Genomic DNA, 113207 nt, shown 5'->3' with positions numbered 1-113207 from the left:
GGGCATGACCGCGCGGATCGAGGAGCTGACCCGGATGCCGGCCGACGTCCAGGACGCCCTCATCACCCTCCTGTCCGAGAAGACCCTGCCCGTACCGGAGCTGGGGCAGGAGGTGCAGGCCGTCCGCGGCTTCAACCTGATCGCCACCGCCAACGACCGCGACCGCGGGGTGAACGACCTCTCCAGCGCCCTGCGCCGCCGCTTCAACACCGTCGTCCTGCCGCTGCCCGCCACTCCCGAGGACGAGGTGGACATCGTCGCGCGGCGCGTGGCGCAGATCGGCCGACCGCTGCAACTCCCGCCCGTGCCCGAGGGGACGGACGAGATCCGTCGGGTGGTGACGGTCTTCCGCGAACTGCGCGCCGGCGTCACCGCCGACGGCCGCACCAAGCTGAAGTCACCGACCGGGACGCTCTCGACGGCCGAGGCCATCTCCGTGGTGACCAACGGCCTCGCCCTGGCCACCCACTTCGGCGACGGCGTGCTGCGCGCCGGTGACCTGGCCGCCGGCGTCCTCGGCGCGGTGATCCGTGATCCGGCGACCGACCGCGTGGTGTGGCAGGAGTACCTGGAGACCGTGGTGCGCGAGCGCGAGGGCTGGCAGGACTTCTACCGTGCCTGCCGGGAGGTGGGCGCATGACCGGCGGGAGCGGGGGCGGGCCGGTGTTGCTGGGGGTGCGGCACCACGGCCCGGGGTCGGCGCGGGCGGTGCGGGCCGCGCTGGAGCAGTGCGCGCCCCGCGCGGTGCTGATCGAGGGGCCGCCCGAGGCCGACGACCTGGTGGCGCTGGCCGCCCACCCGGAGATGCGGCCCCCGGTCGCCCTGCTCGCCCACGCGGTGGACGACCCCGGGCGCGCGGCGTTCTGGCCGCTGGCCGCCTTCTCCCCGGAGTGGGTGGCGTTGCGTTGGGCGCTCACGCGCGGTGTTCCGGTGCGCTTCGTCGACCTGCCGGCGGCACACGCCCTGGCCCTGCCGGACGAGGAGCCGGGTGAGGACCCGGGCGCGGGGGCGGACGGGGAGCCGGCGGGGATGGCCGCGGCGGACGCCGTGCGGCTGGACCCGCTCCGGGCGCTCGCCGAGGCCGCCGGCCACGACGACCCCGAACGGTGGTGGGAGGACGTCGTCGAGCACCGTCGGGCGCCCCACGGCGGGGCGGACGCGCTGGCCCCGTTCGCGGCGCTCGCGGAGGCCATGGCGGAGCTGCGCACCGCGTACGGCGCCGGCGGCCACCCCCGCGACCTGCTGCGGGAGGCCCATATGCGACTCCGACTGCGGGCGGCGCAGAAGGAGTTCGGGGACCCGGTCGCCGTCGTCTGCGGGGCCTGGCACGTCCCCGCGCTGGACCTCCCGCGCACCCGCTCCCGTACGGGAGCGCACCCCACCGCGGCCGCCGACCGACGGCTCCTCACGGGCCTCCCGAAGGTGAAGACCGCGCTGACCTGGGTGCCGTGGACCCACCGGAGGCTGGCCCGGCACAGCGGCTACGGCGCCGGCATCGCCTCGCCCGGTTGGTACGGCCACCTCTTCGAGGCCCCCGACCGCCCCGTCGAGCGCTGGCTGACCAAGGCCGCCCGGCTGCTCCGCGAGGCGGACTACCCGGTGTCGTCCGCGCACGTCATCGAGGCGGTGCGGCTCGCCGAAGGGCTCGCCGCGGTCCGCGGTCGCCCGCTGGCCGGCCTCGCCGAACTCGACGACGCGGTGCGGGCCGTCATGGCCGAAGGCTCCGACGTGCCGGCCGCCCTGATCCGCGACCGGTTGGTGGTCGGCGAGGTGCTGGGCCGGGTGCCCGAGGACGCCCCGGCCGTCCCGCTCCAACGCGACCTCGCCCGCTGCCAGCGGGCGTTGCGGCTCAAGCCCGAGCCGGCGGAGCGGGACGTGGAGCTGGACCTGCGCAAGGAGACCGACGCCGGCCGCAGCCGGCTGCTGCACCGGCTGCGGCTGCTCGGCGTCCCCTGGGGCGAGCCCGTCCGCTCCCGGGGCGGCACCGGCACCTTCCGGGAGACCTGGCGGCTGCGGTGGGAACCCGAACTGTCGGTGCGGGTCGCGGAGGCCGGCGTCTGGGGCACCACGGTGCTCGCCGCGGCCACCGCCAAGGCCCGCGCGGACGCCGCGGAGGCCACCGTGCTCGCCGAGGTCACCGCGCTCGCCGAGCGCTGCCTGCTCGCCGCGCTGCCCGAGGCCCTCCCGGTGGTGCTGCGGGCGCTCGCGGACCGCGCCGCCCTCGACGCGGACGTCGGCCACCTCGCCCGGGCCCTGCCCGCCCTCGTCCGGTCGGTGCGCTACGGGGACGTCCGCGGCACCGACGCCGGGGCGCTGCACGACGTGGCGCTGGGCCTGGCCGGGCGGATCTTCGTCGGGTTGCCGCCGGCCTGCACGGGCCTGGGCGCGGACGGCGCGGCCGAGATGCGCGGCCACCTCGACGCCACCCACCGGGCCGTCGGCCTCCTCGGGCAGGTACCGGCCGGAACCGGCACGCCGGCCGGAACCGGCACGCCGGCCGGCGGGGCCGGTGGGGCCAGTGGGTCTGATGGGTTCGGTGGGGTCGCGGCGGTGTCCCTGCGGGCGCGCTGGTCGACGGTCCTGCGGACCCTCACCGAACGGGACGCCGTCCCCGGGCTGCTCCGCGGCCGGGCCGCCCGGCTGCTGCTGGACGACGGACAGCTGCCCGACGACGGGGCGGAGCGGCTGATGGCGCTCGCCCTCTCGCCCGGTACCCCGCCCGCCGACGCCGCCGGCTGGATCGAGGGCTTCGTCGGTGGCCGGGACGGCGGCCTGCTGCTGCTCCACGACGCACGGCTGTGGGCGCTGGTGGACGGCTGGTTGACGCGGGTCCCGGACGCCGCGTTCACCGACGTCCTGCCGCTGCTGCGGCGCACCTTCGCCGGGTACGACACTGGGGTCCGCCGCACCCTCGGCGAACTCGTCCGCCGCGGCCCCACCGACGGTCCGGGCCGTGCGTCCTTCGGCGCGGGCGACGCGGCGGCGCCCGGCTTCGGCCCCGGCCTGGACCGCGACCGCGCCGCCGCCGTCCTGCCCACCCTCCGACTCCTGCTCGGCGCACCCCGGCACGGCCCCGCGGACGACGGGGACGGCGCCGACGACGGGGACGGCGCCGACGACGGGGACGGCGCCGACGACGGGGACGGCACGGACGACGGGGGCGCGGACGGCGCCGGTGGAGGCGCCGGTCCGGGTGAGCGGGGTGCGGAGCGCGCAGGCGGGCCCGGAGCGGCCTGGCGGCGGGCCAACGAGCTGACGGGGGCGGGCAGATGACGACGGTGAACGATCCGGCTGCGGAGCGGTTGCGCCGCTGGCGGCTGGTGCTGGGCGGAGGTGACGCGGACGGCACCGGCTGCGCGCTGCACGGCCAGGACGCCGCGGTGGACGGGGCGTTGGAGTCGCTCTACGGACAGCGGCAGCACCCGCGGCAGCACCAGCGATCGGGCCACGGGGGGCGCGACGGCGGTGGTCCGCGGGCGGCCGGGCTCGGCGCCTCGGCACCCCAGGTGGCCCGCTGGTTGGGCGATGTCCGGCGGTACTTCCCGTCCTCCGTGGTGCAGGTGATGCAGCGCGACGCCATCGACCGACTGGGCCTGTCGGCGCTGTTGCTGGAGCCCGAGATGCTGGCGGCCGTCGAGCCCGACGTCCACCTGGTCGGCACGCTGCTGTCGTTGAACAAGGTGCTGCCCGAGACGACGAAGGAGACCGCCCGCCGGGTCGTCCGCGCGGTCGTCGAGGAGTTGGCGGAGCGGCTGGCCACCCGTACCCGGGCCGCGTTGACCGGCGCGCTGGACCGTGCCGCCCGCACCAGTCGCCCGCGGCACCGCGCCATCGACTGGAACCGCACCCTCCGCGCCAACCTCCAGCACTACCTCCCGGAGCACGGCACCGTCGTCCCCGAACGGCTGATCGGGTACGGCCGGGCGGCGCGGGCGGCCACGAAGGACGTGGTGCTCTGCGTCGACCAGTCCGGTTCGATGGCCGCGTCCGTGGTGTACGCCTCGGTGTTCGGGGCGGTGCTCGCCTCGATGCGGGCCCTCGACACCCGGCTGGTCGTCTTCGACACCGCCGTGGTGGACCTGACGGACCACCTGGACGACCCGGTGGAGCTGCTGTTCGGCACCCAGCTCGGCGGCGGCACGGACATCAACCGCGCCCTGGCCTACTGCCAGTCGCGGATCCGGCGGCCCGCCGACACCGTGGTCGTCCTCATCAGCGACCTCTACGAGGGCGGCATCCGCGACGAGATGCTCCGGCGGGTCGCCGCGATGAAGGCGTCCGGAGTGCAGTTCGTGACGCTGCTCGCGCTCTCCGACGAGGGGGCGCCCGCCTACGACCGGGCGCACGCGGCGGCCCTGGCGGCCCTGGGCGCACCCGCGTTCGCCTGCACGCCCGAGCTGTTCCCGGAGGTGATGGCCGCCGCACTGGAGAAAAGACCGCTGCCCATACCGGACATGGCGGAGCAACGGTGACAGGAATCCCGGGGGGACTTGCGTGCCACCTGGCGTGTCGTGCAAGGATCAGGGCATCGCTCGATCACCCGTGACGGGTGCGACACCGAGGCGCTGCGCCCGGCTGTCCCCGTCCGTTTGGGAAGGTCCCCTCCTTGTCTGCTGTGTTCGTCACGCCTGCCGCCGTGCGCCTGCCGCGCACGGTGGCCGTGCGGCGCGCACTGCTGGCGGGGCTCTTCCTGATCGGGTTCGTCCTCCTCGGCGTCGCCTACGGTTCCGGCGCACACGCCGCCGACCGCACGCCCGTCGACGGCTTCCCGGCCGCGACGGCCCTGTCCGGGGCCCCGGCCCCGGGCCACGTCACCGCCTCCCGGCGCACCGGCCGACTGCCCGATTCCGGGGCGGCGTTGGCGCACCAGGAGACGGCGGACGGCGCCGCGCTCGCCCGCCGTACGGACACCGCGACGGCCGAGGTCGAGGGCGCGGTGCGCCCCGCCGAGCAGGCCGCCGCACCGGTCGCCGACCGGCTCGACGGCCCGGTGACCGGCGCGGTCGAGGGGATCGGCGGGATCGGGGAGCGGGTCGGCGGTGCGCTGCCCGTCCACCTGCCCGTCGGCGGTGGTCCGGGACGGTCCGGCGACGGCGGTGGCCCCGCGCACGGCGGGGTGCCCGGTGGCGCCGCGCCCGGTCAGGGTGCCGCGCACGCCGGCCACGGCCCGTCCGCGCCGCACCTGTTCCGCCCGGCGCACTGCGCCTACGCGGCGCCCCACCCGGCCGTCGACCGGTCCCGTCCCGCCGCCCCTGAGCAGCGGGACGCCGGCCACCACGGCCTGCCGGGCCAGGGCCAGCAGGGCCCGGCCGCACCGCCCGCACACAGCGCGGGTGACGGCCACGGTCCTCGTGGTGGGGACCAGCACGCCGCCGTTCCGGCGGACTCCCCGCGCTTCCGGCTGCTGCCGGGTGGCGTCCGTACGGCCGACGGCGCCCCGACGCGCCGACGGGCCGAAGACATCCTCGAATTCCCCGGCTAGGGCAGACCCGCTCCGCGTCTGAAGAGACCTGCCGCGCGGGGGCGGCACAGGTCTGCCCGTTGAACCCCCTGAATTCGAAGGACATCACCACCATGCGCTCCAACATCCGCCGTTCCATCGCCGTCGCCGCCACCGCCACCGGCCTGTGGGCCCTGGGCACCGTCGCCGCCAACGCCGCCGAACTGCCCGCCACCGGGGACCTGCCGGCCGTCGGTTCGGTCACCGGTGCCGCGGGGCAGCTGCCCACCGGCGCCGTCACCGGCACCGTCCAGAAGGCCGCCGGCACGGCCACCAAGACCGTGCGCGGCGCGGCCGACAAGGCGACCGGGGTCCTCGGCGGCGGTGTGTCCGCCGACGAGCTGCCCACCGGTCGGCTGCCGCAGGCCGGCGGCGTGGTGGACGGCGTCCGTCGGCTCGTCGGCGGTGGGCTGCCGGCGCTGAACACCGGTGGCGTCCAGAAGGCCGTCGACGTCCAGCGGGTCGCCAAGGTCGCCGACGCCGGCAAGCAGCTCGGCAAGGTCACCGACGGCGTCAAGGCCGCCGACCTGGGCAAGGCCGGTTCGCTGGTGAACGGCCAGCTGCCGGCCGTTCCGGGCGTGCCCGCCGCCGAGCTGCCGGGCGGCCTGCCCAAGGGCCTCCCCGGCGTGCCGGCGCTGCCCAAGATCCCTGCCCTGCCCAAGACCCCCGCGCTGCCCAAGGCGCCGGGCTCGGCCGACAACCTGCTGGCCGGTCTCGCGGGCGCCGGGCTGCGTCCCGAGCAGCTGACCAAGCAGGCCCAGGGCGCCCTGGCCACCGCGCGTCCGGTCGTGGACCGCACCTCCGCCGACGTGCTGCCGCCGGTCGCCGGCCGGGCGGTCGCCAAGGTCCTCCCGGTCGCCCAGGGCGCGGTCGGCAACGTCGGTGCGCTCGCCGGTGACGCCGCGGGCCAGGCCACCCCGTTCGCGACCGCCGTCGGCGGCCGTGCCCAGGTCTTCGCGCAGCACGTGCAGGGCGCGGCGGTGCCGTTCGCGCAGGGCGTCGGCGGCGAGGCCACCGTGCTGGTCCAGGGCGTCGGCGGCGACGCCGTGCCGTTCGCCCGGGGCCTGGTGACCGTCGTGGTGACGGACGCCAAGGGCACCGCGACCACCACCGTCGCCGGCGCCAAGGGCCTGACCCCGGCCGTGCCCGCCAACCTGGCCGACCTGACCAACGCCGCCAACGTGCCGGCGCTGCCCGCACTCCCCGTGCAGGGCCTCTGACCGTCCGGCGGACCGCGAGGGGTGCAACGGTGGACCGGCCGCGGCGGCGGTCGGGAAGCCGGGGCACCCGGAGCGCCGGATGAGGCGGACGGGGTGATGGCGACATCGCCTCGCGCCGTGTGAAAGACGCCGGGTGGCCCTCTGTGGGGGAGGGCCACTCGGCCTTTTTCATGCCGTGAGCTGGGTATTCGTCCGCGACCTGGTGACTCAATCGGGTTTGTCCGCAGGGTGGTTGGGGTCGTCGGGATGGCTGTTACGGTCCGCCGCTGCACCGTATTAGTCGTCCGTTAGTGGAACGCCAACACGCTCTTCGAAGCTGGTTGTCGTCCGGGAGCGAGACGACAGAACCAGAGCAACGGGAGTACCGATGAACACCGCCACCGTCACCAACCGACTCCGCGGCCGCGCCGGCCGCCGCGTCGCCGCCGCCCTCGTCGCCGCAGCAGCACTGGGCCTCGGGGCCACGGCCTGCGGGCCGGAGGACGGGTCGACGGGTGCCGCCGGCTCCTCCACCTCCTCGCCCGCCTCCGACGGCCAGGGCGCCTCGGGCCAGTCCTCGGCCGGCAACTCCGGTGCGCAGGGCCAGAACGGCGGCGCGTCGGCGGGGCACTCCACCGGCGGCGGCGCGGGCACCGGCACGCACTCCGCGACCGGTGGTTCCGGCTCCACCGGCGGCTCCGGCTCCACCGGTGGTTCCGGCTCCACCGGCGGTTCCGAGGCCACCGGGGGCGGCTCCGCCCACGCGGGCAACGAGGAACTGATCGTCGGCAAGATGACGTACGTCGCGCCCGGCAAGCTGATGGTCAGGCCCGAGGGTGGCGGCAAGGGGCAGCAGTTCCTGGTCGCCAACGCCACGAGGATCCTCGGCGCGGCCGCGATCTGCGGCGACGCCTCGGGCAACGTCATGATCGGCAAGGACGGCTACGGCACCAAGAGGTGCTCCGTGGACCAGCTGGAGAAGGCCGCGAAGACCGGCGCCGTGACCGTCCGCGTCTCCATGGACCGCGTGTCCCAGGGCGCCGACACCGTCGAGGAGAAGTACCACCCGTAAGTCACCGCATCCCGGCGCGCGCCCGGTGGGCTTCCTGCCCCCGGGCGCGCCGGCGTTTTCGGCCGCGGGCCGGCTACGCGTCGCCCGCCGCCCGGGTGTTGGGGACGTGGAGGCGGTCCCAGGTCACGCGGCCCGGGACGCCGTCGGCGTCCTTGCCGTGGAAGCCGAGCTTGCGCTGCCAGGAGGCGTAGGACTTGCGGTGGGCCTCGTTCCATTCCGGGGCGGGGCCGTGGCGGTAGTGGTCGCAGCCCTCGGCGATGAGTCGCTGCGCCATCGCCGCGAGCACCGGGCTGCGGGCGCCGGAGCGGAAGAACTCGGCGCCGGGGAAGGGCTCGTAGGGCGGGTGCTGCGGCATGGGCGGCACGGGTGGGGTTCGGGCGTCGTCGCCACCGGCACCGGCACCGGCACCGCCACCGGCTCCGTCGCCCGGCGGGCCCGTCCCGTCTCCGATGCCGTCGGGCCGCCCCTGGGCGTCCGGGGACGCCGGGCCCTCCGGGGGGCGGGACAGTCGGGCCGCGATGCGGTCGCGCAGCGCGTCCATCGTGAAGCCGAGCGGGTCGATCTTCCCCGGCTGCCACTCCAGGTGCCCGATCACCGACCGCTGGCCCCAGCCGTGCGCCCGGCAGATCGCCGCCGAGGCCCGCTCCACCGCAAGTAACTGCGGCTCGGGCCAGGGGTCTTGGCCGTCGCCGAGGTTGATGCACTCGAAGCCGTAGAAGTGGCGGTTGCCGTCGGTGTCGGCGAGCTCGTCCTTCGGGAGCTCCTCCTCGTCGATGACCGCCTGGAGGACGTTGCGGTCGCCGAGCCCGGCGTGGTTGGCGCGGCCGTTGCCGACCAGGTGCACCTCACCGGCCTTGTCGATCACGCCGTGGCAGAGCGGCCCCGGCAGGTCCGGGCGCCCGTCGTAGCAGACGTCCACCGAGGCGTCGGTGCCCTCGGTGGCGGTGTGGTGCACGACCACGCCGTGCATCGGGCCCCAGGGGCCCTTGGTGTTGCGGTTGTGCCGGCGCCAGTCGCGGACCTCGTGGACGACCAACCCCTCCGCGCGCAGCGCCGCCAGCAGCTGGCTTCCGGTCAGGGGGGTCGCCATCAGCCCGCCTCCCCGGCCTCGTCCACCTGCGCCTCGGCCTCCGCGGTGGTCTGCGACCGGGACCGCGCCGGGCCGGCGCCGCCGCTCCCGGTCGACAGCGTCCCGGGAGCGTCCGCGCCGGCGGCGTCCGCGGCGCCTGCGGCGTTCGGGGCCGCGTCGCCCGCCGCCGGGATGCCGGCCGCCAGCGGGCGGAAGGCCAACCGCAGGTCGGGCACGGCCTGTTCGCCGTGCACCCAGGCCAGCGGCGCGTAGTGCACGACGACGCCCAACGGGTGCTGGAGCAGCGGGCGGCGCGCCGGGTCGGTGGGCCACTCGACGCCGCCGGTGGCGGTGCGGGCCGGGATCAGCCAGAAGTCGCCGGTGCGGTAGGTGCCGCCGGCCTCGAAGTAGACCTCCACGCCGTCCTCCAGCGGCAGCCAGCCGCCCTCCTCGACCGGCACCGCGCCGTGCCGCAGCCGCCCCGGGCGGTCGCCGCGCCGCACCGTCTTCCGCCCGGCCTCCTGGTGGTCCCAGCGGCGCAGGAACGGATGGAGCTCGGGTCGCCGGCCCACGCCGGGCGCCGGTTCGTCGGAGAGCCGCACCCGGCGGCCGGGCAGGTCGACCTCCTCCACCCGCAGCAGCGGGGCCGCCTCGCCCCGGCTGGCGTAGCCGGTGTCCACGCACTCGACCAGGTCGCCGACCTGGAGCGACAGCGCGTCGTCACCGCCCAGGGAGGCCAACTCCGCCCAGGTGCCGTCGAGGTCGTCGATGGCGAAGGTGACCGAGCCGTTCTCCCGGGACCACTTGAACGTGGCGTCCTTCGCGGCGCCGCCGTCGTGCACCTCGACGCGGTACAGCTGGTTCTCGGGGCCGCGGTAGCGGGCCTCGGGGGCGACCAGGCAGGGATCGTCGTCGGCGTGGTCGGGGCGTTCGCTGCGCGCCGCCAGCCGGCAGGCCGGGGCGGCGGCCTGCTGCGCCCACCGGCCGAACGCGGCGCGGATGTCGTCGGCCGGCGGGTTGTCGCCGTCCAGGCCCAGCGCGGACGCCGGCAGCGGCAGCACCTGCCACACCACCTTCGTACGGGCCGCGGTGTCCGGCAGCGCGGCGCCCAGCGCCACCTCGCGCAGCGCCGGGTCCTCGGCAGCGGTGACCAGCCGCTCCCACACCTTCAGGTAGACCAGGTAGGGGAACTGGGAGGGCAGCCGGTCGCCGGGGCGTTCCGGGTCGCGGAAGGCGTCCGGCTGGTCCCAGTACGTCCACGTCGCGGCGGCGGGCTCGGCCGGGGCGTCCGCGGCGTCCGGGTCGGCCGGCTCCGCGCCCTCCTTGTGGCCGGCGGCCGGTACCGGTGTGCCGGGTTGCGGGCGGGTGGCGTCGCACCCGATGCCGTCGACGTAGTAGCGGCCGCCGCCGATGACCAGGTCGTCCAACTCGTGCGGGCCGCCGCGCAGTTCGATCTTGAATCCGGTGGCGCCGTGCGGTCCGCCGTGCGGCCCGATCAGGTCGGCGGCCAGGGTACGGGCCTGGAACAGCTGGATCGCGGCCTGCTCGTTGGCGTCGGCGTCCAGCTGGACCCGGCCCTGCTGCGCCACCACGGCGGAGTAGTGGCGCTCCGGCCGGTAGGTGATGCGGGAGAGGTCAGCGTGCATGGAAGGGGTCCCCCTCGTACGGAAGCTCGGGCGGTCGGTGGTGGGCGGTGGTGGTGCGCGACGGGCGCGCCCCGGGCGGGCGGCCGGACGGCGGGCTGGCTGGTCGGCGGCTCACGTCACGCACACGATCCCCGCGTCGGTGCCCGCCGGGGTGTACTCCGCGAGCCGGGCCCGCAGGCTGTCGGTGCGCTGCGGCAGGTAGCGGTCGTGGTACGCGCCCAGCTCCGCGCCGTCCTCCGCGCCGCGGACCAGCTCCGCGGCGCAGCCCGCCGCCAACTGCCCGTACCACGGCGTCCCGTAGCGTTCGCTGCGCAGCAGGGGCCGCACCCGGGCGGCTCCCCCACTCTCGGCTCCGCTCAAGCGGGAGGTACCCCCACCGGGGCCCACCAGGTCAGGTTGGCAGCGGTACCGGCGCGGGGTCCGCGAGCCGGGCGGCAGGTAGCTGAACCGCACGCATCCCACCCCGCGCCGGGCCACCCGCACCCGCCCGGTGAAGAGGCTGTTCTCGGCGAGCCGCACCGCGTGCACGTGCACCTCGCCGAGGACGGTGGAGCGGTGCACCGACAGCACCGCGTGCGCGTGGCGGCAGTCGGGCGCCGACAGGGCGGCGCGGTCGGGGCCGGTGGCGTCCAGGATGCTGTCGCGCAGGTGGATCGCCAGCGGGTCGGTGCCGACCTCGTCGCCGATCACCTCGATGGTGCCCAGGATCGTCCGGTCGATCTCGACGCAGGCCGTGGTGCGGTCCAGGACCAGGCTGGGTTCCTCGGGGGAGGCCGGGTGGCACGCCGGCTCCAGCGACCAGCCCGGTACGAGGGTGCAGTGCCGCAGCACCAGGGAGCCGAGCGGGCCGCTGACGTGGAGGCCGCGGCCGGCGACCAGCAGCCCGTCCAGCACCATGCGGGGCCGTTCGCCCGGTGCGCACTCCGCCGCCACGGCCCGGACGTTGAGGGCGTCCGGCCGGTTGCTGTACCAGTCCAGCAGTCGGATGACCGGACGGGTGCCCTCGGCGGCGCGCAGTTGGAGCCGGTCGCCCGGCTCCAGGTCGAAGTCCAACTGCTCCTGGTAGGCGCCGCTGTGGACGATCTCGATGATGCCGTCGGGCCCGCACCGGCCGGCCCGCCGGTCGTGCTGCCAGGCCGTGTAGGCGTCCATGATCCGCCGGTACGGGCCGTCGGGGCCGACCCGGTAGACGGCGGCGTCCGGTGGGGTGTCCCGCGCCCCGCCGTCGGCCGGGGGACGGCCCGGTTCGCTGCGCTCGCGGACGTACTCGCCGCCGCCCAGGTCGTCCCCGAAGCCGTAGTGGTAGTCCACCCACACGCCCTGCCGCGGCGCGGACCGGGCGCCGAACGCGATCCGTCCCCGCTCCGGGTCGACGGCGACCTGCCCGCGCTTGGGCCGGTAGCGCCACTCGCCGAGGTCGGCGACGACGACGTCGGCGAGCGGGACCGGACGGTCCGCGCCGTCCGTACGGATCACGAAGCTCTTGCCCGGCCCGTAGTAGTCCGCGAGGCGGTCGTGCAGCTGCCGGCGGGTGATCAGCGCGGGGACGTTGTCGACCGTGGCGAGGTGGGTCGCCGACGGCTCCGGCTCCGGGCGGGTCAGCAGCGGGGTGTCGTTGCCCAGGATGGAGAAGGTGTAGAGGTTGCGGGCCCGGTCGATGCAGTACGCCGGCGCCCGGGTCACGGAGTACGGCTTGAGCCGCCAGACGAACAGGCCCACCCCGGCCGGCGCGCAGCCGCCCTGCGCGCGGCGGGACGCGGCCCGGCGCACGTCGACCGAGCGGGCGAGGGTGCCGAACGGCCCGCCGGCCAGGTCCAGCGCCGCGCCGTCCCGGACGTCCACCAGCCGGCCGCGCCCGCGTCGCAGCGCGTCGGCGGCCTCGGTGGCCGCCCCGTAGAGCCGCACCGGCTGGTGGTGCGCGACCAGCCGGGAGAGCTCCACCGCCCGCGCCGGCCAGCCCGCCACACCCTCGGACAGCTCCTCCAGCAGCGCCAGGGTGCCCTTGCGCCGCCGGTTGGCGACGGTGGCGGCCACGTCGCGGCGCGGCGCCAGCGCCTCGGCCAGCCGCCGCCGCGAGGAGTCCGGCAGCCCGCCGTCGCGCAGGCCGGTGGCGAGCACCCGCTCGTACCCCGGCAGCGGCCGGTAGCCCACCAGGTCGCCCAGGTAGGGCAGGACCCACGCGGCGGCGGTCTCCACGAACCAGTCGTCGTACTGCTGGGCGACGCCGTCCCGGACCCGGTCCACCTGCTCGGCGATCACCGCCAGCAGTGCCCGCAGGGGCTCGCCGCGCGCGGGGTCCTCGGCGTCCCGCAGCCGGTGCCAGTGCGGGAGCAGCTCCGCGAGCCCGTCCGGCTCCCTGTTGGTGGTCATCGGATCTCCTCGGTCAGGATCAGCGTGTCCGCGACCCGCGGCGAGAACAGCGCGAGCTGGGCCGGCCGGATGCCGCGGAAGACGCAGACCGCGCGGCCCTCGGGCAGCGGCCGGGTGTCGGTGAGGTCGGGGTTGAGGCGCAGGAGTTCGGCCAGCGGGATGCCGTACCGGGCGGCGACGGCGGTCAGGGTCTCGCCGCCGTGCGCGGTGACCTCGTGGATCCGCTCGTCGAAGCGGGCGAGCCGGGCCGGCACCGACGTCCGCGGACCGTCGGTCAACTTCCGTGTCAGGTCGGCGAGTTCGGGGGTGGTGACGGAGGCCGGGACACCGGTGAAGGCGTCCACGTCCACGTAGTCCACGCCGGGCACCGCCTGCGCGGCGGCCAGCACCTCCGACAACCGGGCCGGCTGGCCCAGTTCCCGCCCGTCGTAGCCGAGGCGGGCCAGCAGCGCCTGCCGGACCCGCGGCTCCACCAGCGACCAGGCGTGGTCCGGGGCGACCTTCACCTTCGCCGCGCACAGCAGCAGCACCGGCTCCCGGACGTCCACCCGCACCGGCAGCCGGCCGTCCCCGTACTCCGCCAGCGACGCCCGCAGCGCCCGCAGCACCTCCGCGTCCGGTGCGAGGGGGATGTCGTCGACGCCGGCGACCGTCACGTGCAGCACCTGCCGCCGCCCGTCGAACACCTCGCGGGCCGCGGCCCGGCCGATGCCCGCCCGGGAGCGCGCGAAGTCCTCGTAGTCGGCCAGGGACACCAGCCGGTCCAGCGCGGAGACCGCCAGCGGGACGGTGCGCCGGGTCAGTGCCGGGCCGTCCGCGTCGGCGCCACCGGTGGCCGGCTGCGGGTTGGTGACGCCGGTGACGCCGAGCGGGCGGGTGACGGCCTGGGTGATCCGGTCCGCCGCTACGTTGGCGGCCCGGCCGGTCCCGAAGCGGTAGCGTGCCCGCACGTTGTCGTGGCCGGTCGGCAGCCGGGCGCCGTGCACCCCGTCGCCGAAGGTCACCGTCGTGCGGCCGGCGCCGCTCCCGGCGCCGCTCGAACCGGTGACGTAGACCCGCTCGTCGGGGCCGCGGCCGGCCAGGCTGTCCACCGGGTGCCAGCGCAGCCCGTCCACCCGGACCTCCAACTGTGGCACGGCCCCCAGGGGGTTGTCGGACGGCAGCCAGGTCAGCGGCGACTGCCAGAGCGCGAACGTCTGGTTGGCGCGCGCCGCGTCGCCGCTGCCGATCGCCTCGTCGCGGCTCTCGCCGTGCGACGCCGGGACGACGTTGCCCTGCACCCGCACCGCGTCCCGCCGGTAGCGGTGCGTCAGTGCACGGGTCAGGGTCAGCGTGGTGTGCACCCGGTCGCCGGGCAGCGCCGGGTCCAGCGTCTGCTCCACGCCCGCGATGACGGCCAGTTCGGTGCCCCGCACCCCCTCCACCCCGGGGATGTCGGTGCGTTCGCCGGAGACGATCAGGTAGCGGCCCGGCCGCAACCCGTCGTACAGCGCGGCGAGTTCCAGCCGGTCGCCGTGCACGTCCTCGCCGACCGGGTCGTCCGCCTGCGCCAGGTCCTGGCCGGCGGCGTGCACGGTGGTGTCCCGGATCGCGTCCAGGGTGACGTCGTGCTCGTCCAGCCACGGGTCGGCGAGGGTGAGGACGGTGCCCCGGCCGGTGATGCCGTACTGGGTGTGTACCGCGGTGCGGACCGCGGTGACCCGGGTGGTGACGAACGCCAGCTTCTTGTCGCCGGGGATGCCGTCCGGGCCGTCCGCGCCCTTGCGGGGCCGCTCGACGGCGACCCAACTGCCCAACGTGATCCCGTCGTACACCGCGTCCAGCGCCAGCACCCGCCGGTCGGCCGGCTTCGGGACCGTCGCGATCCCGAGCTCCACGCCCGGCGGTTCGCCGCCGGCCGCCACCCGCACCCGCACCTCGTAGCCGTCCTGCGTGACCTGTCGGTGCTCGCCGGGCGCCAACTGCCACGACTGCGCGTTGCCGTCGTCGACCGAGACGTGGACCCGGCCGTCCTCCGCCGGACGCGAGACGAACACCGTCCGCTCCGGCAGTCCGGCCAGGAGCCGGGCGGTGACCCCCGGCTCCTGAGAGTCCACCGGGCGGCGACCCAGCCAGCTCAGGTCGTGGTCCTGGCCGGTGCGGGTGTGCAGTTCGACCCGGCCGGGGCCGAGCGCGAAGGCGGTGTCGGCGGGCAGGTTCTCCGCCCGCTGGTCCGTGCTGCCGGTCTCGGCATGCTGGAACTCCGCCCGCACCGGGGTCTTCCCCGCGGTGTCGAACACCACCCGCACCGTGGTCAGCGCGGCCCCCGTCAGCGGCCAGTCCGCGGTCCGGATGACCCGCCCCCGGTCGTCCTGCACCGACTTCAGCGGCGCCGTGGCACCGAACGGGGTGGCGGTGACCCGCATGGTGAGGACGGCGCGCAGCAGCGGCTGGGCGGGAACGGCGGAGCCGCCGTCGCCGGCCGGGGCGGCCGCCCGCCGCCACGCCGGGTAGAGGCCGTCGCCGACCCGCGGGTCCAGGGCGGCCAGCAGCCGCGCGCCCAGGTCCGCACCGGCACCGAACGCCCGCTGCGGGTCGCCGGCCGCGTCCCGGTCGGCGGTCGGCGGGCGGACCACCCGGGTGCGCAGCGCCGGCAGCACGGCGGCGAGGGCCGAGAGGGCGGTGGGCACCGCGGTGCCCCGGTCGGTGGCCGCCGGGTCCCCGGCGGCGGTCGGTTGCGCGGCGGGCGCCGGCTCTCCCGGTGCCGGCTCCTCGGGCGACTCCCATCCCAACTGGTCGGCCCGCCGCGCCAGTTCGCCGACGACCGCCTGGAGCTCCTCGAACCACGCGACGACCTCCGGATAGCCGGCCGCCACCGCCTGCGCCTCCGCCAGCCGCTCGTGCGGGCCGGCCAGCCGCGCGGTGAACGCGGCCGGGTCGGCGATGCCGTCCAGGTCCTTGCGCAGCGGCGCCAGCACCTGCGCGTCGAAGTCGGCGACGAACCGGCTGACGGGCCTGGGGTTGGGAGCCTGCGGGGTGGCCGGCGGCGGGTAGTCCGGGTCGTCCGGGTCCACCGACGCGGGGGGTTCGGTGATCCACGCCCGCAGTTCGGTGACCAGCTCCGGCAGCGACGCCGGTGCCGCCTTGGGCAGCCCCAGCGCGGTGACGTCCTGGGTGCGGTCCGGCCGCACCGACGCCACCGGCAGCAGCACCCGCTGCGCACCGAAGTCGAACAGCAGCCGGTCGCCGACGGCCACCCCGGTGGACGTGCCCGCGACCAGCAGTTCCGGGCGGGTCCGCAGGGCGTCCGCGGTCAGCAGCGCCGGCCGGCGGTGCCGCACCGCGAGTTCGTTCCACGCCGAGCGCGCGGTCAGGTCCTCGTCGGTCTCGAAGGTCTGCGACTCCTCGTCCGAGCCGGCCGGCACGCTGTGGCTGCGTGCCCCGCGCGGGATGACCACCGGCAGGTCGCCGGCGCGCGGGTCGCGGTCCAGGGTGTAGGCGAGGTGGGTGTCGGCGGCGACCCCCGGCCGCGGCTGATGCCCCACCAGCCGGCCCAGCAGCGCCAGCGACCGGTGCTCGTTGGCGGTCCGCAGGTACCCCTCGTCGGCGATCCGCTCGCCGTGGAACGTCAGCAGGTCGCCGAGGACCGCCCAGGCGTCCAGCAGCCCGACGGACGGGTCGTCGGGGGTGCGGACGGTCAGCCCGCGCAGCGCCGGGTAGGCCGGTGAGGCCAGCCGGTCCAGCATCGCGGCCAGGAACGAACCGTGGTCGCCGACCCGGTAGTCGAGGGCGCGGCGGCCCGGCGGGTTGTAGGGCGCGGGGTCGGCGCGGCGCTCGTCGTGCCCGCCGCCCGCCGCGTCCGTCCCCGTGCAGCCGCAGCCGCAGCCCGTCGTCTGGTGCTCCGTCATCGCCCACCCCCGAGCTCGATGACCAGCCGGCCGTTCTCGGGCCGGTCCGGGTCGTTGTCGCAGCGGGCGATCTCCAGCGGCCCCAGCCGCAGCACCCCCGCCTGTCGTTCGTCCCGGTCCGCGTGGAACATCCGCTGCAACCGGGTCACCGCCACGCTGCGGACGCCCGGCACCGCCGCGGCCAGGGCCACCAGCCGGCTCAGCCGGACCGGCTCCCCGAACGTCAGCGCGTCCGGGTGGAAGAAGCCCAGCCGGCCACCGGACAGTGCCCGGTCGCCCAGCACCCGGTACAACTCGGCCAGGATCTGCCCGTGTTGGTGACCGGGCTCGGCGCAGACCTCCAGCGCCACGTCCAGCGGCACCCGGCGCGCCGGCCGCACCACCAGGTCGTGCCCGATCCGGCGGTAGACCTCCAGCGCGTGGCCGACCGCGTCCAGCAGGGCCGGCGAAGGATCCTCGGTGCCGTACGCGTCGATGGCGACGTGCGCCTCCTGGACGCTGCCGGTCCACCGGATCTCCGCCGCCGCCCGCTGCACGCCCGGCAGCCCGCCGGCCAGCGCCGCGTAGTCCTGGGCGGTGACCGCCCGCAGCCGGCTCCGCCGCAGGTCCAGCGGCGCCAACTGCCGTACCTGCTCCAGCGGTTCGGGCTCCACGCCGCCCACCGCGGGCAGCGGGTTGCGGACCCCGGCCACCGGCGGCGGCGCCGCGGCCTCCGACTCCTGCGGGTCACGCCGCAGCACCAGGTGGCCGATCGCCTCGGCACCGACGTTCCCGGCCGTGCCGCCGCCGATCCGGTAGTGGACGGCGAGCCGGCTGCCCGGCGTCGGCCGGGCCCCGTGGTGCCCGTCGCCGAACCGCAGCGCCAGCCGCCCGTCGTCCTCCAGCTCCCCCACGACGTGCCGGTCGCGGGCGCCGCTGCCCAACAGGTCGCGGCGCGGGCGCCAGGTGGCCCCGGACTCCGCGCCGGCGCCGTCGGGGCCGCCGTCGGGGGCCTCCGTGAGCTCCCGGAGGCGGAGCGCCGGCAGGGCCTCGCGCGGGTCCTGGAGGACGGCGGCGGCCGGGCCGTGCAGCACCGGCTCGTCCGGGTGCAGCCCGGTCGCGTACGCCGGCCCCCAGGTCTGCGCGACCTCCCACGCCGTCCGCCCGTCCAGCACCGTCCCGGCCCGGGCGCGCGCCGTGAGCACCGCCAGCCGGCGCAGCTTGCCGTCCAGCAGGCGCGGGCTGCGGTGCAGCAGCTCCCGCAGCGCCCGCACCGGATGCCGGGCCAGCTCCAGCCGTTCCAGCACGTCGAGTCCGAACAGCACGGTCAGTTCGGCGGTCTCCGCCGCACTCAGCCCGTCCCGGTCCCGGGCGCTGCGCCACAGCTCCACCAGTCGCTCCCGCGCCCGCTCCGGGATCGCCGCGAGCCGTTCCGCCTGCCCGGCCGCGACGTGCCGCGGCTGCGGGAACGGCACCGCCTGGACGACCGGCGCGCGGCCCACCACAGGCCGGAAGCGCGGCACGATCCCCGGGTACACCGACTGCGCGAGCAGCGTCCGCAACGCCGCGGCCTGCGCGTACGCGGTCCCCGGCAGCACCCTTTCGGCGCGCAGTCCGGCGGACTCCAGCCCGATGCCGGCCCGCTCGGCGGCCTCCGCGCCGACCGCGGTGCACAGCCGTCGGACGTCGTCGGGGGACAGCTCCCGGCCGCCTTGGGCCCGGTCGATCAGGTCGTCGAGGAGCTGCGCGACCTCGTTGCCGCCGTGTCCGCCGTCCCAGCAGCCGAACGCCGGCGGGTCGCAGGACGCCAGCACGGCGGGCACGGGCGGCACGGTGACGGTCTCCGGCACGTGCCCGTCGCCCCCGTCCCCGTCCCCGTCCCCGTCCAGGGTCCGCCCGTGGTCCACCAGCACCACGTTGCCGCGCGCCACGCTCACGTCCGCCACGGGCGCGCAGTGGCGCCCGCCCCGCGTCGTCAGCCGCAACGGGAACGCCAGCGCGTCCTCGTCGGCCCAGGTGACCTCCAGGACCGGTTGCCCGACGAGCTCGTCGACGGCCGGGGTGACGGACGTCAGCCGCACCACCTGCCGGTGCGCGGGGTCCTGATCGCCGGGCGTCCCGGTCCGCGGCCCCTTGACCTCTTCGAGGAGCAGCAGGTCACCGGGGGCCAGTGCCAACTCCCGCCGCCCGCACTCCTCGTCGGCCCAGGCGTCGGTGAGGGTGGCGGCGGTGGCCCCCGCCGTCAGCCCGCAGACCTCCCCGCCCCACGTCCACAGCCGGATGGCGTGGTGCTGGGGGAGCAGTTCCAGCGGCGCCCGGCGCACCACCGGCTCGAACACCTCCAGCGACCCGCGCTCGGCCAGCACCGCCAGCTCCCGGTCGTCGATCACCGAGCCGAGCTCCGGCCGTTCCCGCGGCCCGTACGAGCGGTAGTCGACGGCGGCGAACCGGAAGGTCCCCGGCAGCAGCGTCAGCGGCGCCACCACCTGGACCGTCACGAACGCCCGGGCCGTGCAGCCGTCGTGCATCGGGTAGTCGATCAGCCGCACGTGGCGCCGGACCGACACCCGGCGCCGCGCGGTGTCCAGGTACGCCTCGGTGGCCACCGCGTCCTGCTGGTAGCTGATCTGGTCGGCGGTGTGGGCGAGCAACTCGACCAGCGTCGTGCCGAGGTCCGCCGGGTTGCGCTCCACCCACTGGGGCGTCGTCAGCCGCAACCGGTCCAGGACGACCTGCCGCAGGGTGTCGTAGTCCCGGGCGGTGTAGTCGATGACGGGCGCGGCGGCGCGGAAGGCGTCCGGCAGCCGCCGCCCTCCGCCCGCCCCGGCACCGTCGTCGTCCACGCAGTCGAACGGCGTCGGGCAGTTCGGCCGGAACGAGAACTCCGTCGAGAAGTACCGCTGGTCGAACCCGGGGAACGGCTCGGTGCCCGGCCGCCCGTAGGGATCGGTCTCCACCACCGACAACCGGTAGGACGAGAAGTCACCGGCCCGGTCCAGCAGCACCACCAGCCGGTCGTCCAGTTCGGGGTCCTCCTCCCGCTCGACCGTGGTCTCCAGCGCCTCGATGCCGGTGATCCGCCGCCCGCCGTCGATCCGGACGTTCTCCGGACGCAGCCCGTGCGGCGCCTTCCCCAGGAAGGTGACGGTCAGCGTCCGCCCGTCCTCGCCGACCTCCACCGCGTCCACGCCGTTGCGCCGCGCCTGCCGGATCCGCTCCCGCCGCCCGGTCCCGAACGTGCCGCCGACCGTCATTGTGCCCCCCGCCCCTCGAACACCTCGTCGCGGCGGCTGGCGGTGGCGCGCACCACGTACCGCAGCGACACCCGCACCACGTTCTCCTCGCTCGTCACGTCCAGCGACTCCACCTCGATCAGCTCGCCCAGCCAGCGCTGCAACGCCGCCTGCACGGAGAGCTCGATGGCGGAGGCCAACTCCGGGCTGTTCGGCGTGAAGACCAGGTCCAGCAGCCCGCAGCCGAAGTCGGGCCGCATCACCCGCTCGCCGGGACTGGTGAACAGCAACTGCTCGACCAGGTCCCGCACGTGCGCGTCGTACCGGGCGTGCGCGGTCCGCCCGCGCCGGTCCACGCGGTACGGAAAGGCGAGGTCCGTGCGCGACACGTGCCCGGTCCGCCCCGGTTGCGCCCTCACCGGCTCGTCACCCCCTCGGAGCCGCCCGGCCGACCCCCGCCGGCGGACGTCACCACCGGCGGCCCCTGCGGCACCACCGCGGCGCTGAAGCACAGCGCCGCGGTGGTGTCCAGCAGCACCGGCACCCCGTCGACGCACACGCCGCCGCCCCCGCCGTCCGGCGTCCACCGCACGCTGGTGCACGGCTGCGGGCGGCCCGCCACGACGTGCGCGCACCCGCTCACCACGAACAGGTCCGCGGCCGTCGCCACCGGCGCGCCGTCGATCAGCACGCCCGCCCCACCGCCGGCCGCAGCCGGCACCACCCGCCCGCCGTGCGGACAGCCGATGGTCATGCCACCGTGCACGAGATTCCCGCTCGCCATCTGCCCTGCCTCCCCCGCTCTCGTCAGCGCTTCTTCTGTACGGTCAACCGACCGTCGTTCAGGTCGACTTGCTCCCCGGTGAGGGAGACGGACGCCCCGAGCCCGTTGTTGAGGTGGACCCCCGTGGCGTCGATCCGCACGTACGCCCCGCCCGGGGCCTGGAGCAGGATGCCCTCGGTCGGCACGTCGGACAGCACGATCTTGTGCTTGCCCGGCGTCTGGATCACCACCGGATGCGCGATCGCCGGATCCCGCTGGGCGTCCTCCGGCAGCTCCTCCCGCCGCCCGTACCAACACCCCACCCACACCGGGAAACTGGGGTCCCCCTGCTCGAACTCCACCCACACGCCGGCCCCGACCGACGGCACCACCACCTGTCCGGCCTGCTCGCCGCTGAACGGGAAGCACGGCAGGGCCCAGGTCGACACCTCGTCGCCCAGCACGTCCGGGACCTGGACGCGCAACCGGCCCACTCCCATCGGGTCGTCGTTCGCCGCCACCCGGCCCCGGAACTTGCCGAGGAAGCGGTTGTTCGGTGCAGCAGCCATGTGCGGCTTCTCTCCTTACGGTCCCCGCGTACGGGCATCGGGTGCTGGTGCTGGTGCTGGTGCTGGTGCTGGTGCGGGTGATCGGGTGCCGGTGCGGCTAGGGCCGCACGGTGCCGCTGCGGGCGATCAGTCCCTCCCGCGACAGCGTGAAGTTCTGCAGGTACGAGCCGATCCGCAGGTTGTGCGTCACGGACTTCACGTAGTAGTCGCCGTCATAGGTGACCCCGGCGCCGCGCACGCCCACCAACTCCCGTGGGCGCAGCAGGTATCCGTGCCGGGTGACGTCCAACGACCCCGACCCCGAGATCGCGTCGGCACTGGTCGCGGCCCGCCCCAACGCCTCCGCCTTGGCCAGGCCCTCGTCCATCTTCGCCGTCCCGCTCAACGTCTTCCGCTTGAGCGCCGGCGACCCCCGCAGACCCAACGGCGGCCGCAACGGGCTGATGTCCGGCTGCGCCAACAACGGCGCCCGCCGCGTCACCGGGTCCTGCACGCGCGCCTGCGGCTCCTCCCGGGCCGTCCCGTCGTACGCGAACGTCAACTGGTCCACGGTGGAATTGGCGTCCATGTTCACGTTCAGGGCGTGCTGCCGCTGCCCGAGGCGCTGCTCCGGGCCCCAGAACGCCGTCGACCGCCCCGGCACCGGCCCCGGCTCCAGATAGAACGTGTACCCGTTGGCCCGCGCCAGGTCGTTGACGTAACTCAGGTCCGTGCCCGTCTGGTAGTCGACCCGCACCTGCTCCCGAGGCGGCTGCGGAATCTGCTCCCGGATGATCCGCGCGTCGATCCCGTAATCCGCGTACTTCCCCAGAATCCGCTCGACGCGCTGCGAGGGCGCCAGGTTCGGATAGCGGTCGGTCCGCTCCTCCAGGTCCATCAACAGCGTCAGGTCCTCCCCGGTCACCGTCAGGGTGCTCTGCCCGGGGTGGTTGCTGCTGCCCACCTCCTGCCGCACGATCACGCCGTCCAGCAACACCACCGGCGTCCCCTTGATCGTCACGGTGACGATGACCCGGGTCTTCGGATCGAAGAACCCCTCCGGCAGCAACCGCTGGACGAGGGCGCCCTTCTTCGTCAGGTCGAACGCCAACTGGAAGCCGCTGCGCTCACCCGCCGTACTGGTGATCTGCGCGGAGAGCAGTGCTTCCACCACCTCCTGCGGGACCAGCCGCGCCAACTTCGGCCCCATGTACAGCGAAACGTGCAGGGGCCCCCGCCCGATCGGCTCGTCCCCGTCAGCCATGCCGCACCCCCGGCCCGCCCAGCCCGCCGCTGAACCCGCCGGGCAACGGCACGGCGATCTCCACCCCCGGCTCCGCCGTCAACTCCCGCGGCTCCAGCACCGGATTGGCGTCCGCGATCCGCCACCACTGCCCCGGATCCCCGAAATACCGCTGCCCGAGCTGATCGACCCGCTCCCCACTGCCCACGACATGCGGCACGGCATCGTCGGCCGCCTCCGCGAGCGACGGCAACAACCGCCGCTTCGCATAGCGCACTTCGCTCCCATCGGCCCGCACGTGCACGCCGATCTCGACCCCCGCATACCGACTGCTCCGCGGATACGGATGCGCCCCCGGCACATCGTCCAACGCACTCTCATACGGCTCGATGCCCACGCCTCAGATCCCCCTCCCCAACCCCAACTGCGCGAACGTCCCGCCCCGGGCCCGCCGCGCCAACTGCTCCTTCTGCGCCAGATGCGCGAGGTACAACGCCGCCCCGGGGTGCCCGGCCGGCAGATCGCTCACCGTCAACACCTTCAACCCGATGCTCAGCGACGCCCGAATCGGATTGAGATTCACATCGAACGCCGACTCATTGACCGACAACTCCGTCAACCGCACCGGCATCACGCGCTTGCTGCCCCACGTGAACAACGTCAACGGCGTCTCGATGGGACTGATCTCGATCGTCCCCTTCTTGGTCAACTTCGACGCCGCCAACAACTGCGCGGTCGTCGGTTGCACCAACATCTCCAACACCGCCAACTCCGGATGAATCCCCTCCGGCGCCGCCACATCCAACTGATCCGTGGCATCGATCTCCGCAGTGAACTTCCACGTCTCCTGCGCCGGCCCCTTCAACCGCAACGCCTCATTCCGATCCCCACCACTCCCCCCACCACCGCCCCCGCTATCCCCCTCCCCACCAGCCGCCTGCGGCGCCACCTGCCGCTCCAACGTGTCCGGATTGAACTGCAACACAATGATCCGCTGCGGAATCCCAAGCTCGGGATCGACCACGACTATTCCGGAACGGATAGGTTTGGGGATGTCGGCGTAGCGGGTCATAAGTAGTCCTCACTCACGTTGCTGTTGGTATGGCCAGAAGACCTAACACTGCTCATTCGGTCGCGCCCTCTGCTCGCGCCGACCGCAGGGCGTCAAGAACAAGTGACCTTGGGTAGTCCGCATTCTCGGGCCAGGATGCGGTCATTTCCTCCACTACGGATCGATGAGTGGACATATGCCGGTTGGCAAGAATGATGACGACTTCCAGCTGGACCTTCTCGCTGTTCTGTGTTGCGGCTCGCTCGAGAACGTCGGCGGCTTTACGGTCGGTGACATTACTCAGGGCGACGATTCCTCGAACGCGAGACCAGACGTCCCGCTCCTCATCGAGAATCACCTCGCTCAACGCGTCGAGCAGATTCTGATCGAGCGGTTCAGAATCCGCTAGCAGCATTCCCGCGGTTCCCGTTGCAGCCTCTAGAGAGGCGGGCGTGGCTGCCTTGCGCACCGCAGAAGCCACAGCTTCCCGATCTTCGGGAGAGTCAGGGTCTGCGAGGTTTCCCATCACGTAAAGAGCACTGTCATGGTTCGCTCCGTCTTCGTGCCCACCTGTTTCGCTCCGTAGGCTGGCGGGCTCTTTGAGTATCCCTCTGGCCTTGGCTAAAACTTCGTCTTCGTAAGGCGCGTAGGGGTTATCGTCACCGAATCGCGTCATTGATTCAGCTTGATGGAAGTGATCGAGAGCCACCCCGACGGCCACCGTATGGCCACTTCTCAGGAGCATGAGGAAATCTACTCCGCTTGCTGTGCCTGAGGCGAGCCGGCTCCGTGCCTCGGTGAGCTCGACGTCGGCGATAGGTGCATCGATCCAATGGTAGGAGTCAAAACTCATTGCACTTCCTCTAGGGGTAGGCGACCTCTTCTATGGCGGCGGCGGGGATGGGTCCGACAACCAACACCTCCTGGGTGCGAATTACGTCCTGAAGAGCCTGTTTCTGTTTGGGAGTATTCGGTGATCCGAGCCCCCACTCTGTCTGGTTTTCTGCATTTGTTAGATCGAAGATCTGGCTGGCCGGAACCTTTAGCAGGTCGATTTTTGCACGCCCGTGTTCTCCGCCGAGGCTTTCCCCTTTGGCGTTCGTGAGATTCGCGAGATCCAGCTTCGTCGTGGAAATGAAGGCGGAGCGCTTTTTGGCCTTCCTTCCACCCTTGGGCCCTTGAACGTGTTCCGCGATGTACTCCGGAGAGGGTGAGGCGCCTGGGTCTGAGGCATCGATCCCTCTTGCGCCTTTTCTGGGCTTATCGAACTCGTTAAGATTCCGGTTCACGTAACGAGGCACCTTCGTCCCTCGCTGGCTGAGTACGTACTCGTTTCCGAGTGTATCCTCGTAAAGGGTTTGGCCACCCTCCGTGCCGACCTCCATGTATTCGTGAAGTTGTCGGAATTGCCCTAGTGCGACGCGTCCTATCTCTTGCTTGTTGCGTGTCGGTCGGTTGAAGTAGAGGAGTACTGAATCGGGGAACGACCTGGCTGACGTGCTCCTCAGGACGTTCTCCGGAGGTTCCCATTCGAGCTTCCCTTGAGCAGGTTTCTTGAACTTTGCGTTATCGCTGTCGGTCGTCGCCACGCGATCCTGCCTGTTGCGTTCGGTGATGCCCTTTCCGAGGACATCTTTCGAGATGTCGTCGCATACGTTCATGACGTGCCCCAGGCTGACCTCGGTCCTTCCGGAGAATTCTGCGGTGATCCTCCTGCGGATTTCATTGGTGACTTCATCCTCTGAGCCGAGAGGGAATGTTTCGAATTCGCCCTTTGTGACCTCTGCCTGTGGATTCAGTGAGGCGACGATGTTGAAGTGAGTATCCCCTGAAGCGGTGAGACCGGAGAGTCGGTGCCATGTTTGGAGGGCTCTGAGGACGATTCGCAATACCGGCTCCGGTACTCCTTTCCGTAGAATTTTGGTCAGTGTGGGACGTATGCGGCTGACGATCTTTTCGAGTCGTGCCTTTTTGGCCTCTGGTGACTTCTCTTTCTTCTTCTGCTTCTCGCGGTGTTGCTTCTTCTGTTCGGTGCGGTGCTTCCGGCGATCCCGGAAGTTCTCGCGCTTCTTCCTGAAGAAGTCGCGGGCCTTCTTGGCACTGTTCTTCAGGGCCTTGCCCAGCTTGGACTTGCGGAGTTTCTTGCCCAGGGACTTGCCGGCGTTGCGGACCTTCTTGAGGGCGGACTTGACCTTGCCCTTGATCTTTTTGAGGGCGCGGCCCAGCGGGGACGTGGGCTTGCGGGGCCTGGTGCGCTTGGGGGCCTCGGTTTCCTTTTTCTTCTTGGGGGTTTCGGGCTTCTTGTCGTGCTTGGGTTCGGGCTTGTGCTCCGGGGGCTTCTCCTCGTGTTCCTTCTTGGGGGTCTTGGTCCCCGGTTCCTCCTGGGTGGGCTTCTTCGGGGCGGGGGTGTGCTCGTTCTCCGGCGCCTTCGGGACCGGGTGCTTCTTCGGGTCCTCGGCGTCGCGTTCGCGTTTGGCGGTGTCTTCTTCGCGGCGGCGGGCGCGTTCGCGGTCGGGGGTGCGGCTGGTGGGGCGGTCGTGGGAGGTGGCGGGGCCCTTGGAGCCGGGGTGGGTGGTGGGGTGGTGTTCGGTGGAGGCGCCGGGACGGGTGGGGACCTTGGGGCCCTTCGGCTTGGTGGGGCCGGTGGGTTTGCGGAGGGCCTGGGTGGCCTTGCGGACGGCGCCGCGGGCGCGGTTGACGGCGTTGCCGGCGGCCTTGCGGGCTCCCTTGCCGGTCTTCTTCAGGCCCTTCATGATCTTTTGGGCGATGCCCTTGAGGCGGTTGCCGACGCCCTTCGCGGCCCGGCCGAGGCGGGCCAGGAGGAGGTTGGTGATGAGTTCCAGGAGGGCGACGACGCCGGCGGCGACGGCTTCGGCGAAGAGGCAGGCGGCCGGGCCGGACTTCACGGCCTTGAGGAAGGCGAAGAACTTGCCGAAGGCGGAGAGGATCGCGCTGATCGACTGCCACGCGGCCATCAGGCCCTGAACGATGGTGAGGATCGCACCGGCCGCCGGGATGATCATCGAGACGACCTTCTCGATGACGAGTTGGGCGATCATCATCGGGAGGGCGGCGATCACCGCGTCCCAGGCCATCTTGCCGATCTGCTTCAAGGACATGCAGCCCTTGATCAGGACGTTGATGACGGCCTTGCCGAGGCCGAGGATGCCCTCGACCTTGGTGTCGAACCACTGCTTGACCGCGGTCTTGATGGCGCCCCAGAGGTGTTCCTGGATGCCGGTCTTGGCGGCGCTGCCGGCCTTGGAGAGCCAGCCACCGGGGTCCGGGGCGATGTCCGCGACGAGGGCGGCGAATTGGCCGAGGGCCTGGATCGCGGCCTCGGCGAACTTGAGGGCGCCGACGATGGCGTCGCGGAAGATCTTGATGGCCGCTTTGAGGCCCGCTTCCAGGACGTTGAGGAGCGCGTTGAGGCCGGCGGCGAGTGCGTCGAGGAGGTCGTTGACGGCCTTCTTCAGGCCGTCGGCGAGCTTGTTGACGGTGGCGATCGCCTTGTCACGCAGGTCGTTGATGGCCTTGCGGAACTTGTCGCGGAGTTCCGGGAACGCGGCCAGCAGCACGTCGCCGATGGCGATGAGCGCGTCCGCGACCGCGTTGATGGCCTTGACGGCGAAGTCGCGGACCGCGTCGATCGCCTTGTTCGCCCACTCCTTGAAGGTGTCGATGACACTGTTGATCGCCTTGCGGGCCTCGTCGAAGATCTTGGTGACGGCGTCCAGGAGGTCCTTGAAGAAGTCGGCGACGGCATCGACGATCTTGCCGAAGAGGCTGTCGGAGTCCTTCTTCTTCTCGTCCTTCTTCTTCTTGGCGTCCTTGTCCGCCTCATCGGCCTTGGTGTTGATGTCCTTGTTGTCGCTGTTCTTTCGGTCGTCCACCTCCTTGTCCTTGGTGTCGCGTTCCTTGGTGATCTTGTCGTTGCCGTCCTTGTGCTCCTTCTCGGTGTCCTTGTCGGCGTTCTCGATCTTCTTGTCCTGCTCGTCGCGCCAGTTCTGACGCTCCGTCCTGGACTGGTCGGCCACCCGGCCGCGCTCCGCCGTCTGCTGCTCGGTGTTGCGCGTGACCTCGTTGTCGATCTGCTGCTGCTTCTCCTGCTTGGCCTTCTGCTCGCCCTGTTGCTGTTCCTTCTCCTTGGCGGCCACCTGGGTGCCGGCCTGGCCGGTGGCGCTCTTGATCTCGCCGCCGCGCTCCTGCTTGGCCACCGCCCCGGCGCCGGGCTTCGGTGCCCCACCGGCCGCCGCGCCTCCGCCGCCCCCCGCGCCGGCCCGGCCGCCCTGCGCCTTCCCCTGGAGTTCCTCCTGGGGAGCGTCGGGGTAGATCTTGTCCTCACCCAGCGACTTGGACGCGTCCGAGCGTCCGGTGTCCTGGATCTTGCCCTGCTTCTCCTTGAGCTTCTCCGCCTGCTTGTCCGTGCGCTGCGGGTCGCTGTCCCCCTCCAGTTTGATCTTGGGGGCCGGGCCGACGGTCTTGTTGTGCAGCTCGGGGTCGCTGGTCGGGACCTGGTCCGCGGCCGCCGCCACGCTCTTGGCGTCGTCCGACGTGAGCTTGCCGTCCTTCGAGGGCGGCACGTGCGGCGTCGGGATGTTGTCGGTCGGCTTGGCGCCCTCGGCCTTCTCGCTGCCCTTGGCCCGTTGCTTCTCGCCCTGCTCCTCCGGGCCGAGCCTCTCCAACTGGCCGGTGACCGGGGTCTCCGGGGCCTGTTCCGCCGGCTTCCCGTGCAGGGTCTGCGGTGCCCCGGAAGGCCGTTCCCGCTTCGGCGGATTGGCGTCGAGCCGCTGCTGCTCGTCGTTGACCTTCTTGTCCGCCGCGCCGCCCAGCCCGGGCAGTGCCTCCTGCGCCTGGTCCGGAGCGAGCTGACCGACGGTGTTCAGCGCCGCCTTGGGGTCCTGCGCCGAGACGTCCGGAGCCTTCTCCTTCTTCTCCTCGGCGGCCTTCGCACCCCCGCCGCCCCCGCCGCAGCCCCCGCCGCCGTCCTCCTTCTCGGCGGACGGTGCCGGTGGCGCACAGCCCCCGCCGTCCTTCTCCAACGAGGCGTCCGGTTGGGCCTTCGCGCCCTCGGGCGCGGGCGCGCCCATCTTGCCGGGACTGTCGGCCTGTTGGGACGCCGGACCGACCGCGGCCTGGGCGACGGAGGGTGCGCCGCCGGGGCCGGCGGCGGCCGACGGCGCATTGGCCGGCTCGGTGCCGCCCACCGCGCCGCCGGGCGCCGCACCGGGCCCCGACTCCTTCGGTACCGCGCTCTTGGCGCCCGGCGCGTCCCGTTCGGCCCGCACGGGCTCGGCTCCCCGGCGCGCAGCGGGGGACGGACGCCGGTCCTCGGCCGGCGTACGGTCGGTGTGCGCACCGGCGGGTGGGGCCGAAGAGGAGGCCGATGACGTGGACGAGTCCCCGCCCGCGCTCGCCGAGCCGTCCGACGGGACCCCGGCCGGCTTCCCGGCCGCCGCGCCCTCCGGTTGCTCCTGCGCCTGACGCTTCTCCTCCTGGGCGTCCTGCTCCTTCTTCTCCGTCTGCTCGTCCTGGGCCTCCTTGGCGTCCGGCGCCTCCTCGCCGGTGCCGCCCTCCGCGTCGCGGTCCGCGTCCTTGTCGTCGGCGTCCTGCTTGGCCTGGCGGGCGCCGTCCTCGTCCTTGTCCTGGGCCTGGTCCGGATCCCGTTTCTCCTCGGCCTCCGGCTCCTGGGCCTGCCGGTCCTCGGCCTCCGGGTCCGGCCCGACCTCCTGCTCGACCGGCATCGAGGGCTGGAGGTCCTTCTCGGTGCGGTCCCCGGCCTCCCCGGCGGGCCCGTGCTCCGGCTGCGGCGCCTCGCCCTCGACCGGGCCCAGCTCCGCACCCGGCGGTTTGGTCTCGGCCTCCGGCTCGTCCTCGTGCTCCTCGTCGTCCGCCGCGTTCTCGCGCTCCTGCTGGACCTGCTCGGCCTTGGTGGGCGGAGGAGTGGGGAACGTCGGCAGCGCGGCGTCGGGATGCTCGGCGGTCGGTACGGACGAGACGTCCAGGTCGGCGTCGGGGAGGAAGTCCTCCGGTTTCAGCGCGGCCTCGCCCGGGCCCGCGCCGCCCTTGGCCGCTGCGCCGGCGTCCCCGCTCGCGCCGATGTCCTTCTCGGCGCCCGCCTCCAGCCCGATCGGCTGTTCCTCCTCGCGGGGCGGGCCGTCCTCCTCGTCCTGTTCGTTCAGCCCGTGCTCGGACAGTGCGCTGTCCCGTTGGTCGGCCCGCTCGTCGACCTTCTCCGGGCGGACCGGCCCGGGCTGTTCCCGCTTCTTCTTCTCCAGCTCCTCCTGCTTCGAGCCGTCCGCGGGTTTCTTCGCGTCGTCGTTGCGTTTGCGTTTGTCGGCGCCGGGACGGTTGGCCTGTTCCGGGTCGGCCTCCTCACGCTCCCGCTGGGCCTTGCGCTCCTCCTTGGTGCGCTCGGCACCGTCCTTGGCCCGGTCCGCCTTGGTGGCATCGGCCTGATCGGCCTCCTGACGCTCCTGGCCCTGCTGTTCGTCGGCCTGCTGCTGCTCCTGCTTGGCGTCCGCGCCCTCGACGGCCCGTTCGTCCTCGTGCGCCTTGCGCTCGCCGGCCTCCTGGTCCTCCGCCGCCGCGTCGCGCTGCGCCCTGCTCTGGTCCTGGTCCTGCTTCTCCGCGCGCCCTTTGGCGTCCTTCTTCTCCTCGGTGACGTCCTCGGCGCGTTGTTTCTCCGCCCGTGCGGCGCCCTGGCCCTGCTGTTCCTGGCCCGCCCGCTCGTCGAGCACCTGGGCGAGGGCGTCGGGCACCGGCTCGGGGGTGGACGACGGCTGGAAGCCGGTCGGCAGCACCTCGGACTCCGTCACCAGTTCCAGCAGCCGGTCGAAGTCGGAACTGAGCAGCCGCACCTCCAGCCGGTCCAGCACCGACTCCTGCAATTCGGGTGCCATCCGGGCGATTTCGAGACGCACCCGCCCCGATCGATCCTCCGGATCCCCCCGTAACGACCGCAGCACCCCGTTCGCCAGGCGGTCCACGAGGGTCGCCGGGTCGATCAGTTCGCTGCGGTGGCGGTCGGCGTCCACCGTGGCGTAGCGGAGCCAGCCGGGTGTTTGTTGTCCCGGCTCGACGGTCGGGGTCGGGTGGTCCGGTCGTGTGGTGCCGAGCATGGCGGCGCGGACGGACTCCTGGGCCGCGTCCTCCGCCTCGCGTTCGATGGCCTCCTGGGGGAGGCTGACCGCGCCCAGGTCGCGGCCGGCGCGCAGGGCGCCGGGGCCGTGCGGGTCCTGGACGGTGTGCAGGAGTTCGTGGGCGAGGAGGCGTCGGCCGTCGGCGGTGCCGGGGCGGTAGGCGCCCTCGCGGAAGAAGACGTCCCGGCCGACGGCGAACGCGTCGGCGCCCATGAGGTCCGCGAGCCGTCCGGAGTCGCGGTCGGTGTGCAGGCGGACCTGGCTGAAGTCGTGGCCGAGCTGTTCCTCCAGTTCGCGGCGGACGCTGAGGTCGAGGGGCTGGCCGGCGCCGCTGACGATGTTCTTGGGCTCGGGGGCGGCGGACTTGGCGGACTGCTCCTTGCGCTTGCGGCGCCGTGCGTCGCGGGCGGCCCGGTCGTCCTGGGTGGCCGAGCGGTTCGTGCTGCTCATCGCGGCTCCCCCCGCCCGGTGAGGCCCGCGTGCACCGCGCGGGCCAGCGCCTCGCCCAGCCGTACGGGGTGGGTGGTGGCCGGTAGTGGCGGCAGGCCGGCGAGCCCGTCGAGCGCGAGGTCCGTGCCGCCGTCCGCCGCCAGCGGCACGCCCCGCTCGCGCACCAGGCGGCTCAACTCGGCCCGGAACGCGGCCGACACCCGGCTCGGGTCGATGCGGGCGTCGAAGCCGTCCAGCACCAGCTCGTCGATGTCGATGCGGAACGTGCCGGGGGAGCGGGACGCCCGCGGGTCCTCGTGTGCCGGCGCGGGTGCCGGCGTGCGGTGCGCGGCATGCGACGCCGGTGCGGGTGCCGGTGCCGGTGTCGTGGGGACGGGTCGGGCCGTCCGCGTGGCGTTCCTGCCGACCTCGTGCTTCAGACCCATCCGTGGACCTCCGACGGCGCCAGAGAACGTTCCAGCTTCAGGTACTCGGTGCGGGCCGCGGCCAGCATGTGGCGCATCTGGAGGCGGTCGCCCTCCTCCGCGGCGAGGAACGCGCCGGAGAGCGCGATGTTGCGGATCGAGCCGCCGGCGACGGTGAGTTGGGCCAGCAGCGCCGGGTCGACGCCCTTCGTCGGGGCCTCGGCCGGCAGCACCCGGCGCCAGATCTCCGCCCGCTCCCGTTCGGTGGGGAAGGGGAAGTCGACGACGAACCGGATCCGCCGCATGAAGGCCGAGTCCAGGGCCTTCTTCATGTTGGTGGTGAGGACGGCCAGGCCGCGGTACGCCTCCATGCGCATCAGCAGGTAGCTGACCTCCAGGTTGGCGTAGCGGTCGTGACTGTCCTTGACCTCGCTGCGCTTGCCGAACAGCGCGTCCGCCTCGTCGAAGAGGAGCAGCGCGCCGCCGCGCTCGGCCGCGTCGAAGACCCGGCTGAGGTTCTTCTCGGTCTCGCCGATGTACTTGCTGACGACCTGGGAGAGGTCGACGACGAAGAGGTCCAGGCCGAGTTCCTTGGCCATCACCTCGGCGGCCAGCGTCTTGCCGGTGCCGGAACCGCCGGCGAAGAGCGCGGTGACGCCCAGACCGCTGCGCAGCGACTTCGCGAAGCCCCAGTCCCGGTAGACGGTGCCGCGCTGGCGGACGTGCGCGACGACCTCCTGGAGGATGCGCAGCTGCCGGTCGGCGAGCACCAGGTCGTCCCAGCCGGCCCGCGGTTCGATCCGGCGGCCCAGTTCGTCCAGGCCCATCCGCGCCTCGGCGAGCCCGGCCCGCCAGGCCAGCTCTACGACGTCGACGGCATCGACGGCATCGACGGTGCCGGAGGACGGCAGGTCGCGGTGCACGCTGGCCGCCGCGGACCGCACCACGTGCGCAGGAAGCTGGAACTGGGCCACGAGGGACGCTAGATGGCGTTCCGTCACCTGGGGGAGGTCGGTGAAGGCGTCGCTCCAGAGGCCGAGTTGCTCCTCGTCGGAGAGTGCGGGGACGGTGACGCGGGCGCCGCGCGGGTGGCCGGTCTGCCGAGGCTCCTGGCCGGCGACGACCAGCGGGACGGCGCTGCCGGCGACGAAGGCGTCCGCGGCGGCCTGCTGCTCCCGGTCCAGCTCGCCGACCTCGACCAGCAGCGCGGCCGGCAGCAGGATCGCCTCCCGCTGCCAGAGCCGGGCCAGCCGGTCCCGTTCCGCGGGGTCGCTCGGGACGTCGGCGGCGCTCATCGCGTAGAGGCCGAGGCCGGAGCGGCGGGCCGCGGCGGCCGCGATCTCCCCCCGGGTCCGCAGGTCACCGCCGACCAGCTCGACCCGCAACGGGGCGCCGGGCCTGGCACCCGTCCAGCCCGCCGCCACCTGCCGGGCGGCCGTCTCGTGGGCGGGCGGCAGGGTCTCGGGCGGGACGGTGCGGCGCAGTTGGCCGTGCAGCCGGGCGTCCAGGTAGGGGGCGCCGGCGAGGAAGTGCAGGATGCGTTCGTCGAGCCGCAGGCGACTGGCGGTCAGCCGGGTCTCGTCCTCCAGCTCGACCAGTCGCCAGCGGCGCAGCGGGGCGACCGGCGTCAGGGCGCTCCAGTGGGGTGCGTCGAGCGCGGCCAGCGCGAGCGAGAACGTGGGGTGCGGGCGGGACGGGTCGCCGCAGGCGGCGGCGCAGCGGGCGCCGGTGGTCGGGTCCAGCTCGGCGGCCGCGGCGAGCAGGACGACCGCCCGCTCGAAGGGGGTCAGCCCGAAGCAGGCGGTGAGGGTGTCGAGGGCTTGGGGGGAGGGGGCGCCGGGCTTCGACGCGTCCTCCTCGCCGTCGGGGGTGGCGGCCGGGCCCGCCGTCCCGGCTGCGGTCGCGTCCCCGCCGGTGCCCGTGCGGGCGTTGCCGTGGGCCCGGGCGGCGTGTGCGTCCAGGCGCGCGAGCACGGCCCGGACGGCGCCGGCCAGCGCTGTGCCGTCCGCCTCGGTGTCCGCCTCGCCGGGCGCCGCCGCCCCGGGGTTGTTCCCGCCGTTGCCCGCCATGTCGCCCGCGTCCTCCTCCGCCCCCGTTCCCCGCACCGCGCCTCAGCCCTCCCCGCCGTCGTCGGTCCGGCCCGCGTCGTCGGTGCGGGCCGCCTGCCGCGGGCCGTCGCCGGGCGTCTTGCGGGGACGGGGGCGCGAGCCGTTCCCCGTGCGGTTACCGCCTGAACTCCCGTTCTGTGTGGTCGACTTGGTGGCCTTCCGGGGGCCGCCCGGCGTCTTCTTCGCGGGCCGTTTCGTGGGGGCGGGCGCCTCGGGTGCGCCTGTCGGCGCGTCGTCCGCCGACCGGCCGTCCGCCGCCGTGCTGCCCACCGACCGGCCGTCCGCTGCCGGGCCGTCCGCCGCACCGGGTACCGGGGCCGCGTCCCCCAGCGGCGCCGCCGCGTCCCCCAACGGCGCCTCCGGCGGCACCTCCGGCACCACCGTCACCTCCGGACGCTTGACCGGGCGGGCCGGCGCCGGCTTCTGGTGGCCGTCCAGCAGCACCAACGACGCCTGGTAGGCCACCGACAGGGAGTACGGCGTGTTGTTGAGCATTCCCCAGAGCTTGGAGGTCTCGTCCACGTCCATCTGGGTCGGCGTGAACCGGACCTTCTGCAGGGACTCGGCGAGGTCACTGCCCGCCAGGTAGGGGCGTTCGGCCGCCTCCTCGATCAACTCCCGGGGCAGCACCGGGATCTCGTGCAGGGTCCGCACCACGCTGCCGATCAGCCGCTGTCCGACCAGCTCCTGCTCCTCGCCGTACGCGCTGATCAGGAAGTGCAGGTCGATCGCGGCGGCGGGGCGCTTGAGCAGGGTGCCGTCGGAGGCCCGGGTGACCAGGTCGGAGTTGCGCATCGAGGGGTTGTGCGAGACCTGGTACAGGAACACGGTGATCGTCGGGTCGGTCGGGGGATCGGCCGGCGGCTTGCGGGTCTCCACCGAGACGGCCAGGTCGATCTCCGGATGCAGGTTGTGCTCGATCAGCAGCGCAAGGGCCTGGGTGACCGTCGCGAGGGCGAGTGCGTTGCTCATGTGGACCGTCCCCCTGAAGTCCGTTGCTGGGTGGCCAGGTAGTCCGCGAGGCTCAGCGCGGGCGCCCGCCGCTCGGGGCGCGCCGGACCGGTGCCGGCCGCGGACCGTTCGGCGCCGGCCGCACTGACCTCCAGCCGGCCGATCTGCACGTGCACCACCCGCTCGGCCGGGCCGCGCGGGCCCCGCCGGCCGGTCGCGGCACCGGCGCGGGGCGGCACCGGACGGCGCGGTGCCGGCAGGTCGTCGAGGCGCGGGCGCAGCACGCCGGTGGGCGTCGGGCCCACCGGCTCGGGTCCGCCCGGCGACGCCCCGCGGCCCGGCGCCGTCTCCTCGGTGCCGGCCGCCGTCCGTCCCCGGGGCCGGGCGCCCTCGGCGGCGGCCCGGGCCCCCGGCGCGGCCGTGGCGGCGGGCCGCAGCAACGCGCCCGGCCCCGGCTCCCGTTCGGCCGCCGCGCGGTCGGTCGCGCGGTCCGGCGCCGCCTCGGTGCGCACCACGGTTTCCCGCGCATGCTGCGTCCGGACCTCCGTCCACCGCTCGGTGCGCGGGGCGGCCGAGGCGAACGGTGCCGCGGCGGGTCGTCCGGTCGACCACGGGGACGACGGACCGTCGTCGCCCGGATCGTCGGCGGCCGGGCCACGCACCGCCTCCGCCCGCTCGAACGGGCCGGGCAGCCGCGGCCGGACGAGCGTGCGCGCCGCCGGGGCGTCGGCGCCGTCCGGCGCGCCGAAGGGATCGGGCGGCGGCGCGTGCCGGGCCAGCAGCCGGCCGAGGTAGTCGCCGGACGCGGCGGGCGTCCGCTCGGGCATCTCAGGCATCCGCGCACAGCTCCAGGTAGTAGCGGCGCCGCAGCGGGCTGAGCGCCAGGATCTCGGGCTCGCTCCAGCCGTAGGCGGAGGCGAGCAGGTGGACGTCGAGGAGCAGGTCCCGGGCCCAGGCGTCCAGTTCGGTCCACAGGTACGCGGCGATGTCCAGCTCCGCCGGGGTGGCCGCGCCGCACTCCGGGCAGGCGATCTCCAGGGTCAGTTCCGCGCCGGGGTCGGCGTCCTCGGCGGCCGCGGCGAACCGCTTGAGCACCGGGTCGGGCAGGGCGGCGACCTCCTCGGGGGTGGCCGGCCGGCCGGCTCGCCGGGCGGCGAGGGCGCAGCGGGCCGCGAGCAGCCGCCGGGCGGTGGTGCCGTCGGGGGCTCGGGCGGCGGCCACGGCGGCGAGGTCCGCGGGGTTGGGCAGCCGGAACCGGACCGTCCACTCGCCCTCGTCCACCCGCAGCCCGTCCTCCGGCGGTCGCGGTCGCGCGGCCGCCAACTCCCCGGCGTCCAACTCGCATTCCAGCGCGGCGCCGCAGCTGGGCACCGTGCAGGAGAGCGTGACCTCCATGCGGTCGCCGAACAGCGCCCGGCGCAGCGCGAAGAGGTCGGCCGCGCGCTCCCCGAGCGGCGCCGACGCAAGGGCGTTGGGCGCCGCGCCGGGCCGGGCCGCCCGGTGCAGCAGAAGGGCCCGGGCGGCGCCCCGCTCGGCCAGCCCGGCCTCCCAGGTGGCCAGCAGTTCCGCCGGCCCGGTGACCGTCATCCGTTACCCCGTCGCCCCACCACCCCCGGTGCCGCGGCTCAGGCCGGGTGGGTGAACGAGGGCTCCTCCGGCTCGGGCACCTCGTAGTCGCGTTCCCAGCCCTCGCATTCGAGCTTGAGGCTCTGGATGGCCACCGCGTTGGCGTTGGCGTCCATCTCGCCCAGGACCTGGTACTCGCTGGGCCAGGACCGGTAGATCTTGTGCGAGACGGCGACCTGCCCGGCCTCGTTGAGGACCTGGATGACGATGTCCTTGCGGAAGTCGGCGAGCGACACCTCCGAGCCGAGGCCGGCGCCGACCTGCCAGACCTTGTTGGCCCAGCGGTCGAACTCCGGGTCGTGGGTGACCCCGCGCTCCAGGGTGATGCCCTCGAACTCGGAGCGGCCCGGGGACTTCCGCGGGGAGCTGGGGTCGCCGCCGTTGCGGTGCTTGACGACCTCGGTGGTGCGCTTGAGCGGACTGATCTTGCTGACCCCGGCAACCGTCCGGCCGTCCCACAGGACCAGGAACTTGAAGTTCTTGTACGGGTCGAAGCGATGGGCGTTGATCTTGAACTCAGCCATCGGATTCCTTCACGTCGGATTCCTTGAACGTCGGCGTCGTGGGGCGCACGGGGGCCGGCCCGTCGGCCGGACCCGGCGCCCCGCGCCCTACAGGTCGAACTGGCCGGCCAACTGCTGGATCTTGACGATCACGAACTCGGCCGGTTTGACGGGCGCGATGCCGACCACGACGTTCACGATCCCGTTCTCGATGTCCGCCTCGGTCGTGGTGTCCTTGTCGCACTTGACGAAGTACGCCTGCCGCGGGGTGCCGCCCTGGAAGGCGCCCTTCTCGAAGAGGGAGTGCAGGTAGGCGGAGGCGTTGAGGCGGATCTGCTGCCACAGCTGCTCGTTGTTGGGTTCGAAGACCACCCACTGCAGACCGCGCAGCAGGCTCTCCTCGACGTGCAGGGCCAGCCGGCGCACCGGGACGTACTTCCACTCGCTGTCCAGGGCGTCCGAGCCCTGGAGCGTGCGGGCGCCCCACACCAGCGGGCCGACCATCGGGAAGGTCCGCAGGCAGTTGAGGCCGAGCGGGTTGAGCAGGCCGTTCTCGCGGTCGGTGAGCTTGACGGTCAGCCCGTGCACGCCGGCCAGCCGCGCCTCGGTGCCCGCCGGCGCCTTCCACACCCCGCGCTCGCCGTCGGTGCGGGCGATCACGCCGGCCAGCGCGCCGGACGGCGGGAAGGACCGCAGCCGGCCGGTGAGCGGGTCGGTGAGCTGAAGGTGCGGGAAGTACAGGGCCGCGTGGTCGTCGCGGACCGCGTCGAAGGCGCCGATCCCGGCCCGGGCGGCGTCCACGCTGCCCCACGCCGCGGGCGCGTCCACCAGGAGGAAGATCCGCCGCTCCCGGCACAGCCGCTGGGCCGCCGAGACCACCGTGAGCGCGTCGTCGACCGACGCGTACGAGGCCAGCTCGGGCAGCGCGAGCAGGTTGACGTCGGGGATGTCGCGCAGCGCCTGGAGGCCGCTCTTGCGGGCCTCGCTGCCGATGAGGTCGCGCGGTCCGGGCGGGTCGCCGTCCTCGCCGCCGCACAGCGGGAAGACCGGCGGATTGACCGACGCCTCCAGCCCCAGGTCGTTGGCGCACTCGCCGAGGAAGCGGACCACGTCGCCGGGGTCGGTGGAGCCGGCCACCACCTGGATGCGGCGTCCGAAGGAGATCACCTGGGCGCCCGCGAAGGCGTGCTTGCCGGGCGCGTCCGGCAGGGAGCGCAGCTTGTGCTCCAGCAGCAGCGCCAGCTCGGTGACGTCGCACGGCGGCTCGCCGTCGCAGTCCGGGTCGTAGAGCGTGAACTCCCGCTCCACCTCGCCGATCTTCACCGTCAACTCCACGGTCAGGTCCGGGAGTTCGTGGTGGAACGGCTTGGAGACGGTGCCGGAGGGGTCCGGGCGGTCCTCGCCCACGGCCGCCACGCGGATCAGCGACGAGCCGGCGTTGACGAGCGTCTCGACGAACCGGCCGCTGCCGGGGTCCATGGACAACCCGGTGAAGGACTCGCGGGCGGTGCCGTGCGCGTCGAGGACCTGGAGGTTGAAGGTCTCTTCCGGGCACGGGGTGTCGTGGTCCACGGCGATGCGCAGGCCGTCGCCCCAGATGCCCGGCTCCTTGGCGTGCACCTCCAGGACCGGGCACTGGCTGCGGCCCTCGGTGGACTCCAGGGTGACCTGGGCCTCCTTGCCGCTGCCGGCCTTGGCGACCCGGACGATCACCGCGACGGCGCCGCCGTTGCCGAAGAACTGGTGGACGGCGTAGGAGACCGGGCTGCGTGAGGTCAGGCCGCCGAAGCGGCGCTCGAAGTCGGCGAAGCTGGTGATCCGGACGGGCTGGTTGAGCGGGCCGCGCCGGGTGTGGCCGACGAACGCGGTCACCGAGGTCGTCACGGTGGTGATGCTGCGGATGCTGCTGGGAAGTTCTTCGACATAGACGCCGGGATAGGTCGTATGTGTCGGCATTCCCCCTCCAATCCCTTCAGGCACCGAGTGTGAGGACACCAAGAAATCGAGAAAACCGGGAGGGGTGGGCGGGGAGAAGGGGGAGGGACGGCAGGCGCGGAAGAGTCCGCGACCGCATCCAGCGGTGAGCGCGGTCGGGCATCCCCCCCACTACCCATCAAGTTCCCCCGTCTGCATCCGGCGCGAGGCGGTCCGTGTTCCGCGGTCCGACCCGCACGGGACCAAGCCCGGAAGTGCGCGACTCCGGCCTGTGACTCCTGATGCGTAAGTGCTCAACGCAGTGTCTTTCAGCGGGAGTTGGCGGGGCAAGGGCCTTTCCGGACACCGCCTGCGGAGGTCTTGTGCTGGCCCGTTGCGGAGTCTTCTCGAAGGGCTTCCCGCTTCCCCGCAACCGGAACCGGACGGGCCGGGTGCGCACGGGTGCACGGGGGCGCCGGCACCCGCCGCCCGAACGGCGCACGACGCCGGAGTGCACGGCGGACGGCGGCCCGGTCGCCCGCACGCCCGGTCGGCCCTGCGAAATACCTCCGGCGCGCCGAGGTGCCCCTGCGGAAAAGGGGCGGCGGAGCACGTTGGCCAAAAGATCTGTGACCGTAATCACCGCCGGAGTGTGATCTCTGATTTAGGGACGCATGTCCAGCGGAGATACCCTGCGAGACGGACATGCCGCGTATCCGGACACCGTGCATACGCCTCCCCAGTGACAGCGCCGTCACGTTGCCCTTCGCGGCACGCCCATCGCAGACGAACGAACCGCGATCACTACGGCGATTCTGAGAAGACAAGGGACGGACGCGCGTGGACCTGTTCGAGTACCAGGCGAGGGACCTCTTCGCCAAGCACGGTGTACCGGTGCTGGCCGGTGAAGTCATCGACACGCCTGAGGCGGCGCGCGCGGCGACCGAGCGCCTTGGCGGCAAGTCCGTCATCAAGGCGCAGGTGAAGGTCGGCGGCCGCGGCAAGGCCGGTGGCGTGAAGCTGGCCGCCACGCCGGACGAGGCCGTCGCCCGGGCGACGGACATCCTCGGCATGGACATCAAGGGCCACACGGTCCACAAGGTGATGATCGCCGAGACGGCTCCGGAGATCGCCGAGGAGTACTACGTCTCCTACCTCCTGGACCGCACCAACCGCACCTTCCTGGCCATGGCCTCGGTCGCGGGCGGCATGGACATCGAGGAGGTCGCCGCGACGACCCCCGAGAAGCTCGCCAAGGTCCCGGTCGACGCCAACGAGGGCGTCTCCATCGAGAAGGCCCGCGAGATCGTCGCCCTGGCGCAGTTCCCGGCCGAGGTCGCCGAGAAGGTCGCCGAGGTGATGGTCACGCTGTGGCAGACCTTCATCAAGGAGGACGCCCTCCTCGTCGAGGTCAACCCGCTGGCCAAGGTCGCCTCCGGTGAGGTCATCGCCCTCGACGGCAAGGTCTCCCTGGACGCCAACGCCGAGTTCCGCCAGCCGGAGCACGAGGCCCTGGAGGACAAGGCCGCGGCTAACCCGCTCGAAGCCGCGGCCAAGGCCAAGGGTCTGAACTACGTCAAGCTCGACGGCCAGGTCGGCATCATCGGCAACGGCGCGGGTCTCGTCATGAGCACCCTGGACGTCGTCGCCTACGCCGGCGAGAACCACGGCGGCGTCAAGCCCGCCAACTTCCTCGACATCGGCGGCGGCGCCTCCGCCGAGGTCATGGCGAACGGCCTGGAGATCATCCTGGGCGACCCGGACGTGAAGTCCGTGTTCGTCAACGTCTTCGGCGGCATCACCGCCTGCGACGAGGTCGCCAACGGCATCGTGCAGGCCCTGGAGCTCCTCAAGTCCAAGGGCGAGAACGTCAGCAAGCCGCTGGTCGTCCGCCTCGACGGCAACAACGCCGAGCTGGGTCGCAAGATCCTCTCGGACGCCAACCACCCGCTGGTGCAGCGCGTGGACACGATGGACGGTGCGGCCGACAAGGCCGCCGAGCTGGCCGCGGCCAAGTAAGGGACGAGGACTCCAAACACCATGGCTATCTTCCTCACCAAGGACAGCAAGGTCATCGTCCAGGGGATGACCGGCGCCACCGGCATGAAGCACACCAAGCTCATGCTCGGTGACGGCACCAACATCGTCGGTGGTGTCAACCCGCGCAAGGCCGGCACCAGCGTCGACTTCGACGGCACCGAGGTCCCGGTCTTCGGCTCCGTCAAGGAAGCGATGGAGGAGACGGGCGCCAACGTCTCCGTCCTCTTCGTCCCGCCGGCCTTCGCCAAGGCCGCCGTCGTCGAGGCCATCGACGCCGAGATCCCGCTGGCCGTCGTCATCACCGAGGGCATCGCGGTGCACGACTCCGCCGCCTTCTGGGCGTACGCCAAGGCCAAGGGCAACAAGACCCGGATCATCGGCCCGAACTGCCCCGGCCTGATCACCCCCGGCCAGTCCAACGCCGGCATCATCCCGGGCGACATCACCAAGCCGGGCCGCATCGGCCTGGTGTCGAAGTCCGGCACGCTGACCTACCAGATGATGTACGAGCTGCGGGACATCGGCTTCTCGTCGGCCGTCGGCATCGGTGGCGACCCGGTCATCGGCACCACCCACATCGACGCCCTGGAGGCGTTCGAGGCCGACCCCGACACCGACCTGATCGTGATGATCGGTGAGATCGGCGGCGACGCCGAGGAGCGGGCGGCCGACTTCATCAAGGCGAACGTCACCAAGCCGGTCGTCGGCTACGTGGCGGGCTTCACCGCGCCCGAGGGCAAGACGATGGGCCACGCCGGCGCCATCGTGTCCGGCTCGTCCGGCACCGCCCAGGCGAAGAAGGAGGCCCTGGAGGCCGCGGGCGTGAAGGTCGGCAAGACGCCGTCCGAGACCGCGCTCCTGGCCCGCGAGATCCTGGGCGGCTGACCCCGCCCCGTGCCTGACGGCCGTGGGCCCGCACCCCTCCGGGTGCGGGCCCACGGCCTCTCTGCGCTCACCCCGGCGCCCGCCGGGCTCACCGCGCGTCGGGGGAGAGCCGGGCACCCGACGGCAGTGCCCGGTGCGCCGCCGCCCCGTGGTGCGGCGCCCGGTGGTGCGGGCCCCGGTGCGCCTGTTGGGCCACCGGTGGCGCGCCCGCCCGCGCGGACGGCGGCACCACCGGGCCGGACGCCGCCACGACCGGCCGCGGTGGCCGGTAGCCGTCCGGCGCGGTGAACGACACCGCCAGCGCCGTCACCGCCAGCAGCCCGGCCGCCCCGAACCCCGCACGGGTGGTCAGCCGGGTCCAGCGCTCCGCGTCCGCCCGGACCTCCGGCGCGGGCGGCGGCACCACCGGGCGGGACGCCGCCAGCGCGGTCAGCCGGGACCGCAGCACCGCGCCCTGCGCGTCCGGCGACAACTCCGCGAGGCCCAGCTCCGGCAGCCGCTCGGCCAGGCACTCCCGGGCGTGCGTCAGCCGCCCGGTCGCCGCCGGCGTGCTCGCCTCCACTTCCAGTGCGGTCTCGTGCAGCCCCAGCCCGAGCCCGTCGTGCAGCAGCAGCGCCCGGCGGTACGGAACGGGCAGCGCCCGCACCGCCACCAGCAGCGCATGGTCCTGCGGGGCGGCCGGCGGCGGCGCGGGCGTGCCCGGCCCGGGACGTTCGGCCGACCGCAGCCCGGGGAGCGGCCGCCGCCACGGCGCCAGCGCGTAGTCGTGGGCGGCCGCCCGCACCCACCCCACCGGGTCCGGCGCCGCCGCCACCTCCGGCCAGCGCTGCCAGGCCGTCCGGAACGCCCGCTGCACGGCCCGCCGGGCGAGCCGGGCCCGTCCGGTGAGCACCAGCGCCTGCTGGATCAGCGGCCCGGCGTGCGCCCCGTACAGCGCGTCGAAGCGGGCCGACGGGCTGTCGTGGGGGTCGTTGCCAACGGTTTCTGATGCCGCGTCGGAACTCTGGTCGGGGTGTCGCCGGTCGTCCTCGCTCATACCGGCAGTCTGGAAACGTCCTGCGGAGGAACGCGCGCGACACGTCGGGCGCATGCCCGTTACGTGGCGGAATCAGGGGTTATTGGCAGCATGGCCGCGTGAGCCAGTCGACCGAACGCGGCACCACGTTGTCCTCCCACGGCCGGACCGCCGCGCGGCGGTCCTCCGCGATCGGCACCGCCGTGATCAGCGGGGTGACCGCCGCCGGCCTCGGCCTCGGCGCCCTCGCGGTCGCCGTCCTGCTGCTCTGGGTGGCCTCCCCGTACCCGGACAGCGGCCCTTCCCGGGCGCTGCACCTGGCCGCCGGACTCTGGTTCGCCGCACACGGCGGCGGCCTGGTCCGCGAGGTGACGTCGACCGGCAGCCCGGCGCCGGTCGGCACCGTCCCGCTGCTGCTCGCCGCGCTGCCCCTCTGGCTGCTGCACCGCGCCGCCCGGGACACCCTGGCCACCGCCGCCCTCCCGGAGTCCGACGGCGATCCCGAGGCCCCCGCCGCCGGCCCGGAGGTCGCCCCGCGCACCCTGCTCGGCGCCCTGCTCGCCGGATACCTGCTGGTCGCCGCCGGCGCCCTGCTCTACACCTCGACCGGCCGGCTGACCGCCGCCCCGCTCGCCGCGCTGCTCGCCGTCCCCGGCACCGCGCTCGCCACCGTCGCCGCCACCGCCTGGCACACCCTCGGGCCGGACGCCGCGGCCCTGTTGCCGGACCGCGTCACCCGGGCCCTGGACGCCCTGCCGGCCGCCCTGCGCGCCGCGCTCACCGGCCCGCGCCTCGTCACCGCCGTCAAGGCCGCGGCCGCCGCCACCCTCGCCCTGCTCGCCGCCGGCACCGCGCTCGCCCTGATCGGGCTGCTCCTGCACGCGGGCCGGTTCGGGGACGACCTGGGCCAGCTCGCCCCCGACTGGGCCGGCCGCAGCACGGTGCTGCTGCTCTGCCTCGCCCTGCTTCCCAACACGGCCGTCTGGGGCGCCGCCTACGGACTGGGGCCCGGCTTCGCCGTCGGCACGGGGACCGCGGTCGGCCCGCTGGGCACGTCACCGCGACCCGCCCTGCCGCACTTCCCGCTGCTCAGCGGCCTGCCGGAGCCGGGCCCCGGGGCCTGGCCGGTGGTGGTGCTGGCACTGGTGGTGCCGGCGGCCGCGGTGGTGCAGTTGGCCCGGTACGCGGCCGGGGACGGCCACCGGTCGTGGCGGCGGACCGCCGCCACGGCGGCGTTGGCGGCGGGCCTGTGCGCCCTGGCGATGACGGTGCTCGCGGGACTGGCCGGCGGCGCGCTGGGGGAGCGGGCACTGGCCTCGTTCGGCCCCAGTTGGTGGCTGACCGGCCTGGTGACGGCTGGCTGGACGGGCGTGGTCGCGGTGCCCGCAACGCTGGCGCTGCGCGCCTGGCGCCGGTCGTCCGTACGCCGGGCGGCACAGGGCCGCGCCCCCGGCCGTCACCTGCCCGACCTGCCGTTCCGCCGCCGGGCCCCGCACCGCACGCCGAAAGACGCGGCCTCGCCGCAGCCGCGTCCCGCTGCCGGCCGGGCGCCGGGCCCGGAGGAGGGCGGGGACCGGGGGAACCGCGAGGGGCGGGAGACCCGGGAGCCCGCCGCCTGAGGGTCCGCGCGCAGGCGCCCGAACGCCGGCCGTCGGCCCTTCCCGGACCGCTACTGCGGTTGCTGCTCCTGCTGGCTGAGCAGCGGTCGCAGCTGCGGCGGCAGGAGCTTCTCGCAGGACTTGCCCGCCGCCTGGGTCAGCGCGTCGTTCACGCAGCTGAAGTAGGAGCGGTAGACGATCTGGACGGTGAAGGTCGCGGCCACCATCATCAGCGCCAGCGACGCGGTCACCACACCGGCGATCGCGGCGGTGGTCTGCGGCCGGGTCCCCGGGCCCGCGGCGCCGCCCGGTCGGCCCGGCGGGGGCGGGGTGGCACCGGTGGCCGCGCGCCCCTCCGGGGCCGCGGTGGTGTCCTTCTTCGGGGTGGCCTTGCCGCGCAGCGCGCTGATGCCCCAGTAGAGGGAGAGCGCCCCCAGCAGCAGCGCCACCTCGGGCAGGCTGAAGAGGACGAAGAAGAACGCCCACATGCCGGCGAGGAGGGCGTACCGGGCACGCCGCTGCATCGGGTCGGTGGGGTCCCAGCGCAGCCCGCCGGGGCCGCTGCCGGAGCCGCCCGAACCGCCCGGTCCACCGGAACCGCCCTGGCCGCCGCCTTGGCCACCGCCTCGGCCCGGCCCGCTGCCGAAGTCGCCGCCCTGCCGGCCCGGTTGCCGGCTGCTCCACTGACTGCCCCACGCCGGGGGCTGCTCCTGCGGCTGCTGCTGCTCGTCGTCGCCGTCGCCGTCACCCGTGGCGCGCCCGTTGGACTGGGCCCGCGGGCGCCACTCCTGGTCGGGGGCGCCGGCCGGCGGCGGCGCGAACGGGTTGTCGTCCGGGCCCGGGCTGCCGGCGGACGGGGAATCCGGGGCGGACGACGACGTGCGCTCGCGCGGCAGGAGGACCGCCCCGGGGGAGGTGACGGGCGCGAGGCCCCACCCCGTGGTGGCTGGGATCGGGCGGAGGAGAGCCGCGCGGCGGCGTCGGTCCGGCATCTGGAGTGCGTCTTCCCCTTGTCGTGGGCGTTCGACCGGCGGGTGGGCCGGGCGGACGGTGACCATGAACTGCGTGCGTTCTCCCGCCTGACGCTACCTCCCGTGCTCGCCCCCGTCCCGTGGGGGCCGCAGGGTGTGCCGGTATCGTTGCTGACGGTCGGCGCGTTCGTAGGGTTCCCCGGATTCGTGAAACCCCTCGCTTTGTACGACCGCACAAAATCTCGACACAGCCCCCGCCCCGCACGACCCGGCGAGAAAGACCCCACCGTGGCCTCCTCTTCTCCTCCCGCCCGCTCCGCCCCGGCCCGCATCGTGGTACTCGTCTCCGGCTCGGGCACCAACCTCCAGGCGCTCCTCGACGCCATCGCCGACGAGGGCGCCGCGGCCTACGGGGCCGAGATCGTGGCCGTGGGCGCCGACCGCGCGGGGACCGTCGGCCTGGAGCGCGCCGAGCGGGCCGGACTACCGACGTTCGTGTGCCGGGTCAAGGACCACGAGGACCGGGCGGCCTGGGACGCGGCGCTCACCGAGGCGACCGCCGCGCACGCCCCCGACCTGGTGGTCTCCGCCGGTTTCATGAAGATCCTCGGCAAGGAGTTCCTGGCCCGGTTCGGCGGCCGGACGATCAACACCCACCCGGCGCTGCTGCCCAGTTTCCCCGGTGCCCACGGCGTCCGTGACGCGCTCGCGTACGGCGCGAAGGTCACCGGCTGCACCGTCCACTTCGTCGACGACGGCGTCGACACCGGCCCGATCATCGCCCAGGGCGTGGTCGAGGTCCGGGAGGAGGACGACGAATCCGCGCTGCATGAGCGCATCAAGGAAGTCGAGCGATCGCTGCTCGTCGAGGTCGTGGGGCGTCTGGCCCGTCACGGCTACCGCATAGAGGGACGAAAGGTACGTATCTCGTGACCGCCACCGAAGGTACGCAGCGGCCCATCCGCCGCGCGCTGGTCAGCGTCTACGACAAGTCCGGGCTGGAGGAGCTGGCCCAGGGGTTGCACGCGGCGGGCGTGCAGCTGGTCTCGACCGGGTCGACGGCCGGGAAGATCGCCGCGGCCGGGGTGCCGGTCACCAAGGTCGAGGAGCTCACCGGCTTCCCGGAGTGCCTCGACGGCCGGGTCAAGACCCTGCACCCCAAGGTGCACGCCGGCATCCTCGCCGACCTGCGCCTCGCGGACCACCGGCAGCAGCTCGCCGACCTCGGCGTCGAGCCGTTCGACCTGGTCGTCGTGAACCTCTACCCGTTCAAGGAGACCGTCGCCTCCGGCGCCACCCCCGACGAGTGCGTCGAGCAGATCGACATCGGCGGCCCCTCGATGGTCCGCGCCGCCGCCAAGAACCACCCCTCGGTCGCCGTGGTCACCAGCCCCGAGCGGTACGCCGACGTCCTCGCCGCGGTCAACGGCGGCGGCTTCGACCTGACCGCCCGCAAGCGGCTGGCCGCCGAGGCGTTCCAGCACACCGCCGCCTACGACGTGGCCGTCGCCTCCTGGATGACCAACGTCTACGCGCCGGAGGCGGACGAGGCCGCGCTGCCCGAGTTCCTCGGCGAGACCTGGGAGCGCCGCAGCACCCTGCGCTACGGCGAGAACCCGCACCAGGCCGCCGCCCTCTACGTCGACGGCCAGCCGGGCGGCATCGCCAACGCCGAGCAGCTGCACGGCAAGGAGATGTCCTTCAACAACTACGTGGACACCGAGGCCGCCCGCCGCGCCGCCCACGACCACGACGAGCCCTGCGTGGCGATCATCAAGCACGCCAACCCGTGCGGCATCGCGATCGGCGCGGACGTCGCCGAGGCGCACCGCAAGGCGCACGCCTGCGACCCGCTGTCCGCGTTCGGTGGCGTGATCGCGGTCAACCGCCCGGTGACCGTCGCGCTCGCCGAGCAGGTCGCGGAGATCTTCACCGAGGTCATCGCCGCCCCCGCCTACGAGGACGGCGCGGTCGAGATCCTCGCCCGCAAGAAGAACATCCGCGTCCTGAAGGTCGAGGGCACCCCGCACCAGCCCGGCGACCTCAAGCTGCTCTCGGGCGGCGCGGTGCTCCAGCACACCGACGTCTTCCAGGCCGAGGGCGACGACCCGGCCACCTGGACGCTGGCCACCGGCGAGGCGCTGTCCGCGGACGAGTTGGCCGAGCTCACGTTCGCCTGGAAGGCGTGCCGCGCGGTGAAGTCCAACGCGATCCTGCTCGCCAAGGACGGTGCGTCGGTGGGCGTCGGCATGGGCCAGGTCAACCGCGTCGACTCCTGCAAGCTCGCCGTGGAGCGGGCGGGCGAGGAGCGGGCGCGCGGCTCCTACGCCGCGTCGGACGCCTTCTTCCCGTTCCCCGACGGCCCGGAGATCCTGATCGCCGCCGGCGTCAAGGCGATCGTCCAGCCCGGCGGTTCGATCCGCGACGAACTGGTCGTCGAGGCCGCGAAGAAGGCCGGCGTGACGATGTACCTCACCGGCACCCGGCACTTCTTCCACTGAGGTCCGCGCAAGCGCCGGAGGGCCGCACCCCTTGCCCGGGGTGCGGCCCTCCGCCGTTTCGTGCGCCGCGTCGTCAGTAACGCGGCCGGTTGAACCAGGCGTTGCCCTCGTCCTTGGAGACGAGGACCAGCACCAGGATGCCCAGCACGGTGTGGATCAGGCCGACCGGGAAGGTGAACAGGCTCAGGATCATGCCGACGACGCAGGAGACGATGGTGGCGATGCGGACGCCCTTGCCACCGTTACCGAATTGGGCGGCCAGCGTGATCGCGGTCACCGTGAAGATCACGATGAGGACGATCACCGCGATCAGCACGCCCTTGCCGACGTTGAACGCCGACACGTCCGCGTACGGCGAGGACGAGGCTTCGTGCGACGCCTTGGTGACGCCACCCAGCCCCATCACCGCCAGCACCAGGCCGATGATGTTCAGGCCGGCGAGAACGAACAGCATCGCCCGGGCCGCCTTCACGCCGCCCGGCATCACCGTCGGGTACGGCATCTGCGCCGCGGGCATCGGACCGCCCGGGTACGGGCCGTACGAGGCCATCGGCTGCTGCGGTTGCTGTGGCTGCATGGGCTGTTGGTGATAGCCGTAGCCGGGCTGTTGGCCCGGCGGGGGGTCGTAGGGGCCGGGATTGGGGTAGCTCACGAGCGGTGCCCTTTCAGGCGAGGCGAAGCAGTATCGGCGAGTGCCACGAAGGCCCCCGGTCGCTGCTGCGAGGGGGCCTTCGTCGGCTGTTATGGGCGTCCGGGGGCCCGTTACGGCATTACTTGGGGGCCTGGATGACCACAGTGCCGACGATCTTGTCCGCGAACGTCTGGTTCTTCTCGTCCCAGAGCGGCCACAGCCAGCCGATGCCGCACAGCAGGCCGTTGAGGTAGCGGCAGAGGTAGCGCACGAAGGTCATACCGAAGCCCATGGGCTGGCCGGTGGCCTCCTTGATGACCCTGATGCCGAGCGCCTTCTTGCCCGGGGTCTGGCCGGTGCTGCCTTCCTTGGCGATGAGGAAGAACATTCCGGCCACGGCGATCAGCCACGCGAACGCGACGAGGACGAAGAAGATGGCCGGTGTGCTGGACGACGTCGCCGAGTTGTAGGCGTTCGAGACGCAGTTGTAGTCGCCCGTCGGGCAACTGGCGGCGGCCGAGCTGGCCGAGCTGCTGGCCGAGCTGGCCGAGCCGGCTGCCACGATGATGGCGATGACGTAGAGGATGCCCGGCAGCACGCCGATGATGAGGCCGTCGACCAGGAAGGCACCGAATCGCGCACCCCAGCTCGCGTAACCCGTCGGCATCCCCATGCCCGGCATACCCGGCTGCCCGTAGGGGGCCGCCGGCTGCTGCGGGTAGCCGTAGCCCGGCTGGCCCTGCGGCGGGACCTGGCCCTGCTGGGGGTAGCCGTACGGCTGCTGGGGCTGCTGCGGGGCGCCCTGCTGCGGGTAGCCGTAGCCCGGCTGGCCGCCCTGCGGCGGGACCGGCGGCTGCTGGCCGTACGGGCCCTGGGGGGCCTGCGGCGGCTGCTGGCCGTACGGGTTGTTCGGGTCACCAAAGCTCATGGTGCTGCTTTCCTCCGTTGGTGTCAGTGGGGGACGACGCGGCGTGACTCGGAGGAAAAACAGGTTGTTTCATGGCCCGCCCCCGACGATGCCTGCGGCACTGCGGCGTCAATCCTTCTAGGTGAGGATTCGCTCTGTCCAGTCAAGACGGTCAGCCTTTGTGCAACCGCAATGATCATTTCCGGACAACTGCCGCCCGCGCGCCCTGATTGGAACACAGGACCCCCCATCCGGGAGGATGGGGGGTATGACTGCCCAGATTCTGGATGGCAAGGCCACCGCCGCCGCGATCAAGTCCGAGCTCACCGCCCGCGTGGAGGCGCTGAAGGCCAAGGGTGTCACCCCCGGCCTGGGCACCCTGCTGGTCGGCGACGACCCCGGCAGCCGCTGGTACGTCAACGGCAAGCACCGGGACTGCGCCCAGGTGGGCATCGCGTCCCTCCAGCGCGAACTGCCGGAGACCGCCACCCAGGAGGAGATCGAGGACGTCGTCCGGGAGCTCAACGAGAACCCGGACTGCACCGGCTACATCGTCCAACTCCCGCTCCCCAAGGGCATCGACGCCAACCGCGTCCTGGAGCTGATGGATCCGGCCAAGGACGCCGACGGACTGCACCCGATGAGCCTGGGCCGCCTGGTCCTCGGCATCGACGGGCCGCTGCCCTGCACCCCGTACGGCATCGTCCAGTTGCTGCGCCGGCACGAGGTCGAGATCAAGGGCGCGCACGTGGTGGTCGTCGGCCGCGGCATCACCATCGGCCGCCCGATGCCGCTGGTGCTGACCCGCAAGTCGGAGAACGCCACGGTCACCCAGTGCCACACCGGCACCCGCGACCTGTCCGCGCACCTGAAGCAGGCCGACATCATCGTCGCCGCGGCCGGCGTGCCGCACATCATCAAGCCCGAGGACGTCAAGCCCGGCGCGGCCGTCCTGGACGTCGGCGTCAGCCGCGACGAGAACGGCAAGATCGTCGGCGATGTGCACCCGGGCGTCGCCGAGGTCGCCGGCTGGGTCGCCCCCAACCCGGGCGGCGTCGGCCCGATGACCCGCGCCCAGCTGCTGGTGAACGTCGTCGAGGCGGCCGAGCGCGCCGCCGGGATCACCGCCCCGCGCTAGCCGGCGGCGGGCCCGCACCCGCCCACCCACCGGCCGGGACGTGCGAGCCTGGAGGGGGCCGCACGGCTCGCCGGTCGCCGTCCCGCACGGCCGACGCCACACCGCACCGACCTCGCCACCGTCGTGGGCACCGCCCCCGACGACGAACTCGACGACGAACTCGACCCGGAAGGGGCTGACCGCCAGACATGGCTGCCGAAGCGCACTCGGAGGGTGCGTCCGAGCCGCAGCGCACCTCGCGCCGCTTTCCGCAGCTGACCCGCGACACCGCCCGCCCGGAGGGCGGCGGCCGGGCCGCTTCGGGCGACCATCCGGCGCCGGCCCGGCAGTGGCCGCTGCTCACCGTGCTGGGCGGGGTCGCCCTCGGGTTGCTGCTGGTCGCGCTCGACGCGTTCCGGATCGGCTCGATCGTGATCGGGCTGTCGCTGTTGGCCGGCGCGGCGCTGCGCTGGGCGCTGCCCTCGGTGGGGATGCTCGCCGTCCGCTCCCGCTTCACCGACATGATCACGTACGGCGGACTGGGCTTCGTGATCGTGATTCTGGCGATGATGGTGCAGCCCAGGCCGTGGATCCACCTGCCGTTGCTGGACGACATCGTCCACTTCACGGTCCGCTAGGACCGCCTCCCCGAGGCCGTTCCGGGGCCCTTGCGGCGCCGCGGCACACCGCGTACCGCGCCGCCGCGCGCGGCTCGGCGACGTTCGGGGGCCCCGACCACGAGCAGGACGGCCGCTTCGGGCCCCTTGCGGGAGGTCTACGGGCGAGGTCTTCAACGGCGAGTTCCGGACCGCTTTCGCGGGCCGCGCACCGACCCGTGCGCGCCGGCCCGCCGGCGTCGCGGTGACCACCGTCCCGACGTTGTCCGGCGGCCGCGCCGGTGCCCGCGTCGCTGCCCTGACCTGCGAGAACTCCGACGGAACCGGCCGGTCCCGGGACGCCGGGCCGCTCGACGCGACGGCGCCGGCCGGGCCCGCCACCGGACGGCCCGGCGACTGGCCGGGATTCACCCCCTGCGGAAGGCCGCCGCGGAAGAGGGGGGATTGCCCTCCCGGATCGCGGGCATGCGGACCACACCCCCCACGGGTGTGGCACAACCGCCGGCCGCCCGCGCTCCCCCTCCAGGTGCGGGCGGCCGGCGGCCCGACCGGACCGCTCCGCCCGGCCACCCACGCGAGGCGGTCCCCCAGGTGGTCCGGCCGGGGCCTCGTGAGCGCCGGTGAGGTGTCCCACACCGGCCTGTCACGTGGGTCGGGCGGGGGTCCGATAGCCTGACGGCCGGGTCTCTCGATACCAAGAGACCTCGATAGATGGGCAGGGACACCCACCGCCACCCAAGGTGGTCCAGGGGCTTGCCCCCGGAATACCGCGCAGGAGATCGCCATGACCCGCACTCCCGTCAACGTCACCGTCACCGGCGCCGCCGGCCAGATCGGTTACGCCCTCCTCTTCCGCATCGCCTCCGGTCAGCTGCTCGGCGCGGACGTGCCGGTCAAGCTGCGCCTCCTGGAGATCCCGCAGGGCCTCAAGGCCGCCGAGGGCACCGCGATGGAGCTGGACGACTGCGCCTTCCCGCTGCTCCAGGGCATCGACATCACCGACGACCCGAACGTGGCCTTCGCCGGCGCCAACGTCGCCCTGCTCGTGGGCGCCCGCCCCCGTACCAAGGGCATGGAGCGCGGTGACCTGCTGGAGGCCAACGGCGGCATCTTCAAGCCGCAGGGCAAGGCCATCAACGACCACGCCGCGGACGACATCAAGGTCCTGGTCGTCGGCAACCCCGCCAACACCAACGCGCTGATCGCCCAGGCCGCCGCCCCGGACGTGCCGCGCGAGCGCTTCACCGCGATGACCCGCCTGGACCACAACCGCGCGGTCACCCAGCTCGCCCAGAAGACCGGCACCCCGGTGTCCGAGATCCGCCGCCTGACCATCTGGGGCAACCACTCGGCCACCCAGTACCCGGACGTCTTCCACGCCACGGTCGCCGGCAAGAACGCCGCCGAGGTCGTGAACGACGAGAAGTGGCTGGCCGACACCTTCATCCCGACCGTCGCCAAGCGCGGCGCGGCGATCATCGAGGCCCGCGGCGCGTCCTCCGCCGCCTCGGCCGCCAACGCCGCCATCGACCACGTCCACACCTGGGTCAACGGCACCGCCGACGGCGAGTGGACCTCCATGGGCATCCCCTCGGACGGCTCCTACGGCGTCCCGGAGGGCCTGATCTCCTCCTTCCCCGTCACCACCAAGGACGGCACGTACGAGATCGTCCAGGGCCTGGAGATCAACGAGTTCTCCCGCACGCGCATCGACGCCTCCGTCCAGGAGCTGGTCGAGGAGCGCGACGCGGTCCGCGCGCTCGGCCTGATCTGAGGCCGGCGCCGGCACCCGCCGCACCACCCCGTCGAGCCCGTACGGTCCAACGACCGTGCGGGCTCGCCCCGTTGGGGGCCCGGGCGGGTGCGGCAATGCGCTGACAGCGCGGTCCCCGCTCCTCTATGCTGCGGTCCTTTCACACGTCCGGGTGACGGTGCGCGCCGGTGGAACAGCGGCGCCGCGCCGGTGCGTTGTGACGGACACGCACTGGCACGGGCGGCAGGTACGGGGGAGGCCGATGACCAGTAACGAGGTGCCCGCGCAGCCGGGGGAGCAGGCCGCACGGCCACGGCTGCACAAGGAATCCGCGGGCGCACCGGCGCCCGCACCGCTCCCCGCCGTCCCGCCCGGGGCCAGTGAGGCCACGCGCCTGCTGTGCGCCGGCACCTACCTCGACGACGCCTTCCGCGACGCCGTCATCGACGAGCTCTACGTCCATGAGGAGCGGTTCGCCGCGCCGTCCCTGGGCATCGACGCGGCCCGGGTGCTGGCCCACGCCCTGCGCGCCCGCCGGCTCGAACGGGGCTGGTCGGCGGCGATCCTGCTGACCTGGGTGGTGGGCGTCGTGCTGTCCCGGGGGATGGCGTGGGGCTATGTGTTCCCGGTGCTCGCGCTGGGCCTGGGGCGTTTCGTCCACGGGCTGTCGACCGCCTGGCCGGCCCGGTTCGGCTCCTTCCTCCTGCGCTGGTACGGCCGGCTCTCGTTGGCCTTCTCCGTGCTGGCGCTGGCGGTGATCGCCTTCACCGCGTCCCTGCCCGGCTTCCTGCCGTTGCTGTCACCGGTCGGCCTGGTCGAGTCGCTGCTCTCGGACGCCGGCCTGACCGGCTCGTCCTCCGGTGCGGCGTGGAGCGACCCGATCGGCGGCGCCGACAGCGCGGCGATGGGCCTGGCGCGGCTCTTCGCGGTCTGGGCGGCGCTGCTGGTGCCGGTGGCGGTGGCGGTGCTCGTCATGCTCCAGCGGGGCCAGTTCGCCCGGGTGCTCGCCCACGAGCTGTCCCGGGAGGACTTCCCCGACGCGGTGTCCGACCCGGCCGAGCGGGCCGAGGGCCTCCGCTTCCAGCGGCTGCGCGACCGGGTGCGCATCGAGCAGCACGGGCCGCTGGTGATGTACCGCCCCGGCGACCCGTTCTGCGGTGCGGGGGAGCCGTTCAAGCCCTGGTCGCTGTCGGTGGAGTTGGTCCCGCGGGCCGACGGCACCGCGGTGCCGTTGGACAACGGCGAGATCCTCGCCCGGATCGTCCCGCTGGTCGAGGCGTTGCGGGTGCCGTCGGGTTCGCCGGCGGCGGCCGGCGCGGTCCGCGACCGGCTGCGCACCCTCGAAGTCGACCAGTGCGTCTTCCTGCCCGTCGACGGCCTGGCGACCCGGGCCGCCGCGCCGTACGACCCCGCCGCCTTCGAGGCGCACCGGGCGGCCGCCCTGGAGGAGGGCGGCGAGACCCGCCGGCACTTCCTGCGCATCAGGGTCGGCGGGTGGCACGAGGGCGTGGTCACCACCGTCTTCGTCCGGGTCCACACCCAGGGCGGCATGCTGATGATGGAGGTCGCCCCGCACGTGCTGTGGCCGCTGCGGTCGCGCTTCCAGGACGCCGACCGCATCGCCCACCAGTACCGGCACCACCACCACTTCGGCAAGGCGGTGTGGGCGCTGGCCCACAGCCCCCGCGCCGCGGTCGAGGCGCTGCTCACCCTGGGGCGCGCCGTGGGCGGCGGCTGGGGCGCGGCCACCGAGGGCCACGGTGCCGCCCTCCCGGAGGGCCCCGCCGCCGCGGTCCGGGAGCTGGGCTCCGACGACGAGGCGTCGCTGTTCCAGCACATGGACGTGGCCCGCTACCTCAAGACCGTCCAACAGCGGGTGGCGGCCGGGGTGAAGGGCGCCCTGCACGAAGCGGGTTACCAGACCGCCGAGTTCGAGCAGCGGATCGTGCACGTCGCGGACGGCGGGGTCTACGTCGAGTCCGCCCAGGGAGCCGTCGGCATCGGCGACCACAACACCCTCACCCACAACGGCGACCCCGCTCCCAAGAGCGACTCCGCATCCCCGAAGGGCAGGTCCTGACGTGACGTCACATGACGCATCCGGCAAGGGCATCCACATCGGCAGCGTCCAGGGCGCCTTCGCCATCGGCGACCACAACACCGTCACCCACAACGCCGGCGGGCAGGGCGCACCCGCCGTCGACCCGGCGCACGAGGAACTCCTCCGGGCGGTCCGCACCCTGCGCGAGGACCTCGCCCGGGCCGTGGAGACCCCCGAGGTCCAAGCGCTGACCACCGAACTCGCCGACACCGAGGAGGAGATCACCGGCACCGGCGCCGCCGCCCCCGGCCGACTGGCCCGGCTGCGCGGCGCGCTGTCGGACGCCGGTGCGGTGGTGGGCCTGCTGGCGTCCGGTGCGGCCGTGGTCCAGGCGGTCGCCGCGCTCGTGGGGGGCTGACCCGCAGTGCCCGACAGCCCGCGCTGGAACCCGGACACCCAGTCCTGGGAGACCGGCCCCCCGCGTCCCGTCCGCCCCTACACCGGCCCGATGCCGCCCCGCCCGGCCGCGCCCCCGCCGCCGGGCGCGGTGGGCCCGGACCCGGCCGGCCCGGCCGCGCCCGCGTACCCGCCCGGGCCGCCGCACGCCCCCGGCGCGGACGACGCCGCGGGGGCGTCGGTGCCCGCCGGGGCCGCCCACCGCCGGACCCGGGTCCTGATCGCCGCCGCGGCGACCGCCGTCGTGGCGGCCGGCGCCGGCGGGGCCTACCTGCTGTGGGGGCGCGGTCCGGACGCCCCGCCCGCCGGCCGTCCGACGGCCGCGGCCAGCAGCGGCCCGACCACCGCCCCGACCGGCCCCGGGGCGTCCACCGCGACGCCCACCGCCGATCCGTCCGCCACCGCGACGGTCCCCGGCGGCTACCGCCTGGTCCACGACGACAAGGGCTTCACGCTGGCGGTCCCCGACGGCTGGCGGCGCGACGTCCGCTCCACCGGCGTCTTCTACACCTCGCCGGACACCCGCAGCCTGCTCCAGGTCTTCCAGATCACCGAGCCCGACCTCACGCCGCGGCAGGCGCTGGAGCAGGCGTCCCAAGGGCTCTCCGGCAATCCCGGCTACAAGGAGCTCGGCATCGCACCGCGTCGGGGCCCCGGTGGCACCGACGGCGTGGTCCTGACCTACGCCTACGACAGTGACCGGCTGGGCCTGCGCGTGCAGGCCGTCGACTGCGCCTTCACCGTCCCCGACGGCCGGCAGTTCGCGGTCCTGGTGCTGGGACCGGAGTCCGACTGGCCGCAGCAGGAGACGATCCAGCGGATCGCCCTGGAGTCGTTCGGCCCCAGCGCGTGAGAGGTGCGGCCCGGCCACCCCGGGCCGCACCGTCGCGGGCCCGGCTAGCCGGGGAGTTCGGTGCGCTCCCACCACTCGTACACGGGCAGTCGGCCGCCGGCGGTGTCCCACTCCCGTGGGGTCGGCCGGAAGTGCTCGAAGCCGCCGCGGTAGGGGACCTTCAGGTCGCCCCCGCTGGGATCGACGTCGACGATCCGCTCGGTGATCCCCTCGGGACCGCCCTGGAGAACTGCCTTGGGTGCCTTGCTCGCCATGGCGGCAGTGTCTCGCGCACCGTCCGGCGGCCGGGGGCGGCTCGCCGGGCGACGCCGTCAGTCGCGGGGGAATTCGCCGGTGGGGAGGGTCATGCCGAGGACGGTGTCGGTGCGGTCGACGGGCTCGCCGTAGGCGACGGTGAGGTCGCGCTTGTATGCGCCGTCCTGCGGATGCGTGAAGACCCGGCAACGCCCGGCATAGGGGTCGGCGATGAAGGAGACGGGCACTTCAGCGGCGGCGTACGCCCACTGTGCGAGCGTCACGTGGGGGTGTCGGCGTCACGCGGAGTGGATGCCGCCCTCCAGGACGGAGATGTCGGCGGTCTGGCCGGGCGGCGGGGTGTGTGCGGGGACCGGGTGGTCGTAGTCGCTGAGCAGGACGGTGCTGCTCTCGCCGTCGACCTGGGTGGTGAGCTTCAGCGGGTAGTGCGTGCCCTGGATCGCGACGTAGACGGTCTGGGTGGCGTCGCCGACCTTCTTGACGACGGGCAGCACCCGGGTGCCCTCGTGCGTGGTCGGGCGGCCCTTGCTCAGGGTGACGGAGGGGGTGGAGGGCGACGACGGGTCCTGGGGCGCGGGGGACTGCGGGGCGACCGACTTCTGGAAGGTGGTGAGGTCGCAGGCGGTGGCGATGCTCTGGAGGAAGGCGTCGTCGGTGGTGCCGTGCAGGAACCGGCCCTGGTAGTTCCGGGCCGCGGTGGTCCCCTCGTCGCCGGGCAGCTGGCTCTTCCAGAAGGCCGCGTCGGGCTTGAGCCAGACGTCCTTGCCGCGTTTGATCAGGTCGACCCGGCCCAGCGGGCCCTTGCTGACGTTGCCGGCGCAGTTGCCCGCCCGGTCGAGGGTGAGGTCGAGCTTGGTGGTGTCGGTGGAGCTGGCGGTGCGCAGCCGCAGCGAGTGCGCACCGAGGAGGGCGTGCAGGGCGTCGTCGGAGATCTGCTGCGCCGTCTTGCCGGCGAGGTCGCCCTCGTCGCCAGGGTCGTCGGCGGGTGCCGCGGCGGCGCAGGTGGCGACCAGGACCACACCGGCCGCGCCACAGGTCAGCGCGGTGAGGGAGCGGCGTCTGCGGGGCATCTCGGCTCCTCCGGTACGGAGGGGCTCCCGGGGACCGCGGTGGGCCCTCGAAAGGCTCCCCGGTGGGCATAAGGCTATTCAGCGTACTTTCCGGTCCATTCGGGCGCATGTGGAGCTGTCGGGCGGCTTTGGGTGACTCGGGTCACTTTCGATGAATGTTTGGGCATAGGACCGGGGCATTGGGTTAGGGGTCCCAGTTGCTAGTGGGCCAGAGGTTGAACCAGTGATGAACACCGGAGCAGCCCGGACCGCCGGCGCAACTCACCGGTAAGTGGAAGGCAGAAAGACGTCGTGTCGGGAACCGAGACAAGCGAGACCATTCACGTAGGCGGGGTGTGGCGGGCGGCTGCATCCGGTGCCACGCGCGAGGTCCTGGACCCCGCCGACGCCACGACGCTCCAGGTGGTCGCCGAGGGCGGTGCCGAGGATGCCGACGCGGCGGTGGCGGCGGCCAAGGCGGCCTTCGACGGCGGCGCGGGGGAGTGGCCCCGCACGTCCGCGGGTGAGCGTGCGGCGCTGCTGCGCCGGGTCGCCGACCTGCTCCAGCGCGACCGCGAGCAGATCGCGCTGATCGAGAGCCGGGACACCGGCAAGACCCTGGAGGAGGGCCGGGTCGACGTCGACGACGTCACGAACGCCTTCCGCTACTTCGCCGACCTCGTCGTCAACGAGAGCGGCGGCCGGGTCGTCGACGCCGGTTCGCCGGACGTGCACAGCGTCGTGGTGCACGAGCCGGTCGGCGTCTGCGCGCTGATCACCCCGTGGAACTACCCGCTGCTCCAGGCGAGTTGGAAGGTCGCGCCGGCGCTGGCGACCGGCAACACCTTCGTCATCAAGCCGAGCGAGGTCACCCCGCTCTCCACGGTGCACCTGGTCCGGCTGCTGGTCGAGGCGGGTCTGCCGGCGGGCGTCGCCAACATCGTCACCGGCGCCGGGCTGCCGGTCGGCCAGCGGCTGGCCGAGCACCCGGACGTGGACCTGTTCTCCTTCACCGGCGGCCTGGCCAGCGGCACGAAGGCGGGTGCGGCGGCGGTCTCCGGCGCCAAGAAGATCGCCCTGGAACTGGGCGGCAAGAACCCCAACGTGGTCTTCGCCGACGCCTGCGCGACGGACGAGGGCTTCGACACCGCCGTCGACCAGGCGCTGAACGCGGCGTTCATCCACAGCGGGCAGGTGTGCTCGGCCGGCGCCCGGCTGATCATCGAGGAGTCGGTGCGCGACCGCTTCGTCGCCGAACTCGCCCGCCGCGCCGAGAAGATCAAGCTGGGGCGGGGCACCGAACAGGGCGTGGAGTGCGGCCCGTTGGTCTCCCAGCAGCAGTTGGACAAGGTCGAGGCGTACGTCGCCTCCGCGCTGGCCGAGGGCGCCAACCTGCGCTGCGGCGGCGCCCGCCCGGAGCCCAGCGACGTCCGGCCGGCCACCGGCTACTTCTACCGGCCGACCGTGCTGGACGGCTGCCACCGCGGGATGAAGGTCGTCCGCGAGGAGACCTTCGGGCCGATCCTCACCGTCGAGACCTTCTCCACCGAGGACGAAGCCGTCACGCTGGCCAACGACACCGAGTACGGGCTGGCCGGTGCGGTCTTCTCCGCCGACACCGCCCGCGCCCGCCGGGTCGCGGCCCGACTGCGGCACGGCACGGTGTGGATCAACGACTACCACCCCTACCTCCCGCAGGCCGAGTGGGGCGGCTTCGGGAAGTCCGGCATCGGGCGCGAGCTCGGCCCGACCGGGCTCGACGAGTACCGGGAGAGCAAGCACGTCTACGAGAACCTGCGGCCCCAGCCCGTCCGTTGGTTCGCCGGCTGACCGGTCCGTCCCCGGCCCGGGCGGTCGCCGCCCGGGCCCCGCGCGCACTTCGCAGTAAGGAGCACCCCCCATGCCCGTGTACGACTACGTAGTCGTCGGCGGTGGCACCGCCGGATCCGTCATCGCCTCCCGCCTCACCGAGGATCCGCACACCACCGTCGCCGTGATCGAGGGCGGTCCCACCGACATCGACCGCGAGGACGTCCTGACGCTGCGCAAGTGGCTCGGCCTGCTCGGCGGCGACCTGGACTACGAGTACACGACCACCGAGCAGCCCCGCGGCAACTCGCACATCCTGCACAGCCGCGCCAAGGTCCTCGGCGGCTGCTCGTCGCACAACACGCTGATCTCCTTCAAGCCGCTGCCGTCGGACTGGGACGAGTGGGCGGCGGCCGGTGCGACCGGCTGGGGCGCGAACGAGATGGACCCCTACTTCGGCAAGCTGCGCAACAACATCGTGCGGGTGGCCAAGAAGGACCAGAACCAGATCGCCACCGACTGGATCGAGGCGACGAAGACCGCCCTCGGCGTCCCGGAGGTCGTCGGCTTCAACGACCGGCCCTTCGAGGAGGGCGTCGGCTTCTTCGACCTCGCCTACCACCCGGAGAACAACAAGCGCTCCTCCGCCTCCGTCGCCTACCTCCACCCCCACATGGAGGCCGGCGACCGGCCCAACCTCACGCTGATGCTGGAGACCTGGGCGCACAAGCTGGAGCTGGACGGCACCACCGCCAAGGGCGTCCACGTCCGCACCAAGGACGGCGAGGAGGTCTACGTCGAGGCCGCCCGCGAGGTGCTGGTGTGCGCCGGCGCGGTGGACACCCCGCGGCTGCTGATGCACTCCGGCATCGGCCCCAAGAAGGACCTGGAGGCGCTGGGCATCCCCTGCGTCCTGGACCTGCCGGGCGTCGGCGAGAACCTCATCGACCACCCCGAGTCGGTCATCGTCTGGGAGACCAACGGGCCGATCCCCGGCAACTCCGCGATGGACTCGGACGCCGGTCTGTTCGTGAAGCGGGACCCGGACCACAAGGGCCCGGACCTGATGTTCCACTTCTACCAGATCCCGTTCACCGACAACCCGGAGCGACTGGGCTACGAGCGGCCCGAGCACGGCGTCTCGATGACCCCCAACATCCCCAAGTCCCGTGCCCGCGGCCGGCTCTACCTCACCTCCGCCGACCCCGAGGTCAAGCCCGCCCTGGACTTCAAGTACTTCGAGGACGAGGGCGACTACGACGGGCGGACCCTCGTCGACGGCATCAAGCTGGCCCGCAAGGTCGCCCAGGCCGAGCCGTTCAAGAAGTGGCTCAAGCGGGAGGTCTTCCCCGGCCCCGAGGTCACCGACGACGCCGAGATCAGCGAGCTGGTCCGCAAGGCCGCGCACACCGTCTACCACCCGGCCGGCACCTGCAAGATGGGCGCCGCGGACGACCGGCTCGCCGTCGTCGACCCGGAGCTGAAGATCCGCGGCCTGTCCGGCATCCGCATCGCCGACGCCTCCGTCTTCCCGACGATGCCCGCGGTGAACCCGATGATCGGCGTGCTGATGGTGGGGGAGAAGTGCGCCGAACTGCTCCGCGCGGCCTCTACCCAGGGGGGTGATGCGTGATGACCGGTTCCTCCGTCGACGCCGCTGCCGTCCCCAACCCCCGCAAGGACACGGCCGGTTCGGCCGCGGACGGCGCGGGCGAGCAGCCCGTGGTGTTCTCCGTGCGCCACCTGTGGAAGGTCTTCGGGCCGAAGGCCGAACGCATCCCCGACGACGCCGCGGTCACCGAGCTCAGCGCCCGGGAGCTGCGCGAGCAGACCGGCTGCACCGCAGCCGTCCGCGACGTCTCCTTCGACGTCCGCAAGGGCGAGGTCTTCGTGGTCATGGGCCTCTCCGGCTCCGGCAAGTCCACCCTCGTCCGCTGCCTGACCCGGCTGATCGAGCCGACCAGCGGCGTGCTGGAGATGGACGGCGAGGACGTCCGCGCCATGGACCGCACCGCGCTGCGCGAACTGCGCCGCCGCCGGGCCGCCATGGTCTTCCAGCACTTCGGCCTGCTGCCGCACCGCACCGTCGTCGACAACGTCGCCTACGGCCTGGAGATCCAGGGCATGGGCAAGTCCGAACGCCGCGAGAAGGCCACCGAGATGGTCGACAAGGTCGGCCTGGCCGGCCTGGAGAAGCGCCGCCCCGGCCAGCTGTCCGGCGGCCAGCAGCAGCGGGTCGGCCTGGCCCGCGCGCTCGCCGTGGACCCCGAAGTCCTGCTGTTCGACGAGCCGTTCAGCGCGCTCGACCCGCTCATCCGGCGCGACATGCAGGAGGAGGTGGTCCGCCTGCACCGCGAGGAGGGGCGGACCATGGTCTTCATCACCCACGACCTGGCCGAGGCGCTGCGGATCGGCGACCGGATCGCCCTGATGCGTGACGGGCAGATCGTCCAGCTGGGCACCCCCGAGGAGATCGTCGGCTCGCCCGCCGACGACTACGTCCGCGACTTCGTCCGGGACGTCCCGCGCGAGCAGGTGCTGACCGTCCGCCGCGCGATGCGCCCCGCGGAGGCCGGCGAGGCCGAGGCGGGCCCCGCGCTCGCCCCCGACACCCTGATCTCCGACGCCATCGAGGCGGTGGCCCGCTCCGGCGGCCCGGCCCGGGTCGTCGACGACGGCCGCTGTCTGGGCATCGTGGACAGCGCCTGCCTGCTGAACGTCGTGGCCCGGATATCCCAGCCGCACCACGACGCGTCGGGGGAGGTGGCCGCCTGATGTACGCCGCCACACCCCACCGCGGCGCCGCCCGCGCCGTCGCCCCCCGCGCGCCCGCCGCGAGCCCCCGGGCCCGCCTGCGCGCCGCCCTCCTGCGCCAGTGGCGCCAGGCCCAGCGGGCCGCCGCGCTGAACGTGGCGGCCGGCACCGTGAAGCGGGGCCGCGCATGAGCACCGCCGCACCCCCCACCACTCCCGGCGTGCTCGGCGCCGGGAAGCCCGGCCCTCTCCAGGGCCTGTTGCGCCGCCGCGGCCTCGCCAAGCTCCTGCTGCTCGCCGTCGCCGCGGCCGTGCTCGTCCCGCTCGCCGCGGCCGCCTGGCCCGGCGGCGCCTGGCCCACCGCGCTGACCGTGGACCTCTCCGGGCCGCTCGACCACGCCAGCAACTGGATCATCGACAACCGCGACAGCAACTGGCTGTTCGTCTACGTCCTGGGCCACCTCAGCAACGCCGTGGTGCTCTCCGTCCGCGGCGTCTACCTGCTGCTGCTCGCCCTCGGCTGGACCGGCGTGACGGCCGGTGTGACGCTGCTGGCCTGGCGCGTCGCCGGCCTGCGGATCGCCGCCGTCGCGCTGGTGTCCTTCCTGGTCAGCGGGGCCCTGGGGATGTGGGTCCCGACCATGCAGACGCTGGCCCTGATGATCGTGGCGGTGCTCGCCTCGGTCGTCGTCGGCGCGCTGCTCGGCCTCGCCGCCGGCCTGTCCCCCCGGCTCTTCAAGCTCCTGCGCCCGGTCCTCGACACCATGCAGGTGCTCCCGGCCTTCGCCTACCTGCTGCCGGTCGTGCTGGTCTTCGGCATCGGCGTGCCCGCCGCGCTGCTGGCCACCGTGATCTACGCGGCGCCGCCGATGGCCCGGCTCACCGCGCTCGGCCTGCGCGGCGCGGACGCCGGCGTGCTGGAGGCGGTCTCCTCGCTCGGCGCCACCGGACGCCAGCGACTGCTCACCGCGCGCCTGCCGCTGGCCCGCAAGGAGCTGCTGCTCGGCGTCAACCAGACGATCATGATGGCGTTGTCCATGGCCGTGATCGCCTCGATGATCGGCGCCGCCGGCCTCGGCGACCGCGTCTACCAGGCGCTCGCCTCGGTCGACGTCGGCTCCGCGCTGGCCGCCGCCATCCCGATCGTGCTGCTGGCCATCGTCATGGACCGCACCACCGCCGCGGCCGGCGAGAAGCTGGGCGCGGCCCCGTCCGCCGCCGGCCCCCGGCTGCTGCGCGGCTGGCCCGCCTGGGTCGGCATCGCCGCGGTCACCGCGGTGGTCGCGCTCGTCGGCCGCCTGGCCGGCTCCGCCATCTGGCCGGCCGGCGCCACGTTCGCCATCGCCCGGCCGGTCAACGACGTCAAGGAGTGGATGGTCAACCACCTCTACTCCGGTGTCCCGGTCGTCGGCGGCACCGCCGACTGGGCCGCGCACTTCACCAACTGGGTCCTCAACCCGCTGCGGGACGGCCTGACCGCCCTGCCCTGGTACGGCGTGCTGCTCCTCGTCGCCGCCCTCGCCTGGCTCATCGGCACCTGGCGCACCGCGCTCACCGCCGTGCTGGCCATGGCCGCCATCGGCGTGCTGGGCGTGTGGAAGCCGTCCATGGACACCCTCTCGCAGGTGCTGGCCGCCCTGGTCGTCACCCTGGTGCTGGGTGTCGGCGTCGGCATCCTCGCGGCCGGCAGCAAGCGCTTCGAGGCGGTGCTGCGGCCGGTCCTGGACGTCATGCAGACCATGCCGCAGTTCGTGTACCTGATCCCGGTCGTGGCGCTGTTCGCGGTGGGCCGCGCGCCGGCCGCCGCCGCGGCGGTCGTCTACGCCCTGCCGGCGGTCATCCGGATCACCACCCAGGGCCTGCGCCAGGTCGACCCCGGCGCCATGGAGTCCGCCCGTTCGCTCGGCGCCACCCGCTGGCAGACCCTCCGCCAGGTCCAACTGCCGCTCGCCCGGCCGGCGTTGCTGCTGGCCGTCAACCAGGGCGTGGTCCTGGTGCTGGCCGTCGTCATCATCGGCGGTCTGGTCGGCGGCGGGGCCCTCGGCTACGACGTGGTCACCGGCCTGGCCACCGGCGACCTCGCCATCGGCCTGGTCGCCGGCGTCGCCATCGTGTGCCTGGGCCTGATGCTCGACCGGGTCACCCAGCCCACGGAACGGCGCACGACCGGGAAGGGAGCCTGACCATGTCCCGCACTCCGACACGCGCCCGGGCGCTGACCAAGGCGCTGGCCGCCACGGCCGCGACCGGGGCCCTGCTGGTGTCCCTGTCCGCCTGCGGCAAGGCCGACATGACCAAGCAGGCGTCCCCGTTCGCCGCGGCCAAGGGATCCAAGTCCGTGACCCTGTCCGTGCAGACCTGGGTCGGCGCCCAGGCCAACGTCGCGGTGGCGCAGTACCTGCTCGAACACGAGCTGGGCTACCACGTCGACACCGTCCAGGTCGACGAGATCCCCGCCTGGGACGCGCTCAGCCAGGGCCGGGTCGACGCCATCCTGGAGGACTGGGGCCACCCCGACCAGGAGAAGCGCTACGTCCAGGACAAGAAGACCATCACCGCCGGCGGCGGCAACGGCGTCACCGGCCACATCGGCTGGTGGGTCCCGAAGTACTGGGCGGACGCGCACCCCGACGTCACCGACTGGAAGAACCTCAACAAGTACGCCAAGCAACTCCGCACCTCGGAGAGCGGCGACAAGGGCCAGTTGATGGACGGTTCGCCGTCCTACGTCACCAACGACAAGGCGCTGGTGAAGAACCTCGGCCTGAACTACCAGGTCGTCTTCGCCGGCTCCGAGGCCGCCCAGATCACCCAGATCCAGCAGTTCGCCAAGCAGAAGAAGCCGTTCCTCACCTACTGGTACGAACCGCAGTGGCTCTTCAACCAGGTGCCGATGGTGGAGGTCAAGCTCCCCGCGTACAGCGACGCCTGCGCGGCGAAGGGAGCCAAGGACCCGCAGTCCATCGACTGCGCGTACCCCACCACCCCGCTGCAGAAGTACTTCAACACCGACTTCGCCAAGAGCGGCAGCTCCGCGGCGCGGTTCCTGAAGAACTTCCACTGGGACAAGAAGAACCAGAACGAGGTCTCCGAAATGATCGCCTCCAACGGCCTCCCGGCCGACGAGGCGGCCAAGAAGTGGGTGGACGAACACCCCGACGTGTGGAAGCCCTGGCTGACGAAGAAGTAGCCGCCGCACCTCAACCTCCGCACCCGGGCGGGGCCGTCGGCCGACGGTCCCGCCCGCTGGCTTTCGGCTCTTTTGGGGTGTAGCGGCTTTTGCGCGGTCGCGTTCGAGGCAGTCATCCGATCCGGAGTTCGTAACGCAGCCGCTGACGCTGTGCGGGCATGACCATCACGTCGACCTGGATGGGCCGGTCGTCGCCGTCCAGGGTGAGTCGCGTCAGTTGGAGTACGGGTTCGAGCGGTCCGGCCTGCAGCGCTGCTCGTTCCTCCGCGCTCGGCATCCGGGCGATGACGTCCTCACGGACCCGGACGCCCACGTAGCCGAGCTCGGCCAGTAGCGTGACCGCACCCCCGGGGATCTTGGCCGTCCCAGAAAGTCGGGTGCCGCGGGCGATGTGCGCCGGGTAGAAGGTGTCCGTCAACTCGCAGGGCTCGTCGTCGAGATACATGAGGCGACGGCGTACGACCACCACCTCTTCCTCACGCGTCCCGAGCAACTCGGCCACCTCGGGCGGCGCCGCGATCTCCTCGGCGCGGACGATGCGCTGACGGCCGCGGCGACCCTTGGCCGCGGTCTCGGCGCCCCAGACGTCTGACGGGCCCTTGTCCCGGGGCGTCAAATACGGCATCGAGGTGCTGACCCACTCGCTGGCGCTCACGGTGTCCTCCTGCGGCGTGAAGTCAAGCGGTTCGGGTGACGGGGACGACCGTGCGGGCGCGTTCGTGCAGCGCGCGGGCGGCGCGGTTCCTGAGATGGGGGCGAAGGAGGGTGAGCATGGTGCGCATGTGGTCGTCGGCGCGTCCGGACTGGACGAGGGGGTAGTCGTCCAGGGCCTGACCCCACGTGACGCAGGCCGCCTCCAAGTGGCCGATGGACAGCTGACGTTCCGCCAGCAGCGCCCGCTTATGCACCCGGGTGCGCCGGAAAACGCCATCGCGCAACCTGTCGGCCTGTTGCAGCGCCTCGATTGCGCCCCGCGTATCTCCCATCTCGTAACGCACTTGGCCGCTGTGATACTGCAGGGCCGCAGGGTCGTACGAACCGAGCGCCTTCGCCCGCGATTCGGCCTTCTCCATAGCCACTTCGGCTTCCCTGAGGTGCTTGAGTGCCCTCCTGCGCTCGCCGATCTGGGCGGCGGCGTGCGCCTGCTGACCGGCCAGGAAGGCGCGCATACGGGGGCCCGCCTGCGGGGACGCGGCGGACGCGGAGTCGGCCAGCCGCATCGCTTGACGGCCGTGGCCGAGGTCGACGGCCTGGACGCTCATCCCCCGGAGCGTGGTGCAGAACGTCAGGTGGTCCTCGGCCGCTCCTGCGAGCTCCAGGGCCTTGAGGTAGTACTGCTGGGCCACCGCATGCGTCCCTTCGTCCACGGCCATCCAGCCGGTGAGGTAGCAGAGGTCAGAGGCGGCCGACAGCATCGCCTTGCGGACCGGCGGTGGAGCATCGGCCCGTAGATAGGGCGCCACCGTGTTCACGAGAAAGGCGGCTGCCATCGGGCGTGCGTGGCGGCCGCCGAATTGGTCGTCGAGTTCCGACACGCGTTCGGTCATGGCGGTGACCAAGTGCACCTCGGGCATTCCCACACGCTGAACCTGATCGGTGTGCGCGGCCTCCATGCGGCCAACGACGTCCGGCCAGTTGGGCACGGTGAGGGCCACGGAGAAGAGCCCGGCACCGATCACGCTGCGGCGGGACGGATCCATGTCGTACCTCCCGAGGTCGACCAGCCCTTCCACGGTACTCGGACGGACGTTCGGCCCTCCCGTCGGTTTGGGGAATCCTGCCTCGGCGTGGGTGACGGGGCGGTGCAGTTGTCGGGCCAGCGCTTCCAGGATCAGAGGTCGGACGTTCTCCCTCGGCAAATGCCCTTTGAGCCACTGGTGTACCGATGGCTCCCGGTACTTGAGTGGCGTCCCGCGCTCGGTGCCGAGCCGGTTCACCTCCTGGGCGAAGCGGCGCAGCGTCCAGCCGGTCTGGCGGTAAACGTGCTCCAGCTTCACGTTCGATCCGGTCTTCGCCATCGGTCGCTCAACTCCTCGTTTCAGCCCGGTACTTAAAGCTCTTAACTCCTCCCGCTACCTCAAAGGTACCGCCGTGTGTAGCCGTCCGATTGCCTGGAGTGAGCGAGTAAGGGGAAGGAGGCCGCATGATCGGCTCTCGTCAGAATGCGAGGACAGCACCCCCTGCGGAAGGGGCGCTGCTGGAACCCGTTCCGGTGCCCGGGTGCGATGTGTGCCGGGCGCTTGCCGGGCAAAGGGAATTGGCCCGCGCGGCAGGAAGCACCGCCGTCGTCCGAAGCCGTAATGCCGAAATCAAATGCCATCCGCATCAACGGACGGCAGCGCCGGGCAGCGCCGGGCAATTCTTCGTTTCTCCGGAGGAGATCGCCATCGGGGCGGTGGCGTACGACCGGGACTCCGACATGGTTGGCATGGTGTGTGGCGCCGCCGGAATCCTTGTGCGCCTGGAGCGCCCCACTCACCTCACCTGGGAAACGCCGTACACCAGGCTGCGTCCCGGCACGGAGTGGGAGGCGAAGCAACTGGCCGCACTCGCGAAGCTCCAGCGGGATCGTGAGCGGGGGCGGTCGTGAACTGCTCCGAGTGCGAACGGCTCGCCGGGGAACTGCGGGCCGCTGAGGAGTCGGGCGACAGGTCCAGGGGCGTCGATTGCCGGGTGCTGCTCCGCCGCCATCCGCAGCATGACGATGTTCCCGTCCAAGTGCCCGGGCGGGGTACGGACTTGACCGGCCGTTGAATGGCCGCGGGGCTCAGTCCGCGAGCAGTTCGTCCACCAGGTCCACCGCCAGGTCGTGGGTGTGGTGCACCGGGAGGCCCTCGTCGAGGAACCAGTCGTCGGTGGCCTCGGGGTGGGGGCCGACGACGGCGATCTTGCCGGCGCCGCAGGGGGCGACGACGGCGGCCACGGTGCCGTTGGGGTAGGTGGCCAGGACGGTGGCGTCGGCGCCCGGGTCGAGGAGGAAGTGCGGGCCGTCCTGGAAGTAGACGGGGCGCGGCAGACCGCGCCACCGGGTCTCCACGACGGTGTCGCCGTCGTGGGTGACGGTCGCGCCGGGCGTGACGATGTACTGGTCGGTGTCGCCGGGCAGCAGGTCGAAGCCGGGGTCGTCGCCGGCCAGGTAGCCGCCCAGGCAGAAGCCGAGGTAGCGGCCGCCGCCCCGGACGTAGGCGCGGATCTCGTCACCGTGCTTGCGCAGCCGGCGGTAGGCGGGGGCGAGCGAGCCGCCGCCGGGCTGCGCGTAGAGGTGCGCGTGCGCCAGGGACGTCAGGGACAGCGGGACGTCCTCGGACGGGCCGGTGTAGCGCACGTCGAGGTCCCAGGGGCCGGCCTCCAACAGTGCGGCGACGGCCTCGGAGCAGCCGGCGGGGCGGGCCGCCGGTCCGCGGTAGACCAGGGCCAGGCGGCGTCCGCCGGGGGCGGGCAGCGGTGGGGCCTCCGCCTCGGTGCGGGCGCCGAAGGCCCGGCGGACGGAGTCGAGGAAGCGGGTGGGGGGAGACATGGGCGCTCACCGTGCAGGACTGGTGGGGTGGGGGGTCAACTCGGGGGACGGGCGCGCGCCGACCCGGAGGGCCAGGCCCTGGACGGGGATGCCGCGCCACGCGGTTCCGGGGGTGAGGTACTCGCCCTTCATGACCAGGGAGAGTGCGTCGAGCCAGACGCCTTCGCCGACGACGCCGTCGTAGAGCACCACCGAGCGGCTGCCGACGGACGCGCCGGCCTGGACGGTGACCTTCGACATCTTCATGACCCGGTCCTCGAACAGGTGCGTCTGCAAGCTCACGCCGGCGCCGATCGCCGCGTCGTCGCCGATGTCGACCAGGTCGAACTCGGTGAGGAAGGTGGTGCCGAGCCACGTCCGGCGGCCGATCCGGGTGCCGAACAGCCGCAGCGCCGGCGGCAGGAACGGGGTGCCGGTCAGGGGCGCGAGCCCGACCGGCACGGCCGCCGCCTCATACAGGCCGGTGACGAACTCGCTGCGGCGCACGAACCAGCTCCACAGCGGCTCCGTGCGGGGCCGGTAGCGGCCGATCACCAGGCGCTTGAGCAGCGCGCAGGCGACGACGACCGCGAGCCCGCTGGCCATCAGCAGGAGCGGGGCGAGGAACAGGGGGACGGCCCGGGAGGGCGCGCGGGCGACGGCGGAGAGCGCGAGGAGGAACAGGAAGGTGGCGGCGCCCAGCAGGGACGCCGGCAGCGTGGCGCGCAGGTACTCGATGGCCAGGCGGCGGCGGACCGCCTTGCGGGTGGGGCTGAAGGTCAGTTCCTCGGGGAAGGTGCCGCTGCTCTGGCGCTGGGGCAGCCGGATCGCGGGCGAGCCCAGCCAGGAGGTGCCGGGGGGCACGTCGTCGCCGGGCGGGACGGTGCCGACGCCGATCAGGGACCCGGGCCCGGTGCGCGTCCCGGCCGGCAGGTACGCCGCGTTGCCGAGGAACGCGCGGCGGCCGACCTCGGTGCGGCGGCAGGTGACCCGGCCGCCGGCGAACGTCGCGCCGCCCACGCCCGCCATGTCCGCCACGAAGCTGCCCTCGCCGAGGGTGAGCAGGTCCGGGTCGAGGTGGGCGGCGGTGGAGACCTCGGCGCCTGGACCGATCCGGGCGCCCAGCAGCCGCAGCCAGGGGACGGTGTAGAGGGTGGCGTAGAGGGAGTTGGTGAAGGTGAGGCTGGACTCCAGCAGCTTGTCGGAGAGCCACTTGCGGACGCCCAGGGCGGAGCGCACCGGGTGCGTGCCGACCGGGGTGCGGGGCAGCACCAGCCGCTTGGCGCAGGCGATCGCCGCACAGACGGCGAGGACGTAGAGCGGCGCCGCGAGGACCAGGGTGACCGCGACGGCCGGGCCGCTGCCCCAGGCCAGCCAGACGCACCACACCAGCGCGGAGCCCGGCACCAGGACGGCCAGGGTGAGGAGTTCGAGGAAGGCGACGCCGAGCACGGCGGCGGCGACGTGCCGGGCCCGCCCGTGTTCGGTCGTGCCGCCGGCCCGCAACATGTCCTCCACGTGCGGGTCCAGGGTCGGTACCGGGGCGGGCGGCGAGCCGGCCCAGCGGGCACCGGGCGGCACCACCTCCCCCTGCCCGACCACCGACTGTTCGCCGAGGCCGGCCCCCGCCGCCAGCCGGGCGCCGGGTTCCAGCACCGCGTGGGCCCCCACGTAGGCGCGCGGCCCGATGTCGATCGGGGCGACGGTCACCCAGCCGTCCGCCACCCGCCAGGCGCGCAGCGTGACGCCGTAGCCGACCGCGGCGTCCGCGCCGATCCGGAGCAGCGACGGCAGCGGGACGACGCCGGTGGCGATGGTCGTCCGCGGCCCGATCCGGGCGCCCAGCAGCCGCAGGTAACGGCCCATCAGCGGCGAGCCGCTCAGCGCGGGCAGCGGGCTGACGCCCAGCAGGAGGGAGAGTGCCCACAGGCGGAGGTAGGTCGCGCCCCACAACGGGTAGCGGCCCGCGTGGATGCCGGCCGCCAGCGGGCGGGCGAGGACCACCGGCAGCAGCCAGCGGACGCCGAAGTAGCTGATCAGCACGGCCAGTACGGGCCACAGCGGCAGCGGGTCCTGGCTGGTGAAGTCGCCGTTCGCCCAGCTGAAGACGGTGGCCAGCGGCAGGGTCAGGACGAACAGCAGGAGGTAGATCGAGGCGGCTTGGGCCAGGCCGGCGACGGCGATCCGGGCCCGGCCGGGCCGCAGCGGGCGCGGCCGCACCGGCACCTCGCCGGCGGCCCCGGCATCGCTGCCGCCGCCCGCCGCACGGTCACCGCTCCCCGCCCCCGCGCCGACCGACCCGCCGCCTGCCCCGACCCCGACCCCGGCCCCGACTCCAGCCTCCGCGCCGCCCGGCGCGCCCAGGTGGGCCGCGAGACCGCGCACCGTCGGATGGGCGTAGACGTCGCGCAGGGCGGCGCCGGCGGCCAGGTCGCGGCTGCGCAGCAACGACACGACCTGCGCGGCGAGCAGCGAGTGCCCGCCGAGGTCGTCGAAGAAGTCCGCCTCGGTGGACAGCGCCTCGGGGCCCATGCCGAACACCTCGGCCCACACGTCCCGCACCCGCGCCTCCCACGCGCCCCGCGGCGGCGTCACCCGGCCGCCGACGCCCAGGCGCCGGCCGGTCGGTGCGGGCAGCCGCCGGCGGTCCACCTTGCCGCTCGGCAGGGCGGGCAGCTCCGTCAGGACGTCGAGGAACGGCGGCACCATGTAGGCGGGGAGCCGGTGCCGCAGCCGCTGGTGCAGCCGGGCGACCAGCGCGTCCCCGTCCGCCGTGCCGGCCTGCCCGGCGCCGTCCGGTGCGAGCACCACGTACGCGGACAACTCCCTCTCGTCGGCCCCGTCGTCGCGGGCCGGCGGCGCCACCAGCGCGGTGGCCGCCTCGGCCACCCCGGGGTCCTCCAACAGGACGTTGTCGATCTCGCCGAGGTCGATCCGGTAGCCCCGCACCTTCACCTCGTCGTCGGCCCGCCCCAGGAACTCGATCTCCCCGTCGGCGGTGCGCCGGCCCAGGTCGCCGGTGCGGTAGAGCCGCCCGCCGTGCGGGGCCAGCGGGTGTGTGACGAAGCGCTCCGCGGTCAGTTCCGGGCGCCGCACGTAGCCGTGGGCGACGCCCGGGCCGCCCACGCAGATCTCGCCCACCGCCCCGTCCGGCACCGGTTCGCGCCGGTCGTCCAGGAGCACCGCGGTGTACGTGGGCACCGGCCGGCCGATCGTCACCGGGCGGCCCGGCCGGAGTTCGGCGACGGTGGCGGTGACGGTGGTCTCGGTCGGCCCGTAGGTGTTGAGCATCCGGCGGCCCGGCCGGCTCCACCGCTCGACCAGCCGGGCCGGGCAGGGCTCGCCACCCACCACGATGCTGCGCACCGCCGGCAGCTCCCAGTCCCGGGGGATGGTCGCCAGCAGCGTCGGCACGCAGTAGAAGAGCGTGATCGCGGACGTCTCCAGCACGCCGGCCAGTTCGGCGCCGAGCCGCGCCCCGGCCCCGACGGGACCCGCGACGAGGGTCGCGCCGACCGCCCAGGTGGGCCAGATCTCCTCGATCGAGAAGTCGAAGGAGAGGGTCATGCCCTGGTAGACGCGGTCGTCGGGGCGCACGTCGTAGACGCCGGGGATCACGTCGAGGAAGTTGCAGATGCTGGGGTGCGCGATGGCCACGCCCTTGGGGCGGCCGCTGGAGCCCGAGGTGTACATGATGTACGCCAGCGGGGCGTCGGGGTCGTCGGCCTCCGGGCCCGGGGGCGCCGGCGGGCGGCCGGGCACCGGGTCCGCGGTGGGGGCCGGCGCCGGCTCCGGTCGGGTGTCGGGCGCGGCGGCCAACTCGGCGGCCAGCGCGTCGAGCCGTACCACGGGCGCCGGCCGTCCGGCCACCGACCCGGCCAGCTCCGTCACCGTCAGCACCGCGTCCACCCCGGCGTCCGCCGCGATGAACGCGACCCGGTCGGCGGGCGCCGCCGGGTCGATCGGGACGAACGCCGCGCCCGCCTTGCCCACCGCCAGCAGCGCCACGTACATGTCCACCGACCGCGGCACCAGGAGCGCGACCCGGGAGCCCGTCCCGATGCCCCGTCCGATGAGGTGGTGGGCGAGCCGGTTGGCCCGGGCGTCGAGGGCGGCGTAGGTCAGGACGTGCGGCCCGCACTCCAGGGCGGTCGCCGCGGGCATGCGGTCGCAGGTGGACTCGAAGAGGTCGGGTAGCCGCCTCCCGGTCCGCCTGGTCGTGCCCATGACTCCATCGCATCGCCGATCACCGGTGATCGCATGTCGGCCCCGGGCAGCCCCGTTGACCTGGGCTTTCCCCGCGAAGTGCGGGTCGTCCCGGCGGCGGTCAGCGACGGTCCCGCCCGTCACCCGATCGTATGGCCGCGGACCCGCAGAGCCACCGTGCCGGCCCGCGGCGCTCCAGGCTGGGACGCGCCCCAGACCCGCCCGGGGACCGACCCGGCGCACGAAAGGCCCGGCCCGTCATGCCCCTGCCGCCGCCGCACTGCCCGACCCTCGACTGTCACGACACCCTGTGGAAGGACACCGCCACCACCGAGGTCCACTGGGACAACTGGCGCTGGTGGTGCCGGCGCTGCGACAAGAAGTGGTACCCGACCCGCGAGCAGATCGAGCAGTACCGGCACGGCGTCGGGGCGGGCCGCTTGGACCCCCGGGTGCCGGCCCGCCCCTGCTGACGCGGCCCGGCCGGCCCGCCACCCGGGCCGGCCCGCCGCCCGGGCCGACCGTCAGGCCGACTCCTGCGGCCACGGCACCTCGGTGGCCACCGGCGCGCCGTAGTCCACGCCGGGCACCGCGAAGCCGTAGAGGCGGTGCACCTCGCCGTGGAACCAGTCCAGGTCGGCCAGTTCGGCGATGTTCTCCGTCGTGGCGCGCTGCCACCGCTCGGCGACCGCGGCCTGCACCTGCGGCGTCAGCTCCCAACGGTCCAGCCGGACCCGGCCCTCCTCGTCGAGGTCCAGCGGGCGGGCCCCGGTGAGCTGGTCCCACAACTCGCTGAGCTGCGCGGTCGGCGACACCAACTGCTCGCCCAGGACGCCACGCAGCAGCCCGACGTAGAGCGCGATGCCGGGGATGGCGGTGGACGACTGGGTGACCGCGGCGCCGTTGACCGACGTCACCGCGCGCCCGCCGACCAACTCGGACAGCCGCTTGTCCAGGGTGCGGGCGGTGCCCTCCAGGTGGGCCTTGGCGGCGCCGATGGTGCCCTTGCGGTAGATCGCCTCGGTCAGCGACGAGCCGATGTAGGACAGCGCCGCGGTGGAGAAGCCCTCGGCGAGCAGACCGCGGCCGGCCAGGTGGTCGATCCAGCGCTCCCAGTCGGCGCCGCCCATCACCGCCACGGTCTGGGCGATGTCCTCCTCGGTGGCCGGCGCGGTCTCCACCTCCTTGACCTCGGGCGCGCCCGCGCCGTCGAAGACCAGGGTCCTGGTGCGGGACGGCGCGCCGATCGGCTGGAGGACCGAGGCATAGGTGGTGCCGGTCTCCGGGTCGGTGCGCCGCGGGGCGGCCACCGAGTAGATCAGGTGGTCCAGCTTCCCGCCGAACCGCTCCGCCACCAGGTCGGCGACCTGCTCCTTCAACGCGTCGGAGAACGCGTCCCCGTTGAGGAAGACCATGTCCCGCCCGGCCTCGCGGGCGAGTTCGGCGGTGGCCGCGGTGCGGTACCAGCCGGCGGTGGCGGTGCGCCGGGCACTGCCCGGCTTCTCGAAGCTGACGCCGATGCCGCGGATGCCGGCGCGCTTGAGGCCGGCGAGGGTGGCGGCCAGGCCGTAGCCGGCGGAGGAGCCGATGACGAGGGCCACCGGGCCGTCGGCCGGCGGCGGCGTGGTCGGGGCGGGCACGGCCTCCCACATGTCGGAGACCAACTGTCGGCATCCGGCGGGGTGCGAGTCGAGGAAGAGGAACCCGCGGCTGCGGGGGCGGTCGATGACGCGGTCGGTCACGGTGCGGTCCTCGGGACGGTTCGAACAGGACAGCACCGATTGTCCCGATCTTCGGCCGGAGACGGCCCGCCGCCCCGCCCGGCGCGGCGGAACGGCATAGTAGGGCGCGGCCCCATCAGGGGCATGACAGTCAGCCCGCGACTGCCGTCAGGGGAGCACCGACCGGTGCCGGCGCCACCACCGTGCCGCGCCGTGCCGGGCGCGTCGTACGTACCAGGGGGGAACCACACCCATGCCGTCCACACCGGCCACGCCGTCCGCACCATCCGCATCCTCCGCACCGTCCGGTCCGGCCGGACGCGCCCGCCGTCCGCGTCGCGGTCGCGTCGCGTTCGCCGCCGCGGCCGCCGCCGTCCTGCTCACCGCCACCGTGACCGCCTGCGGACCCGACGGCAACTCCGCCGCCACGGGCGGGGGTTCGGCGTCCGGCAACCAGAAGGCCGGTGGCCTGCCCGACGACGCCCCGACCAGCATCGACGACCTGAAGAAGTGGAAGGACGGCGGCTGGAAGGACTGGGGCAAGTGGGCCCGCGAGGCCCGGGACTTCGCCAACCCGATCATCAAGGACCACTGGAAGGCCGACCGGATGGCGCAGGCCCAGGCGGCCCCCGACGTCGGCGTCCAGGCCGGCGCGGCGGTCGGCGGGTCCGGAGCCACCGACCCCGAGCCCCGGCCGGTCACCGCCCAGGAGGTCGGCCGTCCCTACCACCGGAACATGGCCCCGGTCGGGAAGATCTTCTTCGACAGCCCCAAGGGCCCGATGGTCTGCTCCGGCACCATCGTCGAGGACCCGGCGCACCCGGGGAAGTCCAACCTGGTGTGGACCGCGGGCCACTGCGTCCACTCCGGCCGGCAGGGCGGCTGGATGCGCAACATCGTCTTCGTCCCGTCGTACAACGACACCGGCGTGCCGATGAGCCAGGTCGGCACCACCCCCACCCAGGAGGTCACCCCCTACGGCCGCTTCTGGGCGGACTGGATCAGCACGTCCGGTGAGTGGCTCGACATGGGCAGCACCGAGTCCGGCAACGCCGGTTCCGCGTACGACTTCGCGGTGCTGCACGTCCGCCCGGAGAACGGTGGCGGCAAGTCCCTCCAGGAGACCGTCGGCGCGGCCGCGCAGGTGTGGTTCAACGCCCCGCACGCCGACGGCATCAGCTCGATCAAGGCGTTCGGCTACCCCGCCGCACCGCCCTACGACGGCGCCCGCATGATGTCCTGCTACGACCGCCCCGGCCGCCTCACCATGCAGCAGGGCACGCCCGCCATGGACCGGATCGGCTGCACCATGACCGGCGGCACCTCCGGCGGCGGCTGGTTCGTCGGCCGCAACGGCAAGCTCACGCTGATCTCCAACACCTCGATCAGCTCCAACGCCCACACCTGGCTCGCCGGCCCCTACCTGGGCCCGGAGGCGCAACGCGTCTTCGACTCGGTGAGCCGCAAGTTCGCGGGGCAGTAGGCCGGGCCGTCCCCGGCCGTTCCACGACGGGCCCCGGTCCCCGCCGCCTCGCGCGGTGCGGACCGGGGCCCGTCCGCGTCAGCTGCGGTCGTCGCCCTTCAACGCGTCGGTGAACGCGCTCCAGGCGTCGGCGGGGAAGAGGAGGTGGGGCCCGGCGGGGTTCTTGCTGTCGCGTATGGCGCGGCCGCCGGTGGATATGGGGGCGACCTCCACGCAGTCGCCTGACTGGGCGGAGTACGAGGACTTCCGGAACGCGCCCGCGCTCTGCGTCTTCATGGCTGCCATTTCCTTGTGCTCGCCGGAGTCAGGTGCGCCCGCCACCCTTCAGCACCTGGGCGAACGCGCTCCAGGCGTCGGCGGGGAAGGCGAGGTGGGGTCCGGCGGGGTTCTTGCTGTCGCGTATGGCGCGGCCGCCGGTCGAGGTGGGGGCGATCTCTACGCAGGCCCCATCCTGGTTCGAGTACGAGGACTTCCGAAACACGCCTATGACCTCTGGCTTCATGTCTTCACTTCCTTGTGCGGCATTCCGTCTCCAAGGAGATTCCGGATGCGCTCGGCACTTCCGTCCGGCGGCAGTGCCTCCGAGCGTAGCTGGTCGAAGACACTGACATAGTGCGCAAGGGCCTCAGGCGCTTCCACGACGTTGGTGTGGGCTGCGCTGTCGAGCGTTACGGCTTCCACGTTGGTTTCCGCCCCGAACGAGAAGGCCCAGAAGGCGCTCGACATCCCTGCAGTCAGGCTCGCTGACGTCGGGAGCAGCTGAATCGTGACGTTCTGCCGCTTACCCACCTCCAGGAGGTGCGACAACTGGCCAGTGCTCAAGGCTGGTTCAGAGGCCAGCGCGGTGAGAGCCGGTTCCCAGATGATCGCCGTGAAGTGGGCTCCACCCTCCTCGATCCGCTGTTGCCGTTCCTGGCGGAGTTTGACCAGCTCGACAACCTTTTCGGACGGGAAGCACTTGGGCCCTGTGGCGATAACGGCTTCGGTGTACCCAGGTGTCTGCAAAAGGCCGGGGATAAGCACCGGTTCCCAGGCTCTGATGTGTGTGGCCTCGCTTTCCAGCGCGACGTGATCCACATGGCCGGACGCGGCCGTGGCTTGATATTCGATCCACCATCCCCGCTCGTTGCTCTTCCGTGCCCATTCGAGCAGTCTGGCCCGCTCGTCCGCATTCTCCACGCCATACAGATCGAGGAGTGTGCGGACCTCAAGGCCCGAAGCGGATGTATGCCCGCTCTCCATCCGACTGATCTTGGAAACGGACTTCGTGATCGCCTCGGCGGCGTCGGGTTGATCCAATCCGGCGGTCTCGCGATACCGCCTCAGCGCCGTGCCCAGCCTGCGGCTGCGCACCGTCGGCCTCCCACCTGCGGGCATGAGCCCTCCTTTCAACGACCGGATCGCTGAGCCCCGTTGAGTCGTAACGGATCCAGTCTGCGCGGTCACGCACGGCAATGGCAAGCTTGCATGGCCAAAGCTTGCAAACTTGCAGACGTGCCCCCTAGCGTGAGGTTTCGTCACGCAGCGCACGCATGTCAATGCGCTGCGTAGTGACATCGCTCCGTCATGCGCACCAAGGGGATAGCCATGTCCGCACGCGCCCGGTTCGTAGCAACTCTGCCCGTCGCGACCGCAGTCGCCTACCGGTTTCCGTCCGACGCGCGCAGCGTCGGATGGGCCCGCCGGGAGCTCCGGCGGCAACTGCGCGCATGGCGCGTCGGGGGTGAACTCGCCGAATCCGCAGCGCTGTTGACGTCCGAACTCGTCACCAACGCCGTACGGGCGCACGCCGGCCTGGCCGCGCCGCTGCCGGCGATCGGGGTCCGGTTCGTGCTGGCGGGCGACCGGCTGCGGCTGGAGGTGCATGACGCCGGCGACGGGGAGCCCGTGGTCAAGGAATCGACGGGGGTCGAGGAGGAGGAAGCGGAATGTGGTCGTGGCTTAGTGCTTGTGGACGTCTTGGCAGGTGGCTGGGGGGTGGTCCCGGCCGGCACCGGAAAGGTGGTGTGGGCCGAACTCCCGCTGTCTGCACCGGAGATGCCGTGACCGCCGTGGGGGACGTCGCGGTCTACCGGGCGGAGCTGGTGGTCCACCGGCCGGACGCGCCGTCGATCGACCTCGGGGGCGTGGTGACGTACTCGCCGCGCCGGGCGGTGCGATGGGTGCGGACGCGGGCCGAGCAGGTCGCCCAACAGTTAGGGGTGCCCGGCGGGACGGGCGCCCTGGACTGGCTCGGCGACCAGGTCGCTTTCGGCCGGGCGGTGTACGGGCTGATGGCCGGAAATCCCGTCACCCTGACCGTCGTTGACGCCGAGGGGTGCGCGTACGCCCTCGTGGCCCGGCCCGGCGGCAGGACCGTCGGCGCCTACGGCACCGGCACTCCGCAGGGGCGGGAGGCGGCATGGCTGGCGGCGTGACGTGGACGGGCCGGCCGGGGACGCGGACGGGCCTGGCCGTGCCCGGGATCTGGTGCGAGCGGACCGTGTACCGCTCCGCGCACGCGGACGAGGTGGCGTCCTGGACGGCCCTCTCCGTCGGCGCCCCGCTGCGGGCCGTGCGGGAGATCGCCGCGGACGCCCGCCGGCTGGCCGCCGGGCTGTCCGGGCGGGCGCGCGAACGGGCCCTGCGCGAGGTGGACGGCGACGGGCGCTTGGGGGCGGTGTCCGCACTGCACCGCGGGGAACCCTGCGGGCTGGCGCTGAACTGCGCGGGCACGTGGGTGGAGTGGTCGGCCCACCCGGTGCTCTTCCTGCCGGTCGTCAGCCGGACCGGACCACGGTGCCGCCGCGCGGTCGATGAGGGCGGGGGTTTCGGCGCCGCCGCACTGCGGTGATCACGCGGCGCGGGGCGGGCGCAGGCCGCGACCGCCCCGAAAATCGATCACGGATACTGGCAGGGCAAGGCTTCCCCGCAGCAGAGGACACACCCCATGAAGCTCAGCCGCCCGGTCTCCTGGTTCCTCCTCGCCTTCGGCGCCTGGTCATGGGTGGTGTGGACCACCTTCGTCAAAAACCTGGTCAAGGACGCCAGCGGGCTGGCCTTCGACCACGGCAACCCCACCGCGTACTTCTGGATCCACCTCACCCTCGCCATCGTGTCCTTCCTCCTGGGCACCGCGATCGGCGTGCTCGGCTTCCGCGGCCTGCGCGCCCTGCGCCGCGAGGCGCCCCGGACCGCGGCGGCAGAGGGCTGACGGGCGAGCCCCTGGGCCGTTCCGAGCCCTGAAGGGCGGCGCCTTCCTCGCCGAGCCCCTTGCGCCTCCACCCCGCGCCCGCACCCCCGCGCACCCCGCCGCGACGTGATCCACGTCCCGGACGGGCCGGTTTGGGATCCCGAGCGGGCCTGTCGTCGTCTTCGCACCTGTGGACCAGCTCTTTCGCCTAGTCCGGACGTCGTGATGGCCAGTGGTTTGTGGAAGGTGAAGCAGATGCACCAGGTCCCTCCGAGGGGGAGCGGGAAGCGGGACGCGGGACGGGGGAGTTCCGGGGGGTCCGGTCGGGACGGCGGCAGCGGCTCCATCCGGCCGTTCGGAGGGCCACTCTTCCGTGGGGCGCGTTCCGGGAGGCGGTCGCGGCCGGGTACGTTCACGGACGTGCCGACGACCTTCTGTGCCCCCGCGTCCCCCTCCGCCGTACGAGCCGTTCGTACCGTCGCCGCGTTGGCGTCCTCCGTACTGCTGGTGTCGCCGCTGTTCGCGGGCTCCGCGCAGGCCGCCCCCGTGGACGGCGGACAGCCCCCGAAGGCGCCCGTGCCGCCCGCGAAGATGTCGCAGGTCGGCGGGGAACGGCTGGGCCAGGCAGGCGTGCAGGTGCAGCCGAGAGGGGGTGCGCCGGCGCTGCCGGACGCCAAGGAGCTGACCGCCCGCTCGTGGATCGTCTCGGACGCCGACTCCGGTGAGGTGCTGGCGGCGAAGAACCCGCACTGGCAGCTGGCGCCGGCCAGCACGCTGAAGATGCTGTTCGCCGACACCGTGATGCCGAAGTTCCCCAAGACCCGCACGTACAAGGTCAAGCCGACCGACCTGGCGGGCATGGGCGCCGGCAGCAGTCTCGTCGGGATAAAGGAGAACCTCACCTACACCGTCCACGACCTGTGGCTGGGGGTCTTCCTGCGGTCCGGGAACGACGCGGTGCACACCCTCTCCGCGATGAACGGCGGCACCGACGCCACCGTCAAGGAGATGCAGAAGCGCGCGGTGGAACTCAACGCCACCGACACGCACGTGATCACGCCGGACGGCTACGACGCACCGGGGCAGGTGTCCAGCGCCTACGACCTGAGCCTGTTCGCCCGGGCCGGGCTCAAGAACGCGGACTTCCGGGAGTACTGCTCCACGGCCAGCGCGCAGTTCCCGGGCGACATGGGCAAGGACGGCAAGCGCGCCACCTTCGGCATCCAGAACACCAACCGGCTGCTCAGCGGCGACTACGACATCAAGCGGTACCCGGGCATCGGAGGCGTGAAGAACGGCTCCACGACCAACGCCGGCTCCACGTTCACCGGCGTCGCCCAGCACGGCGACCGCAAGCTGCTCGTCACCGTGATGAACCCGGAGAAGAAGGAGCACAACGAGGCGTACCGGGAGGCCGCCAAGCTCTTCGACTGGGGCTTCGCCGCGGACGGCCAGGTGGAACCGGTCGGCCGTCTGGTCGAGGCGAAGGGCGCGGAGAAGGAGTCCGGCAAGGACGCGAAGGACGGCGACCCGCAGGCCCAGGCCGCGCTGGACTCCGCCGGCTTCGGCGGACCGTGGGCGGCCGCGGGCATCGGCGGCGGCGTCGTGGTGCTGCTGGGCGGGCTGGCGTGGCTGGTCCGCCGGCGGCGGACGACGGCGGCGGCGGACGGCGGCGGCGGGCGTCGACGCAGGACGTGACCGCCGCCGGGGCCGGACCCGTCGCACCGCCGACGGGCCCGGCCCCGGTACGGCCGCCCTGCCCGGGGACGGGCCCGGCCGGTGGTGCGGCCGCTACGCCGCGGTGGCGGGCGCCGGCTCGGCCCCTCGGGCGGCCGGCCGGTAGGTGGCCGTCCAGGCCGCGCAGAAGACCAGCAGCTTCGCGGTGAAGTTGATCCACAGCAGCAGCGCGATCGGGGTGCCGAACGCGCCGTACATGCTGCGCGCGGCGACGCCCCGCAGATAGCCGCTGAGCAGCAGTTTCAGCAGTTCGAAGCCGATCGCGCCGATCAGCGAGGCGGTGATCAGGGCGCGCCGCGGCGGTCGGGCGCCGGCCAGCTTCGTCAGGACGTAGGCGAGCATCACGAAGTCGGCGAGCACCGCGATGCAGAATCCCGCGGCGGTCAGCAGCAGGCTGGCCGCGCCGCCCTTGGGCAGCCCGATCGCGTCCGCCGCCCGGTCGACCGCGGCCGACGCGAACGTCGAGCAGCCCACCGAGACCAGGGCGACCGCGCCGAGACCGAGCAGCAGAGCGCCGTCGCGGAGCTTGCCGACGAAGAAGTTGGTGTCCTCGTCGGGCAGCTCCCAGACGGCCCGCAGGCAGTCGCGCAGGGACTGCACCCAGCCGATGCCGGTGAGCAGCAGCAGGGCGCCGGCGATCAGGCCGACCGTGCCGGCGTTGTTGACCAGCGCCGCGAGGTCGAGCTGGCCGGAGATGCCGGGGACCTGCTCGGCGAGCTTGGTCTGCAGGGTGTGCAGTTGGGCGTCGCCGATGGTGGCCGCGACGATCGCGGCGGCGACGGTCAGCAGGGGGAACAGCGCGACGAAGCTGGTGAAGGTGATGGCGGCGGCCAGCCGGGTCCAGTGCACCCGCAGCATCCGCTCGTAGCTGCGCCACGGGTGGGAGTCGAGGACCCAGCGGACGGCGGGGGCGAGCCGGGGGCCGACGAGCGGCAGCCCGGTGACCCAGCTCAGGGGGCCGGCCTCCGCGTCGGTGTCCTTGACCTTGGCCGGGTCCTTGGCCTGGTCCGCGTCCCGGCCGTCGCGGGAACTCCCGTCGCCGCCGCCGTGGTTGTCGTGCGCGTCCGCGTCGTCCCCGTCGCCCCGCATGCCCCGTCCGCCCGTCATCCCCGTACCGCCCCTCCGTGCCGGCTGCTCCGGTTGATCCGGAACACTAGCTTCCGGCTACCCCGGACGGCGGGAAGCACCCGACGCACCGGGCAGGAGCGTGACGGCGTGCGGCCCGGCCGGGCGCGGGGTCTCAGTAGGACGCGGCCGGCGGCCGGGAGAGCTCGGCGGCCTCGGCGGCCTGCCGGGGCAGCGTCACCGCCGCGCTCCCGGGCCCGAACGGGTACTCCCGCTCCAGCCGCCACACCTCGTCGTCGCCCTTCTCGTAGAGCGCGAAGCCGCCGACCGTCCAGGCGGCCGAGAAGCCCGCCAGCTCCGTCTCGGCGCGGTCCATGGCCGCCTCGTCGATGCCGTGCGCAACGGTCACGTGCGGGTGGTACGGGAACTGCAGCTCCCGCGCGCACGGCCCGGACGCGGCCCGGACCCGCTCCTGGAGGGCGGTGCAGCCGCGGGCGCCCTCGACGACCTTGACGAAGACCACCGGCGACAGCGGCCGGAAGGTGTCGGTGCCGTCCAGCCGCAGCGCGAACGGCCGACAGCCCGCGGCGACCTCCGCGAGGTGCCGCTCGATGGCGGGCAGCGCCGCGGCGTCCACCTCGGTCGGCGGGAGGAGGGTGATGTGCGTGGGGATGCCGCGGGCCGCCGGGTCCCCGAAGCCCTCGCGCCTCCGCTGGAGGAAGCTGCCGTGCGGCTCCGGGACCGCGAGCGAAACGCCGAGCGTGACGGTCCCCACTGCGTTCTCCCTCCAGACGTGTGCGTGCGCGCTGCGGGGGCGCGCACCCTTCCCAGTGTGCCGGGCCGCGCCCGCGAGGGCACGCCCGGTCTTCCGCGGACGGTCAGCGCTTGGCCGGCAGGAACCCGATCCGGTCGTAGGTGGCGGCCAGCGTCTCCGCCGCCACCGCCCGGGCCTTCTCGGCGCCCTTGGCCAGGATCGTGTCCAGCGTCTCCGGGTCGTCGAGGTATTCCTGCGTGCGGGTCCTGAACGGTGTGACGAAGTCGACCATCACCCCGGCCAGGTCCGTCTTGAGCGCGCCGTACATCTTGCCCTCGTAGGAGCGCTCCAGCGACGGGACGTCCTCGCCGGTGAGGGTGGACAGGATGGTGAGGAGGTTGCTGACGCCGGGCTTGGCCTCGCGGTCGAAGCGGATCACCGTGTCGGTGTCCGTCACGGCGCTCTTGATCTTCTTCGCGGTGGCCTTGGGCTCGTCGAGGAGGTCGATGATGCCCTTGGGCGACGACGCCGACTTGCTCATCTTGATCGACGGGTCCTGAAGATCGAAGATCTTCGCCGTCTCCTTCACGATGTACGGGTTCGGGATCGTGAAGGTGTCGCCGTAGCGGGTGTTGAAGCGGTCCGCGAGGTCACGGGTCAGCTCCAGGTGCTGGCGCTGGTCCTCACCGACGGGGACCTGGTCGGCCTGGTAGAGCAGGATGTCGGCGACCATCAGGACGGGGTAGGTGAACAGGCCGACCGTCGTCCGGTCCGAGCCCTGCTTGGCGGACTTGTCCTTGAACTGCGTCATGCGGGACGCCTCACCGAAGCCGGTGACGCAGTTCATCACCCAGGCGAGCTGGGCGTGCTCGGGCACGTGGCTCTGCACGAAGAGGGTGCACCGCTCCGGGTCGAGACCGGCGGCCAGCAACTGGGCGACGGCGACCCGGGTGTTGCGGCGCAGCTCCGCGGGGTCCTGCGGGACGGTGATCGCATGCAGGTCGACCACCATGTAGAAGGCGTCGTGGGACTCCTGCAGCGCCACCCACTGGCGCACCGCACCGAGGTAGTTGCCGAGGTGGAAGGAGCCGGCGGTGGGCTGGATACCGGAGAGCACACGGGGACGCTGCATGGCGGAGCCATTCCCCTCGGGGCGGTGGTGGGCGACGGGCGGGCGTTCGAGAGCCATGGCAGTCATTCTCTCAGGTCGGCGGGGGGCCCGGACGTGGAGCCCCGCGGCCCGGGAGGAAGGGGCCGGTGCGCCCGGCCGCCGAGGCCGGTGCTCCCGGGGGCGGGGGCCGGTGGGCCGGGGCGCGGGGACCCCGCAGGGGGTGGCCGAACGCATCCCGTAGGGGATGGTCGGGCCCCCTGCGAGGCCACAACGCGCGGGGTGGCGGCGGGTGTTCCCGGCGCGGCGGGTAGGCCTCAGCGGGGGAGCGGCAGGCCCGGCGCCGGGTGAGCGGCCATCAGCTCCGCGACCTCCTCGCGGATGCCCGCGAGGGCGTCCTCGTCACCGGTGCCGGCGGCCCGCACGCCCCGGTCGATCCACTCCGCGACCTTCGGCATGTCCGCGGTCCCCAGCCCGCGCGAGGTCAGCGACGGGGTGCCGATCCGGATGCCGGACGGGTCGAACGGCTTGCGCGGGTCGAACGGCACGGTGTTGTAGTTCACCACGATCCCGGCCCGGTCCAGGGCCTTGGCGGCGACCTTGCCGGGCACCTCCTTCGAGGTCAGGTCGATCAGCACCAGGTGGTTGTCGGTGCCGCCGGAGACCAGGTCGAAACCGCGCGCCAGCAGCGTCTCGGCGAGCGCCTTGGCGTTGGCGACGACGGCGTGCGCGTAGTCGCGGAAGGACGGCGCGGACGCCTCCCGCAGCGCCACCGCGATGGCGGCCGTGGTGTGGTTGTGCGGGCCGCCCTGGAGGCCCGGGAAGACCGCCTTGTCGATCGCCTTGGCGTGCGCGGCGCGCGACATCAGCAGGGCGCCGCGCGGACCGCGCAGCGTCTTGTGGGTGGTGGTCGCCACGACGTCGGCGTGCGGCACGGGCGAGGGGTGCGCACCGCCCGCCACCAGGCCCGCGATGTGGGCGATGTCGGCGACGAGGACCGCGCCGGCCTCCCGCGCGATCTCGCCGAACGCGGCGAAGTCGATGGTCCGCGGGACGGCCGTGCCACCGCAGAAGATGATCTTCGGGCGTTCCTTGAGGGCCAGGTCGCGCACCTCGTCGAAGTCGATCCGCCCGGTGTCGGCCCGGACGCCGTACTGCACCCCGTTGAACCACGTGCCGGTCGCCGAGACGCCCCAGCCGTGCGTGAGGTGCCCGCCCATCGGCAGCGACATGCCCAGCACGGTGTCGCCGGGGGAGGCGAAGGCGAGGTACGCGGCGAGGTTGGCGGGCGAGCCGGAGTACGGCTGCACGTTGGCGTGCTCGACGCCGAAGAGGGCCTTGGCGCGCTCGACGGCCAGCGTCTCCACCAGGTCGATGTTCTGCTGGCCCTCGTAGTAGCGGCGGCCCGGGTAGCCCTCGCTGTACTTGTTCTGAAGGACCGTGCCGGTGGCCTCCAGCACGGCGGCGGAGACGTAGTTCTCGCTGGGGATCAGCCGCAGGGTGTCGGCCTGCAACTGCTCCTCGGCGTCGACCAGTGCGGCCAGTTCCGGGTCGGCGGCGTGCAGGGCGGGGCGGGCGGGGGGATGGGCCGTCATGGCGTCCTCCGGGGCGATCGAACGGTGGTCGGTCGTGGTCCCGGGGTACCCAGGCGGGCGGCACCTCGTAGGCGTGTGGCCGCGCACCGCTTCCTCGGGGTCCGTTCCCCGTGCGCCAGTCGCGGCTGCGCACGGGAAGTCTAGGGCCTGGCGGCCCGCGCCCGCCCGGGCTCCGGCCGAACGGGTCCGCCCGGGGCGCCGGCGGACCGCACGCCCGGGCACCTCCCGCCCGGCGGTGCCCGGGCGGGACAATGGGGACAGACCGCGAAGAGGAGCCGGAGCGCGCGGGGAGGGGCCGGCACTCGCCCATCCGGTCGGACCGGGCGGTCCGACCCGCCGGACGGAGACACCGTGACGTCCACGGAAGCGTTCATCGCCGCCGCCGAGGCCCACAGCGCGCACAACTACCTCCCGCTGCCCGTCGTCGTGGCCACCGCCGAGGGCGCCTGGATGACCGACGTGACCGGCCGCCGCTACCTCGACCTGCTCGCCGGGTACTCCGCGCTCAACTTCGGCCACGGCAACCGCCGCCTCCTCGACGCCGCCCGGAGCCAGCTGGAGCGGGTCACGCTGACCTCCCGGGCGTTCCACCACGACCGCTTCGCGGACTTCTGCACCCAGCTCGCCGACCTGTGCGGGATGGAACTCGTCCTGCCGATGAACACCGGCGCCGAGGCGGTGGAGACCGCGGTCAAGACCGCCCGCAAATGGGGCTACCGGATCAAGGGCGTCCCCGACGGCCGGGCCCGGATCATCGTCGCGGAGGGCAACTTCCACGGCCGCACCACCACGCTGGTCTCCTTCTCCACCGACCCCGAGGCCCGCGCCGACTTCGGCCCGTACACCCCCGGCTTCACCGTCGTCCCCTACGGCGACCTCGCCGCCCTGGACGCGGCCGTCGACGCCGACACCGTCGCGGTGCTGCTGGAGCCCATCCAGGGCGAGGCCGGCGTCCGGGTGCCGCCGCCCGGCTACCTGGCCGGCGTCCGCGCACTGACCCGGGACCGCGACGTCCTCTTCATCGCCGACGAGATCCAGTCCGGCCTCGGCCGCACCGGCGCCACCTTCGCCTGCGAGCAGGAGGGCGTGGTGCCCGACGTGTACGTCCTGGGCAAGGCGCTCGGCGGCGGGGTGGTGCCGGTGTCCGCCGTGGTGTCGTCCCGCGCGGTGCTGGGCGTCTTCCGCCCCGGCGAGCACGGCTCGACCTTCGGCGGCAATCCGCTGGCCTGCGCGGTCGGCCTGGAGGTCATCGCGCTCCTGCGCACCGGCGAGTACCAGCGGCGGGCCGCGGAACTCGGCGCGCACCTGCACCGGGCGCTCGCGCCCCTGGTGGGAGGGGGCGCGGTGGACGCGGTGCGCGGCCGCGGCCTGTGGGCCGGCATCGACGTCCACCCCTCCCGCGGCGACGGCCGGGCCGTCTCGGAACGGCTACTGGCCCGCGGCGTCCTGGTCAAGGAGACCCACGGTCCGACGATCCGGATCGCCCCGCCCCTGGTGATCAGCCAGGAGGACCTGGACTGGGGCCTGGAGCAACTGCGCGCGGTGCTGGACGCGTAGCCGCACCCGCCCGGCGCACCCGCCCGGCGCCCCTGCCCCGCGGCCCGCCGGCCCCGTACAGTCGGAGCCATGCTGCTCGGGATGATCTGCGCGCTGGCCTCCGCGGTGTGCTTCGGCACCGCCTCCGTCTTCCAGGCCGTCGCCGCCCGCGGCACCCCGGCCGGCACCGGCTCCGGCGTCGACGCCCGACTGCTGCTGCGGGTGCTGACGCAGTGGCGCTACCTGCTCGGGCTGGCGCTGGACGGACTGGGCTTCCTGCTGGAACTGGTGGCGCTGCGGACCCTGCCGATCTACACGGTCGGCGCGGCGCTGGCGGCCACCCTCGCGGTGACCGCGGTGGTCGCCGCCCCCGTCCTCGGCACCCGCCTCAAGCGCGCCGAATGGAGCGCGGTCGCGGTGGTCTGCGGCGGACTCGCCCTGCTCGCGCTGTCGTCCGGCACCGAGGGGCACCGGACCGGCAGCCCCGCCCTGCGGATCGGCGTGCTGGCCTTCGCCCTCGCCCTCCTGGCCGGCGGCGCCCTCGCCGGCCGGCTCCCGGAGCGCGCCCGCGCCGCCGCGCTCGGCCTCGGCTCGGGCTTCGGCTTCGGCGTCGTCGAGGTCGCGGTCCGCCTGATCGACGGGTTCGGGCCGGCCGACCTGCTCACCAACCCGGCCACCTACGCGCTGCTCGTCGGCGGGGGCGCCGCCTTCCTGCTGCTGACCGCCGCCCTCCAGCGCGGCTCGGTCACCACCGCCACCGCCGGCATGGTGATCGGCGAGACCCTCGGCCCGGCCCTGGTCGGCGTCGCCTGGCTCGGCGACCGCACCCGCGACGGCCTGGCCCCGCTGACCGTCGCCGGTTTCGCGCTGGCCGTGGCGGGCGCGCTGGCCCTGGCCCGATTCGGCGAGGCGCCGGCGACCGGACCGGCCGACGCCGCCGCGGCCGCCGCCGAACCCGCACCGGCGGTGGTGGAGCGCCCGTAGGCCGCGGACGCGGGTCAGCTCCCCGGCGGCAGCGCCCGCAGCAGGGCGTCCAGAACGGCCGCGAAGGAGTGGTCCGGCGGCCGGCCGTAGGCGATCACCAGGGCGTCGCGGGCCGCCGCGGGGAACGCCGGGTCGGTGAACTCCCGCAGGCCGTGCACCGCCAACCCCTGCCACAGTGCGGCCTGGACGATGGACTGCTCGGTGCCGGGCGGGAGTTCCAGCACCGCGTGCAGCCCGGCGGCGATCCCCGAGACGTGCACGTGCGGGGCGGCCTCGGCCAGCGCCGCCACCAACTGGTCGCGTCGCCGCCGGTAGCGCAGCCGCATCCCGCGCAGGTGCCGGTCGTACGCCCCCGACGCCAGGAACTCCGCCAGGGTCAGCTGGTCCAGGGAGCCGGACTGCCACTCGCCGGTGGCCTTGACCTCCAGCACCCGGTCGATCAGCCGGTCCGGCACCACCATCCACGCCAGCCGCAGCGCCGGCGCCAGACTCTTGCTCGCGGTGCCCAGGTAGACGACGTGGTCGGGGTCCAGCCCTTGGAGGGCGCCGACCGGCTGCCGGTCATAGCGCAGTTCGCCGTCGTAGTCGTCCTCCAGGACGTAACCCCCGGTGGCGCGCGCCCAGTTGACCGCCGCGGCCCGCCGGTCCGGATGCAGCGGGACGCCGGTGGGGAACTGGTGCGCGGGGGTCAGCAGGGCCGCCCGCAGGTGGTCCAGGCCCGCCAGTTGGCCGGTGTCCGCGCCGTGCGCGTCGACCGGGAGCGGGACCGTGCCGAGCCCGGCCCGGGTGATGACGTCGCGGTGCAGGTGCAGCCCGTAGGACTCGGTGGCGATCCGGCCGGCGGCGCCGCGGGGCCGCAGCGCCCGGCTCAGCAGCCCCAGCCCCTGCATGAAGCCGGCGCAGATCACGATCCGGTCCGGATCGGCCCGGACGCCACGGGCCCGGGCGAGGTAGTCGGCGAGCACCGCCCGCAGCTCGGGCCGGCCGGCCGGGGTCCCGTACCCGAACGCCTCGTTGGGTGCGGCGGTCAGCGCCCGGCGGGCCGCCGCCAGCCAGGCCGTGCGGGGGAACGACGAGACGTCCGGGGTGCCGGGGGTGAGGTCGAAGCGCGGCCCGGCGGCGGTCGGGGACGGCGGGCCCGGGGTGCGCCGGGCCGCCGCGGCGCGCGGCAGGACCCGCTCGGCGACCTCGGTGCCGGAGCCCTGACGGGCGCGGAGCCACCCCTCGGCGACCAGCTCGGCGTAGGCGTCGGCGACGGTGTTGCGGGCGATGCCGAGGTCGGCGGCGAGCGACCGGGAGGACGGCAGCCGGGTGCCGGGAGTCAGCCGCCCGGAGCGCACGGCCCCGCGCAGCGCCGTCATCAACGAGGAGCGCACCCCGCCCGGACCGGTCAGGTCCAGATGGAGGTCCCGCCCGAGATCCCGCCCGAAAGTGGCCCGCGAATTCGCCATGGAAGTGGACCATACCCCTGTGCCACTCACCCCGTAGCGTCAAGGTCATGACGAACGAGACGACACCCACCGCAGGACACCAGGCCCCCGCCGCCGGGCACCAGCACGGCCCCCGGATGCGCTGGGCCAAGCTCGCCCCCGAGGTCTACAAGGCCATGATCGGGCTGGACGCGGCCGCCAAGAAGGGCCTCGACGCGACCCTGGTCGAACTGGTCAACATCCGCGCCTCGCAGCTCAACAAGTGCGCCTTCTGCCTCCACATGCACACCAGCGACGCCCGCAAGGCCGGCGAAAGCGAGGAGCGCCTCGCCCTCCTGGCCGCCTGGGAGGAGGCCGCCGGCTTCTTCACCGACCGGGAGCGCGCCGCCCTGGCCCTCACCGAGGCGATCACCGTGCTCACCGACGGCTTCGTCCCCGACGCCGTCTACGCGCAGGCCGAGGCCGCCTTCGAGGAGGCCGAACTGGCCCAGCTGATCGCGCTGATCACCACCATCAACGCGTGGAACCGGTTCGGCGTGACCACCCGCCTCGTCCCGGGGCAGGTGTGAGCGCGATGAGCCACCGCATGACGTTCTGGAGCAAGGTCCCCGCCTTCTACCAGGCCCAGCTCAAGCTGACCATGGCCGCGAAGAAGGGCCTGGGCGACGCGGTCCTGGCCGAACTGGTCGTGCTGCGCGCCTCCCAGCTCAACAAGTGCGCGTTCTGCGTCGACATGCACGTCACCAACCTCCGCGCGGCCGGCGTCGAGGCGCAGCGGATCGACCTGCTACCGGCCTGGGAGGAGGCCGGCGACCTCTACTCCGAGCGGGAACGGGCGGCGCTCGCCTTCACCGAGGCGGTCACCGTGCTGACCGAGGGCCACGTCCCGGACGAGGTGTACGAGCGGGCCGCCGCCCAGTTCGACGAGGCCGAACTCGCCCACCTGCTGGCCGTGATCGTCGCCATCAACAACTGGAACCGGGTCAACGTCACGGTCCGCCAGCCCCCCGGGGCGGAGCTGTGACCTCCACCGGCCCCGCCGCGACGCTGCGCGCCCTGCACCACGGCCGCCGGCCGGGCGACCCGCTGGTCCTGCCCAACGTCTGGGACGCCGCCTCCGCCCGGGTCTTCGCCGACGCCGGCTTCCCGGCGCTGGCCACGCCCAGCGCGGGCATCGCGGCGTCCCTGGGGTACGCGGACGGCCGGACCCCGGCCGACGAGATGTTCGCGGCGATCGCCCGGATCGTGCGGGCCGTGGACGTCCCGGTGACGGCGGACGTGGAGGCCGGGTACGGGCTGTCCGCCGAGGAGTTGGTCGGCCGGCTCGCCGAGGCCGGCGCGGTCGGCTGCAACCTGGAGGACTCCGACCACGCCACCGGCGCCCTGCGCGACCCCGAGGAGCAGGCCGCCTGGCTGGCGGAGGTGCGCGCCGCGGCCGGCGACACCCTGGTGCTCAACGCCCGGATCGACACCTTCCTGCGCGGCGAGCCGGGCCCGGACGCGTTCGTGGCGCGGGCCCGCGCCTACGCCGAGGCCGGCGCCGACTGCCTCTACCCGATCCTCGCCCCGCCCGAGCGGCTGCCCGAACTGGCCGCGGCGGTCACCCTCCCGCTCAACGCCCTGGCGAAGCCCGGCGGCCCGCCCCCGCGCGAACTGGGCGCCCTGGGCGCGACCCGGATCACCTTCGGCGGCGGCCTCCAGCAGCAGGCCACGGCGACCCTGGCGGACGTGGCGGGACGACTGCGGGCCGACACCGGCAACTGACCCGACGGCCGGCCGTCGGGCGGCGGTCCGGGGCCCCGCGCGGGGCGCACGGGGGCGTTCGCGCCGGGGCCCGACGGGACCGCCGCCCTACGATGAGCCATGCTCTCCGTCGCCGTAGCCCCCTGGCAGCACCCCCCGGTGATCCTGCGGAACGCGGACGTCCCGCACTACGCGGCGAGCACCATGAAGGTCGCGGTGCTCGCCGCCGTCCACCGCAGCGGACTCGACCTCGACACGGAGGTGCCGGTCGTCAACGCCTTCCGCTCCGCGGTCGGCGGGAGCTACGCGCACTCCCGGGCCGACGACGGCGATCCGGAGCCCTGGGAGCTGTTGGGCCGCACCGCGCCGCTGGGCTGGCTCGCCGACCGGATGGTCAGCCACTCCTCCAACCTGGCCAGCAGCCTGTGCCTGGCCGCGGTGGGCCCGGCCGCGGTGGCCGAGGTGTGGCGGCGGGCCGGGGCGTCCGCCGCCTCCGGCAGCCCGCGCGGGATCGAGGACGCCCCGGCCCGCGCCGCCGGCCTGACCAACCAGGTCACCGCCCACGACCTCGTCCGACTGCTGACGTCGCTGGAACCCGAGGTCCTGGCCCGCCTGGAACACAACGCGCACGCCGTCGACCTGGCCGCGGGACTGCCCCCCGGCACCCGGCTGGCCAGCAAGAACGGCTGGATCACCGGGGTGCGGCACGGCGCCGCCGTCGTCCACCCGCCCGACGCCCCGCCCTACGTCCTCGCCGTCTGCTACACCGGCCCGCTCGCCGACGGCCGGGACGCCGGCGACCCCGCGGCCCGCCTGCTGGCCCGTCTCTCCTCCCGCGTCTGGGACTGCCGCCACCGCTTCGCCGACAGTCCTGACCACTATTCCTGACGTATCGTCAGATCACGTTTCGGGTTGTCGAATTGCCCGCTCCGGGGCGTTCGCCGCACGCTAGAAGCCGCCCCGTCACGGGTATCAGGAGAACGGGCGTACGGGCATCCCGGCGGGCTTGATAGCTTGGTGGTGAAGGCCCGCGGGGGAACGGGGAGAAGCGGTACATGGCCGAGCAATTCAAGGTCGACCTGGAAGAACTGGACGTCGTCGTCCGACAGCTGCGCCACCTGCAGCGCGACATGGACGACCCCACGCAGACGGTCACCTACAACACGACGATCCCGAGGTCCGCGTTCGGGACCAACTTCGTCGAGGCCGGCAAGCTCGCCGGCGCGCACGACGGCATGCAGGCGTACCTCTCCGACGTGCTCGGCGCGCTCCAGGACCTGATCCGCACCTTCGGCGAGAAGACCGAGGCCAGCCGCGGCGCCTACGAGGACCAGGAACACGACGCCCGGCGCCCCGGGCACGACTGACGGGTCAGCCGCCCGGCACCGGGCGGGCCTGACGACAGCGAGGACGAGGAAGGGGGACCGGTATGACGGAGGCCGGGCCGGAGCGCGACGACGGCGCCCAGGAGATGGAGCGGCACAGGGCCGAGCAGGAGCGGGCGGAGCGCATGAAGTCGCTCCAGGGCCACCGGTTGACCCCGCGGTCCCCCTCCGACTTCCAGCGGCACGACCTGGCCGCGCTCCGGGCGATGACCGACCACGCCAGCCCCGCGGCGATCGAGACCTCCGGCCGGCACTGGCGGTCCTCCGCCGACCGGCTCGGCGGCGACGACGGCCACGGCGGGATCCGCAAGGCGTTCAAGGACGCCGTCGACCACGCCTCGGCGCACTGGGAGGGCTCGGCGGCGCAGGCGTTCCGCCGGGAGGCCGCCAAGGTGCTGGCCAAGCTCGACCGCAGCTACCAGCACGCGCGCAACGTCGAATCCACCCTGATCGGTTCGCGCGCCTCGGGCCCCGAGGTCGGCGTCGCGCACAACCTCCGCGAAGTCCAAAAGGCCATGGTCAAGCTCCAGCTCGCCGGGGGCGCCCCCGACCCGGTGGCGCCCACCGGCGACGAGAGCCGGTTCAAGCGCGACATGGCCAACCCCAAGCTGGACACCCGGATGGCGCTGGAGCTCAACCGCGGCAGCCTCCCGCCCAGCAAGGAACGCCAGATCGAGGCCGTCATCGTGATGGACGAACTGGCCGCCCACTACGAAGCGCAGACCAAGCGGCTCCAGGACGGCACCGGACCGGGCATCGACGGGGACTGGCCCATCGCCCCGGCCGGCGGCCCGACCCCACCGCCGGTGAACGCCGCGGTGACCGGCGGCCCCCAGCCGCACCACCCGCCCGCCGCACAGCGGCCCAACGGCGTCGGCGGCGGCGCGGTCCCGGCCGGCTTCGACAGCCCCCGGGCCGACCGGCCGGTCACCACCGGCCTGGAGAGCACCGGCGGCGGCAGCCTCACCGCACCGCCGGTGAGCACCCACGGGCTCGGCAGTGGCACGCCGTCCGGCGGCCAGAGCAGCCCGGCCCCCGCCGCCGGCGGATTCCCGGGCGGCGCGGTGCCGCCCGGCGTCATCGGCGTGACGGGCAGCGGGATGCCGGCCGGCGGCGCCCGCGGCTCCGGCGGGGCGCGGCGCAGCGCCAGCGGCCGGGCGGGCACGCCCGACGCGGTCGCCGCCCGCGCCGCCCTGCCGCCGCAGGCCCCCGGCACCCCGACCGCGCGGCCGACGAGCCCGACCGGCGGGCCCGGCCCCACCGGCGGCAACCGCCAGGGCGGCGGCGGACTGCACCGCAGCCGCGGCGGCACCCGGGCGACCCCGGCGGACCCGACGGCCCCCCACGGCACGGGCAAGGGCGACCCCTCCGACAAGGGCGGCCGGGCCCGCACCGGCACCCCGCGGCCCCGGTACCTCGACGAGGACGAGCCCACCCCGCCGCGGGAGATCCCGCCGTCCGTGATCGAGTGAGCCGTCGCGGGGACGGGGCGCGGGAAAACCGCACGACGCGCCCCGGCCCGCGCTGTTAGCGTCCGCACCATGGATCCGGTCGGTGAGAAACAGCTGCGCGCCTCCTTCGTGAACTGTTCCAAGGGGGAGGCGAGCCGGCTCCACCTGCCCGTGGGACTCGCCGAACTGCCCTGGTCGGACCTGGATTTCCTGGGATGGCGCGACCCCGGCGCCCTCGACCGCTGCTACCTGGTCGCGCCGCGCGGCGACGGCCTGATGGGCGTGACCCTGCGGGTGCCGCAGGGCGTGCGGCGCAGCTTCACCAAGACGACGGTGTGCTCGATCTGCCTGACCGGGCACCCGGGCTCCGGGGTGAGCCTGCTCGCCGCCCGCCGCGCCGGGCCCGCGGGCCGACAGGGCAACACCGTCGGCACCTATCTGTGTGCCGACCTCGCCTGCTCCCTCTACGTCCGCGGCCGCAAGAAGTCCCAGCTGGCCGGGCGGCACGAGGAGACCCTCCCGCTGCCGGACCGGATCGCGCGCACCGTGCGCAACCTCGACGCCTTCCTGGACAAGGTGCTGGACGGCGCGGCGGTCTGAAGGAGCGGGCCCGGCGGGCGCCGCCCCGCCACCGGCCCGCCCCGTCACAGCCCCCGCGCGGCCAGGAAGTCCCCGATCAACGCCAGCCACTCCGCGTTCCGCTCGACCATCGGCAGGTGCCCGCTGGCGACCTCCGCGTACTGCGCGCCCGGGATGTGCTCGGCCAGGTAACGCGAGTGGGCCGGGTCCAACAGGGCGTCCAGGGTGGTTGCGATGACGAGCGTCGGGACGGCGATGCCCGGCAGGTCGGCGGTGGTGTCCAGGACCTTGACCAGGGCCGCCTGCTCCGCCGAGCCGGCCGGCGGCAGCGTCGGGTCCGGGTCCAGGGCCGCGGCCAACTCGGCCGGCGACAGCGCGCCGAGGCGCTCGGCCGACAGCCCGCTGAGCGTCCGGGCCTGGGCGAAGCCCTGGTAGTCGCCGTGGTCCAGGAGCCGCAGCCACAGGTCCAGCCAGACCTGCGCGCGGGTGTCCGCCTTGGCCAGCCCGGCGGTCAGGACGAGCCCGCGCACCCGCTCCGGATGACGGGCCGCGGCCCGTACGGACACCGCGGTGCCCATCGAGAAGCCGACCACCGTGAAGGTCTCCAGCCCGGCCGCGACGGCCTCGGCGACCACCGCGTCGGCCAGCGCGTCCAACTCCAACGGGCCGGCGGCGCGCGGGGATTGGCCCGAACCGGGGTAGTCGGGCGCCACCACCCGGTGGCCGGTGGCGGTCAACGCCGGGATCAGCGTGCCGTAGTTGTCGCGGACGCTGCCGGTCGCGCCGTGCGCCAGCAGGACGCCGGGCCCGCCGGCCGGGCCGGCGACGGTGGTGGAGAGCGGCGGAAGGGAAACGGACGGGGTCTGCGCTGCGGGAATCTGCGTCATGCCGCAGAGGTTGCCGTCTGACACCGGTGTGAAGGTCAAGCCGGACCGGACAGGAGCGGTGAGAGGAGCCTCATATGGCGGTCGGCACCCGGACGGGCCCGCCCCCGGCGGGCCGGATGCGGATCGGCGCGCTCGCCCGCCGCACCGGCGTCAGCACCCGCGTCCTGCGCTACTACGAGCAGCGCGGCCTGCTGCGCGCCGGGCGCGACGCCAACGACTACCGCACCTACGACGCCGACGCCGTCGAGACCGTCGGCCGCATCCGCGACCTGCTCGCCACCGGCCTGAACACCGAGTCCATCCGCGAGCTGCTGCCCTGCGCCCAGGGCGGCCCGGGACTGACCCCGTGCGCGTTCTCGTGCGGTGCGGTGGAGCGCCAGATGGCCCAACTCGACGCCGAAATAGCCGAGTTGCAGCAGCGCCGGGCGGCCCTGGAGGTCTACGCGCAGGTCATGCGGGAGCGCGGGGCCCAGGACGAAGCGCTGGCCGCGAGGGCGCTGCGCTCGGGCTGAGCGGCCCGGACACGGCCGAGGGCCCCGCCCCCCGTAGGCACGGGAGCGGGGCCCTCAAGGAGACGAGCGGCCGGATCGGCCCGACGGATCAGAACCGCCGGGTGATCAGGGCCCGCTTGACCTCCTGGATCGCCTTGGTGACCTCGATGCCACGGGGGCACGCGTCGGTGCAGTTGAAGGTCGTCCGGCAGCGCCAGACGCCGTCCTTGTCGTTGAGGACCTCCAGCCGCTGCTCACCGCCCTCGTCACGCGAGTCGAAGATGAAGCGGTGCGCGTTGACGATCGCCGCCGGGCCGAAGTACTGCCCGTCGTTCCAGAACACCGGGCACGACGAGGTGCACGCCGCGCACAGGATGCACTTGGTGGTGTCGTCGAAGCGCTCGCGGTCCTCGGCGGACTGCAGCCGCTCACGGGTCGGCTCGTTGCCGGTGGTGATCAGGAACGGCATCACGTCCCGGTACGCCTGGAAGAAGGGCTCCATGTCGACGACGAGGTCCTTCAGCACCGTCAGGCCCTTGATGGCCTCGACGGTGATGGGCTTCTCCGGGTTGATGTCCTTGATCAGCGTCTTGCAGGCCAGCCGGTTGCGACCGTTGATCCGCATGGCGTCCGAACCGCAGATGCCGTGCGCGCAGGACCGACGGAACGTCAGCGAACCGTCCAGGTCCCACTTGATCTTGTGGAGGGCGTCCAGGACGCGCTCCTTGGGGTCGATCTCCAGCTGGAAGTCCTCCCAGCGGGCCTCGTCGGAGACCTCCGGGTTGAACCGGCGGATCCGGAAGGTGACCGTGACCAGGTGCGCAGCGTCGTTCTCGGCCGCGTCCAGGGCAGCGGAGTGCTGGTCGAGAGTGGGGGTGCTCATCAGTACTTACGCTCCATCGGCTGGTAGCGGGTCTGCACGACCGGCTTGTAGTCGAGACGGATCGACTCGGAGCCGTCGGCGCCCACCTCGCGGTACGCCATGGTGTGCCGCATGAAGTTGACGTCGTCGCGTGTGGGGTAGTCCTCGCGGTAGTGACCGCCGCGGGACTCCTTGCGGGCGAGCGCGGAGACCGCCATGACCTCGGCCAGGTCGAGCAGGTTGCCCAGCTCGATGGCCTCCAGCAGGTCGGTGTTGAACCGCTTGCCCTTGTCCTGGATGGACACGTTGCGGTAGCGCTCGCGCAGCTCGCCGATCTTCTCGACCGCGGTCTTGATCGTCTGCTCGGTGCGGAAGACCATGACGTTGGCGTCCATGGTCTCCTGCAGCTCCTTGCGGATCTCGGTGACCCGCTCGTTGCCGGTGGCGCCGCGCAGCCGCTCGACCTGCTCGGCGACCAGCGACGCCGGGTCCTCGGGCAGCTCGACGTAGTCGGCGGTGGCGGAGTACTCCGCGGCGGCGATGCCGGCGCGGCGACCGAAGACGTTGATGTCCAGCAGTGAGTTGGTGCCCAGGCGGTTGGCGCCGTGCACCGAGACGCAGGCGACCTCGCCGGCGGCGTACAGGCCCGGCACGACGGTGGTGTTGTCGGCCAGCACCTCGCCCTCGACGTTGGTCGGGATGCCACCCATCGCGTAGTGCGCGGTCGGCTGGATCGGGATCGGGTCCGTGTAGGGCTCGATGCCGAGGTAGGTGCGCGCGAACTCGGTGATGTCCGGGAGCTTGGCGTCCAGCTGCTCCGGCGGCAGGTGGGTCAGGTCCAGGTAGACGTGGTCGCCCTCGGGACCGCAGCCGCGGCCCTCGCGGATCTCGGTGTAGATCGAGCGGGAGACGACGTCGCGCGAGGCGAGGTCCTTCATGACCGGCGCGTACTTCTCCATGAAGCGCTCGCCGTCCTTGTTGCGGAGGATGCCGCCCTCACCGCGGGCGCCCTCCGTCAGCAGGATGCCCATCCGCCAGATGCCGGTCGGGTGGAACTGGAAGAACTCCATGTCCTCCAGCGGCAGCCCGCGGCGGTAGACCGCCGCCTGGCCGTCACCGGTCAGGGTGTGGGCGTTCGACGTCACCTTGAAGAACTTGCCGGTGCCGCCGGAGGCGTAGATGACCGCCTTGGCCTGGAAGACGTGGATCTCGCCGGTGGCCAGCTCGTAGGCGACCACACCGGCCGACTTCTTGACGCCGTCGACCTCGGTGATCAGCTGGTCCAGGACGTAGAACTCGTTGAAGAACTCCACGCCCTCCTTGACGCAGTTCTGGTACAGCGTCTGGAGGATCATGTGGCCGGTGCGGTCCGCGGCGTAGCAGGACCGGCGGACCGGGGCCTCACCGTGGTTGCGGGAGTGACCGCCGAACCGGCGCTGGTCGATCCGGCCCTCCGGCGTGCGGTTGAAGGGCAGGCCCATCTTCTCCAGGTCGAGGACCGAGTCGATGGCCTCCTTCGCCAGGATCTCGGCGGCGTCCTGGTCGACCAGGTAGTCGCCACCCTTGACCGTGTCGAAGGTGTGCCACTCCCAGTTGTCCTCCTCGACGTTGGCGAGGGCCGCGGCCATGCCGCCCTGGGCGGCACCGGTGTGGGAGCGGGTCGGGTACAGCTTGGTCAGCACGGCGGTGCGGCTGCGCTTCGTCGCCTCGATGGCGGCGCGCATGCCGGCGCCGCCGGCGCCGACGATGACGGTGTCGTACTTGTGGATCTGCATGGGTGGAATACCTCAGTCCCTCAGCCCGGGGCCTAGCGGATGTTCGGGTCGAAGGTGAAGATCACCAGCGTGCCCAGAAGGACGGTGAACACCGTGGCGGTGTAGAGGAGCATCTTCAGCCAGAAGCGGGTGTTGTCCCGCTGCGCGTAGTCGTTGATGACGGTGCGCAGGCCGTTGGCTCCGTGCAGCATGGCGAGCCACAGCATCAGCAGGTCCCAGACCTGCCAGAAGGGCGAGGCCCAGCGGCCGGCCACGAAGGCGAAGCCGATCTTGGAGACGCCGCCGTCGAGCACCAGCTGGATCAGCAGGTGGCCGAGGACCAGGACGACCAGGACGATGCCGGACAGCCGCATGAACAGCCAGCCGTACAGCTCGAAGTTGGTGCGGGTCGACTTCGGGGTCTTCCCGGTGCGCTTGCGGGGTGCCTCGATGACCGGAGCCGGGTTGTCCGCGTCGTAGAGCGCGACGTTCTCCGCGGCGGTGCCCGCGGCGGTGGATTCAGCAGACATCACGCGTCAGCTCCCGAACAGCGTGCGCAGCGTGTGCTGCAGCACGGGGTAGAAGGCACCGGCCATCAGCACGACCCAGACACCGACGACGGTCCACAGCATCTGCTTCTGGTACTTCGGGCCCTTCGACCAGAAGTCCACCGCGATGACCCGCAGGCCGTTGAGCGCATGGAAGAGGATGGCGGCCACCAGGCCGTACTCCATCACGTTGACGATCGGCGTCTTGTAAGTCGCAACGACGTTGTCGTACGCGTCGGGGGAGACACGAACGAGAGCGGTGTCGAGGACGTGTACGAACAGGAAGAAGAAGATGAGGACGCCAGTGACTCGATGAGCCACCCAGGACCACATGCCTTCCCGGCCGCGGTACAGCGTTCCAGCCGGCACGGAAAAACCCTCCGGGAGCGGGGACTAGGGCCGCGCCGGCTTCTCTGTCGGTCGGGCCCGGCCGGGTACGGTCCACCGGCCGCTCGTCATCGTATCGACGAGTTGTCGGTTCCTCGCGCGGGGGTCCTTAGGTGTGATCAAACAGGCACCAACGGGCTATCACACAAGTGCGAAACAGACCATTAGCGACAAGTCGCCGCGAGTTGTCCCAGTCGGACGCCGGCCAGGCGCCGTAACTGGTCGGCCGCGACCGCCCGCTCCTCGTCGGGTTCGTGCGCGAGGCGGGTGCGGATGGCGTGCAGGGTCTGGTCCATCAGCTCGTCGTCGCGGTAGCCGTCGAGGCAGATCACGAAGGCGTGCCGGAAGCGGAGTTCGTAGGCGGCGTGGGCGGCGCGCAGGGCGGTGTGGGCGGCGAGGGTGCCGGGGCCGGGGCGGGCCGGCGGCAGGGGGGGCGGGCGCCTCCTGGGCCAGCGCCTCGGTCTGCTCGGTCGGCGTGAGGTCGTAGCCGGCCTCGTTGCCGGCGGCCAGGAGGGACGCCAGGTCCGGATAGGGGCGGTGGGCGGCGATCCGCTCGGCCCACCGGAGGCAGCCGCAGCAGGTCAGCAGGGCGGCGACGGCCCGGTCGTGGGGGAGTGCGTTGAAGCGGGCGAGGTCGGCCGTCGCGGGCTCGGTGCGCGGTGTCCGCCAAGGTATGCCGCACCGTGGAGCAGGTGGGTGGGGCCGCGTCAGCGGGCGGGCGGCCGGAGTGTCACCGGACAGCGTGGGCTCCTCGGGCGGACGGGACGGCTGAGGGTGGATGTGGTGGGTGGACGGCGGGCGACTGGCGGAAACCGAGCGGCGGGTGGGGCGAAAAGGATGAAGAGTCTGATACGTACGGAATGTGCAGCAGGTGTGGTGATACGTCACATGAGGTGGCACCCGGCGGTTTTCCGGCGGTCCACGCGCCCTGGAAGGGGGTGAGCGACGGCGAGGCCACGCTAACGACGCCCGCCGGCCACTGTCCGACGGATGCGCGATTTTCACCCGGATGAGAGAGCTTTCGCGCGCACGGTGGACGCCCTGCCCCGCACTCCCGGCAGTGCCTTCGCCCCGAAAAGTGAGGATTGCACGATGTCGAACCCGATGCGGCCGCCGCGCTTCCCGCGGCCCTCGGCCTTCCCCCGGCCCCCGCGTCCGGCCGCCCCGGCCGTCGGTCCGGCGGCTCGCCGCGCGCTGTGGGCCGCCCCGGTGCTGGCCGGCGCGCTGGTGCTCGGCGGCTGCTCCCAAGGGGCCGATTCCCAGCCCCCAGGGGCCGCTCCGAGCTCCTCCAGCCCCGCCGCCCCCATCCCCACGTGGGCGAAGGTGGCCGGCCCGCCGCGCATCGTGCCGGCCGTCCGGGACTTCCGCCCGGCGGACGGGAACGGCTGGCGGCCGACCAAGGGCGCCCGGGTCGTGGTACCGGCCGGGCAACAGAGCACCGTCGCCGATGAAGCGCAACTCATGGCCAAGGATCTCGGCGGGTTGGCGGTGGTCTGGGGAAAGCAGGACGTCCGGCCCGGTGACGTCGAGGTGAAGCTCGGCGGATCGGGCGGTGCCGGCCGCCCCGACAACGCCCCGCCCAACAGCACCGCCGACGAGTCCTACACCCTGACCGCCCGCGACGGCCGGCTCACCCTCGCCGCCCCCACCGACGCCGGGATCTTCAACGGCACCCGCACCGTCAAACAGGCCGTCCGCAACGCCGGCGGCCTCCCCGAGGGCACCATCGAGGACCGCCCGGACCGCCCCCAGCGCGGCATGCTGCTCGACAACGCCCGCAAGCCGTTCACCGCGGACTGGATCGAGGCCCGCATCCGGCAGCTCGCCGACCTCAAGCTCAACCAGCTCCAGCTGCACTTCTCCGACGACCAGGGCTTCCGCATCCAGAGCGACAGCCACCCGCAGATCGTCTCCGCCGACCACCTCACCAAGGACCAGGTCCGCCACCTCATCAAGGTCGGACAGAGCCTGCACGTCGCCCTCATCCCGGAGATCGACTCGCCCGGCCACCTCGGCGCGGTCCTCGCCCACTACCCCGACCTCCAGCTGCACAACGCCTCCGGCACGGTGCTGCGCGGCGCCATCGACATCTCCAAGCCGCAGGCCGGCGAACTCGTCGACTCGCTGCTGAAGGAGTTCGGACAGCTCTTCCCCGGCCCCTACTGGCACCTGGGCGGCGACGAGTACCAGGCTCTGATGTCCCGCAACCCCGAGGCGTCGTACCCGCAGCTCGCCAAGGCCGCGCGGGACAAGTACGGCGCCGGCGCCACCATCAAGGACCTCGCGACCGGCTGGCTGAACGACCGGCAGAAGACCGTGCAGGCCGCCGGCAAGACCCGGATCGAGGCGTGGAACGACGGCTTCTTCGCCGGCGGCAAGGTGGCCGCCGACAAGAACCGCACGGTCGCCTACTGGACGGGCAAGGAGATCGGCGCCCGCGACCCCGCCGAGTTCCTGCGCGAGGGCCGCACCGTGCTCAACCTCAACGACGAGTTCCTCTACTACGTGCTCGGCGAGCCCAACGGCTTCACGTACCCGACGGGTGAGCGGATCTACCAGAGCTGGACCCCGCGGGTGCTGCGCCACACCGCGCCGGTGTCCGTGCCGGAGAGCCAGACCGGCGCCGACCGCATCCCGGGCGGGCGGTTCGGGGTCTGGTGCGACCACGCCGACGCGCAGACCGCGCAGCAGATCGCGGCCGGGATCAAGATGCCGCTCGCGGCGCTGGCGCAGAAGACCTGGGACCCGCGCACCCCCGCGCTGTCCTGGCCGGACTTCAAGGCGCTGGCGAACCGGATCTGACCGGTCGGGCGGAAGATCGCGAGAGACGGCCGAGGCCGCCACCCCCCACAGGAGAGGCCCCGGCCGTCGCTCACGCGGAGCCCCGCGAAGGGCTCCTAACCGATACAGCGCCAGCGGACCCGAAAGCGTCACACGGGGTACGGGCGGCGGCACGGCCAGTGGTCTGGACGCGGACCGGGCGGGGCCCGTAACGTGCCGGAACGCGCCGGTTGGCGCACGGCCCGCGGCCGGCTCCGCGGCCCGAAGGGCGTTTGGTTACTGGGGAGTTCGGATGAGTGCGAGGGCACATCGTGCCGGTGCGCCGCCCGTCCCAAGAGGTGGCCCGGGTGCCGGGCACCGGGTCTCACCCGTTACGGTCAGCAGGAACGGCCGGACGTCTGACGACCGGCGCAGCGGCTGACCGCACCGGCCGCGCGGCGCGCCCGGGCGGACCAGACGACCAACCAGCAGCGAAGAAACAGCGACAGCGCGAAGCGGCAAGGACCGGGCGGCGGACATTCAGCGTGCGACAGGATGGACCCGTGCGAGGGGACGACATTCAGCCGGACGACGGACGGCTGACGGTTGCCGTGCAGGCGGCGCAGGACGGCGACGAGGCGGCGTTCCGGCTCGTCTACCGCGCCATACAGCCCCGGCTCCTCGGCTACGTCCGGACCCTGGTGGGCGAGGCGGACGCCGAGGACGTGGCGTCCGAGGCGTGGCTGCAGATCACCCGCGACCTCCCTCGCTTCAGCGGCGACGCGGACCGCTTCCGCGGCTGGACCGCCCGGATCGCCCGTAACCGTGCGCTGGACCACATCCGGATGCGCGGCCGTCGACCGGCCGTCGGGGGCGACGAGAGCGAACTCGCCGACACCCCCGCCGCGTCCGACACCGCGGGCGAGGCGCTGGAGGCGCTGGGCACCGGCCGCACCTTCCGCCTGATAGGCCGGCTCCCGCAGGACCAGGCCGAGGCGGTGACCCTGCGGGTGGTCGTCGGGCTGGACGCCAAGAGCGCGGCCCAGGTCCTGGGCAAGCGGCCGGGCGCGGTGCGCACCGCGGCCCACCGCGGTCTGAAGAAGCTCGCCGAACTCCTCACCGAGGACGGTGGCGGGGACGACGGTGACGGGGCGTCGCGACGGCTGTCCGCCGGTCCGGGCCGGGGTGGTGGCACGCTGGGTGAGCTGCCCGTACAGGACCGAGGACACCAGGACGGTGTGGCGGATTCGTACGTACCAGGTGTGACGGAAACGGCCGCACGAACGCAGAAGGACATGTGATGGCCGACGACCGGTATAGCTGGCTCGACAAGGACGCCGCGGAGCGACTGCTGCGTGGTGAGCCGGCCGGTTCCCAGGTCGGCGACGGCGCACCCGAACTCGAACACCTGCTGAAGGCCGCCGCGGCGGCCGGTTCCGGCCTGCCCGAATCCGCCCCGCTGCCCGGCGAGGAGGCGGCCCTGGCCGCCTTCCGGAACGCCCGGCACGGCCCCGGCGCCCGCGGCGACACCGCCCGCGGCACCGCGCTCCCCGGTGTGCGGGTCGACCGCACCCGCCGCGTCGCCGAACGCGGCGGGCTCGCCCGCCCCTTCAGACGCGGGTTCGCCGTCGCCCTCGCGGTCTGCGCGATCGGCGGTATCGCGGTCGCCGCCGGCACCGGTGTGCTGCCCACCCCGTTCCGGGGCGGCGAACCGCAGCCCGGGGCCAGCGTCTCGGCCGCCGAGACCCCCAGCACCTTCGAGACCCAGGAGCCGGCCACCACCGGCGAGACCGGCCGCACCCCGGCCACCCCGCCCGACGGGCGGCCCACCGGCCCCGGCGCCAGTCCCAGTCCCGGCGGCAGCCCCGGCACCGTCCCGACGCCCGGCACCCCGACGCCCGGCACCGGCACCGGCACCCCCGGCGGGGGCGGCTGGCCGCAGCAGGACGGCGACGGCAAGGGCAAGAAGCGGCTGCTGCTGGCCCTGTGCAAGGACTACGAGACCGGCAAGCGCGGCGACATGGACCGCGACACCCTGCGGCGCCTGGAATCCAAGGCCGGCGGCCCGGACCGGGTGCACGCCTTCTGCCGCCAGTACCTCGCCCAGTCCGGACAGCAGGGCGGCGGCTCGGGTGACAACGATGGCGGAGGCGGCAAGGGCGGCAACGGCGGAGGTCAGGGCGAGAACGGCGGCAACGGCGGAGGCGGCCACAACGGTGGCGGCAGCGGCGACGAGGAGGGTGACTCGTCCCCCACCGCCACGCCCAGCCCGAGCGCCCCGCCCGCCAGCACCACCCCCGCACCGGACCCCAGCACGACCGCGCCGACCCCAACCGGAAACCTTCCCGCCGGTCGGGTGTGACGTTTTTGGACGCCGCGGCGCAGTAAGAAGTGAGCCGACTGGTCATCGGCGGCGCACGAGCCGGGGTTCCCCCCGTACCCGTGGCTCAGCGCACTCGGCGCGGGCGGGGCACGTTCCCCCGGCCCTGCCCGCGCCCACCTCTCTTGCGCCTAAGCCGGCGCCGCTCTCGCGTAGGCGGTGGGTGGGGGTTGCTCAGTTGTCGCTTCGGTCACGGATTTTGCCCGTGTGGTGCAGCTCGGTGTGGGTCGGTCTTCTGGTGCGGGAGGTGAGGGCCGAGCGGTCCGCGCTCGCGTAGGTCCCGGTGACGGACAGCCCGGCCTCCTGCTGGAACGTACGGACGGCGCGGGCGGTCCCGGCGCCGTAGTGGCCGGTCGGGTCGTGCGGGAAGAGGGCCAATTGGGCCAGCCGGGCCTGGAGGTCACGGACCGCCGGGCCGTGCGCGCCGGGCCGCAGCGCCGGGGTGATCCGCACCGGATGGCAGGCCGTCACCGAGGTCAGCGCCACCAGCGCCGTCAGCGCCACCGTTCCCGCTCTCCCGCTCCACCGCATGACCCACCCCCTTCCCCTCGGTGCATCGGGACGAACCTCCGGGCATGCTGTGAATGCGGTGCAAATCTGCACTGTTCACCCGTTTGGAGGCGTAGCGAACATGGTGCGGGAGAGCGAGAGCGGACTGCCCATCGAGCCGGTGTACGGGCCGGCGGCGCTGGCCGGATGGCACCCGGACGCCGCGCTGGGCGAACCGGGCGCCTATCCGTACACCCGGGGCGTCTACCCGACCATGTACACCGGGCGGCCCTGGACGATGCGGCAGTACGCCGGGTTCGGGACCGCGCGGGAGTCCAACGCGCGCTACCGGCAGCTCATCGAGCACGGCACGACCGGACTGTCGGTCGCCTTCGACCTGCCGACGCAGATGGGCCACGACTCCGACACCCCGATCGCGGCGGGCGAGGTCGGCAAGGTCGGAGTCGCGATCGACTCGGTCGACGACATGGAGGTGCTGTTCGGCGGCATCCCGCTCGGGTCGGTCTCCACGTCGATGACCATCAACGCACCCGCCGCACTGTTGCTGCTCATGTACCAACTCGTCGGCGAGCAACAAGGAGTGACGGGAAGTCAGCTCAACGGCACGGTGCAGAACGACGTGCTGAAGGAGTACATCGCGCGGGGCACGTACATCTACCCGCCGCAGCCGTCGCTCCGGCTGACCGCGGACATCTTCCGCTACTGCCGGGCCGAGGTCCCCCGCTGGAACACCATCTCCATCTCCGGCTACCACATGGCGGAGGCCGGCGCCTCGCCCGCGCAGGAGATCGCCTTCACCCTGGCCAACGGCATCGCCTACGTCCGCACGGCGCTCGCCGCCGGCATGGACGTCGACGACTTCGCGCCGCGGCTGTCGTTCTTCTTCGTCGCCCGCACCACGCTGCTGGAGGAGGTCGCCAAGTTCCGTGCCGCGCGGCGGATCTGGGCGCGGGTGATGCGGGAGGAGTTCGGCGCGCGCAACCCCAAGTCGCAGATGCTGCGGTTCCACACCCAGACCGCGGGCGTGCAGCTGACCGCCCAACAACCGGAGGTCAACCTCGCGCGGGTGACCGTGCAGGGGCTGGCGGCGGTGCTCGGCGGGACCCAGTCGCTGCACACCAACTCCTTCGACGAGGCGATCGCGCTGCCCACCGAGAAGGCGGCCCGGCTCGCCCTGCGGACACAGCAGGTGCTCGCCCACGAGACCGACGTGACCGCCACCGTCGACCCGTTCGCCGGTTCGTACGCGGTGGAGTCGCTCACCGACGCCGTCGAGGAGGCGGTCCTCGCGCTGATGACGCGGGTCGAGGACCTGGGGGGCGCGGTCGCCGCCATCGAACGGGGCTTCCAGAAGGAGGAGATCGAGCGCAACGCCTACCGCATCGCCCAGGAGACCGACGCCGGCGCGCGGGTGGTGGTCGGCGTCAACCGCTTCCGCACCGACGAGGAGGAGCCCTACGAGCCGCTGCGGGTGGACCCCGCCATCGAGGCGCAGCAGGCCGAGCGGCTGGAGCGGCTGCGCGCCCACCGCAACAGCCACGCGGTCACCGCGGCGCTCGGCGCGCTCCGCAAGGCCGCCGAGGGGGCGGACAACGTGCTCTACCCGATGCGGGAGGCGCTGCGCGCCCGGGCGACGTTGGGCGAGGTGTGCGACGCGCTGCGCGAGGTGTGGGGGACGTACGTGCCGACGGATGCCTTCTGAGGTCGTGCCGGGTGCCGGGTGCGGCGCCCGCGGCGCGTCCGCCAGACTGGAGGCATGTCCGCACCCCGACGCCGCTGCCCCATCTGCACCCGAGAGATCGCCGTGGTCGGCGGCCGGTACGCCCGGCACGACCCGCCGGGGCGGCGGACCGGGATCGAGCTGATCTCCTGCCCGGGCTCGCGGCGGACCGCACCGATGATGGCGCCCGCGGAGAAGCTCTTCGACCCCGAGGAGCCGTCCATCCCCGGCCAGCAGCCGCTGTTCTGACGGGCCGGCCCGGGGCGAACCGCGGCGCCGGGTCCGCGAACTACGGCGCGAGGACGTCGAGTTCGGCCATCGCGCCGGCGGTGATCTCCCGGGTGAGGGCCTCCGCGCGGGCCGCGTCCCCGGTACGGATCGCCTCGGCGACCTGGACGTGCAGGGTGACCGCGGCCGGGTCGGGGTCGGTGAACATCACGTGGTGCTGGGTGCGGCCGGTCAGGACCGCGGCGACGACCTCGGCGAGGCGCGCGAACATCTCGTTGCCCGAGGCGGACAGCACCACCTTGTGGAACGCCATGTCGTGGACGAGGTAGGAGTCGAGCTGCTGGCCGCGCGAGGTGGCCACCATCCCCATGGCGTGCTCGGTGAGCTCGGCGCACTGGGCGGGGGTGGCGTGGTGGGCCGCGAGCCCGGCCGCCACCGGCTCGACGGCCGAGCGCAGCACGGTCAGCGAACGCAGCTGGCGGGGGCGGTCCCGGCCGGCCAGTCGCCAGCCGATCACCCGCGGGTCGTAGACGTTCCACTCCTCGGTCGGGCGGACCGTCACCCCGACCCGGCGCCGGGACGCGACCAGGTGCATGGACTCCAGGACCCGGACCGCCTCGCGGATCACCGTGCGGGAGACGTCGAACCGCTCGGCCAGTTCGTCGGTGCGCAGGACCGTGCCCGGAGGGTGGTCACCCGCGGTGATCGCGGGCCCCAGGGACTCCAGCACGCGGGCGTGCAGCCCCTTCTCCCCGTTTGCGGTCGCGTCCATGGGCCAAGCCTACGTTCCCGCCTCCCGGCCAATTAAGTATGACGTTTGCGTCACAGGGGCTTGAATACGTCGTACCTAATGAGTTTCAGTGGAGGGCGCACGAGGTCGAAGAGGACCGTGTCGTACCGATCACCCCGAGAGGGGCGGTCTGGCGCGAGACGTTCTGTATACGAAGTTTCGAGGTATTCGGGATGGGCAGCGCCGACGTCATCGTCGTCATGGGTGTGGCCGGGACCGGCAAGACGACGATCGGTCCCCTGGTGGCCGACGCGCTCGGCGTCCCGTACGCCGAGGGCGACGACTTCCACCCGCCGGCCAACATCGCCAAGATGTCGGCGGGCGTGCCGCTGGACGACGCCGACCGCGGCCCCTGGCTCGACGCCATCGGCGCCTGGGCGCACGGGCGGGCCGGCCACGGCGGAGTGGTCAGCTGCTCCGCGCTCAAGCGGGCCTACCGCGACCGGCTAAGGGCCGCCGCCCCGGGCGTGGTCTTCCTCCACCTCGCCGGCGACCGCGCGCTGATCGAGGCGCGGATGGCCGAACGCAAGGGCCACTTCATGCCCACCGCACTGCTGGACTCCCAGTTCGCCACGCTCGAACCGCTCGGTCCGGACGAGGCGGGCGTGGCCGTCGACGTCTCCGGCACCCCGGAACAGATCGCCGACCGCGCCGTCACCGCACTGCGCCACCGGCCCCAGGCCGCGTAACCCGCGCCGAGGCCACCCCAAAAGCCGCCGGGCCCCTCCCTTCCCCCCCCCGAGGGGCCCGGCTCTCCTCACCGTTCCCCTCCCCTCCGACCAAGGGGCCCTCCGAAAGCCGGGCCCTCGCCAAAGGGGCCCTCCGACAAAGGGAATCGCCGTGCCACATCTCAGCGCCGAGATGCTCGCAGCGGACGCGACCACGCCGATCACCACGGCCGGTCACGCACAGCTGGGCATCGCCGTCCTGGCGGGTATCGCCGTCATCGTCCTGCTGATCACCAAGTTCAAGCTGCACGCCTTCCTGTCGCTGATCATCGGTTCGCTGGTGCTCGGCGCGGCGGCCGGGGCGCCGCTCGACAAGGCCATCGCCAGCTTCTCCACCGGGCTGGGGACGACCGTCGCGGGCACCGGCGTGCTGATCGCGCTGGGCGCCGTCCTCGGCAAGCTCCTCGCCGACTCCGGCGGCGCGGACCAGATCGTGGACACGATCCTGGCGAAGGCCGGGCGACGGGCGATGCCCTGGGCCATGGTGCTGATCGCCGGCATCATCGGCCTGCCGATCTTCTTCGAGGTCGGCATCGTGCTGCTGATCCCGGTGGTCCTGCTGGTCGCCAAGCGCGGCAACTTCTCCCTCATGCGCATCGGCATCCCGGCGCTGGCCGGCCTGTCCGTGATGCACGGCCTGATCCCGCCGCACCCCGGGCCGCTGGCCGCGATCGACGCGGTCAAGGCCAACCTCGGCGTCACGCTGGCGCTGGGCGTCGTCATCGCCATCCCCGCGGCGATCATCGCCGGCCCGCTCTTCTCCCGCTACGCGGCCCGCTGGGTCGACATCGCCCCTCCCGAGAAGATGATCCCCCAGCGGACCTCCGACGACCTGGAGAAGCGCCCCGGCTTCGGCATCACCGTCGCCACCGTCCTGCTGCCGGTCGTGATGATGCTCGCCAAGGCCCTGGTGGACGTCGTCGTGGACAACCCCGCGCACACCGTCCAGCGGATCTTCGACGTCGTCGGCTCGCCGCTGATCGCGCTGCTCACCGCCGTCGTCGTCGCGATGTTCACGCTCGGCCGCGCGGCCGGCTTCACCCGTGGCCGGATCGCGTCCACCGTCGAGTCCTCGCTCGGCCCGATCGCCGGCGTGCTGCTGATCGTCGGCGCCGGCGGCGGCTTCAAGCAGACCCTGGTGGACTCCGGCGTCGGCCAGATGATCCTGGAGATCTCCAAGGACTGGAACATCTCCACGCTGCTGCTGGCCTGGCTGATCGCGGTCACCATCCGCCTCGCCACCGGCTCCGCCACGGTCGCCACCATCTCGGCCGCGGGCCTGGTAGCCCCCCTCGCCGCCGACATGAGCACCACCCACTCCGCCCTCCTCGTCCTCGCCGTCGGCGCCGGCTCCCTCTTCTTCAGCCACGTCAACGACGCCGGCTTCTGGATGGTCAAGGAGTACTTCGGCATGGACGTCGGCCAGACCCTGAAGACCTGGTCGGTGATGGAGACCCTGATCTCGGTCGTCGGGATCGTGGGGGTGCTGTTGCTGTCGTTGGTGGTGTAGCGGCGGTCCCACGCACGAGCACGAGCCTTCACCGGGTGCCCCTATGGGTGCGCGGCGGGGGCTCGTGGTTTTGGGAACGCCATGTTCAACGGCCACCCCACGTACGGGGTCGGCCGGGCCTGATCGGCCTTCCCGCTCGGTGCCTCAGCAGACCTTCAAGCGCTCCAGGAACTCCGGGACGCCGTCGACCCGGCGGTACGGCGTGAACGCCGGCGCAAGGTCGCGGATCAGGGCTACGCACCGTGGGGCACCGATGCGGGTGGCCAGGTCGAGCGACTCGCTGGTGACGGCCAGGGCCTGCTCGACGTCGTTGGACTGCAGGTAGCCCTTGGCCTGGTACGTCAGGAAGATGCCGCGCGTCTTGTCCCGGGCGCGAGGCAGCAGGGACATCCCCTCGGCGATCCTCGCGTGGGCTTCCGCGGTGCGGCCGAGCTCCAGCAGGCACTGGCCTGAGTCAACTGCGAGGTCTGCCGGGCTCATCCACCCGCACCAGCCCGGGGCTGGATCGGTGGCCTCGACAGCGAGGGAGGAATCGGCCTCAGACAGGTCGCGGTAACACGCGGGGCTGTCACCGAGGGCGGCAAAGGCCCTAGCTCGGCGGAGGAACAACAGTGAGCGGGCCGCTGGGTGCTCGATGCCGGAGAGGGCGTGTGCGAGCTGGTCGACGGAAACCTTCGGCTCGCCGAGCCAGTTTGCCTGGTAGGCGAAGTCGGAGAGCACCCCGGCGCCGTGGTCGCGATCGCCGGCGGCGTGCGCGGACTGCAGCGCCGCCTCCCACAGCTTCCCGGCCGCCCAGTGCTGGCCCTGGTCGAAGCGGTGCCAGCCGCAAGTGGTGGCGAGCGAGGCTGCCAGCAGGTGGAGGCGTCGGCCGGTCCGCTCGCCGTAGGCGCCGTCCTTAACGAGGTGTGTGACGGTGGCCAGGTGAGCATCCATCAGGCGGATGGTGTGCTGCCGCTGTTCGGTGGGCAGGGCGGTCAGCCCTTTGCTGGTGTCCTCTAGCCAGTTCACAAGTTCGGCATCCACCCGCTTGCCCCCCATGGCCAAGGTGAGGCGTTCGGGCTCGATGACGGCCCACTGGCCGGCCAAGCCAGCCAGCGAGATCGCGCTGAAAGTCATGAAGCTACGACGGTCCATGGAGGCTCTCTGTGCATCGTGAAGTGCTTGGACGGTGTAGGCCAATCCCAGCGGCAGCGGCTCGTCCCGCCCCGGCAGCCAGTAGGGCCAGCCGTACGCCTCCACGTCCGAGACCGGGACGCCGAAGGCTTCTGCGATCAGGAGCTGGGAATCACCGTTCGGAGTCTTGCGCCAGTGCTCCCATCGGCTGACGGCCGTTTTGTCGGCACCAGACAGGAGTCCGTGGTTGCGGGCGGCCTTGTTGAGTTGTGCGGCCAGGTCGCGCTGCGACCAGCCACGCAGTTCGCGGGCGTAGGCAAGGGGGTGCCGGATCGGGTCGTCCACGAGGGCAATCCCATCATCGACAGTGACTGCGAGCCTACTGCCAGCGACGGTGAAACAACCCCGGGACTACGGACAATCCCTTTTCGGTGCCTGCGAGTTGGGCTGTACTCGACGCACATCGACAAACTCCTCCACGCAGTGGAAGGACTCTGCCCATGAAGCGTCGCGCTGCGGTCGTTGGCCTGGGGCACCAGGCGCTCGAAGATCACCTGCCCGGTCTGCTTGGCTCCGGCAGGGCCGAACTCGTCGCCGTCTGCGACAGTGATTCCACCATCCTCCGTCGGCGCCAGGAGTCGCTCCAGGTGCCTGCGTTCACTCGGGTCGCCGACCTTCTGGACGCCGTGCAGCCGGACTTCGTGATCGTCGCGGTTCCGCACCACGCGGGCCGATCCGTGATCGAGGAGTGCGCCGGCAGGGGCGTGCACGTCCTGAAGGAGAAGCCGTTCGCCACCTCGGTCGCCGAGGCCCACCAGCTCCTCTCGATCTGCCAGGCCGGCCGGGTGGAGCTGATGGTCACCCTCCAGCGGCGGTTCAACCCGATCTACACCTCGGTGGCGCAGTTCCTCGACCAGATCGGCACCCCGTTCCTCATCGACGGCCGTTACACCTTCCACATCGACGATCCGGGCGCCGGGTGGCGCGGAGACGCCGAGCAGGCCGGGGGCGGCTGCATCATCGACATGGGCTACCACCTCATCGACCTGCTGTTGTGGTACTTCGGACTTCCCAGCCGGGTCATCGCCGACTTCTCGGCCGCCGCCCTCCCGGAGGCTGCTTACGACGCCGAGGACACCGCCGTCATTCAACTCGGCTACGACTCCGACCTTTACGGCTCGGTCCTGCTGTCGCGATGGGCGGCCCCGAAGTCCGAGCAGCTGCACGTCGTCGGCACTGGCGGCTCGATGCTGCTGACGAAGAGCCAGGTCCAGCGGCTCGATCGGGACGGCACCGTGGTGGAGGAGTTGGCCCGCCCGCACGCCCCCGCCAGCGCCGCGACAGCGCAGATCGACCACTTCTGCCGGGTCTTGGACGGCGAGCGCCCCAACACCTGCGGACCCGAACAGCACCTCGCCCACGCCGCCTTCATCGCTTCCTGCTACGAGTCCAAGTCTGCCGGGCGCTACATCGACCCGAAGGAGATGCTGTGACCTCCCCTCTCGCCCTGCTCGGCGGCAACCCCGAAGTAGACGTCCCCGGGCCTCACTTCGCGTGGCCGCCCGTCGACGACACCACCCGGGCTGCGGTCGCAGCCCAACTGGACGCGGCCGTCTCCATCCCTGGGCGGTCCGGCGTCGTAGCGGCGCTGGAGGACGGCCTGCAGGCATACTTCGGGGTCCGGCACGCGGTCACCGTCAGCTCTGGCACCGCCGCACTGCACGCGCTCTACTCGGCCGCCGGGATCGGGGCCGGGGACGAGGTGATCGTGCCCGCGTGGACCTTCCACGCCACCGCCTCGCCACTCTTCCACTTGCGTGCGGTACCAGTGCCGTGCGATATCGGGCCGGACGGCAACATCGACCCGGCAAGGGTCGAAGAGATGATCACCCCGCAGACCCGGGCGCTGATGGTCACCCACATGTGGGGCCGACCTGCCGACATGGCCGACCTCGCCGCGATCGCCAAGGCCCATGGACTCGCACTGCTGGAGGA

98 protein-coding genes and 1 pseudogene (2 of these 99 running past the window's edge) are annotated in these 113207 nt (G+C 73.3%); 50 read left to right on the top strand and 49 right to left on the bottom strand.

Annotated elements, in window-relative coordinates; all coding sequences use genetic code 11:
- The 6 genes from ACLJT4_RS02950 to ACLJT4_RS02925 all read left to right on the top strand — a co-directional run.
- On the top strand, positions 1-640 hold the 3' portion of the coding sequence (locus ACLJT4_RS02950) for an ATP-binding protein (protein WP_411120843.1). It extends 488 nt beyond the left edge of the window; only the last 640 of its 1128 coding nucleotides appear in the window; its start codon lies off the left edge, out of view; the stop codon is at positions 638-640.
- Positions 637-3273: a DUF5682 family protein gene (locus tag ACLJT4_RS02945; RefSeq protein ID WP_411120842.1), complete on the top strand. Its 2637-nt coding sequence runs from the start codon at positions 637-639 to the stop codon at positions 3271-3273. The genes ACLJT4_RS02950 and ACLJT4_RS02945 overlap by 4 nt, the downstream gene beginning before the upstream one ends.
- The gene (locus tag ACLJT4_RS02940) at positions 3270-4472 is read left to right on the top strand and encodes a VWA domain-containing protein (RefSeq protein WP_411120841.1); all 1203 of its coding nucleotides are present in this window, start codon (positions 3270-3272) and stop codon (positions 4470-4472) included. Before ACLJT4_RS02945 ends, ACLJT4_RS02940 begins: the two co-directional genes overlap by 4 nt.
- A 134-nt stretch (positions 4473-4606) precedes the next feature.
- A complete protein-coding gene (locus ACLJT4_RS02935; RefSeq protein WP_411120840.1) occupies positions 4607-5482 on the top strand; it encodes a hypothetical protein in 876 nt (291 codons plus the stop codon).
- A 59-nt stretch (positions 5483-5541) separates the two neighbouring features.
- Positions 5542-6720: a hypothetical protein gene (locus tag ACLJT4_RS02930; protein ID WP_411120839.1), complete on the top strand. Its 1179-nt coding sequence runs from the start codon at positions 5542-5544 to the stop codon at positions 6718-6720.
- Between the two features lie 367 nt (positions 6721-7087).
- Complete coding sequence (locus tag ACLJT4_RS02925; protein WP_411120838.1) at positions 7088-7771, top strand: hypothetical protein; 684 nt, start codon at positions 7088-7090, stop codon at positions 7769-7771.
- Between the two features lie 73 nt (positions 7772-7844).
- On the opposite strand, the gene ACLJT4_RS02920 is transcribed toward ACLJT4_RS02925, so the two are convergent.
- The 20 genes from ACLJT4_RS02920 to ACLJT4_RS02825 form a co-directional block, all read right to left on the bottom strand.
- Positions 7845-8861, bottom strand: a complete 1017-nt coding sequence (locus tag ACLJT4_RS02920) for a peptidoglycan-binding protein (protein ID WP_411120837.1) — start codon at positions 8859-8861, stop codon at positions 7845-7847.
- Positions 8861-10486 (bottom strand): DUF6519 domain-containing protein, encoded by a 1626-nt coding sequence (locus tag ACLJT4_RS02915; RefSeq protein WP_411120836.1) that lies wholly within the window; start codon positions 10484-10486, stop codon positions 8861-8863. Before ACLJT4_RS02915 ends, ACLJT4_RS02920 begins: the two co-directional genes overlap by 1 nt.
- 111 nt (positions 10487-10597) lie before the next feature.
- The gene (locus tag ACLJT4_RS02910) at positions 10598-12856 is read right to left on the bottom strand and encodes a hypothetical protein (protein ID WP_411120835.1); all 2259 of its coding nucleotides are present in this window, start codon (positions 12854-12856) and stop codon (positions 10598-10600) included.
- A complete protein-coding gene (locus tag ACLJT4_RS02905; RefSeq protein WP_411120834.1) occupies positions 12853-16743 on the bottom strand; it encodes a putative baseplate assembly protein in 3891 nt (1296 codons plus the stop codon). The genes ACLJT4_RS02910 and ACLJT4_RS02905 overlap by 4 nt, the downstream gene beginning before the upstream one ends.
- Entirely contained in the window at positions 16740-19976 is a 3237-nt protein-coding gene (locus tag ACLJT4_RS02900; protein ID WP_411120833.1) for a putative baseplate assembly protein, read from the bottom strand. Before ACLJT4_RS02900 ends, ACLJT4_RS02905 begins: the two co-directional genes overlap by 4 nt.
- Positions 19973-20344 (bottom strand): GPW/gp25 family protein, encoded by a 372-nt coding sequence (locus tag ACLJT4_RS02895; RefSeq protein WP_411120832.1) that lies wholly within the window; start codon positions 20342-20344, stop codon positions 19973-19975. The genes ACLJT4_RS02900 and ACLJT4_RS02895 overlap by 4 nt, the downstream gene beginning before the upstream one ends.
- Positions 20345-20370: 26 nt before the next feature.
- Positions 20371-20739: a hypothetical protein gene (locus tag ACLJT4_RS02890; RefSeq protein ID WP_037637294.1), complete on the bottom strand. Its 369-nt coding sequence runs from the start codon at positions 20737-20739 to the stop codon at positions 20371-20373.
- A 23-nt stretch (positions 20740-20762) separates the two neighbouring features.
- Positions 20763-21287, bottom strand: a complete 525-nt coding sequence (locus ACLJT4_RS02885; protein WP_016575214.1) for a phage baseplate assembly protein V — start codon at positions 21285-21287, stop codon at positions 20763-20765.
- Between the two features lie 97 nt (positions 21288-21384).
- Positions 21385-22530 carry a hypothetical protein gene (locus tag ACLJT4_RS02880; RefSeq protein ID WP_411120831.1) on the bottom strand — a complete coding sequence of 382 codons (1146 nt, stop codon included), beginning with the start codon at positions 22528-22530 and terminating at the stop codon, positions 21385-21387.
- Complete coding sequence (locus tag ACLJT4_RS02875) at positions 22523-22906, bottom strand: hypothetical protein (RefSeq protein WP_037683670.1); 384 nt, start codon at positions 22904-22906, stop codon at positions 22523-22525. Before ACLJT4_RS02875 ends, ACLJT4_RS02880 begins: the two co-directional genes overlap by 8 nt.
- A 3-nt stretch (positions 22907-22909) precedes the next feature.
- Positions 22910-23581, bottom strand: a complete 672-nt coding sequence (locus tag ACLJT4_RS02870) for a hypothetical protein (protein ID WP_411120830.1) — start codon at positions 23579-23581, stop codon at positions 22910-22912.
- A gap of 52 nt (positions 23582-23633) precedes the next feature.
- Positions 23634-24413, bottom strand: coding sequence for a hypothetical protein (locus ACLJT4_RS02865; protein ID WP_411120829.1), 780 nt, complete (start codon positions 24411-24413; stop codon positions 23634-23636).
- A 10-nt stretch (positions 24414-24423) separates the two neighbouring features.
- Positions 24424-31152 carry a DUF4157 domain-containing protein gene (locus ACLJT4_RS02860; RefSeq protein ID WP_411120828.1) on the bottom strand — a complete coding sequence of 2243 codons (6729 nt, stop codon included), beginning with the start codon at positions 31150-31152 and terminating at the stop codon, positions 24424-24426.
- Entirely contained in the window at positions 31149-31577 is a 429-nt protein-coding gene (locus ACLJT4_RS02855; protein WP_411120827.1) for a hypothetical protein, read from the bottom strand. The genes ACLJT4_RS02860 and ACLJT4_RS02855 overlap by 4 nt, the downstream gene beginning before the upstream one ends.
- Entirely contained in the window at positions 31568-33625 is a 2058-nt protein-coding gene (locus tag ACLJT4_RS02850) for an ATP-binding protein (RefSeq protein WP_411120826.1), read from the bottom strand. Before ACLJT4_RS02850 ends, ACLJT4_RS02855 begins: the two co-directional genes overlap by 10 nt.
- A gap of 42 nt (positions 33626-33667) precedes the next feature.
- Positions 33668-34636, bottom strand: a complete 969-nt coding sequence (locus ACLJT4_RS02845) for a Pvc16 family protein (RefSeq protein ID WP_411120825.1) — start codon at positions 34634-34636, stop codon at positions 33668-33670.
- Positions 34633-35451, bottom strand: a complete 819-nt coding sequence (locus ACLJT4_RS02840; RefSeq protein WP_411120824.1) for a hypothetical protein — start codon at positions 35449-35451, stop codon at positions 34633-34635. Before ACLJT4_RS02840 ends, ACLJT4_RS02845 begins: the two co-directional genes overlap by 4 nt.
- On the bottom strand, positions 35444-36202 hold the full coding sequence (locus ACLJT4_RS02835; protein WP_411120823.1) for a hypothetical protein: 759 nt from the start codon (positions 36200-36202) through the stop codon (positions 35444-35446). Before ACLJT4_RS02835 ends, ACLJT4_RS02840 begins: the two co-directional genes overlap by 8 nt.
- A gap of 38 nt (positions 36203-36240) precedes the next feature.
- Positions 36241-36765, bottom strand: coding sequence for a phage tail protein (locus ACLJT4_RS02830; RefSeq protein ID WP_016574124.1), 525 nt, complete (start codon positions 36763-36765; stop codon positions 36241-36243).
- Positions 36766-36852: 87 nt separating this feature from the next.
- Entirely contained in the window at positions 36853-38700 is a 1848-nt protein-coding gene (locus tag ACLJT4_RS02825) for a phage tail sheath family protein (RefSeq protein ID WP_411120822.1), read from the bottom strand.
- 798 nt (positions 38701-39498) lie between these two features.
- On the opposite strand from ACLJT4_RS02825, the gene sucC reads away from it, so the two are divergent.
- Both sucC and sucD read left to right on the top strand, forming a co-directional pair.
- Complete coding sequence (gene sucC / locus ACLJT4_RS02820) at positions 39499-40677, top strand: ADP-forming succinate--CoA ligase subunit beta (protein ID WP_411120821.1); 1179 nt, start codon at positions 39499-39501, stop codon at positions 40675-40677.
- Between the two features lie 21 nt (positions 40678-40698).
- Entirely contained in the window at positions 40699-41583 is an 885-nt protein-coding gene (gene sucD, locus ACLJT4_RS02815) for a succinate--CoA ligase subunit alpha (RefSeq protein WP_411120820.1), read from the top strand.
- Between the two features lie 88 nt (positions 41584-41671).
- Here the strand turns inward: sucD and ACLJT4_RS02810 are convergent, their stop codons facing one another.
- Positions 41672-42619, bottom strand: a complete 948-nt coding sequence (locus ACLJT4_RS02810; RefSeq protein WP_411120819.1) for a hypothetical protein — start codon at positions 42617-42619, stop codon at positions 41672-41674.
- Positions 42620-42717: 98 nt separating this feature from the next.
- Here ACLJT4_RS02810 and ACLJT4_RS02805 point away from each other — a divergent pair, with 98 nt between their 5' ends.
- On the top strand, positions 42718-44217 hold the full coding sequence (locus ACLJT4_RS02805; RefSeq protein WP_411120818.1) for a DUF6350 family protein: 1500 nt from the start codon (positions 42718-42720) through the stop codon (positions 44215-44217).
- Between the two features lie 50 nt (positions 44218-44267).
- Here the strand turns inward: ACLJT4_RS02805 and ACLJT4_RS02800 are convergent, their stop codons facing one another.
- Positions 44268-45188, bottom strand: coding sequence for a hypothetical protein (locus ACLJT4_RS02800; RefSeq protein ID WP_411120817.1), 921 nt, complete (start codon positions 45186-45188; stop codon positions 44268-44270).
- Positions 45189-45455: 267 nt separating this feature from the next.
- Between ACLJT4_RS02800 and purN the strand changes: the two genes are divergently transcribed.
- Both purN and purH read left to right on the top strand, forming a co-directional pair.
- Positions 45456-46100: a phosphoribosylglycinamide formyltransferase gene (purN, locus tag ACLJT4_RS02795; protein ID WP_233657100.1), complete on the top strand. Its 645-nt coding sequence runs from the start codon at positions 45456-45458 to the stop codon at positions 46098-46100.
- Positions 46097-47668 (top strand): bifunctional phosphoribosylaminoimidazolecarboxamide formyltransferase/IMP cyclohydrolase, encoded by a 1572-nt coding sequence (purH, locus tag ACLJT4_RS02790; protein ID WP_411120816.1) that lies wholly within the window; start codon positions 46097-46099, stop codon positions 47666-47668. Before purN ends, purH begins: the two co-directional genes overlap by 4 nt.
- 73 nt (positions 47669-47741) lie before the next feature.
- On the opposite strand, the gene ACLJT4_RS02785 is transcribed toward purH, so the two are convergent.
- Positions 47742-48320 (bottom strand): hypothetical protein, encoded by a 579-nt coding sequence (locus ACLJT4_RS02785; RefSeq protein WP_411120815.1) that lies wholly within the window; start codon positions 48318-48320, stop codon positions 47742-47744.
- 118 nt (positions 48321-48438) lie between these two features.
- Positions 48439-49227, bottom strand: a complete 789-nt coding sequence (locus ACLJT4_RS02780; protein WP_411120814.1) for an RDD family protein — start codon at positions 49225-49227, stop codon at positions 48439-48441.
- 247 nt (positions 49228-49474) lie between these two features.
- Between ACLJT4_RS02780 and ACLJT4_RS02775 the strand changes: the two genes are divergently transcribed.
- From ACLJT4_RS02775 to ACLJT4_RS02750, 6 genes are all read left to right on the top strand, one after another.
- A complete protein-coding gene (locus ACLJT4_RS02775) occupies positions 49475-50344 on the top strand; it encodes a bifunctional methylenetetrahydrofolate dehydrogenase/methenyltetrahydrofolate cyclohydrolase (protein WP_411120813.1) in 870 nt (289 codons plus the stop codon).
- Between the two features lie 188 nt (positions 50345-50532).
- Positions 50533-50961 (top strand): DUF3017 domain-containing protein, encoded by a 429-nt coding sequence (locus ACLJT4_RS02770; protein WP_016570521.1) that lies wholly within the window; start codon positions 50533-50535, stop codon positions 50959-50961.
- Positions 50962-51724: 763 nt separating this feature from the next.
- The gene (locus tag ACLJT4_RS02765) at positions 51725-52714 is read left to right on the top strand and encodes a malate dehydrogenase (RefSeq protein WP_411120812.1); all 990 of its coding nucleotides are present in this window, start codon (positions 51725-51727) and stop codon (positions 52712-52714) included.
- A gap of 241 nt (positions 52715-52955) precedes the next feature.
- Positions 52956-54773: a hypothetical protein gene (locus ACLJT4_RS02760; RefSeq protein ID WP_411120811.1), complete on the top strand. Its 1818-nt coding sequence runs from the start codon at positions 52956-52958 to the stop codon at positions 54771-54773.
- A gap of 1 nt (position 54774) precedes the next feature.
- Positions 54775-55152, top strand: a complete 378-nt coding sequence (locus tag ACLJT4_RS02755; protein WP_016573277.1) for a hypothetical protein — start codon at positions 54775-54777, stop codon at positions 55150-55152.
- A gap of 6 nt (positions 55153-55158) precedes the next feature.
- Positions 55159-56043, top strand: coding sequence for a hypothetical protein (locus ACLJT4_RS02750; RefSeq protein WP_411120810.1), 885 nt, complete (start codon positions 55159-55161; stop codon positions 56041-56043).
- Positions 56044-56087: 44 nt separating this feature from the next.
- Here the strand turns inward: ACLJT4_RS02750 and ACLJT4_RS02745 are convergent, their stop codons facing one another.
- The 3 genes from ACLJT4_RS02745 to ACLJT4_RS02735 are packed head-to-tail and all read right to left on the bottom strand — an operon-like array spanning position 56088 to position 57368.
- Complete coding sequence (locus ACLJT4_RS02745; protein ID WP_411120809.1) at positions 56088-56297, bottom strand: DUF5988 family protein; 210 nt, start codon at positions 56295-56297, stop codon at positions 56088-56090.
- 57 nt (positions 56298-56354) lie between these two features.
- Positions 56355-56561, bottom strand: a complete 207-nt coding sequence (locus ACLJT4_RS02740; RefSeq protein WP_411120808.1) for a hypothetical protein — start codon at positions 56559-56561, stop codon at positions 56355-56357.
- A gap of 15 nt (positions 56562-56576) precedes the next feature.
- The gene (locus ACLJT4_RS02735; RefSeq protein ID WP_411120807.1) at positions 56577-57368 is read right to left on the bottom strand and encodes a hypothetical protein; all 792 of its coding nucleotides are present in this window, start codon (positions 57366-57368) and stop codon (positions 56577-56579) included.
- Positions 57369-57701: 333 nt separating this feature from the next.
- Between ACLJT4_RS02735 and ACLJT4_RS02730 the strand changes: the two genes are divergently transcribed.
- The 6 genes from ACLJT4_RS02730 to ACLJT4_RS02705 all read left to right on the top strand — a co-directional run bounded on the left by ACLJT4_RS02730 (position 57702) and on the right by ACLJT4_RS02705 (position 65099).
- Positions 57702-59177 (top strand): aldehyde dehydrogenase family protein, encoded by a 1476-nt coding sequence (locus ACLJT4_RS02730; RefSeq protein ID WP_411121068.1) that lies wholly within the window; start codon positions 57702-57704, stop codon positions 59175-59177.
- 70 nt (positions 59178-59247) lie between these two features.
- Positions 59248-60789 carry a GMC family oxidoreductase gene (locus tag ACLJT4_RS02725; RefSeq protein ID WP_411120806.1) on the top strand — a complete coding sequence of 514 codons (1542 nt, stop codon included), beginning with the start codon at positions 59248-59250 and terminating at the stop codon, positions 60787-60789.
- Positions 60789-61931 carry a quaternary amine ABC transporter ATP-binding protein gene (locus tag ACLJT4_RS02720; protein WP_411120805.1) on the top strand — a complete coding sequence of 381 codons (1143 nt, stop codon included), beginning with the start codon at positions 60789-60791 and terminating at the stop codon, positions 61929-61931. The genes ACLJT4_RS02725 and ACLJT4_RS02720 overlap by 1 nt, the downstream gene beginning before the upstream one ends.
- Entirely contained in the window at positions 61931-62101 is a 171-nt protein-coding gene (locus ACLJT4_RS02715) for a hypothetical protein (protein WP_411120804.1), read from the top strand. The genes ACLJT4_RS02720 and ACLJT4_RS02715 overlap by 1 nt, the downstream gene beginning before the upstream one ends.
- Positions 62098-64092 (top strand): ABC transporter permease subunit, encoded by a 1995-nt coding sequence (locus tag ACLJT4_RS02710; protein WP_411120803.1) that lies wholly within the window; start codon positions 62098-62100, stop codon positions 64090-64092. The genes ACLJT4_RS02715 and ACLJT4_RS02710 overlap by 4 nt, the downstream gene beginning before the upstream one ends.
- Before the next feature lie 2 nt (positions 64093-64094).
- Entirely contained in the window at positions 64095-65099 is a 1005-nt protein-coding gene (locus ACLJT4_RS02705) for an ABC transporter substrate-binding protein (protein WP_411120802.1), read from the top strand.
- Between the two features lie 112 nt (positions 65100-65211).
- On the opposite strand, the gene ACLJT4_RS02700 is transcribed toward ACLJT4_RS02705, so the two are convergent.
- Together ACLJT4_RS02700 and ACLJT4_RS02695 are read right to left on the bottom strand one after the other, a co-directional pair.
- The gene (locus tag ACLJT4_RS02700; RefSeq protein ID WP_411120801.1) at positions 65212-65754 is read right to left on the bottom strand and encodes a UTRA domain-containing protein; all 543 of its coding nucleotides are present in this window, start codon (positions 65752-65754) and stop codon (positions 65212-65214) included.
- Between the two features lie 22 nt (positions 65755-65776).
- Positions 65777-67117, bottom strand: coding sequence for a tetratricopeptide repeat protein (locus ACLJT4_RS02695; protein WP_411120800.1), 1341 nt, complete (start codon positions 67115-67117; stop codon positions 65777-65779).
- A 125-nt stretch (positions 67118-67242) separates the two neighbouring features.
- On the opposite strand from ACLJT4_RS02695, the gene ACLJT4_RS02690 reads away from it, so the two are divergent.
- Positions 67243-67689, top strand: coding sequence for a hypothetical protein (locus ACLJT4_RS02690; RefSeq protein ID WP_411120799.1), 447 nt, complete (start codon positions 67243-67245; stop codon positions 67687-67689).
- Positions 67690-67866: 177 nt separating this feature from the next.
- Here the strand turns inward: ACLJT4_RS02690 and ACLJT4_RS02685 are convergent, their stop codons facing one another.
- Both ACLJT4_RS02685 and ACLJT4_RS02680 read right to left on the bottom strand, forming a co-directional pair.
- On the bottom strand, positions 67867-68616 hold the full coding sequence (locus ACLJT4_RS02685; protein ID WP_411120798.1) for a BPL-N domain-containing protein: 750 nt from the start codon (positions 68614-68616) through the stop codon (positions 67867-67869).
- Positions 68617-68622: 6 nt separating this feature from the next.
- On the bottom strand, positions 68623-72822 hold the full coding sequence (locus tag ACLJT4_RS02680) for a Pls/PosA family non-ribosomal peptide synthetase (RefSeq protein ID WP_411120797.1): 4200 nt from the start codon (positions 72820-72822) through the stop codon (positions 68623-68625).
- A gap of 239 nt (positions 72823-73061) precedes the next feature.
- On the opposite strand from ACLJT4_RS02680, the gene ACLJT4_RS02675 reads away from it, so the two are divergent.
- Complete coding sequence (locus ACLJT4_RS02675) at positions 73062-73274, top strand: hypothetical protein (RefSeq protein WP_016572384.1); 213 nt, start codon at positions 73062-73064, stop codon at positions 73272-73274.
- A gap of 51 nt (positions 73275-73325) precedes the next feature.
- On the opposite strand, the gene fabV is transcribed toward ACLJT4_RS02675, so the two are convergent.
- Positions 73326-74543, bottom strand: a complete 1218-nt coding sequence (fabV, locus tag ACLJT4_RS02670) for an enoyl-[acyl-carrier-protein] reductase FabV (RefSeq protein ID WP_411120796.1) — start codon at positions 74541-74543, stop codon at positions 73326-73328.
- Between the two features lie 232 nt (positions 74544-74775).
- Between fabV and ACLJT4_RS02665 the strand changes: the two genes are divergently transcribed.
- Positions 74776-76005 carry a trypsin-like serine peptidase gene (locus ACLJT4_RS02665; RefSeq protein ID WP_411120795.1) on the top strand — a complete coding sequence of 410 codons (1230 nt, stop codon included), beginning with the start codon at positions 74776-74778 and terminating at the stop codon, positions 76003-76005.
- Between the two features lie 78 nt (positions 76006-76083).
- On the opposite strand, the gene ACLJT4_RS02660 is transcribed toward ACLJT4_RS02665, so the two are convergent.
- Genes ACLJT4_RS02660 through ACLJT4_RS02650 form a run of 3 tightly spaced genes read right to left on the bottom strand, consistent with a single transcriptional unit; the run spans position 76084 to position 77382 of the window.
- Entirely contained in the window at positions 76084-76281 is a 198-nt protein-coding gene (locus ACLJT4_RS02660; RefSeq protein WP_411120794.1) for a DUF397 domain-containing protein, read from the bottom strand.
- 28 nt (positions 76282-76309) lie between these two features.
- Positions 76310-76507 (bottom strand): DUF397 domain-containing protein, encoded by a 198-nt coding sequence (locus ACLJT4_RS02655; RefSeq protein WP_411120793.1) that lies wholly within the window; start codon positions 76505-76507, stop codon positions 76310-76312.
- Positions 76504-77382, bottom strand: a complete 879-nt coding sequence (locus tag ACLJT4_RS02650) for a helix-turn-helix domain-containing protein (RefSeq protein WP_411120792.1) — start codon at positions 77380-77382, stop codon at positions 76504-76506. The genes ACLJT4_RS02655 and ACLJT4_RS02650 overlap by 4 nt, the downstream gene beginning before the upstream one ends.
- 189 nt (positions 77383-77571) lie before the next feature.
- Between ACLJT4_RS02650 and ACLJT4_RS02645 the strand changes: the two genes are divergently transcribed.
- From ACLJT4_RS02645 to ACLJT4_RS02625, 5 genes are all read left to right on the top strand, one after another.
- Positions 77572-78051: an ATP-binding protein gene (locus tag ACLJT4_RS02645; protein WP_411120791.1), complete on the top strand. Its 480-nt coding sequence runs from the start codon at positions 77572-77574 to the stop codon at positions 78049-78051.
- On the top strand, positions 78048-78422 hold the full coding sequence (locus tag ACLJT4_RS02640; protein WP_411120790.1) for a hypothetical protein: 375 nt from the start codon (positions 78048-78050) through the stop codon (positions 78420-78422). Before ACLJT4_RS02645 ends, ACLJT4_RS02640 begins: the two co-directional genes overlap by 4 nt.
- Positions 78407-78838: a hypothetical protein gene (locus ACLJT4_RS02635; protein WP_411120789.1), complete on the top strand. Its 432-nt coding sequence runs from the start codon at positions 78407-78409 to the stop codon at positions 78836-78838. Before ACLJT4_RS02640 ends, ACLJT4_RS02635 begins: the two co-directional genes overlap by 16 nt.
- 96 nt (positions 78839-78934) lie before the next feature.
- On the top strand, positions 78935-79198 hold the full coding sequence (locus ACLJT4_RS02630) for an SCO4848 family membrane protein (protein ID WP_016572376.1): 264 nt from the start codon (positions 78935-78937) through the stop codon (positions 79196-79198).
- A 465-nt stretch (positions 79199-79663) separates the two neighbouring features.
- On the top strand, positions 79664-80875 hold the full coding sequence (locus ACLJT4_RS02625; protein WP_411121067.1) for a D-alanyl-D-alanine carboxypeptidase family protein: 1212 nt from the start codon (positions 79664-79666) through the stop codon (positions 80873-80875).
- A gap of 93 nt (positions 80876-80968) precedes the next feature.
- Here the strand turns inward: ACLJT4_RS02625 and ACLJT4_RS02620 are convergent, their stop codons facing one another.
- The 4 genes from ACLJT4_RS02620 to glyA form a co-directional block, all read right to left on the bottom strand.
- The gene (locus ACLJT4_RS02620; protein WP_411120788.1) at positions 80969-82021 is read right to left on the bottom strand and encodes a YihY/virulence factor BrkB family protein; all 1053 of its coding nucleotides are present in this window, start codon (positions 82019-82021) and stop codon (positions 80969-80971) included.
- 133 nt (positions 82022-82154) lie between these two features.
- Complete coding sequence (locus ACLJT4_RS02615) at positions 82155-82754, bottom strand: 2'-5' RNA ligase family protein (protein WP_411120787.1); 600 nt, start codon at positions 82752-82754, stop codon at positions 82155-82157.
- Positions 82755-82857: 103 nt separating this feature from the next.
- Complete coding sequence (gene trpS / locus ACLJT4_RS02610) at positions 82858-83922, bottom strand: tryptophan--tRNA ligase (RefSeq protein ID WP_376169954.1); 1065 nt, start codon at positions 83920-83922, stop codon at positions 82858-82860.
- 236 nt (positions 83923-84158) lie between these two features.
- Positions 84159-85436, bottom strand: a complete 1278-nt coding sequence (gene glyA, locus ACLJT4_RS02605) for a serine hydroxymethyltransferase (RefSeq protein ID WP_411120786.1) — start codon at positions 85434-85436, stop codon at positions 84159-84161.
- Positions 85437-85787: 351 nt separating this feature from the next.
- Between glyA and rocD the strand changes: the two genes are divergently transcribed.
- Both rocD and ACLJT4_RS02595 read left to right on the top strand, forming a co-directional pair.
- A complete protein-coding gene (gene rocD / locus ACLJT4_RS02600; protein WP_411120785.1) occupies positions 85788-86993 on the top strand; it encodes an ornithine--oxo-acid transaminase in 1206 nt (401 codons plus the stop codon).
- Positions 86994-87062: 69 nt separating this feature from the next.
- Positions 87063-87956, top strand: coding sequence for a hypothetical protein (locus tag ACLJT4_RS02595; protein WP_411120784.1), 894 nt, complete (start codon positions 87063-87065; stop codon positions 87954-87956).
- A 14-nt stretch (positions 87957-87970) separates the two neighbouring features.
- On the opposite strand, the gene ACLJT4_RS02590 is transcribed toward ACLJT4_RS02595, so the two are convergent.
- Positions 87971-89407 carry a PLP-dependent aminotransferase family protein gene (locus ACLJT4_RS02590; RefSeq protein ID WP_411120783.1) on the bottom strand — a complete coding sequence of 479 codons (1437 nt, stop codon included), beginning with the start codon at positions 89405-89407 and terminating at the stop codon, positions 87971-87973.
- A 47-nt stretch (positions 89408-89454) separates the two neighbouring features.
- Here ACLJT4_RS02590 and ACLJT4_RS02585 point away from each other — a divergent pair, with 47 nt between their 5' ends.
- The 7 genes from ACLJT4_RS02585 to ACLJT4_RS02555 all read left to right on the top strand — a co-directional run bounded on the left by ACLJT4_RS02585 (position 89455) and on the right by ACLJT4_RS02555 (position 94565).
- Complete coding sequence (locus ACLJT4_RS02585) at positions 89455-89955, top strand: carboxymuconolactone decarboxylase family protein (RefSeq protein WP_411120782.1); 501 nt, start codon at positions 89455-89457, stop codon at positions 89953-89955.
- 5 nt (positions 89956-89960) lie between these two features.
- Positions 89961-90410, top strand: coding sequence for a carboxymuconolactone decarboxylase family protein (locus ACLJT4_RS02580; protein ID WP_016573822.1), 450 nt, complete (start codon positions 89961-89963; stop codon positions 90408-90410).
- Complete coding sequence (locus ACLJT4_RS02575; RefSeq protein ID WP_411120781.1) at positions 90407-91150, top strand: isocitrate lyase/phosphoenolpyruvate mutase family protein; 744 nt, start codon at positions 90407-90409, stop codon at positions 91148-91150. The genes ACLJT4_RS02580 and ACLJT4_RS02575 overlap by 4 nt, the downstream gene beginning before the upstream one ends.
- Positions 91151-91249: 99 nt before the next feature.
- Positions 91250-92017, top strand: coding sequence for a serine hydrolase (locus ACLJT4_RS02570; protein WP_411120780.1), 768 nt, complete (start codon positions 91250-91252; stop codon positions 92015-92017).
- A gap of 167 nt (positions 92018-92184) precedes the next feature.
- On the top strand, positions 92185-92496 hold the full coding sequence (locus ACLJT4_RS02565) for a hypothetical protein (protein WP_411120779.1): 312 nt from the start codon (positions 92185-92187) through the stop codon (positions 92494-92496).
- 62 nt (positions 92497-92558) lie between these two features.
- Complete coding sequence (locus ACLJT4_RS02560) at positions 92559-93986, top strand: hypothetical protein (protein ID WP_411120778.1); 1428 nt, start codon at positions 92559-92561, stop codon at positions 93984-93986.
- Positions 93987-94055: 69 nt separating this feature from the next.
- On the top strand, positions 94056-94565 hold the full coding sequence (locus tag ACLJT4_RS02555) for an FBP domain-containing protein (protein WP_411120777.1): 510 nt from the start codon (positions 94056-94058) through the stop codon (positions 94563-94565).
- 44 nt (positions 94566-94609) lie between these two features.
- On the opposite strand, the gene ACLJT4_RS02550 is transcribed toward ACLJT4_RS02555, so the two are convergent.
- Positions 94610-95431 (bottom strand): alpha/beta fold hydrolase, encoded by an 822-nt coding sequence (locus tag ACLJT4_RS02550; protein WP_411120776.1) that lies wholly within the window; start codon positions 95429-95431, stop codon positions 94610-94612.
- A gap of 74 nt (positions 95432-95505) precedes the next feature.
- Between ACLJT4_RS02550 and ACLJT4_RS02545 the strand changes: the two genes are divergently transcribed.
- On the top strand, positions 95506-95943 hold the full coding sequence (locus ACLJT4_RS02545) for a MerR family transcriptional regulator (RefSeq protein WP_411120775.1): 438 nt from the start codon (positions 95506-95508) through the stop codon (positions 95941-95943).
- An 88-nt stretch (positions 95944-96031) separates the two neighbouring features.
- Here ACLJT4_RS02545 and ACLJT4_RS02540 read toward each other — a convergent pair whose 3' ends face one another.
- The 5 genes and pseudogenes from ACLJT4_RS02540 to ACLJT4_RS02520 form a co-directional block, all read right to left on the bottom strand.
- Positions 96032-96805, bottom strand: coding sequence for a succinate dehydrogenase iron-sulfur subunit (locus ACLJT4_RS02540; protein WP_411120774.1), 774 nt, complete (start codon positions 96803-96805; stop codon positions 96032-96034).
- Positions 96805-98559, bottom strand: a complete 1755-nt coding sequence (gene sdhA, locus ACLJT4_RS02535) for a succinate dehydrogenase flavoprotein subunit (RefSeq protein ID WP_411120773.1) — start codon at positions 98557-98559, stop codon at positions 96805-96807. The genes ACLJT4_RS02540 and sdhA overlap by 1 nt, the downstream gene beginning before the upstream one ends.
- Positions 98560-98591: 32 nt before the next feature.
- A complete protein-coding gene (locus tag ACLJT4_RS02530) occupies positions 98592-99068 on the bottom strand; it encodes a succinate dehydrogenase hydrophobic membrane anchor subunit (protein WP_016574685.1) in 477 nt (158 codons plus the stop codon).
- A gap of 6 nt (positions 99069-99074) precedes the next feature.
- The gene (gene sdhC / locus ACLJT4_RS02525; RefSeq protein ID WP_016574684.1) at positions 99075-99455 is read right to left on the bottom strand and encodes a succinate dehydrogenase, cytochrome b556 subunit; all 381 of its coding nucleotides are present in this window, start codon (positions 99453-99455) and stop codon (positions 99075-99077) included.
- A 182-nt stretch (positions 99456-99637) separates the two neighbouring features.
- A pseudogene (locus ACLJT4_RS02520) lies at positions 99638-100148 on the bottom strand (2-oxo-4-hydroxy-4-carboxy-5-ureidoimidazoline decarboxylase).
- Between the two features lie 417 nt (positions 100149-100565).
- Here ACLJT4_RS02520 and ACLJT4_RS02515 point away from each other — a divergent pair.
- The 3 genes from ACLJT4_RS02515 to ACLJT4_RS02505 all read left to right on the top strand — a co-directional run bounded on the left by ACLJT4_RS02515 (position 100566) and on the right by ACLJT4_RS02505 (position 104595).
- Positions 100566-102275 carry a beta-N-acetylhexosaminidase gene (locus ACLJT4_RS02515; RefSeq protein WP_411120772.1) on the top strand — a complete coding sequence of 570 codons (1710 nt, stop codon included), beginning with the start codon at positions 100566-100568 and terminating at the stop codon, positions 102273-102275.
- A gap of 521 nt (positions 102276-102796) precedes the next feature.
- Positions 102797-103534 carry an RNA polymerase sigma factor gene (locus tag ACLJT4_RS02510; protein WP_411120771.1) on the top strand — a complete coding sequence of 246 codons (738 nt, stop codon included), beginning with the start codon at positions 102797-102799 and terminating at the stop codon, positions 103532-103534.
- A complete protein-coding gene (locus ACLJT4_RS02505) occupies positions 103534-104595 on the top strand; it encodes a hypothetical protein (protein ID WP_411120770.1) in 1062 nt (353 codons plus the stop codon). Before ACLJT4_RS02510 ends, ACLJT4_RS02505 begins: the two co-directional genes overlap by 1 nt.
- A 192-nt stretch (positions 104596-104787) precedes the next feature.
- On the opposite strand, the gene ACLJT4_RS02500 is transcribed toward ACLJT4_RS02505, so the two are convergent.
- The gene (locus ACLJT4_RS02500; RefSeq protein WP_411120769.1) at positions 104788-105144 is read right to left on the bottom strand and encodes a peptidoglycan-binding domain-containing protein; all 357 of its coding nucleotides are present in this window, start codon (positions 105142-105144) and stop codon (positions 104788-104790) included.
- Positions 105145-105244: 100 nt separating this feature from the next.
- Between ACLJT4_RS02500 and ACLJT4_RS02495 the strand changes: the two genes are divergently transcribed.
- Positions 105245-106825 carry a methylmalonyl-CoA mutase gene (locus ACLJT4_RS02495; RefSeq protein ID WP_411120768.1) on the top strand — a complete coding sequence of 527 codons (1581 nt, stop codon included), beginning with the start codon at positions 105245-105247 and terminating at the stop codon, positions 106823-106825.
- Between the two features lie 54 nt (positions 106826-106879).
- A complete protein-coding gene (locus ACLJT4_RS02490) occupies positions 106880-107092 on the top strand; it encodes a hypothetical protein (RefSeq protein WP_411120767.1) in 213 nt (70 codons plus the stop codon).
- Positions 107093-107132: 40 nt separating this feature from the next.
- On the opposite strand, the gene ACLJT4_RS02485 is transcribed toward ACLJT4_RS02490, so the two are convergent.
- Positions 107133-107843, bottom strand: coding sequence for a FadR/GntR family transcriptional regulator (locus ACLJT4_RS02485; RefSeq protein ID WP_411120766.1), 711 nt, complete (start codon positions 107841-107843; stop codon positions 107133-107135).
- Positions 107844-108034: 191 nt separating this feature from the next.
- Here ACLJT4_RS02485 and ACLJT4_RS02480 point away from each other — a divergent pair, with 191 nt between their 5' ends.
- Together ACLJT4_RS02480 and ACLJT4_RS02475 are read left to right on the top strand one after the other, a co-directional pair.
- Positions 108035-108550, top strand: coding sequence for a gluconokinase (locus ACLJT4_RS02480; RefSeq protein WP_411120765.1), 516 nt, complete (start codon positions 108035-108037; stop codon positions 108548-108550).
- A 151-nt stretch (positions 108551-108701) separates the two neighbouring features.
- A complete protein-coding gene (locus tag ACLJT4_RS02475; protein ID WP_411120764.1) occupies positions 108702-110099 on the top strand; it encodes a gluconate:H+ symporter in 1398 nt (465 codons plus the stop codon).
- 144 nt (positions 110100-110243) lie between these two features.
- Here the strand turns inward: ACLJT4_RS02475 and ACLJT4_RS02470 are convergent, their stop codons facing one another.
- Entirely contained in the window at positions 110244-111557 is a 1314-nt protein-coding gene (locus ACLJT4_RS02470; protein ID WP_411120763.1) for a helix-turn-helix transcriptional regulator, read from the bottom strand.
- Positions 111558-111712: 155 nt separating this feature from the next.
- Between ACLJT4_RS02470 and ACLJT4_RS02465 the strand changes: the two genes are divergently transcribed.
- On the top strand, positions 111713-112705 hold the full coding sequence (locus ACLJT4_RS02465; protein ID WP_411120762.1) for a Gfo/Idh/MocA family protein: 993 nt from the start codon (positions 111713-111715) through the stop codon (positions 112703-112705).
- Positions 112702-113207, top strand: partial view of a DegT/DnrJ/EryC1/StrS family aminotransferase gene (locus tag ACLJT4_RS02460; RefSeq protein ID WP_411120761.1) — the start only. It continues 748 nt past the right edge of the window; the window shows 506 of its 1254 coding nt (coding positions 1-506); it begins with the start codon at positions 112702-112704; its stop codon lies beyond the right edge, outside the window. Before ACLJT4_RS02465 ends, ACLJT4_RS02460 begins: the two co-directional genes overlap by 4 nt.

The organism is Streptomyces sp. x-19, assembly GCF_046549115.1.
Lineage (GTDB): Bacteria > Actinomycetota > Actinomycetes > Streptomycetales > Streptomycetaceae > Streptomyces > Streptomyces albulus_C.
Note: the sequence above shows the minus strand (reverse complement) of the source record. Positions and strands in the feature narration are given on the sequence as shown.

What these genes read in the sequence shown, in the direction of transcription:
- ACLJT4_RS02865 (WP_411120829.1), bottom strand. Translation starts at nt 24,413, where the DNA reads ATGAGTTTTGACTCCTACCATTGGATCGATGCACCTATCGCCGACGTC.
- ACLJT4_RS02645 (WP_411120791.1), top strand. Translation starts at nt 77,572, where the DNA reads ATGCGCACCAAGGGGATAGCCATGTCCGCACGCGCCCGGTTCGTAGCA.
- sdhA (WP_411120773.1), bottom strand. Translation starts at nt 98,559, where the DNA reads ATGCAGATCCACAAGTACGACACCGTCATCGTCGGCGCCGGCGGCGCC.
- ACLJT4_RS02585 (WP_411120782.1), top strand. Translation starts at nt 89,455, where the DNA reads ATGACGAACGAGACGACACCCACCGCAGGACACCAGGCCCCCGCCGCC.
- ACLJT4_RS02565 (WP_411120779.1), top strand. Translation starts at nt 92,185, where the DNA reads ATGGCCGAGCAATTCAAGGTCGACCTGGAAGAACTGGACGTCGTCGTC.
- ACLJT4_RS02550 (WP_411120776.1), bottom strand. Translation starts at nt 95,431, where the DNA reads ATGACGCAGATTCCCGCAGCGCAGACCCCGTCCGTTTCCCTTCCGCCG.
- ACLJT4_RS02620 (WP_411120788.1), bottom strand. Translation starts at nt 82,021, where the DNA reads ATGACGGGCGGACGGGGCATGCGGGGCGACGGGGACGACGCGGACGCG.
- ACLJT4_RS02830 (WP_016574124.1), bottom strand. Translation starts at nt 36,765, where the DNA reads ATGGCTGAGTTCAAGATCAACGCCCATCGCTTCGACCCGTACAAGAAC.
- ACLJT4_RS02910 (WP_411120835.1), bottom strand. Translation starts at nt 12,856, where the DNA reads ATGACCACCAACAGGGAGCCGGACGGGCTCGCGGAGCTGCTCCCGCAC.
- ACLJT4_RS02780 (WP_411120814.1), bottom strand. Translation starts at nt 49,227, where the DNA reads ATGAGCTTTGGTGACCCGAACAACCCGTACGGCCAGCAGCCGCCGCAG.
- ACLJT4_RS02735 (WP_411120807.1), bottom strand. Translation starts at nt 57,368, where the DNA reads ATGCCCCGCAGACGCCGCTCCCTCACCGCGCTGACCTGTGGCGCGGCC.
- ACLJT4_RS02505 (WP_411120770.1), top strand. Translation starts at nt 103,534, where the DNA reads ATGGCCGACGACCGGTATAGCTGGCTCGACAAGGACGCCGCGGAGCGA.
- ACLJT4_RS02560 (WP_411120778.1), top strand. Translation starts at nt 92,559, where the DNA reads ATGACGGAGGCCGGGCCGGAGCGCGACGACGGCGCCCAGGAGATGGAG.
- ACLJT4_RS02760 (WP_411120811.1), top strand. Translation starts at nt 52,956, where the DNA reads ATGACCAGTAACGAGGTGCCCGCGCAGCCGGGGGAGCAGGCCGCACGG.
- ACLJT4_RS02810 (WP_411120819.1), bottom strand. Translation starts at nt 42,619, where the DNA reads ATGAGCGAGGACGACCGGCGACACCCCGACCAGAGTTCCGACGCGGCA.
- ACLJT4_RS02825 (WP_411120822.1), bottom strand. Translation starts at nt 38,700, where the DNA reads ATGCCGACACATACGACCTATCCCGGCGTCTATGTCGAAGAACTTCCC.
- ACLJT4_RS02705 (WP_411120802.1), top strand. Translation starts at nt 64,095, where the DNA reads ATGTCCCGCACTCCGACACGCGCCCGGGCGCTGACCAAGGCGCTGGCC.
- ACLJT4_RS02570 (WP_411120780.1), top strand. Translation starts at nt 91,250, where the DNA reads ATGCTCTCCGTCGCCGTAGCCCCCTGGCAGCACCCCCCGGTGATCCTG.
- glyA (WP_411120786.1), bottom strand. Translation starts at nt 85,436, where the DNA reads ATGACGGCCCATCCCCCCGCCCGCCCCGCCCTGCACGCCGCCGACCCG.
- ACLJT4_RS02870 (WP_411120830.1), bottom strand. Translation starts at nt 23,581, where the DNA reads ATGACCCGCTACGCCGACATCCCCAAACCTATCCGTTCCGGAATAGTC.
- ACLJT4_RS02490 (WP_411120767.1), top strand. Translation starts at nt 106,880, where the DNA reads ATGTCCGCACCCCGACGCCGCTGCCCCATCTGCACCCGAGAGATCGCC.
- ACLJT4_RS02775 (WP_411120813.1), top strand. Translation starts at nt 49,475, where the DNA reads ATGACTGCCCAGATTCTGGATGGCAAGGCCACCGCCGCCGCGATCAAG.
- ACLJT4_RS02630 (WP_016572376.1), top strand. Translation starts at nt 78,935, where the DNA reads ATGAAGCTCAGCCGCCCGGTCTCCTGGTTCCTCCTCGCCTTCGGCGCC.
- ACLJT4_RS02580 (WP_016573822.1), top strand. Translation starts at nt 89,961, where the DNA reads ATGAGCCACCGCATGACGTTCTGGAGCAAGGTCCCCGCCTTCTACCAG.
- ACLJT4_RS02595 (WP_411120784.1), top strand. Translation starts at nt 87,063, where the DNA reads ATGCTGCTCGGGATGATCTGCGCGCTGGCCTCCGCGGTGTGCTTCGGC.
- ACLJT4_RS02945 (WP_411120842.1), top strand. Translation starts at nt 637, where the DNA reads ATGACCGGCGGGAGCGGGGGCGGGCCGGTGTTGCTGGGGGTGCGGCAC.
- ACLJT4_RS02480 (WP_411120765.1), top strand. Translation starts at nt 108,035, where the DNA reads ATGGGCAGCGCCGACGTCATCGTCGTCATGGGTGTGGCCGGGACCGGC.
- ACLJT4_RS02855 (WP_411120827.1), bottom strand. Translation starts at nt 31,577, where the DNA reads ATGGGTCTGAAGCACGAGGTCGGCAGGAACGCCACGCGGACGGCCCGA.
- ACLJT4_RS02635 (WP_411120789.1), top strand. Translation starts at nt 78,407, where the DNA reads ATGGCTGGCGGCGTGACGTGGACGGGCCGGCCGGGGACGCGGACGGGC.
- ACLJT4_RS02690 (WP_411120799.1), top strand. Translation starts at nt 67,243, where the DNA reads ATGATCGGCTCTCGTCAGAATGCGAGGACAGCACCCCCTGCGGAAGGG.
- ACLJT4_RS02515 (WP_411120772.1), top strand. Translation starts at nt 100,566, where the DNA reads ATGTCGAACCCGATGCGGCCGCCGCGCTTCCCGCGGCCCTCGGCCTTC.
- ACLJT4_RS02885 (WP_016575214.1), bottom strand. Translation starts at nt 21,287, where the DNA reads ATGGCTGCTGCACCGAACAACCGCTTCCTCGGCAAGTTCCGGGGCCGG.
- ACLJT4_RS02845 (WP_411120825.1), bottom strand. Translation starts at nt 34,636, where the DNA reads ATGAGCAACGCACTCGCCCTCGCGACGGTCACCCAGGCCCTTGCGCTG.
- ACLJT4_RS02540 (WP_411120774.1), bottom strand. Translation starts at nt 96,805, where the DNA reads ATGAGCACCCCCACTCTCGACCAGCACTCCGCTGCCCTGGACGCGGCC.
- ACLJT4_RS02530 (WP_016574685.1), bottom strand. Translation starts at nt 99,068, where the DNA reads ATGTCTGCTGAATCCACCGCCGCGGGCACCGCCGCGGAGAACGTCGCG.
- ACLJT4_RS02665 (WP_411120795.1), top strand. Translation starts at nt 74,776, where the DNA reads ATGCCGTCCACACCGGCCACGCCGTCCGCACCATCCGCATCCTCCGCA.
- ACLJT4_RS02850 (WP_411120826.1), bottom strand. Translation starts at nt 33,625, where the DNA reads ATGGCGGGCAACGGCGGGAACAACCCCGGGGCGGCGGCGCCCGGCGAG.
- ACLJT4_RS02940 (WP_411120841.1), top strand. Translation starts at nt 3,270, where the DNA reads ATGACGACGGTGAACGATCCGGCTGCGGAGCGGTTGCGCCGCTGGCGG.
- ACLJT4_RS02900 (WP_411120833.1), bottom strand. Translation starts at nt 19,976, where the DNA reads ATGACGGTCGGCGGCACGTTCGGGACCGGGCGGCGGGAGCGGATCCGG.
- ACLJT4_RS02680 (WP_411120797.1), bottom strand. Translation starts at nt 72,822, where the DNA reads ATGGGCACGACCAGGCGGACCGGGAGGCGGCTACCCGACCTCTTCGAG.
- ACLJT4_RS02500 (WP_411120769.1), bottom strand. Translation starts at nt 105,144, where the DNA reads ATGCGGTGGAGCGGGAGAGCGGGAACGGTGGCGCTGACGGCGCTGGTG.
- ACLJT4_RS02770 (WP_016570521.1), top strand. Translation starts at nt 50,533, where the DNA reads ATGGCTGCCGAAGCGCACTCGGAGGGTGCGTCCGAGCCGCAGCGCACC.
- ACLJT4_RS02650 (WP_411120792.1), bottom strand. Translation starts at nt 77,382, where the DNA reads ATGCCCGCAGGTGGGAGGCCGACGGTGCGCAGCCGCAGGCTGGGCACG.
- ACLJT4_RS02495 (WP_411120768.1), top strand. Translation starts at nt 105,245, where the DNA reads ATGGTGCGGGAGAGCGAGAGCGGACTGCCCATCGAGCCGGTGTACGGG.
- ACLJT4_RS02745 (WP_411120809.1), bottom strand. Translation starts at nt 56,297, where the DNA reads ATGGCGAGCAAGGCACCCAAGGCAGTTCTCCAGGGCGGTCCCGAGGGG.
- ACLJT4_RS02925 (WP_411120838.1), top strand. Translation starts at nt 7,088, where the DNA reads ATGAACACCGCCACCGTCACCAACCGACTCCGCGGCCGCGCCGGCCGC.
- trpS (WP_376169954.1), bottom strand. Translation starts at nt 83,922, where the DNA reads ATGGCTCTCGAACGCCCGCCCGTCGCCCACCACCGCCCCGAGGGGAAT.
- ACLJT4_RS02545 (WP_411120775.1), top strand. Translation starts at nt 95,506, where the DNA reads ATGGCGGTCGGCACCCGGACGGGCCCGCCCCCGGCGGGCCGGATGCGG.
- ACLJT4_RS02465 (WP_411120762.1), top strand. Translation starts at nt 111,713, where the DNA reads ATGAAGCGTCGCGCTGCGGTCGTTGGCCTGGGGCACCAGGCGCTCGAA.
- ACLJT4_RS02555 (WP_411120777.1), top strand. Translation starts at nt 94,056, where the DNA reads ATGGATCCGGTCGGTGAGAAACAGCTGCGCGCCTCCTTCGTGAACTGT.
- sucD (WP_411120820.1), top strand. Translation starts at nt 40,699, where the DNA reads ATGGCTATCTTCCTCACCAAGGACAGCAAGGTCATCGTCCAGGGGATG.
- ACLJT4_RS02715 (WP_411120804.1), top strand. Translation starts at nt 61,931, where the DNA reads ATGTACGCCGCCACACCCCACCGCGGCGCCGCCCGCGCCGTCGCCCCC.
- ACLJT4_RS02890 (WP_037637294.1), bottom strand. Translation starts at nt 20,739, where the DNA reads ATGGCGAGCGGGAATCTCGTGCACGGTGGCATGACCATCGGCTGTCCG.
- ACLJT4_RS02905 (WP_411120834.1), bottom strand. Translation starts at nt 16,743, where the DNA reads ATGACGGAGCACCAGACGACGGGCTGCGGCTGCGGCTGCACGGGGACG.
- ACLJT4_RS02485 (WP_411120766.1), bottom strand. Translation starts at nt 107,843, where the DNA reads ATGGACGCGACCGCAAACGGGGAGAAGGGGCTGCACGCCCGCGTGCTG.
- ACLJT4_RS02720 (WP_411120805.1), top strand. Translation starts at nt 60,789, where the DNA reads ATGACCGGTTCCTCCGTCGACGCCGCTGCCGTCCCCAACCCCCGCAAG.
- ACLJT4_RS02920 (WP_411120837.1), bottom strand. Translation starts at nt 8,861, where the DNA reads ATGGCGACCCCCCTGACCGGAAGCCAGCTGCTGGCGGCGCTGCGCGCG.
- ACLJT4_RS02590 (WP_411120783.1), bottom strand. Translation starts at nt 89,407, where the DNA reads ATGGCGAATTCGCGGGCCACTTTCGGGCGGGATCTCGGGCGGGACCTC.
- ACLJT4_RS02675 (WP_016572384.1), top strand. Translation starts at nt 73,062, where the DNA reads ATGCCCCTGCCGCCGCCGCACTGCCCGACCCTCGACTGTCACGACACC.
- ACLJT4_RS02685 (WP_411120798.1), bottom strand. Translation starts at nt 68,616, where the DNA reads ATGTCTCCCCCCACCCGCTTCCTCGACTCCGTCCGCCGGGCCTTCGGC.
- ACLJT4_RS02860 (WP_411120828.1), bottom strand. Translation starts at nt 31,152, where the DNA reads ATGAGCAGCACGAACCGCTCGGCCACCCAGGACGACCGGGCCGCCCGC.
- ACLJT4_RS02915 (WP_411120836.1), bottom strand. Translation starts at nt 10,486, where the DNA reads ATGCACGCTGACCTCTCCCGCATCACCTACCGGCCGGAGCGCCACTAC.
- ACLJT4_RS02660 (WP_411120794.1), bottom strand. Translation starts at nt 76,281, where the DNA reads ATGAAGACGCAGAGCGCGGGCGCGTTCCGGAAGTCCTCGTACTCCGCC.
- ACLJT4_RS02655 (WP_411120793.1), bottom strand. Translation starts at nt 76,507, where the DNA reads ATGAAGCCAGAGGTCATAGGCGTGTTTCGGAAGTCCTCGTACTCGAAC.
- ACLJT4_RS02800 (WP_411120817.1), bottom strand. Translation starts at nt 45,188, where the DNA reads ATGCCGGACCGACGCCGCCGCGCGGCTCTCCTCCGCCCGATCCCAGCC.
- ACLJT4_RS02840 (WP_411120824.1), bottom strand. Translation starts at nt 35,451, where the DNA reads ATGCCTGAGATGCCCGAGCGGACGCCCGCCGCGTCCGGCGACTACCTC.
- ACLJT4_RS02880 (WP_411120831.1), bottom strand. Translation starts at nt 22,530, where the DNA reads ATGGCTGACGGGGACGAGCCGATCGGGCGGGGGCCCCTGCACGTTTCG.
- ACLJT4_RS02710 (WP_411120803.1), top strand. Translation starts at nt 62,098, where the DNA reads ATGAGCACCGCCGCACCCCCCACCACTCCCGGCGTGCTCGGCGCCGGG.
- ACLJT4_RS02835 (WP_411120823.1), bottom strand. Translation starts at nt 36,202, where the DNA reads ATGACGGTCACCGGGCCGGCGGAACTGCTGGCCACCTGGGAGGCCGGG.
- ACLJT4_RS02765 (WP_411120812.1), top strand. Translation starts at nt 51,725, where the DNA reads ATGACCCGCACTCCCGTCAACGTCACCGTCACCGGCGCCGCCGGCCAG.
- ACLJT4_RS02725 (WP_411120806.1), top strand. Translation starts at nt 59,248, where the DNA reads ATGCCCGTGTACGACTACGTAGTCGTCGGCGGTGGCACCGCCGGATCC.
- ACLJT4_RS02695 (WP_411120800.1), bottom strand. Translation starts at nt 67,117, where the DNA reads ATGGCGAAGACCGGATCGAACGTGAAGCTGGAGCACGTTTACCGCCAG.